Origin of the sequence: Methylobacterium sp. R2-1 (genome assembly GCF_014191355.1) — a bacterium.
Classification (GTDB): Bacteria; Pseudomonadota; Alphaproteobacteria; order Rhizobiales; family Beijerinckiaceae; genus Methylobacterium.
Window position 1 is genome coordinate 112,724 of the sequence record NZ_JACHWM010000001.1, and the last position, 109,148, is coordinate 221,871.

The window sequence follows — 109,148 nt, forward strand, 5'->3', positions numbered from 1 at the left end:
GGACATCGATCCGTGAGAGGTCCTTTGCCGCCCGGATGCGCGAGAGAGGATCGTTTCGCCTTGAACGACTCGTTTCGAGACCGATCGCACCGGGGGATAGCCGATGATCCCCTGCTGCCGAGCATGAAACTCGATCAGATCGGGCAGGCGCTCGCCTCCTGCTACGATAACCTCGTGGCGGAAGGCATTCCTGATCATCTCGCCGCTCTGGTTCGGCGCGTCGATCATGCGGAACGTTCTCAGGCCGAGAAAGCCGAACGCCCTGACGCCCGCATCGCCCTCGTGGTCGAGGATGAGCGCGACACCCGCGAGTTGGCGGAGAGCGTGCTGGAAGAAACCGAGATGCACGTGATCGGCTGTGACAGTGCCGAACATGCTCTGGGCGTCCTGCAGGAGCGGGGCGGCGAGGTCGCCCTGGTCTTCGCCGATATCCGCCTTGCGGGGGCCATGGACGGGCTTCAACTCGCCCGCGCCATTGCAACCCTCTGGCCCCGAACCCGTCTGGTCGTGACGTCCGGCGTCGAGCCTGAGCCCGGCGTGGCTCTACCGGAAGGAGCCGTCTTCATTCCGAAGCCCTGGCGCGCCTTCGACGTGCTGGTCGAGGCCGAGCGGGCCGCGCGCGATCCTTCGCCGCCGGTGAGCTGATCCGCGCGAAAGAGTTGAGATCGGGCTGGCGGAAGCGCCGTATCGAACGATCCTCAGGCCGCGACCCGTTCGCTGCGACGGCGCCTGGGTCGGAATTGAAGGGTGGGAGCCGAGCAGGCTCATGACCGCAGCGCCGATGCCGACGCGGACAAGCTTCTTTTCAATCTGCTCCCAATACAGCGTGTTTTCGAGAGCGCTGATGTGCTCCCTCTTCTTCGACGAATCATTATCCCGGGCATGTCACTGATCGAGAGACTGCCACTGGACGGATGACCGTCGGCGATGATCCCGGCGGCGAGTGCTTGTAGGATTGAAGCCTCCTCGACCTTCTTCTTCAGGCGGCGGCTATCGAGCCTGCTTGAGACGTGCTTATCGGCCGTAATCTTCGTGATGCTTGACGCCTTCTTTGTCGGGGCCGCGTGTCGGCACGCGTCCGATCACCCCCAAGTGGCCGATTTGGCGGCCGATTTGGGAGTAACCACGGCGGTACGGCCAAGCTGATGTGAGCCGCCGCACGGCCGAGGCGTGGAAAATCCGTAAACAGCAGGGAACCGAGCAAGCACAGTCACGCTTGTAATGGCAAAGATTACTGCACAGGTAGGTACCTGCGATGAAGACCCTGGCATCTGTTCTCGCCGGCGTTGTCGGCGTCTGTGTTCTCGCGACCAACGTCGCCAGCGCCGCGCCCTACGACCCGTTCGGCTCCGACAGTGACGACTATTATCAGGAGCAGTCGTCGCAGGGCGGCTGGCCGGTCTACGATCCCTACACCGCGCAGCGCGGCTCCAGCGCCCAAGGTTACGGGCAGAGCTACGGTGAGGCCGAGGCGGCTCAGGCGCAGGTCGCCCGCATCCCCCGCGAGATCGTCCCCTACAGCACTCGCTACGCGCCGGGCACGATCGTTGTCTCGACGGCCGAGCGGCGGCTCTACTACGTGCTGCCCGGTGGACAGGCGGTTCGCTACGGTGTCGGCGTGGGACGTCCGGGCTTCACTTGGAGCGGCGTGAACAAGATCACCGCCAAGCGTGAGTGGCCGGGCTGGACGCCTCCGGCCGCGATGCTGGCCCGCCGCCCCGATCTGCCGCGCTACATGGCCGGCGGCATCGAGAACCCGCTCGGCGCCCGCGCGATGTATATCGGCCGGTCCGAGTACCGGATTCACGGCTCCAACGAGCCGGACACGATCGGTCAGGCCGTGTCCTCAGGGTGCATCCGCATGACCAACGAGGACGTCACCGACCTCTATTCCCGTGTGAAGGTCGGCGCCACGGTCGTCGTCAACTGACAGTCGAGCAATTCGAGTCTTGAGAAGAGCCGCGGCGGAGAGATCCGCCGCGGCTCTTCTCGTCCCCCATCGGCTTTCCGCAACAGATCGTTTCGAAGCCGAGTGCCGCTGCTCAGGGAGCTTACGGCGCGACGCGGCCGACCGCCGTTTGCGGCCCATTGAGAAACGAAACCGGCATATCGCAGAAGCAGCGGGCTCCGAGTGGGCGCGGGCCCGGGAGTGGGCAGGAGAACGGTTGCAAGCCGCTGATGCCCGACTGCACGGCATCGCAATTGAGGCCCATGGCGCGGCGGGGCGGCGGACCGCCCCCGTCCCGATAAGGGCGGACGCGCGGCGGTGGCGCGTCGTAGCCGTCGTCGTAATATTGTGCCTGTGCAGGCGTGAGGCTTCCGACCGCGACGGCGGCGAGGGCCGCGAGGCCGAGGGTGCGAACGGAACGCATCGTGTCCAAAATCTCCGCTGGGCCGCCCACTCGGAGCTGGCGAGGCGTCGAGCCTTGCGGTGTCCGGACGGCGGAAAAGAGGCAAGAAGCCTGAGCGGAACTGAACGATACGCGAACGGCCCGCTCTGCTGGAGCGGGCCGTCGGAGTCTGGACGGCTCGGGCCGAAGCCCGAAGGATCCGTTAGGAGTTCGCCTTCTGAGCGTCGTTGGCGTTCTCGCGGGCGGTCTCGACGCCCTGCTCGTAGGCCTGCCGGGCCTCCGCAGCACCTTGCTGCATGACGCTCTTGGCGTTCTCGGCGCTCTGCTGAAACGCGCTCTGGGCGAGACCGCCGAACTCCTTGGCCTGCGCCTGGATCGCCGCGAACTGCGCGCGCACGAATTCGGCCTGGTGCTGCATCGCCTCTTGGACGTCGCGGGCGCGCACGAGCTTCTGTGCGAGGTCAAACGCGGCGTTGACGTTCTGCTCAGCGTACTCGAAGCCGCGAGCCGAGATGTTGGTGGCGTTGCTACGGGCGAGGTCCGTCGACCCCTGCACCGTGTCCGCAGTGCGGCGGGCGGCACCGATGAAGGAGTCGAACGCCTTGCGAGCCTGCTCGACGCTCTTCTCGGCGAAATCGCGCATCTCGGTCGGGATTTCGTAGTTGGGAGTGCTGCTCATGTCTGTCTCCTCTGTCACACATTGAGCGCTCGTTGTGCGGCGCACAATGTGCAATGCACAATAGCGCGGGGGCGACACTTTTGCCACCCCTGCCGGGCCGATTAAGGTTACCCGTTGATAAACGTGTGTCGGCGGCTTTCAGTGTCCACGTCCGACGGCAGTTAAGTTACAGAGGAATTATGTGTTCATGCCCCGACCGACCGTCGACAGGGCTGTGAAGGGGCTCATGACCAGGGTTCGGATGTCGGACCGCGCAGCGCAGCGTTCTTCTCTCGTGGGCGATTCGGCCCTCCGGGCCGCGTTGGCGCGGTGGCGCGGTGATGCTTCCACGGCCCATCTCGTCCGCGAGGGCGGACCGCTGCTCGTTCTCGACGGTGCCGCGGAGCGGATCCTCCATGCCGACGGCGCGGCGCAGTCGTTGCGGGCCGGTGTCGCCGACGCGGACGGCATCATCCTGCCCACTCTGCGGTTGTCCGCACAGATCGGACGTGCCGGTACCCTCGATGGGCGGCCGCGTATGGTCCGCCTGCGCTTCGATCCCCGCGGTGTGGCGCCTCCGGTGGTCGCCCTCGCCGCGAGAGCGGAGATCGAGCCGGAATTTCCTGTTCTCCTCCTGGCACCGATCGGGTCCTTGCCGACCTTGCGGCCATTCGAGGCTGCGCCGGCCAAAGATGATCCGGTGCCGTCGCGACCGATCCCCGCCGTCGCGGAATCGGCGGCCGCGACGGCTGGGTCCACGCCTGCGCCGGAAGCGGAAACGGCGGATCTGCCGGTCCGCCTGATCTGGCGCAGCGATGCCGAGGGCGTGCTGACGCAGGTTTCGCGCACCCATCCCGATCTTGCCGAAGCGCTGACCAATCGTTCCTGGACGATGCTCGCCGCCGACGGCGTAATCGAGGGAGCGGCGTTGACGGAGGCGCTCTCCGCCCGCCGGACCTTCCGCGCTCTGCCGCTCGTCGTGCACGGACGGTCTTACGAGCACGCCCTCGAGATTTCCGGTGCACCGGCGGGCCGCACGACGGACGATTTCTCCGGGTTCGGCGGTTTCGCCATCCTCGGCGAGCGGCGCCCACGCGCGATCGAAGACGCGATCGGGGAAGGGGAGCCCGCACTCGACGACACGCAGAATGCGGAGCCCGCCCCTGAGCCCGAGCCGGGCGCCAGCCTGTCGGTGAACGAGCACGCCGCCTTCCGCGAAGTCGCGCGCGTCCTCGGATTGCGATTTGCCCCCGACGAGGCTGCGGAGGATCAGGCGCCGGTGCCCGCGCATGCGGAATCTCCGACGGGAAGCTCCGTCATGCCGTTCCCGACGCCGCCGGCCCGGCTCGCGGAGAACGAGACGCGGGCGCAGGCCGCCCTCACGGAGTTGCTCGAAAGCTTGCCTCTGGGGGTGCTGGTCTATCGCGGGAGCGAAATGCTGTTCGCCAGCCGCACCTTCCTCGACCTCACCGGCTACACGGATTTGTCGGCCCTGCGCGATGCGGGTCTCGCACACCTCTTCCGCGGCCTTCCGCCGAGGGAGCGGGAGATCATCGGGCCTGTTCCCTTCGCTCGGCCCGAGGGGGGGACCGTGGCGCTCCTGGTCGATCGGGCCGGCCTCGTTTGGGAGGGGGCGCCGGCCGAGATCTGCCTCGCGCGGGCAATGCCGGCCTCCGGAGCGGCGCAGCCTCCTGCCGTTCCGCCCAATGCCGCGCGGCTGCGGGCGGAGAAGGTGCTGGACAGCCTTGAGGAGGGTGTCGTCACCCTCGACGCCGAGGGCCGCGTCGTCGGTCTGAATCCGAGCGCGGCCGAACTCGTCCACGCGCATCCCAAGGAGGTCGTGGGCGGGCGCTTCGCCGACCTGTTCGCCCCCGAGAGCCTGCCGGCCCTCGAGACGGCGGTGACCAATTCCCGCCGCTCGGGCGCGAGCGAGATCCACGGCGTCACGCCGCGCACCGGAGCGGCGGCTCTGCGCCTGCGCATCGCCCGGTTGCTGGGCGAGGACGCACCGGGCTACTGCGCCAGCCTGCGCGAGATCCGCGACGAGGACGTCGCGCTTCCGGTCCCAGCCGTCAGCAAGCCCGCGCCGCGCGGCGAGCCAGAGGCGGAGGCCGCCTGGAAGGCCAACGCGCTCGCACGGGTCAGCCGGGAGATCCGCCCCTCGCTCAACGCCATCCTCAGCCTCACCGACATGATGCTCTCCGACCGCTTCGACCGAGCGGATGCCGAGCGTCTGGAGGCCTATCTGCGCGAGGTGCGTCTCTCCGGCGGACGGATCGCGGCGCTGATCGACGATCTGCGCGACCTCGCCGAGATTCAGGCCGGCCGCGGCAAGCTTTCCTTCGCCGATCTCGCCCTCAACGATCTCGTTTCCTCCTGCATCGCGACGCAGCAGGCGAAGGCGGCGCGGGACCGCATCGTCCTGCGCACCAGCCTCGCTCCCGATCTGCCGGCCATGAGGGCGGATGAGCGCTCGATCCGGCAGGCGACGCTGACCGTGCTTGCAAATGCCATCCGCGTGACCGAGGCCGGCGGCCAGGTGATCATCTCGACCACGCTCGCCGAGCGGGGAGAGATTGCCTTGCGCGTGCGCGACACCGGCACGGGCATGACGGAAGATGAGCTGACGAGTGCCCTCGAACCATTTCAGGCCGATCTCGGTTCCGATGTAGAGGGTGAGGAGAAGGGGTTCGGATTGACGCTGACCAAGGCGCTCGTGGAGGCCAATCGCGGTCGCTTCCGCATCACCAGCCGCAAGGACGAGGGTACCCTCGTCGAGATGCTGTTTCCGGCCGCCTGACGGTCCGGCCCCCGGTCGATCCGCTCGGACGGGCTCGACCCGCCGCGCCGAATTCTTGTGGAGCGACAAGCCTTTCTCGGCTTCACCGGGACAGACGGGGGTCTCTATGAAGCCACCAATAAGTTATCGCGCAACTAAATCGCGCAAAATTGCAGAACTCGACTTTTTGGTGCTTGCCGGGTCTATTCGACTGCGCTTAAGAGTTTCTAGGAAGCCCCGGCTGCGCGGATATTCGCGATACGATCGGGCACCGGCAGGGAAGAAACCAAATGAGCGAGAAGGTCATTGACGTTCAGGATGCCTGGCGGGACCGGGCTCTGATCGACGACGCCAAATACAAGGAGATGTATGCGGCTTCCGTCTCCGATCCTGACGCGTTCTGGGCCGAGCACGGCAAGCGGATTGATTGGTCGACGCCGTTCAGCAAAGTCAAGAATACGAGCTTCGCGCCGGGCAACGTCTCGATCAAGTGGTTCGAGGACGGAAAGACCAACGTCGCATTCAACTGCATCGACCGTCATCTCGAGACCCGCGGCGACCAGACCGCGATCATCTGGGAGGGTGACGATCCCAACGAGTCGAAGCACATCACCTACCGGCAGTTGCATGCGGAAGTGTGCCGGATGGCCAACGTCCTGCGCAACCGCGGCGTCGGCAAGGGCGACCGCGTCACGCTCTACCTGCCGATGATCCCTGAGGCCGCCTATGCGATGCTGGCCTGTGCGCGGCTCGGGGCCATTCACGCCATCGTCTTCGGCGGCTTCTCGCCGGACTCGCTCGCGAGCCGGATCAAGGGCTGCGGCTCGAAGCTCGTCATCACCGCCGATGAGGGCCTGCGCGGCGGGCGCAAGGTGCCGCTCAAGGCCAATGTCGACGAGGCGATCAAGCGCCTCGACAAGGATCTCGTGGACCACGTCATCGTGGTGAAGCGCACCGGCGGCAACGTGGCGATGGAGCCGGGCCGCGACGTCTACTACCACGAAGCCGCCGAGCAAGTGACGGACGAGTGCCCGGCTGAGGCCGTGGAGGCGGAGCACCCGCTCTTCATCCTCTACACCTCGGGCTCGACCGGCCAGCCGAAGGGCGTCGTGCACACCACCGGCGGCTATCTCGTCTATGCCTCGATGACCCACCAGTACGTGTTCGACTACCACGACGGCGACCTCTACTGGTGCACGGCTGACGTGGGTTGGGTCACCGGTCACAGCTACATCGTCTACGGACCGCTGGCGAACGGCGCGACCACGCTGATGTTCGAGGGCATCCCGACCTACCCGTCGAACTCCCGCTTCTGGGAAGTCATCGACAAGCACAAGGTCAACATCTTCTACACCGCACCGACCGCGATCCGCTCGCTGATGGGCGGCGGCGAGGGGCCGGTGAAGAAGACCTCGCGTGCTTCGCTGCGGGTGCTGGGCTCGGTCGGCGAGCCGATCAACCCGGAAGCCTGGGACTGGTATTACCGCGTCGTCGGTGACTCCCGTTGCTCCATCGTCGATACGTGGTGGCAGACCGAGACCGGCGGTATCCTCATCACTCCGCTGCCCGGCGCGACCAAGCTCAAGCCCGGCTCGGCGACGCGGCCGTTCTTCGGAGTGCAACCGGTCATGGTCGATGCCGAGGGACGTGAGCTCGACGGCGCCTGCGAGGGCAACCTTTGCATCAAGGAGAGCTGGCCCGGCCAGATGCGCACCGTCTACGGCGATCACGAGCGCTTCGAGCAGACCTACTTCTCGACTTACAAGGACCTTTACTTCACCGGTGACGGTGCCCGCCGCGACGCCGACGGTTATTACTGGATCACCGGTCGCGTCGACGACGTCATCAACGTCTCCGGCCACCGCATGGGCACGGCCGAAGTCGAGTCCTCGCTCGTCGCGCATCCGAAAGTCTCGGAGGCCGCGGTTGTCGGCTATCCGCACAACGTGAAGGGCCAGGGCATCTACGCCTATGTCACCCTCAACGAGGGCGAGGAGGGCACGGACGAGCTGCGCAAGGAACTCGTAACCTGGGTCCGTAAGGATATCGGCCCGATTGCTTCGCCCGACCTGATCCAGTTCGCCCCCGGCCTGCCCAAGACCCGCTCCGGCAAGATCATGCGTCGCATCCTGCGCAAGATCGCCGAGGACGATTTCGGCTCGCTCGGTGACACCTCGACGTTGGCTGAGCCGGCCGTGGTCGATGATCTGATCGAGAACCGGCAGAACCGATCGGCCTGAGCGCGGATCACGACAAATCCGGCCGCCTCGCGCGGCCGGAGCCTTTTCGGGCATGGCCCATCTGCCTGGACCCGCCGTGCCGGACGCCCGCCTCGGGTGCTCCGGTCCCTGCCTGCGACGGGGTGAACGTCCATGCCTTCGTCGTCATGATCACAGAATAAATAGCCGATCCCCGGCCCGTCGCGGCGCCGGATCAGGATCGTGCGGGAGGAGATTCATGAGCACCATACAGACGGGGGGGCCGTCCGTGACGTCGGATGCCCGCACGCTTCACGGGGGGGGAGCCCTCGACATGCCCGAGCCCGATCACCGGCTCGACCGCATCGCCGAGCACCCCACCTTCAAGACTCTGGTTCACGAGCGCACGCGCTTCGGCTGGATTCTTACCGGCCTGATGCTCGTGGTCTATTTCGGCTTCATCGGCCTCATCGCCTTCGACAAGGCGCTGCTCGCCACCAAGGTCGGCGGCACGGCCTCGCTCAGCTTCTACATGGGCATGTTCGTCATCGTCTTCGCCTTCGTGCTGACGGGCATCTACGTCGCCCGCGCCAACACCCGCTACGACCGGCTCTCGGCCGACCTCATCCGGAGCCTCGCCAAATGATCCGCCTCGTCTCCCTTCTCGGCGCAGGCCTCGGGCTCGGCCCCGTTTCGGCGCTCGCCGCCGGCCCGGACATCGGTGCCGTTCAGCAGCAGGCCACGAACTGGCCGGCGATCTTCATGTTCCTGTTCTTCGTGCTGTTCACCCTCGGGATCACCTACCGGGCGGCGAAGGGCTCGAAGTCGGCGGCCGACTTCTACGCGGCCGGCGGCGGCATCTCCGCGCGCACGAACGCCCTGGCGATTGCCGGCGACTACATGTCGGCGGCGTCCTTCCTCGGCATTTCGGGGCTCGTCTATTCCTCGGGCTTCGACGGCCTGATCTACTCGACGGGGTTCCTCGTCGGCTGGCCGATCGTGCTGTTCCTGATCGCCGAGCGGCTGCGCAACCTCGGCAAGTTCACCTTCGCCGACGTCGCGAGCTTCCGCCTCGACCAGACCTCGATCCGCATCATCTCGGCCACCGGCACCCTCGTCGTGGTGGCGTTCTACCTGATCGCGCAGATGGTCGGCGCGGGGAAGCTGATCCAGCTCCTGTTCGGTCTGCCCTACCTCTACGCGGTGGTCATCGTCGGTGCGCTGATGATCATCTACGTCGCCTTCGGCGGCATGAAGGCGACGACCTGGGTGCAGGTCATCAAGGCCTGCCTGCTTCTGGGCGGCGCGACCTTCATGGCCGGCGCGGTGCTCTACAAGTACGGCTTCAGCCCGGAGAAGCTGTTCGCGACCGCCGTGCAGACACATCCGAAGGGCGACGCCATCATGGCACCCGGCGGTCTCGTCTCGAACCCGATCGACTCGCTCTCGCTCGGCGTCGGCCTGATGTTCGGCACCGCGGGTCTGCCGCACATCCTGATGCGCTTCTTCACGGTGTCGGACGCTCAGGCCGCGCGTAAGTCGGTGTTCTATGCCACCGGCCTGATCGGCTATTTCTACATCCTCACCTTCATCATCGGCTTCGGAGGTATCGCTCTGCTGATGTCCGACCCTAGCTACTTCAAGCTCGGCACGGACGGCACGACCTACGACAAGATCAAGGACATGATCGGCGGCACCAACATGGTGGCCGTGAACCTCGCCAACGCCGTGGGTGGGCCGTACTTCCTCGGCTTCATCTCGGCGGTGGCCTTCGCGACGATCCTCGCGGTGGTGGCAGGCCTGACGCTCGCCGGCGCGTCGGCGATCAGCCACGACCTCTACGCTCAGGTCTTCGCCCGCGGGCGGACCACGGAGCAGGCGGAGGTGAACCTCTCCAAGGCCTCCGCCGTCGGTATCGGCATCGTGGCGATCTACCTCGGCTACGTCTTCGAGAACCAGAACGTCGCCTTCATGGTCGGACTCGCCTTTTCGGTGGCGGCGAGCTGCAACTTCCCCGTTCTGGCCATGTCGATCCTCTGGCGCGGCACCACGACCTGGGGTGCCCTCATCGGCGGTCTCGTCGGGCTCGTGGCGGCGGTGGTGATGGTGGTGCTGTCCGACGCGGTCTGGGTGAAGACCTTCGGTCATCCGGTGGCCCTGTTCCCCTACGCGAACCCAGCCCTGTTCTCGATGCCGCTGGCGTTCCTGACGATCTGGGCCGTCTCGAAGATCGACAGGACCCGTCGGGGCGACCGCGAGCGGGCCGCTTTCGATGCCCAGTTCGTCCGCTCTGAGACCGGCATCGGAGCCTCGGGCGCCCACGCGCACTGAGCCCCCGCACAGACCAGCCCCGGAGGGCGCAGCCGTCGAGGCTGCGCCCTTTTTGCGTTCTCTCAGTCCACGCTCGCTACAGCGGCGCAAATTCTGTCAACTACGCATCTTTCACCGCGATTTACCTATTGGGCGGTTTCAAGGCATGCGGTAACACGAGCATGCGCATGCGCCGGGCGCATGGAAATGGGTTGAAGCCGGCGAATCGGACGCCCGCGCACGTGTGATCTGGAGGAACGACGAAGATGGCTGGGGCAACCGCAGTAGCGCGGTCCGGGGACGCAGTCAGGCCGATGACTGCCGGTGAGAAGAAGGTCATCATGGCCTCCTCACTCGGGACCGTTTTCGAGTGGTACGATTTCTATCTCTACGGCTCGCTCGCCGCGATCATCGGCGCGCAGTTCTTCTCCGCCTATCCCGAGGCGACCCGCAACATCTTCGCGCTGTTGGCCTTCGCCGCGGGCTTCCTCGTGCGCCCCTTCGGTGCCCTAGTGTTCGGCCGGCTCGGCGACATGGTCGGTCGCAAGTACACCTTCCTCGTCACCATCCTGATCATGGGCATTTCGACCTTTGCGGTCGGCCTGCTGCCGTCCTACTCGACGCTCGCGGCCTACAACGTGGGCTGGATCGCGCCCGTGACGCTGCTGGCCCTGCGCATGCTCCAGGGCCTCGCGCTCGGCGGCGAGTACGGCGGCGCGGCGGTCTACGTGGCCGAGCACGCCCCGGCCGGACGGCGCGGCTTCTACACCGCCTTCATCCAGACGACGGCGACGCTCGGCCTGCTGCTCTCGCTGATCATCATCCTGTCGACGCAGGGTTACGTGAACAGCGCCTATCCGGCCACCACGGTGACCAATGCGGACGGCACCACGACCACGCTGACCGCCTTCCAAGTCTGGGGCTGGCGCATTCCGTTCCTCGTCTCGGTGGTGCTGCTCGCCATCTCGGTCTGGATCCGCCTGCAGATGCAGGAGAGCCCGGCCTTCAAGAAGATGAAGGAAGAGGGCACCCACTCCAAGGCACCGCTTTCCGAGGCCTTCGGCCAGTGGAAGAACGCCAAATGGGCGCTGCTGGCCCTGCTCGGCCTCACCGCCGGCCAGGCCGTGGTCTGGTACACCGGCCAGTTCTACGCGCTGTTCTTCCTGCAGAGCATCCTGAAGGTCGATCAGTTCACGGCCAACATCATGATCGCTTGGTCGCTGATCCTGGCAACCGGAGGCTTCCTGTTCTTCGGCAGCCTCTCGGACCGGATCGGCCGCAAGCCGATCATCCTCGGCGGCTGCCTCATCGCGGCGCTCACCTACTTCCCGCTGTTCAACCTTCTGACCGCCCAGGCCAACCCGGCCCTGCACGCGGCTCAGGCGAGCGTGCCGGTGGTGGTGAAGACGAACAAGGACGACTGCTCGTTCCAGTTCAATCCGGTCGGCACCGCCAAGTTCACCAAGGAGTGCGACGTCGCCAAGGCGCTGCTCGCCCGCTCCGCCGTGAACTACACCACCGAGAACCAGCCGGCCGGCACGCCAACCGTGGTCAGCATCAACGGCAAGGATTTCCCCGTCGCCGATCCAAGCTTCTCGAAGGCGGTGCCCGCGGCGCTGACCGAGGCGGGCTATCCGTCGGCGACGTCCAACCCCACGGTGATCAAGGCCTCGAACCCGGTCGACATCTTCACGGGTCAGAAGCTCGCGGTCGTCGGTATCCTGACGATCCTCGTCCTCTACGTGACGATGGTCTACGGCCCGATCGCCGCCGCGCTGGTGGAGCTGTTCCCGACCCGAATCCGCTACACCTCGATGTCGCTTCCCTACCACATCGGCAATGGCTGGTTCGGCGGCCTTCTGCCCGCCACCGCCTTCGCCATGGTGGCTCAGACCGGCGACATCTATTTCGGCCTCTGGTACCCGATCGTGATCGCGCTCTTCACCTTCGTGATTGGCCTGATCTTCATTCCCGAGACCAAGGACCGGGATATCCTGGCCTGAGGTTTTCGGGTCTGACTGGCCCATACGGAAAAGGCCCCGCCTCGCGGCGGGGCCTTTTTCATTCCGGAAACCGTCTTGCCCCGTCGATGGACGTGCCGAGCGTGCCGCTTCAGTGCCGGAAGTGGCGCACGCCGGTGAACACCATGGCGAGCCCCGCCTCGTCGGCGGCCCGGATCACCTCGTCGTCGCGCATCGAACCGCCAGGTTGGATCACGGCGGTGGCTCCGGCTTCCGCCGCGGCGAGCAAGCCGTCGGCGAAGGGGAAGAAGGCGTCGGACGCCACCGCCGAACCCTTGGCGAGGGTCTCGGGCAGCCCGAGGCGCTGCGCCGCTTCCGCGGCTTTCCGCGCGGCGGTGATCGAGGAATCGACCCGCGACATCTGCCCGGCACCGATGCCGACGGTGGCACTGCCCTTGGCGTAGACGATGGCGTTCGACTTCACATGCTTGGCCACCCGATAGGCGAAGCGCATGTCGGCGAGTTCGGCCTCGCTCGGAGCACGCTTGGTCACCACCTTCAGGTCCATCTCGTCCACGCTCAGGGCATCCCGGCCCTGGACTAGGAAGCCGCCCGCGACGGTGCGGACGGTCTCGCCCTTCGCCCGCGGATCGGCGAGGCCGCCAGCGAGCAGGAGCCGGAGGTTCTTCTTGGCGCCGATGATCGCCCTGGCCTCCTCGGAGGCGTCGGGGGCGATGATGACCTCGGTGAAGATCTCCACGATCTTGCGCGCCGCATCCGCATCGAGGGGGCGATTGAGGGCGACGATGCCGCCGAAGGCCGAGGTCGGGTCGCAGGCGAGCGCCCGCTCGTAGGCGTCCAGCAGGGTTGCGCCTTCCGCCACGCCGCAGGGATTGGCATGCTTGATGATCGCGACCGCCGCCGTGCGGGCGGGGTCGAACTCGGCGACACATTCGTAGGCCGCGTCGGTGTCGTTGAGGTTGTTGTAGGACAGTTCCTTGCCTTGGACCTGCCGGGCGGTGGCGATACCGGGACGCAAGGTGCCGGGCAGGCGGTAGAAGGCGGCTGACTGATGCGGGTTCTCGCCGTAGCGAAGGCCCTGCGCGAGGGTTCCGCCCAAGGCCTTGAAGGTCGGGGCCTCATCGCTTCCCTCGACCTTGGCGAGCCAATTGGCGATGGCCGCGTCGTAGGAGGCGGTCCGGGAAAATGCCTTCTGCGCGAGCCGGCGGCGGGTCGCGGCGGTGAGCCGGCCGTCCTGGGCAGCGAGCTCGGCGAGGATGGCCGCGTAGTCCGACACATCGACCACCACGGCGACGTCGCTGTGGTTCTTGGCTGCCGCGCGGATCATGGCAGGGCCGCCGACATCGATATTCTCGACGCAGTCGTCGTAGGCCTTGCCGGCCTTTAGCGTCTCCTCGAATGGATAGAGGTTGACCACGAGCAGGTCGATCGCGCCGATGCCATGCGCTGCGAGCGCCGCCTGATGCTCGGGATTGTCGCGCACCGCGAGCAATCCGCCGTGGACCGCCGGATGGAGCGTCTTCACCCGGCCGTCCATCATCTCGGGAAAGCGTGTCAGCTCAGACACTTCCCGGACAGCCAGCCCCGCCTCCGACAGTGTGCGGTGGGTGCCGCCCGTCGAGACCAGTTCGACGCCGCGCCGGCTCAGCGCCGCGGCGAAGTCCGTGAGTCCGGTCTTATCCGAGACGGAGAGGAGGGCGCGGGTGACCCGGATCTGGTCGCGCGGCATGGGTATGGCCTGTGTCGTCGAGTGAGGAATTCGCGCGCGCGGTAGCACGGAACCGACAGGGGCGGCCAGTTGGACACGGTGATGTCCGAGTGCGGAAGCGGTTGTCTCAACCGCAGCATGACTCGGCTGTCAGACCTGTTCGATCCGCCAGCGCACCAGAATGTCTTCGTCGACCGACAGGTGCAGGACGATCTGCGCGGTCCGCCGCGCGCCGACGACGCCCGCGAAGTAGACGCTCTCCTCGATTGCCGCTGTCGCGCCCTCCGCGGAGAAGCGCCAGCGCTCACCGGCCGGCAGGACCAGAGTAACGCTGCCGTCCTCCTGGGGTTGGGCGGCGACGGCGGTGTGGAGATGAAAGCGCACCGCGACCGGTTGGGGACGCGCGCGCGGCTTGCCTTCACGACGGAAGGCGTCCTCACCTTCAAGCCGCACCGGGCCGCTGGAGAGGCGCCAACGGCGCTCGTGCAGGATGCCGAATTCGACGACGTAGCCGTCATGGCGGGCGGCGAGGACGGCCGCCCCGTTCTCCGTGCGCCGCTCAACTGCGACGGGGCCGGGACCGCGCAGCACCACGGGCCCGCGGCGCGCCAGAAGCCAGCGCGCGGCGAGCCGGCCGATCCACCAATCTTCCGGTTCGTCGAGGAAGCGGCAGGAGGAGGTGTCGGCGACCGTCGCCGTCGAATGCGCGGCGGTGCTGCGCGCTGCCCGGCGCAACTCGCCGCCGCTCGCGGGAGCGCCGCAATTGACGATGATGCGCTGCGCGCCGCTCGTCAGCTCGAAGGAGAGACACCCGGCGGAGGCGTCGCGCGACTGGTCCATCGGCGGCGGCGCGCCGACGTCGCAGACCATGACGACACGACCCGTTTCCATCCGGGCATAGCCGGAATGGGAGGCGTACATCAGCGGCTCGGTGCCCGACCCGTCATAGACCAGGAGCGTGGCGAGATGGTCGGCCGCCGTGACCCCCATGCCGTTGAAGTGGCTGAGCGAGGCGTCGCCGTGGCGCAGCAGGCGCAGGGCCGGCAGCATCCGATCGACCGCACGTAGGAGGGCTTCGGGGGGATCGACGCTGCGGCTGAGGAAGCTCTGGCGAAGGGGCAGCAGATCGAGCAGCAATTCCATCGCGAAGCGCGGATCGCGCGAGCGGTGGCCGCCGTCGGGCAGGATTTGCGTATCGAGTTCGCGCACGAGGATGCGGGTCGCCCGGCGCAGGATCGGCTCGATGCCCTCGCAGCAGAGTCCGGCATAGGTCAACGCCACCGCCGCGAGCAGGCGCGACTGCGGCGGCGCCGAGCGGCGCAGCGAGCGTTCCAGCTCCCGCGCACCCTTTCCGACGGCCTTGAGGAAGGCTTGGTAGAAGGCGTGGTCGGCGCCCTCCAGCACCAGCGGCGACTGGCACAGGAACGAGATCAGCCGTCGCGACGCCACCGGCACCGGGCTGGCGCGGGCGGCCTCGCCCCGCCCGTTCATGAAGTCCGAGACGAAGGCCCGGGCGTTGGCGCGGGCGAGTGCCGTGTCGGCGGCGCGCAGGTGGCGCAGCCAGCCGAAGCCGTAGAGCGCATCCGCCCATTCGGGGGAGGGGGGATCGTAATCGAAGGGGGAGCGCCCGCTCACCACCAGCGAGCGGCCGGCGAAGACGAACAGGCCGGAATAGATGTCGTCGGCGAGCGAGGCGTCGCTGGTGCGCAGATCGTGCGGGGCGATGACGAGACCGGTCACCCGGGCGCGGGTGAGGATCTCGGGCCGCGCCGTGAGCCGCGCCGTCCGCTCGCGAACCGCGCGGACGATTTCACGACCGAGCAGGCGATAGAGCTGCCAGCGTTCGGGGCCCCTGCCCAAGCCGTATCCTCCGAGCCTTCGAGACGGGCCGCATGGATTGCCGCCATGACCCCGACCGGGCGCCCGGCAGCCGGCTTCGGCCAAGCTTATGCGCGTCCTCTTAACCGGCCTTTAACGCTGTGTCGTCCTCTCGCAGCCCGAAATCCCCGGAATGCACCGACCGAAAAGGGGCCGGTCCGACCGTCAGGCGGGGCCGGTCTCGACGGGACGGGCGGGGTCAGCGCCCCATTCTGACCACGAGCCGTCGTAGAGCGCCCGCGGCTCCTTGCCCAACGTCTCGAGGGCCAGCGCGACGATGGCCGCGGTGACGCCCGAGCCGCAGGTGGTGATGACGGGGCGATCGAGGTCGACCCCGGCTTCCGCGATCGCCGCGCGCAGCGAGGCCTCGTCCCGCAGCCGGCCATTCGCCTGGAGCGCGGCGTAGTGCAGATTCCTGGCGCCAGGCATATGGCCTGGGCGTACGCCGGGGCGCGGCTCCGCCTCCTCACCGCGGAAGCGGGGACCGGAGCGGGCATCGACCACCTGAGCCGAGCCATTGGCCAGCGCGCGGGAGACGTCACCCGCGTCCGCTACGGCGCCGTTGTCGAGCCGCGCGGTGAAGTGTCGCCGATCGCGCGGACGGCCTTCGCCATCCTCGGTCGGATAGCCCGCCGCGACCCAGGCGGGCATGCCGCCTTCCAGGATTTTGACGTCGTGCATGCCGAAGGTCTGGAGCATCCAGCGTACCCGCGGCGCCGAGAACAGACCCATCCCGTCATAGACGACGACCTGCGCCCCATCGCCGACGCCGAGCGCACGCATCTTCGAGGAGAACACCTCGGGCCGCGGCAGCATGTGGGGAAGTGGCGACCCGGTGTCGCTCATCGCGTCGAGGTCGAAGCGGATCGCACCGGGGATGTGGGCGGCGCGATACTCAGCCTCCGCGTCGCGCCCCTGCGCCGGCAGGTACCAGGAGGCGTCCAGTACGACGATGTCCGGCGCGCTGAGGCGCTGGTGCAGCCAGTCCACCGTGACGAAGGGCGATGCGGTCATGAATGTCCTCGCCTGTGCGCGTACTCGCGGGGAAGACACCACATCCGGCATTGGCGGGAATTCGGCAAGGCCGGGAAGCGGAAACCTCCGCGTCACCGGGTCCCGCTCGTCCGAGGCCTTTCACAGGCCTGCGGCCAGCCCGATCTTCGGGTAAGCCCCATGCGGAGAGGCGAGGATACGAAGCGACGTGCGAGAGACCTATCACATCGAGGTGCTCGGCCCCGAGGAGGCCGATGCACCGGGGGGCGTTCAGCAGCGGATCTCTGTGAGGACGTCGAGCCGGGAGGGGGCCGAGGAACGGGCGCGGCGGCTGTTCGCGCGAGCCCGTGTTCCGCAGCGCTCCGGAACGGCAGCGGAGGCGGTGCGGGTGATCGATGGAGCGGGTGTGGAAGTGTTCCGGATGAGCCGGTTCGACGAAGGGTGAATGTGTGATGCATAAACCCCCGACGCGGTGTGCGCGCCGGGGCTCGTGCTGCCGACGACGATCCGGCGGCACCGCCGGATCGTTTCATCTCGTGCCGTGACGGATTCGTCAGGCGAAGGTGCCGTCGCCGAAAGTCGAGCGTCCTTCGACGGCGCCGTATTCCAGGTAGTGCTGCAGAGGATTGATGCCGGCTGCCGCAACGTCCCCGTACGCCGCCAGGTATTGTTTGGTGTCGAACTGAGCCGAGGGATCGCGCCCCTCTTTCCAGCCGTAGGTCAGGTAATGCTCGAGCGGGTTGATGCCGGCCGCCGCGACATCCTTATAGGCCGCCAGGTAGCCCTTCGTGTCGAAGAAGGCGTTCGGGTCGCGGCCTTCCTTCCAGCCGAAATCGCGGAAGTGCTGCTCGGCGTCGTTGCCGTTGTTGAAAACATCCTTGTATTGGCTCAGGTAGAACAGGTCATCCACCAGGGCATTGCCGTCGCCCTGAACAATGGAGCGGTCGGCAAATTGGAAGATTTCCGTGTTCTTTACAGTGTCTGTCGAATCCAAGCCGGTGATCACGGACCGGGTGCCGGCCGACGTGACACCGGCATCGGCGAAGTTGAAGGCGAAAACCGCAGTGTCGGTGCCGAGCGCGCCGTCGAGCGTGTTGGTGCCCGAACCGCCTGACATCCTATCGTCGCCGTAGTCGCCGAAGACCACGTCGTTGCCCGCGTCGCCGAACAGCGCGTCGTTTCCAAGATCGCCGTCGACGAGGTCGTCGCCGTCTCCACCACGGACGGTATCGTTGTCGTCGCCGCCGGCGACGAAGTCGTTGCCCTCATCGCCGACGACGAGATCGATGCCCGCCTCGCCAACGAGGAAGTCGTTTCCGAGGCCTCCGTAGAGCGCGTCGTCACCAGGATTGCCGGCCGCGTAATCATCGCCATCCTGGCCGTAGATCGTGTCGTTGCCGGCCTCACCGATGATCTGATCGAAGCCATTCGCGCCGAAGATCGTGTCGTTCCCGGGGCCGCCCGCGATGTAATCGAGATCGTTGCCACCCGTAATGGTGTCGTTTCCATCCTGCCCGTCGATCCGATTGAAACCACCCGGATCCGTTATGACGTCGTTCCCGAGAAGGCCGAGAATGATGTCGGCGTCCGGTGTCCCGGCAAGAACATTGTCTACGTTCGTTCCCGTAATCGTCGCCATTGCACATCTCCTGCCCAAACGGCTTTCAAACCGCCAATCGGGCATCCGATGCAGGATTGATGATGTTCCCGCCCCCGCGAATTTTTTGATCTCACAAACTCGTTATTATATTTTGTTGGTCGTCTGAAAATAACGGCTAAGTTTTCAATATTGATATTTGATGTGATCTACGATCTTCTTGGATCGTGGGAAGGCATCCCGCGGTCTTCATGGTTCGGCGCCGGCATAATGGGCGGATCTGACGGCCCACCCATCGCGGTGGCTGAAGCCCGATTTGGGGCAACCCTTGACCACGTTCCGGAGAGCGCGCGAGTGGCCCACACCTCTGCATTGAATGCGATCGGATGCAGGCATCGCGCATTGACTTCGCAGGTGCAACGTCGCATATCGCACCTGCAGCGTCAGCGGCCACACGGGGTCGCTTGAGGGGGCTGCGTGACGGTTCGCGCCTTATCAAGGTCGCGCCCCGGCCCCTCTCTTCAACGTGCATGCACCCCAGGCCGCCCCATCACGCGGGCAGCCTCCCGGACTGACGGACCTCATTCCTTTTCCGAGCGCATTGTGCCGGATCGCAGGTTCCGCTGCCTTGAAAGTACCGACTTGACCCAATTCACTGATTTCGGCCTCGCTCAGCCCGTGCTCCGCGCGCTGGAAGAGGCCGGCTACGTCACGCCGACCCCGATCCAGGCGCAGGCGGTTCCGCCGGCGATGGAGGGCCGCGACCTCTGCGGCATCGCCCAGACCGGCACCGGCAAGACTGCCGCCTTCGCCCTGCCGATCCTGCACCGCCTGTCGCTCGATAACCGCCGCGCGCCGCGTCGCGGTTGCCGCGTGCTCGTGCTCTCGCCGACCCGCGAGCTGGCGAGCCAGATCGCCGAGAGCTTCTCCGATTACGGCCGGCACCTGCCCTACACCAACACCGTCGTGTTCGGCGGCGTGACCATCAGCCGCCAGGAGCGGGCGATCGCGCCGGGCGTCGATATCCTCGTCGCCACCCCGGGCCGGCTCATCGACCTCGTCGATCGCCGCGCGCTGACGCTGGAGGGCGTCGAGATCCTCGTCCTCGACGAGGCCGACCAGATGCTCGACCTCGGCTTCATCCACGCGCTCAAGCGGATCGTGAAGATGCTGCCGGCGCGTCGCCAGAGCCTGTTCTTCTCGGCCACCATGCCGAAGAACATCGCCGGCCTCGCCGACCAGTACCTCAGCAACCCGGTGCAGGTCGCGGTCACCCCGGTGGCGACCACCGCCGAGCGCGTCGATCAGCAGGTCATCTTCTGCCACACCGGCGCCAAGCAGGCCCTGCTCAACCACGTCCTGCGCGATCCGAAGATCGAGCGCGTGCTCGTCTTCACCCGGACCAAGCACGGTGCCGACCGGGTCGTGCGCGGTCTCGACAAGGCCGGCGTCGTCAGTGCGGCGATCCACGGCAACAAGAGCCAGCCGCAGCGCGAGCGGGCGCTCGCCGCCTTCCGCGACGGCTCCTGCCGCGTGCTCGTGGCCACCGACATCGCCGCGCGCGGCATCGATGTCGACGGCGTCACCCATGTCGTGAACTACGACCTGCCGAACGTGCCGGAGAGCTACGTCCACCGCATCGGCCGCACGGCTCGCGCCGGGGCGGAAGGTCAGGCGATCTCGTTCTGCAACGACGAGGAGCGCGCCTACCTGCGCGACATCGAGCGGACAACGCGCCAGAAGGTGCCGGTTGCCGGCTTCCCCGAGGGCTTCGTGCCGCCGAGCCGCCAGGAGGCGCAGGACAATGCTGCCGAGGAGGCACGCCGTCCGCCGCGCCAGCCGCAGGGTCGCCCCGGCCATCGCCAGGGACGCCCGGGCGGCAGTCGCGGCCAGGGTGGTGAGGGACGCGGCGAGCCGCGCGCTCACGAGGCCCGCGGCGGACGCCCCGGCGGCCAGCCGGGCCACCGCCAGGACCAGCGCGCCGCTGCCCCGCGTGCTGATGGTCAGCGGTCGGACCAGCGCCGCCCCGAGCGGGCCGGCGAGGCGCGTCCGCAGGGAGCTCGCCCCCAGGGCGCTCGTCCCCAGGGCGGCCGTCCGAACGATGGTCGCCGCGATGGACGCCCCGCGCGCTCCGGCGGCGAGGGCGGCCGGGCCATCGGTTGGCTCGACCGCGCGCCGCGCTCCTGATCGCCAAGCGATCACAAGCGATCTGATCTGAAGCGATCCTTTCGGCGCGGGATGCGTTCTATCCCGCGCCGTGCTCGTTCGAAGTGCGGTCCGGCAGGAGACAGGCGGGATGCGCTACGAACTCTATCGCGACGCGGGCGGACAGTGGCGCTGGCGCCTGCGTGTCCAGAACGGCAACGTCATCGCCGATTCCGGCGAGGGCTACATGCGCCGCGAGGATTGCGAGCGCGGCATCGCGCTGGTGAAGAACAGCGGCGAGGCCTCCATCGTCGACATGACGACGAAGATCGCCTGACTCGGCTCGCCCGACCGGTCGGCGTTACTTTCCCGCGCAACCGTTTGGAGCCTTCGTGCGTTCTCGCTCCCGCGGCGCGCCGCCTTCGGCGTGCGCGTTTGCGATTGCCGCAGAGGGAATGCCCACTTGCTCAAGAAACTCCTCATCGCCGCGCTGATGGTCCTGGGCCTCGCCGCGGTCGCTCCGCAGGGTGCCTCGGCTGCCCCGGTTGGTCCGTCGGCCGCACTTATGACCGAAACCGCGCCCGCAACTGTCGAGAAGGCACAGTACTACTATCGCCGCGGCTGGGGTCCGCGCCCCTACTACGGTCGCCGCTTCTACGGCCCGCGCCCGTTCTACCGTCGCCCGTACTACCGCCGTCCGTATTACGGTCCGCGGCGCTTCTACGGCCCGCGCCGTTTCTACTACTAAGGTCATCGGACCGATCGGGCGAACCCATCGGCTAACCGGAGCGACCGTTTGACAAAGAAGCCCGGAGCGTCGCCGCTTCGGGCTTCTTCGCGTTCACGCATACGCCTGCGGGATACAGTCCGGTGCTTTCCGAAAAGCCTTGAGCGGATGTAGGATGGTATTCGAGCGAGTGGGCCCGCGTGAGACGGGCCGCTCCGGAGGACGCCCCATGATCGATCTCGTGACGCGGCAGCGGCGCGCGATTGCGCCCCCACGCACCGTTTCCTGGCAGGATATTCCCCTGGAGCTGTTCGTCTGCGCCGCGGCGATCTTCCTCGCCGCCGGGCTGGAGCTTCTCGGCCTGATGCCCTGACGGACACTCTCCCCGCCTCTGGCGCGGGACCTTTGGCCGTGCTTGGCTGTCGCTCAACGCATCGTCGAATCGGCGGCACAGGGGGGATCGATGACACAGACGGTCGATGTGGGAGAGACCCATCCTATCGGCGATCTGACCGTGCGCACCATCGCCATGCCCGCCGATACCAACGCCAACGGCGACATCTTCGGCGGCTGGGTGCTGTCGCAGATGGACCAGGCCGGCGGCATTGCCGGGGTCGAGCGGGCGCAGGGGCGGGTCGTGACGGTGGCCGTCGATGCGATGACCTTCATCCGGCCGGTGCGGGTCGGGGACGTGTTGTGCGTCTACACCCGGATCGGCCACGTCGGGCGCACCTCGATGAAGATCCATCTCGAAGCCTGGGCCCGGCGCTTCCAAACGCAGTTCCGCGAGAAGGTGACCGAGGCGACCTTCACCTTCGTCGCCATCGACGAGGCGGGCCGGCCGCGCCCGATCCCGTATGATCGGTGAGGGCTGCGGGCTGAGTCGCCGCGCATTGGCGCTTCCCGGCGCGACGGTCTAGAACCGAACACGACCTCCTCAATTTGCCGAGTCCGCATGCCCGCCACGCCCCGCGCCGCGATCATCCCGGTGACCCCGTTCCAGCAGAACTGCACCCTGATCTGGGACGAGGCCACCAAGGTCGGCGCCGTGGTCGATCCCGGCGGCGACCTGGACCGGATCGAGGCGGCCATCCGCTCGCAGGGCGTCAAGGTCGAGAAGATCCTGCTCACTCACGGCCATATCGATCATGCCGGCGGCGCCGCCGAGTTGAAGGAGCGGCTCGGCGTCCCCGTCGAGGGGCCGCACGAGGCGGACAAGTTCCTGCTCGATTCCCTGCCCGAGACGGGTGCGAATTACGGCCTCGACGGTGCCCGTGTTGTCACGCCGGACCGCTGGCTCAGCGAGGGTGACAGCGTCGCAGTCGGCGGCCTCACCTTCGACATCTGGCACGCCCCGGGCCACTCTCCCGGCAGCGTCGTGTTCATGAGCCGCGACGCCCGCTTCGCCCTGGTCGGCGACGTAGTATTCCAAGGCTCGGTCGGCCGCACCGATCTCCCCGGCGGCAGCCACGAGCAACTGATCCAGATGATCAAGGAGAAGGTCTTGCCGCTCGGCGACGACGTCGCCTTCATTCCTGGCCACGGACCGACCGGGACGCTTGGGCAGGAGCGGTTGACCAACCCATTCCTGCAGGGGTGACCGCCCTCGCGCACACCTGTCTCACGCCTGCCTCGGGTGATCCGATCCGGATCTGGCCGATTGGTCGGCGAGCCTAACGGGAGTTTAACGGAACCGCGTCAAAATCGGGTTGCGGTGGCGCTTTCCCGACGCGAAAAGCGATGCAAAATCAGGGGGGAACGCCTATATGGGAACAAGACGGAGATAGCAGGCATGCCCGGCCCGTCCGGGCTCGAAAAAGGGCTCACGAGCCGCCTGCCCGAGGAATTTCATGGCTGACTCCCCGAACACTGAACACGCCGACAGCTACGGCGCGGAATCGATCCGCGTGCTGAAGGGCCTGGATGCCGTGCGCAAGCGGCCCGGCATGTATATCGGCGATACTGACGACGGCTCCGGCCTTCACCACATGATCTACGAGGTGGTGGACAACGCCATCGACGAGGCGCTGGCCGGCCACGCCGACCTCGTCACCGTGACGTTGAACCCCGACGGGTCCTGCACGGTCTCCGACAACGGCCGCGGCATCCCCACCGACATCCACAAGGAGGAAGGGGTTTCTGCCGCCGAGGTCATCATGACCCAGCTCCATGCCGGCGGTAAGTTCGACCAGAACTCCTACAAGGTCTCGGGCGGCCTGCACGGCGTCGGCGTCTCGGTCGTCAACGCGCTCTCGACCAGCCTGAAGCTGCGGATCTGGCGCGGCGGCAAGGAACACCGCATGGAGTTCCGCCACGGCGACGCGGTGGCGCCGCTTGAGGTCGTGGGGCCCGCCGGCGACCGGCGCGGCACTGAGGTGACGTTCCTGCCCTCGACTGAAACCTTCACGATGACGGAGTTCGATTACGCAACGCTGGAAAAGCGCCTGCGCGAACTCGCCTTCCTCAACTCGGGCGTGCGCATCGTGCTCACCGACGCGCGCCACGCCGAGCACAAGCGGGAAGAGCTCTGCTACGAGGGCGGCATCGAGGCGTTCGTGCGCTATCTCGACCGCTCGCGCAAACCGGTCGAGGGCATGACCAAGCCCGTGACCGTGCTCGGTGAGCGCGACGGCATCCGCGTCGAGGTGGCGTTCTGGTGGAACGACTCCTTCAACGAAACCGTGCTGCCCTTCACCAACAACATCCCGCAGCGCGACGGCGGCACTCACATGGCGGGCTTCCGCGCCGCCCTGACGCGCCAGGTGACCGGCTACGCCGAATCCTCCGGCGTCGCCAAGAGAGAGAAGGTCTCGCTCACCGGCGACGATTGCCGCGAGGGGCTGACCGCCGTCATCTCCGTGCAGGTGCCGGATCCGAAATTCTCCTCTCAGACCAAGGACAAGCTCGTCTCGTCCGAGGTCCGGCCGGCGGTCGAGAACATCCTCAACGAGGGGCTCTCGACGTGGCTCGAAGAGAATCCGGCCCAGGCCCGGTCCGTGATGGGCAAGGTCGTGCTCGCGGCAGCCGCCCGCGAGGCCGCGCGCAAGGCGCGCGAGACCATCACCCGCAAGGGGGCGCTCGACATCGCCTCTCTGCCCGGCAAGCTCGCGGATTGCCAGGAGCGCGACCCGACCAAGTGCGAGATCCTGCTGGTGGAGGGCGACTCGGCCGGCGGTTCGGCCAAGCAGGGCCGTGACCGCACCTTCCAGGCGGTCCTTCCCTTGCGCGGAAAGATCCTCAACGTCGAGCGGGTGCGCGCCGACCGGATGCTGTCGTCGGCCGAGATCGGCACGTTGATCACCGCGCTCGGCGCCGGGATCGGCCGCTCATCGACCGATCGCGAGGGTTTCAATCCGGACAAGCTGCGCTACCACCGCATCATCATCATGACTGATGCGGACGTGGACGGCTCGCACATCCGCACCCTCCTGCTGACGTTCTTCTTCCGGCAGATGCCGGAGATCATCGAGCGCGGACACCTCTACATCGCCCAGCCGCCGCTCTACAAAGCCGAGCGCGGTCGGCGCTCCCTCTACCTGAAGGACGAGCGGGCGCTGGAGGATTACTTGATCGACCAGGGCGTCGAGGGTGCCGTGCTGCGGCTTGCCTCGGGCACCGAGTTCGGCGGTGCGCAGCTCAAGACGCTGGTGGAGGAGGCTCGCTCCTTCCGGGGCATCCTGAACGGACTTCACACCCGCTACGACCGCCCTGTGGTCGAACAGGCGGTTTTGGCCGGCGCATTCGCCAAGGATGTTGCAGAGAACCTGGGTGAGGCTGAGGTTCTGGCCGATCGCACCGCCAAGCGTCTCGATCGCATCGCTGACGAGATCGAGCGGGGCTGGACCGGTGCGGCCGCCGAGGGCGGTTACGTCTTCAGCCGGACGCTTCGCAGCGTGACGCAGGTCGCTACCCTCGACGCGACTCTGCTCGCCTCGCAGGAGGCACGTCGTCTCGCCGAGCGGGCGGAGACCTTGCGTGAGATCTACGAGGAGCCGGTGACGCTCTCCCGCAAGGGAGACGAAACCGAATTCTACGGGCCCGTCGGCCTGTTCGAGGCGGTGATGGCGTTCGGCCGCAAGGGTCTCCAACTCCAGCGCTATAAGGGTCTGGGCGAGATGACCGCACAGCAACTCTGGGAAACGACCCTCGACCGCGACGTGCGCTCGCTCTTGCAGGTGAAGGTCAAGGATACGACCGACGCCGACGACCTGTTCGTCAAGCTGATGGGCGACGTGGTCGAGCCGCGCCGCGAGTTCATCCAGGAGAACGCGCTGAGCGTGGCCAATCTCGACGTCTGATCGTCACGACGGTGCGGGTCAGGCCCGCGCCGCCATTCCGTCGGGCAATCCGTCAAAAGAGTCGATCAAGAAGGCACGGGCCCGGCTGACACGGCTCTTGACCGTGCCGACCTGGCAGCCGAGCCGTTCGGCCGCCTCCTCGTAGGTGAAGCCCTCGGCGCCCACGAGCAAGAGCGCCTGCCGCTGCGGCAGCGGCAGCGTGCCGATCAGATTCATCACCATCCGCAGGCCCGCCGCGTGCTCCTGATCGGGATGGGCTGTGAGCGTGCTGGCGTGAACGCCATCGGCGTCCTCCACTTCGCGCCGTCCCTTGCGCACCTCCGTGTAGAACTGGTTGCGCAGGATGGTGAAGAGCCATGCCGTGAAGTTCGTGCCCGGCGTGAACCGTTCGCGATTCGCCCAGGCCTTGACCATGGTCTCCTGAACGAGGTCGTCGGCTCGGGTCGGGTTCGCGGTGAGTGAGATCGCGAAGGTGCGCAGCATCGGAAGCGCCTTCACGAGATCGTCGCGGAAGAGGGTCTCGACCTTCCCGCCATGAACCGTGAGCGCGGCCTCGAAATGTTGCAGAAGCTCGGCAAGTCGGCCGGGGAGGGGCGCTTGGCTGGCGAGATCGAAGTAGTCGCGCAGAGCGAGGGTCAGGTGCCCGGTGACAGTCTTTGCCGGTTCATCCCGGTCTGACCCGGGATCTTTCGGCAACATGTGGCAAGGCGGTTCGTCAGGCATCCGAAGTGGTACCTCGGCAAAGGCAGGAGCGATGTGAGTAGCCATCACTCGGTAGCAATTTAAAAATGAACTAATCCTAAACGGTGCCGAGAAGCGCCTATCCGAGCGCAGCTGCCGACCAGTCTGCCTGCAAAGCTAATCGATTTGTTTCCAAAGTTTTCTCAAAGACTGGCTTCGCTGCGAATCGAGGTGGCTGACAATTGAGGCATGCCTCAATCTACTTTTGGCTTGGCCGTGAAGGCTTCCATGCACCGGCTCGTGCGTGTGGCGCGTCGGGAGATCGGAGGCCACCGCACGAATCCGGCCGTGATCAGTTGGTCGGGTCACGACGACCGGGGGCATCCTCTTGGCAGCTGCGGCCTCCGGCATAGCTTCGGAGGCGGCGCGTTCTGTTCGAGACGCCGTCGAAGGAGGCCCTGCATGCTGGAAGAGTTCAAGAAGTTTGCGTTGCGTGGCAACGTGGTCGATCTCGCCGTCGGCGTGATCATCGGCGCGGCGTTCGGTGCGATCGTCAATTCGCTGGTTCAAGACGTGATCATGCCGATCATCGGCGCAATCACCGGCGGCCTCGATTTCTCGAACTACTACATCCCGCTGTCGTCGAAGGTACAGACAGGCATGCCCTACGCCGAGGCGAAGAAAGTCGGCGCAGTGATCGGCTACGGCCAGTTCCTGACGCTGGCGGTGAACTTCACCATCATCGCCTTCGTGCTGTTCATCGTGATTCGGGCTATCAATACCTTGAAGTCTAAGGAAGAAGCCAAGCCGAAGCCCGAGGCAGATGTGCCGGCCGAGGTGAAGCTGCTGGCCGAAATCCGGGATCTGCTGGCGGTACGAAAGGCCTGAGCGGTCCTACTTCCTGCCCTCGTTCTCGTCAGGGGCGACGCCGAAGGCATCGAGGATCCGATCAAGCGCCTGTTCGACGGCTTCCGTACCTTCCTCGTGCGTCTTCAGCCGCGTCTCGAGCCGGCGGATCTGTGGCTCGAACTTTTCCGGTACGGATGGTTCGTCGCCGAGGAAACGCGGCTCGGGAGCCGCCTCGGTGAGGACGCCGCGCAGTTCGTGACCGAGATGGTCGCGAACAGATTCCGGCAGCGGTGGGCTGTCAGAAAGCTTTTCGGGCGAGGTGTCGGGGCCGCTCATCATCAGTCCTGATCTGCTGAAGCGTTGTCTCGCACGGATAACTGATCGAAGACATAGACCGTTGCGTCCGGCTCCATCGTGAGCTGTCGGCACAAGTCAGCCGAAGAGCCGGGCGGCACTGCCCGTTCCGGGCGCCGAGTTCAGTCCGAGCGTTGTCGCGAACGACAAAGCGCAGAGCCCAAGGACGAGGCACAAAAACGGCCCCGGCACTGGGTGCCGGGGCCGGATGGCGCCGCCCTGGAAGGGCGGCCCGTAAGGTGGGTGCTTAGTCGAGCACTTCGATGATCCGATGGCGGCCATCGACCAGCACCGGGCGATCGTTGACGACGGTGTAGCGGGTACCGCGGGTCACGTTGTACTCGTTCGGCACGTCGTAATAGGTCACGCCGGAGGACGGCAGGGTGGAGCCGACGACGACGCGGCCGTCATAATCGTAGGAGCGGACGTTGCGCTCGCGAACGTACGAGCGGAACCGCGGACGGTCCTCGACGCCGAGAATGCCACCAATCGTTCCAGTGGCCGCGCCGACCGCACCTCCGACGATGCCGCCGATCGGGCCGGCCGCATCCGCGCCTTCCTGGGCACCGCGCTCTGCACCGCGCAGGGTGCCCTGAGCCTGGGCCGCCATGGGCAGAGCAAGGGCGATGGCCGAGGCGGCGAGAAGGGTCTTGATCTTCATTCGAGCAACTCCGTCGTTATGACGTCCGCCGCGATCCAGGCGCAGCGAAGCATGGCCCTGTAACGTCCGAGCCTCGAATTCGGATGCATGGAAAATCGAGAAAGGCCGAGATTGCTCGAAGTTGCCTGATTCGAAGGCAGAGCTTTCCCTGATCTGCCGCGTGTGGGCGCGGATGCTTCCGTGATGCCGGCCGCGACGCCCGCCGGGTATCAGCCGGGGGCGCACTCGGACAGGAATCGCTCCATCCGCTCCAGGGCTTTGGCGATGTTCTCGGCGGAGTTGGCGTAGGACAGACGGAGATAGCCCTCGCCGTGCACGCCGAAATCGGGACCGCCGATCACCGCCACGCCCGCCTCGTCGAGGAGCGCGGTCGCGAGGGGCTTGGCCTTCCAGCCGGTCCGGGCAATGTTCGGAAAGGCGTAGAACGCTCCCTTGGGTGTGACGCAGGAGACGTTGGGCAGGCGGTTCAGGCCATCCACGACGAGTTGCCGCCGCCGATCGAACTCGGCGACCATCGTGGCGATGCAGTCCTGCGGCCCGTCGAGGGCGGCGATGCCGCCCCATTGCGTGGCGGCGTTGACGCAGGAGAACGAGTTCACGGCGAGCTTTCGGGCGGCGTCGTAGAGAGGCTTCGGCCAGACCGACCAGCCGAGCCGCCAGCCCGTCATCGCGTAGGTCTTCGAGGCACCATCGAGATAGATCAGGCGATCGCGGATCTCGGGATAGGCGAGTAGGGAGACATGCGCCTGCCCGTCATAGGTCATGGTGCCGTAGATCTCGTCGGAGAGCACGGCGATGCCGGGATGGGCGGTGAGGCCTCTCACCATGGTGTCGACCTCTGCCTTCGGCGTGACGCCGCCGGTAGGGTTCGCCGGCGAGTTGACGATCAGCAGCCGCGTACGCTCCGTGATGAGCGAGAGCGTCTCTTCCGCTGAGAAGGCAAAGCCGTTGGCTTCGCGGATCGGCACCGGGACCGGGGTCGCACCGGTGAACTCGATCATCGAGCGGTAGATCGGAAAGCCGGGGTCGGGGTAGAGGATTTCGGTGCCGGGCTCGCCGAACATCAGGATCGCCATGAACATGGTGACCTTGCCGCCCGGCACGATCATGACCGAATCGGGCGGGACCTCGACGCCGTGGCGGCGATGGACGTCCCGCGCCACCGCCTCGCGGAGCGGTGGGAGGCCGACGGCCGGCGTGTAGCCGTGATGGCCGTCGCGCAACGCCTTGATGCCCGCCTCGACGATATGGGCCGGCGTCGGGAAGTCCGGCTGGCCGATGCCGAGATTGATGATGTCACGGCCCTGCGCCGCGAGCGCGCCCGCGCGAGCGAGCACCGCGAAGGCGTTCTCCTCGCCGATCCGGCCGAAGGAAGGTACGACACGCAGCATGGCCTCGACCTTCCGTCAGGCGCCGGTCGGCGCCGGGTGTCAGCCGTTCGTGCGCGCGGCGAGACGGCTGGCAGCGAAAGAGATCGCGCCGCCGACGACGAACAGGATCGCGAACGTCTTGACCGCCGCGTAGAACAGGGCCGGCTCGATCCCCGTATCCGTGAAGAGCACGGCGCAGACGGCCGTGATCGGGATGAGCAGCACGATGGAAAGCGGCACCAGCGGGTTCATTCGACGTTACTCGCGTTCGTTGAGGGACCGCGGCGCGGCCCGAACAATAATGCGATGCGGTCTTAGCATCGCCGTTCCGCCGGAGGAAACTCCCGCGCTTCAGAATCTCTGAGCGATACGACGGCGTGGGCGGCAGGGGGCCGATCAGGCGGGAATGCGGACCGTCGCCCGCAGCCCGCCCAGGGGGCTTTCGTGCAGCGCGACATCGCCGCCATGGGCGCGTGCGATGTCGCGGGCGATGGCGAGGCCGAGCCCGGAGCCGCCGGCATCCTGGCGGGAATCGTCGAGCCGCACGAACGGCTTGAACACCTCCTCGCGGCTCTCCGGCGGGATGCCGGGCCCGTCGTCGTCGATCGCGACGAGGAAGGCGCGATACTCGCGCTTGCCCGAGATCGCCACGGTGTCGGCGTAGCGCGCGGCGTTGGCGGCGAGGTTGAACAGGCAGCGGCGCATCGCATCCGGCCGCACGGTGACGAGCGGGCTGCCCTCGATCTCGACCGCCTCGACATGGGCGCCGAGCCGCTCGACGTCGCTGCGTAGATCCTCCAGCAGGATCCGCATATCGGTCTCGGCGGCGGTCTCGGCCGAGTCGCCGCGGGCAAAGGCGAGATAGCCCTCCAGCATCCGGCTCATCTCGTCCACATCCCGCTGGAGATCCTCCACCTCCGGGGTCTGCTCGACCAGGGCGAGCGAGAGCTTGAAGCGGGTGATGATGGTGCGCAGGTCGTGGCTCACGCCGTTGAGCATCGCCGTGCGCTGCTCCATGGCGCGTTCGATGCGCCGTTTCATCTCGATGAAGGCGTGGCCCGCCTGCCGGACCTCCCGGGCGCCGCGGGGCTTGAACTCGATCTCGCGGCCCTTGCCGAACCCTTCCGCCACCGCCGAGAGACGCAGGATCGGCTTAATCTGGTTGCGCAGGAACAGGATCGCCACGCCGAGTAGCACCAGCGACGAGCCGGTCATCCACAGCAGGAAGATGTGCGAGTTCGAGGCATAGGCTTGGTTGCGCCGGGCCGTGACGCGCATCACCCCCTCAGGGATCGCCACGCGGATTTCGATGAGGTTCGAGCGGCCGACCGTGTCGATCCAGAACGGGCGTCGGATCTGGCGGCGGATCTCTTCCGACAGCACCTCGTCGAGGATCGAGAAGAACGGCCGCGGCCCCGGACTCGGCAGCTTGGCGCCCTTCAGGATGTCGATGTCGAGGTTCAGCCGCTCGCCGGCGATGCGCGAGATCGTCTCCGCATTCTTGTCCTGCGGATAGGACTCGTAGATGTCCATCAGCGCGGCGACGTCGGCGGTCACCGCCGCCGAGAGCCGACGGGTCACGAGCTGCCAGTGTCGCTCCATGAAGGTGTAGGCGATCACCGACTGGAGCAGCACCATCGGCGCGATGATGATGATCAGCGAGCGGGCGTAGAGGCCCTTCGGCAGGGCGTCGCCGATGCCCCGGCTAATGCGCCGCCACCCCTTCCGGATCCGGCCGAAGACGGCCGCGAGCGCGCCGGCCCGGCGGGGTTCGCTCGAAGAGAGGCCGGCGGGGGCCGCCATGGGGTCCTCAATCGATGGCGAGGCGGTAGCCGACGCCGCGAACGGTGTGCAGGAAGCTCGGATTGGCCGGATCCGGCTCGATCTTACGGCGCAGGCGGTTGATCTGCACGTCGATGGTGCGCTCGGCCGCCAGGCCGCCGTTGCCCGCGAGCGTCTCGCGCTCGACATTGCCGCCCCGCGCCTGTGCCAGGATGGTTAGGATCTCGCGCTCGCGCTCGGTGATCTTCACCGGCTCGTTCTCGCGTCGCAACTCGCCCCGGTCGGCGCGGAAGCTGAAGGGCCCGAAGCTGACGGCATCCTCGCCGGAGAAGCGGGCGTCCGGCACGGCGGCATGGCGGCGGATGATGTTGTTGAGCCGCAGGATCAGCTCACGCGGCTCGAAGGGTTTGGGCAGGTAGTCGTCGGCGCCGATCTCAAGGCCCGTCACCCGGTCGTTGGGATTGGAGCGGGCGGTCAGCATCAGGATCGGCACCCGCGAGGTCTCGCGCACCGAGCGGGCATAGTCGAAGCCGCTCTCGCCGGGCATCATCACGTCGAGAACGAGCGCGTCGAACACGAAGCACTGGCCGCGCAGGCGCGCCTCGGCGGCGTTCGCGGCGGCCGTGACGCGGAACCCCTGCTCGGAGAGGAAGCGGGACAGGAGTTCGCGCACCCGCCGGTCGTCGTCGACGAGCAGGATGTGGGGCGCGTGGTCCGGAAGCTCGGGCCGCGCCCTTAGGGCGGTCTCGGCCGACATCAGACGCGCACCGTCGTGCGGCGCGCCATCAGCCGGCGGATCGCGGCGCGCTCCGCCGGTTCGATCATCGCGAGCAGGAAATCCTGGGCGGACGCCGCACGGGCGCCGCGCCCGCCGTCAGCCTCGTCCTCCTCGGCCGGCGCATCGAGCGCCCGCACGATCCGGCGAACCTGGACGCGGGTGAGGTCGGCCGTCAGCGCCCGGCCGGACGGGGTGCAGAACAGGAGCCGCTGACGCCGGTCGCTCGTGCCGGTCTGCTGCTCGACATAGCCCTGATCGATCAAATCCTTGAGTACCCGGTTGAGGCTCTGCTTGGTGATGCGCAGGATATCGAGGAGTTCGGCGATGGTGAGGCCGGGATAGCGATCGACGAAGTGCAGCACCCGGTGATGCGCCCGGCCGAAGCCGTACTGCGCCAGAATCCGGTCGGGATCGCCGACGAAATCGCGATAGGCGAAGAACAGAAGTTCGATCAGGTCGTCGCTCTCGCCGCCCGTCGCCGGACAGCTCGGGAGTGAAGCCTCACCCGGAGCCTGTACCGCTGCGTCGGCGTCTGGCGTCATCACACGGTCCACGTCGTGAAAACCTCGGTCGGCAGTAGATCGCGGGGCTCCGGACGGCCCGGGAAGATAAGTCAGTGTTGTTGACATATCTCAGCCCCATTGCTACCCGTCAACCCTGCCGGTCCAGTCGCTCGCTGCATCGTTCTGCGTCCGCGCGCCGGCTCCTGCCCCACCCTGCGACCCCGTGCTTCGCCGAGGCCGCGCAGAGGAACTTCGAGAAATGTCCGTGATTCCCTTCGATGAGCGCGAAGGTACGATCTGGTTCGACGGTGCCATGGTGCCGTGGCGCGAGGCGAAGATCCACGTGCTCAGCCACGGCCTCCACTACGGATCGTCGGTGTTCGAGGGCGAGCGGGCCTATGGCGGCCGAATCTTCAAGAGCCGCGAGCATTCCGAGCGTTTGCGCCGCTCGGCTCAGCTTCTCGATTTCGAGATCCCGTACTCCGTCGACGAGATCGAGGCGGCCAAGGCCCAGGTGCTGGCGACCAGCGGCCTTCAGGACGCCTACCTGCGCCCCGTCGCGTGGCGCGGCTCGGAGATGATGGGCGTGGCGGCGCAGAAGAACACCATCCACCTCGCCATCGCCGCTTGGGAGTGGCCGAGCTACTTCGATCCGGCGACCAAGATGAAGGGCATCCGCCTCGACATCGCCGATTACCGCCGTCCCGATCCGCGCACCGCGCCCTCCACCTCGAAGGCGGCGGGCCTGTATATGATCTGCACGATCTCGAAGCACCGCGCCGAGAACAAGGGCTATGCCGACGCGCTCATGCTCGACTGGGAGGACAACGTCGCCGAGTGCACCGGCGCCAACGTCTTCTTCATCACTGATGGCGTGATCCACACCCCCCAGGCCGACCGCTTCCTCAACGGCATCACCCGCCAGACCGTGATCGAGCTGGCCAAGCGCCGCGGGATCGAGGTCATCGAGCGGCGCATCCGCCCCGAGGAGCTGACGGGTTTCTCCGAGTGCTTCATCACCGGCTCGGCCGCCGAGGTGACGCCGGTCTCGGAGATCGGCCCCTACCGCTTCACGCCGGCGGCCCTGACCAAGGCGCTGATGGACGACTACCTCGCCGAAGTGCAGCCGCGGGCGGCCGCCGCTTAAGGGTTGCGCCACGAAGTTCCGGGCCCCTCACCAAGCCCGGAACTTCGCAACGGTCTTCGCGTTCATGAGAACAATACATGAACGAAGTGAGAGCGTCGATGACCCGTAAAACGACCAAGGATCAAGCTGCGGCCGAGAACCCGAAATCCGATCCGACCGACGACTCGAACCGGATCAAGGATCCGGACGAGTGGACGACCGGCTCCGAGCCGATGACGGGGGCGCAGGCCTCCTACCTCAAGACCCTGTCCGAACAGGCTAAGTCTCCGGAGGCCTTCGAGGCCGATCTCGACAAGGCGGAAGCCTCGAAGCGCATTGACTCTCTGCGTAAGGAGACCGGTAAGGACTGATCGATCAGCGATCCACACGAACATCGGGCGACGCCGACGCAATCCAGCGTCGTCCGAGTGACTGCAGTACATTCTCCTGCGGTCGGTGGCCAGATCGGCTCAAAGGCTTCGCGGGACGCCTCACAACTTTTGTCGTCTCCCTCGAAACCAATGATACTCCGGCAGGGAGGGATCAGCGCTGTTAGGGCGGGTTTTATGAGACGCCTTTAAGCTCGCCGCAAGTTTCGATCGGTAGCGTGCCGCAACAGCAATTGGTTCGGAACGATCTGTCGTGCCTCCGCTCTCCTCCGACCCGCAAATCGTCCGCTGCATTGCGTCGTTGCGTGATGCCTGCCAACGATTTTCGCGGCATGATGGTGGTGCGACGGCGATCGAGTATGGATTGGTCTGCACCTTCGTTGGGCTCGCAATCCTTGCCGGGCTGCAGGTCTTCGGAAGTACGCTGATGCAAGCCTATCCGAAGATCGTGAGCTTCCCCACGATCGAGTAGCGCTTCAAATTTGTGTTCTTTACTTCTACCGCGAAGCCTTATGAACGCACGGTTTCGTTCTGACGGCTTGAAGGCAAGCGAGCCTTGAGTGGTCGTCAGTTCTTGCCGCCGGGCTTGCGTTTCGACGGAATGGATCCTCCGGTATCGGGACCGGCAGTCCGTGAAGACGAGGGGGCGGTTCCTGCTTTCGACGGATCGACCTCCGGCTTCGTCTGGCTCCAGAACGCGTCGAACGCATCCTTCATCGCCTTGACGTTCTGCTCCTGAACCTCTGCGCCGGTCTGGAGCATCTGCTGGATCACCTCCATTGAGGCCTTCGTCGCGTCCGCCGCTGGCGCAGCCTCCGCCTTTCGGCCCGTCGAGCGCGGCTCGGGAGCTCGTGCCGGGGGCGGCGCCGCGGGCGTCATCTGCGCTGCGGCCGCGCTGAGGCCGTTGAGCCAATCCGTCCATAACGTGCCGACGGGATATGGGGAGGGCGGCGTCTCCGCGGCCGGAGCCGGGGCGGGTGCGTTGAGAAGCAGATGGACGATGCCGGCGACGATCATGCCGGCCATGATCGGCAGCATCTGCCGGAGGGCCTGGGATCCGACGCCGCTTGCCGCCGAGGCCTGCTGAATTACCGCCTGCGCGATCATGGGTGAGCCGAACAGCCCCGCCAGCATGTCGGCGCCTCCCTGCGGCGCCTTCCCCGGCTGGGCGAGCCCGAACAGGCGTCCGAAGCCCATCGGATCGGCTCCGGCGTTTCGCTGCATGCCCATGGACAGAGCCGGCAGCAAGGCCTCCATCGCGCGGCGGGTCTGCTCCGGTGTGAGGCCGAATTGCTGCCCGAAGGCCTGCACGCTCGCGTCGCCCTGGCTCTGAAGGATGTCGAACATCGTGTACATGGCCGGGCGCCTCGAAGCAGCAACGGTCCGGATGCCGAACGCTTTCGGGTCTTGCGACGATCGCGCCGTGACAACGAGCGCATGTCGCGGGCCCATCCTCGTTCCGGCCGCGCGCCGGCGATTACCGTCGACACTCACGCCCGGAGGCTCGCCGGAACGGCCTCAGCCGCAAGTGTGTCGCAACCGGACGGGGCTGACCAGCACTAAGCCCGATTTCGCGCCGATTTCCTTAGGGATAGCGGCGGTTCGGTGCCGGGATTGTCAAAGGGACATTCCGCTGGAGGGCGCTGCCTGCACCGCTTCATCGGCCGAGGGGGGATCGATGGTCGAGCCTGCCACTTTCCTCACACCGCGCTCGAGTCGGCTCACGGTTCGGAAGGCGAAGGCGAGACCCGCCACGCCGAAGGCGATCGATCCGATGCCGGTGCCGGCGATCACGCCCTCAGGTCCGTACCACGCCGCTCCCATGAGGGCGGGCGGGACCGTGCCGAGTGTCGCCCGTCCCCAGTTCAACAGGGTCGAGATGAAGGGGAAACCGAGATTGTTGAACGAGGCATTGGCGAGGAACAGGAGCCCGTTGAAGAACCAGACCGGCCCGCTCACCAGGCAGAAGAAGCCGAACAGTTCGGCTGCGACACCCTTGAGTTCGAAAGCGCTGGCCAAAGGTTCTCGCGCCAGGGCCAGGAGAAGCCAGACGACGACGACGTAAAGCGCTGTCACTCCCGCGCCGACCCGGAGCACGCCGCGCATCCGGTCGAAGCGGCCCGCGCCCCAGTTCTGGCCTAGGATCGGGCCGATCGAGCCCGACATCGCGAACAGCCCACAGAAGGCGACCGGGGCAAGACGCTCGATCACCACGTTTCCGGCGATCGCCGGAGGCCCGAAGCCGGACAAGGCATGCGCCACGAAGGCGCTGGCGATCGAGGGGGCGAGGTTGGTGAGCACCGCCGGCCCGGCGATGCGGGCCACCAGCGGCAGATCGCCGAGGATGGCGGCGAGGTGCGGCGCTTCGAGCAGCCGGTAGCGCCGGACCCCGGCCCAGCCGACGGCCACGAAGGTCACCCGGGCCACGCAGACGGCGAGCGCGGCGCCGTCCACGCCGAGACCGAAGCCGAAGATCAGAAGCGGATCGACGAACACGGTGATGACGGCACCGCCGAGCGTGACGTACATCGCCTCGCGCGCCGCCCCGACTGCGCGCAGGAGGCCGGTGAACAGCATGCCCGGCCCGAGCAGCAGGTTCGACGGCAGGCTGATCCAGAGATAGCGCTTGGCGACGTCGAGGGTGTGCCCCTCGGCGCCGATGGCCGAGAGCAGCGGGTCGAGCACGGCGAGCAGGAAGGCGGCAAGGAGCCCCGACGCGATCATGCAGTGGACGGTGACCGAGGTCGCGATCCGCCGTCCCCCGGAGGAATCGTTCGCGCCGATCGCCCGCGAGACGAGCGCGCCGGCGGCGATCATCAGGCCGATATTGATGGCAATGGCGAAGAACTGGACGATCGAAGCGAAGCCGACCGCGGCGGTGAGTGCCGGGTCTCCGAGCTTCGAGACGTAGAACAACGACAAGAGATCAACGGCGAAGATCGCCATCAGGCCGACGGAACCGGTCGCACTCATCACTACGACGTGGCGTAGGATCGAACCCGAGACGAAGCGCGCCGTGCCCTCGTCCCGACTCCGCTCCGGCACCTCACCTTCGCCCACGTCAGGCATTCGGCTCGGCATCCTCGGGTTCGAGCGCGCGAGCAGCGGATTCGTGCGGCTGCGGTTCGATCAGGCCGCGGGTCTCGGCGCTGAGCGCCCGCGACGGGCTCTTCGGCGCGGTGAGCGGTTCAGGCCGCAATTCCGGAGTTCCGCGCAGCCAGCCGGACCCGTCCGGCATGGCCCCTGCCTGCTGCAGCACGAGGCGGGCGACGTCACGCTTGCGTACGTCCTCGACGCGGCGCGCAGCGGCCTCGGCGGAAAGCCCGAGACTTTCGAGGGCGGCGCGACCGAAGCCGAGGGCGGATTCGACGGTCTCGCGAAGCTGGAAATCGACGTCGCGGTTCATCAACTCGATGGCGTGCGTGCGGTCGTAGGCCCGCACGTAGGTGCGCACGTTCGGGAACTCCTCGTGGACGATGTCGACGATCTTCAGCGCTGCCGGCGCATCGTCGATGCAGACGCAGATCAGCTCCGCTTTCGCGAGGCCGGAGGCGCGCAGCACGTCGAGCCGGGTGCCATCGCCGTAATAGATGCGGAAGCCGAAACTCGTCGCGTTGCGGATCTGCTCGACGTCCTTGTCGATGACGGTGATGTTGATGCCCTCCGCCAGCAGCACCTGCGCCAGGATCTGCCCGAAGCGGCCGAAGCCCACCACGAGCACGCGGGTGTCGCCGGATTCCTGCGCCTCGCCGACGTCGGAGGGCGGCTCGGCCTCCTTGGGGCGGCGGGCGATCAGCGCGTCGAGCCCCTTGGCGGCGATCGGCCCGACCAGCATGGTGAGAGCGGCGAGCGCGACGCAGAAGCGGGTCACGTCCGAGGCGAGGATGCGCAGGTCGCCCGCCGCCGGCAGGATCACGAAGGCGAATTCGCCGGCCGGCGCCAGAACCGCCGCGCCGCGCAGGGCGTCGAGCCAGGGCGAACCGAACAGGCGGAACAGCCCGGCGACGAGGGCGATCTTCACGGCGATCGCCGCCATGGTCGCGGCGAGCAGCGCCAGCCAGTGATTCGTGAGCAGGCCGCCGTCGATCGACATGCCGACGCTCATGAAGAACAGGCCGAGCAGCATGCCGCGGAACGGCTCGATATCGGCCTCGAGCTGATGGCGAAAGTTCGACTCGGCGAGCATCACGCCCGCGAGGAAGGCGCCCATCGCCATGGAGAGGCCGGCCTTCTCCATCACCAGCGCCGTGCCGAGCACGACAAGGAGGGCGGCTGCCGTCATGACCTCACGTCCGCCCGCGGCCGCGAGCAGGCGGAAGAACGGGTTGAGGCCGTAGCGCCCGACGAGCACCACGCCCGCCACCGCGACCGCCGCGCGGCCGGTGGAGCGCAGGCCCTCGTCGAGCCAGCCGTCCTTCGGCGTGGCGCCGGCCGAGGCCAGCAGCGGCAGCAGCGCCAGGATTGCTACCACCGAGATGTCCTGGAACAGGAGCACCGCGAAGGAGCGCCCGCCATAGGGTGAGCCGAGATCGCCGCGCTCCTCCAGCAGTTGGAGCGCGACGGCCGTGGCGGAGAGCGCGATGGCGATGCCGACGACGCTCGCCGCCGCCGGCGTCAGGCCGTAGGCGAGGGCCGCCCCCGCGATGACGAGCGAGCAGAGAGCGAGCTGAGCGGCACCGAGCCCGAAGATGTCGCGCCGCATCGAGACGAGTCGCGTAATCTCGAGTTCGAGTCCGACGATGAAGAGCAGGAGAACCACGCCAATCTCGGCGACGCTCGCCGCGGTCTCGGGCTCCGCAATCAGCGAGAAGCCGGCCGGGCCGATCACCACGCCCGCCACGAGATAGCCGAGCACCGCACTCTGGCCGAGCAGACGCACGAGCGGAACGCCGATCACCGCTGCCGACAGAAACGTCAGCACCGGCGGCAGGAAGCTGGCATGGTCCGTGGCGCTCGCCATGAAAGCCCGTTGCCTCGCTGGTTCCGGAAGGGAGAAGGGCTTCCCCTTAGCCCGCTCGCCCCGCTATCGCGAGGGCGATTCGGGTGTCGTTCGTCACATGTCCGGCCCCTTCATTAGATCGCCGCGCCGCAGCTTCGTCGGAAGGCAGCATTGCCACACGCGTGAGGATGCAGGCCCCCTGGGCGACCGGCGGGGGTCACGGATCGCTGCATGTGTGCTATGTAAAAGTGACGGACAGGCTCAAACCTGTCGCGGCTTTCGGGCTGGCCGCTGTTGACAGACCCGGCCACCCCTCTCCACATCCGCCGGATCATGAGCGCTGACACCATCAACCTCACCGCTGACCCGAACCGGGTCCCGCAGCCGGCCGTGACGGGCGACAAGCCGCCACTGGAGATTCTGCTGTGCGCGCCCCGCGGCTTCTGCGCCGGCGTGGTGCGCGCGATCGACGTGGTCGAGCGGGCGCTGGCGATCTACGGAGCGCCGGTCTACGTTCGCCACGAGATCGTCCACAACAAGTATGTGGTCGAGACTCTGAAGCGGAAAGGCGCCGTGTTCGTGCGCGAGCTGGACGAGGTGCCCGATAGCGGCGCACCCGTCATCTTCTCCGCCCACGGCGTCGCCAAGACGGTGCCGCAGAACGCCGACGCACGCGGCCTCACCACCATCGACGCCACCTGTCCGCTGGTGACCAAGGTCCACCGCGAGGCCGAGATCCATCACAAGCGCGGGCGTCACGTCCTGCTCGTCGGCCATTCCGGTCATCCGGAAGTCGTCGGCACCATGGGCCAGCTGCCCAAAGGCTCGATCACGCTCGTCGAGGACATCGACCAGATCGATGCCCTGAACCCGCCGGCCGACCAGGCGCTCGCCTGGGTGACGCAGACGACCCTGTCGATCGACGACACCAAGCATATCGTCGAGGCGTTGAAGGCCAAGTTTGCCGGCATCCATGGCCCTCACAAGGACGACATCTGCTACGCCACCACCAACCGCCAGGAGGCGGTCAAGGAGGTCGCTCCGCGGGTCGATGCGCTGATCGTGGTGGGATCTTCCAACTCCTCGAACTCGCAGCGGCTGCGCGAGGTCGCCGAGCGGGCCGGCTGCCCGATCACCCGCCTCGTCCTACGCGCCGAGGAGATCGACTGGGACGCCTTCAAGGATATCCGTCGCCTTGGCCTCACCGCCGGCGCGTCTGCACCTGAGGTCCTGGTGGAAGAGATCATCGACGCCTTCGCCGCGCGCTTCGACGTGACGGTGGATCAGGTCTCGGTCACGGTCGAAGACATGTCCTTCCCGCTGCCGCGCGAGCTGCGCAGCGAGGCCGCCGAGTAGGGCGAAGCCCGCGTCGGCGCCTGAACAAGCCGACCGAACGACCTCCAGGGGCGCCCATGGCGCCCCTTTCTCTTGCGCGAACCCGGCAGCGGCACCCGTGGCGGTCTACACCGACGTATCCGACGAGGCGCTACGCGCCTTTCTCAAAGAGTACGAACTCGGCGAATTGCTCTCCTACAAGGGCATCGCGGAAGGCGTCGAGAATTCGAACTTCTTCCTGCACACGAGCACGGGCAACTACATCCTCACCCTCTACGAGAAGCGGGTGAGTGAGGCGGATCTGCCGTTCTTCATCAACCTGATGGGTCATCTGGCGCGGGCCGGCCTGGCCTGCCCGCAGCCGGTGCGCAACCGCGCCGGAACCGCGCTCGGGCGCCTCTGCGGCCGGCCGGCGGCGATCGTCACTTTCCTCGAAGGCGTTTCCTTAAGCCGTCCGAACACGGAGCATTGCCGGGCGCTTGGTGCCGCGCTGGCCGGGCTTCACGCTGCCGGGCGCGACTTCCCGATGGTGCGCGAGAACAATTTGTCGGTGGGGGCGTGGCGGCCGCTGTTCGTGCAGGCGGAGGCGCAGGCGGACACGGTTGCGCCGGGACTCGCGGCCCGCACGCGCGCCGACCTCGATGTCCTTGAAGCGTCCTGGCCGCAGGGCCTGCCGGGCGGGGTCATCCACGCCGACCTGTTCACCGACAACGTCTTCTTCATCGGCGACGCCGTGTCGGGGCTGATCGACTTCTACTTCGCCTGCACCGACGCCTTCGCCTACGATCTGGCGATCAGCCTCAACGCGTGGTGCTTCGATGCGGACGGCACCTTCCACCGCGACAAGGCGGGAGCGATGATCGCGGGCTACGATTCCGTGCGAAAGCTGGAGCCTGCCGAGATCGCGGCGCTGCCGGTTCTGGCGCGGGGCGCGGCCATGCGCTTCATGCTGACCCGCCTCGTGGACTGGCTGAACGTGCCGGCCGGTGCCCTGGTGCAGCCCAAGGACCCGCTGGAATACGACCGGCGCCTCGCCTTCCATCGCGCCGCAACGGATGCGCGGAATTACGGTTGGGACGACTGAGGGGTTCGAACCCTCCCCCGTGGGGGAGGGGAGGAGCAGATCGATCAGAGCACCTTCAACAGCGCTTCGGCGCCCGACACCTCGGCCTTGGAGGGCGTATCCTCGACATTGAGGATGCGAACGACGCCGTCATCGACCAGCATGGCATAGCGCTGGGAGCGCGGGCCGAGACCGAAGCCGGAGCCGTCCATTTCGAGGCCGATCGCCTTGGCGAACTCGGCATTGCCGTCGGCCAGGAACTCGATGCCCTCGGCGCCGCTCTGCTGCTGCCACGCGTTGAGGACGAAGATGTCGTTGACCGCGGTCACGGCAATCGCATCGACGCCGCGGGCCAGGATCTCCTCGCGCTTGGCGACGAAGCCCGGCAGGTGGTTCCGATGGCAGGCCGGCGTGAAGGCACCCGGCACGCCGACCAGCACGACGCGGCGCCCCTTGAACACGTCGTCGGTCGTCTTGGCCTGCGGACCGTCCGGCCCGTTCACCCGGAAGGTGGCCTGGGGCAGGTGATCGCCAACCTGAATGGTCATCCGTGCTCTCCTCGCAAAAGCCCCGAACCGTTAGACGCGCTTCGCGCGACTGTCGAGGCACCGGCATCCTGCGTGCGCGTTTGCCTTATGGATCAATGGCGGCCGCCGCATTAGCATAGACCGATGCAGATACCCGACCCCGCGCTCAAAGACCCCGCCTATCTCGACGGCCAGTTCCTCGTGGCCATGCCGGGGATCGGCGACGAGCGCTTCGCGCGCTCGGTGATCTATCTCTGCGCCCACTCGGCGGACGGGGCGATGGGCATCATCGTCAACAAGCCGGTCGCGGACCTGAGCATGCCGGATCTCCTGATCCAGCTCGACATCGCCAGCGAGGCTGACGCGATCCGCCTGCGTGAGCGGGTCGGCCATATGCCGGTGCTGATGGGCGGTCCGGTCGATGCCAAGCGCGGCTTCGTGCTGCACACGGCCGACTTTCACATCGATCAATCGACCCTGCAGATCGACGAAGGCGTGTGTCTCACGGCGACGGTAGAGATCCTGCGCGCCATTGCCGACGGGCGCGGCCCGTCGAACGCGGTGCTGGCGCTCGGCTACGCAGGCTGGCAGGCGGGCCAGCTCGAGAACGAGATCCTGGCCAATGGCTGGCTGAACTGCCCGGCCGATCCCGGGCTGATCTTCGATCCGGGCCTCGGCACGAAGTACGATCAGGTTCTCAAGGCGATCGGGATCGATCCCGCCATGCTCTCGGCGGAGGCGGGTCGGGCCTGACCGGTAGCCCCGCCCGCCACTGATCCGACTCTGGCGATCTCACACTCGCCGGTGCACGAGCTCGTGGATGAACCCGAGCTTCGCCACGACCGGTGGAGCGAGCACGAAGGGGTAGAGGTCGCCTTCACCCATGGCCCGGCTGACGCTGTTCATGGCAAAGACGAAGGGAAGCCACGCATCGATGATCTGTTCGATGCTGTGGGCCCCGTAGGGATCGAAATCGACGCGCGCCGCCAGCTCGCCCTCGATATCGGCCTTGGGTTTCACCTGCATGCCGAAGGCGCTCGCCATCTCCAGCGTGTCGACGATGTGGAGGTAATGCGCCCAGGTCTCGGCGAAGTCTTCCCACGGATGGGTCGTCGCGTAGGCCGAGACAAACGTCTCCTGCCAGTCCGGCGGTGGGCCTTGGTCATAGTGGCGCTTGAGCGCCGCGCCGTAATCCTGCGAATCGTCGCCGAACACTGCCCGGCACGGCTCCAGCTTGCCGGCGTCGCGCACGAGAATGTCCCAGTAATGGTGGCCGACTTCGTGGCGGAAATGTCCGAGAAGCGTCCGATAGGGTTCACCCATCGACGTGCGGCGCTTCTCGCGCTCGGCCGGGTCGGCCTCCACCAGAGCAATGGTGATGATGCCGTTGTCATGGCCGGTCATCACCTTGTGCCCGCTCGCATCCGGCGGATCGGCCAGGAAGTTGAAGATCAGGCCGTGCTCAGGATCCTCGGCACGGGTTTTCAGAGGCAGGTTCCAACGCAGCAGCGTGTAGAACAGCCGGTGCTTGGCGTGCTCCATCTCCCGCCAACGATCGAGGTTCACCGGGTCGCTCACATCCGGCACGGTGCCATTGTGGCGGCAGGCGAGGCAGAAGGCGTCGGTCGTGCCCGGCGGCACCATCCAGTTACAGGTGTCGTGCGCGGCGTTGGTGCAGAGGAAACTCGGGCGATCGGGCGCGGCGAGCGGGATCCAGGCGTTGTTGTCGCCTGCAGGCTCCAGGGCCGAGATCCGGCCGAGCTGCGGCAGGTAGGCCAGCCGATGGCCGCAGCGCCCGCAGGAGCGGTTCTCGAAATAGAGGACGTTGTCGCAGGACTGGCAGCGAAAGAGTTTCATCGGCTCACGGGACGTTGACGCCCTGTCCCGGATCCGCGGCTGAGCCGGATCGGGGAGAGAACGCGCCGGGCACAGGGCTCGGAAGCGGCGGGGATCGCGGCCAACCAAGCCGCGAACCCGCTCACCGTTCCGTGAGCGAAGATATTTTTCTTCGCCTGCGTCTCACATGGGTGATGGCGGGTTCAGGCCGCTGCCAGCGCCTCGGAGATGGCGGCCAGTGCGGCTTCGGCACCGGCACCGTCCGGTCCGCCGGCCTGAGCCATGTCGCGTCGTCCACCGCCGCCTTTGCCGCCGAGATGTCCGGCGCCCGCGCGCACGAGGCCGACGGCATCGTAGCGGTCGGTGAGATCTTCTGTGACACCGACGACGAGCCCGGCCTTGCCGTCGGCGGACACGCCGACGATCGCGACGATGCCGGAGCCGAGGCGGCTCTTGCCCTCGTCGGCCAGGCCCTTGAGGTCGCGCATCTCGACGCCCTCGACCACGCGGGCCATCAGCTTCACACCGTTGACCTCGCGGGCCTCTTCGCCGCCGCCCGAAGCGCCGCCCATGGCGATTTTTTTCCGCGCGTCGGTCAGTTCCTTCTCCAACCGCCGGCGCTCCTCGATCAGGGCGGAGAGCCGGTCCGGCACGTCGCCCACCGGTGCCTTGAGCAGGCCTGCGAGCTGACTGAGCGTACGGCTCTCCGCGGCGCGATGGCGGCGGGCGGCGCTGCCGGTCATCGCCTCGATCCGACGCACGCCCGCGCCGACGGCGCTCTCGCCGAGCACGGTGATCTGGCCGATCTCGCCGAGCTGGGACACGTGGGTGCCCCCGCATAGCTCGATCGAGAAGTTCGGCAGGCGGCCTTCGACCTCGCGGCCCTCGTCATCCACCGGCCGGCCCATGGAGACGACCCGGACCTCGTCGCCGTACTTCTCGCCGAACAGAGCGCGGGCACCCGACTCGATCGCTTCGTCCACCGCCATCAGCTTGGTGACCACCGGCGCGTTCTGAAGCAGCACCGCGTTGGCGATCTCCTCGACGCGGCTCAGCTCTGCCTCGTCGATGGGCTTCGGGTGGCTGATGTCGAAGCGCAGACGCTCGGGCGCGACGAGCGAGCCCTTCTGCGCCACGTGGTCGCCGAGCACCTGACGCAGCGCCTCGTGCAGCAGGTGGGTGGCCGAGTGGTTGGCGCGGATCGCGGCGCGGCGGGCGTGATCGACCTTCATCTCCACCGGCGCGCCGACGGAGAGCGTGCCCTCCTCGACCGTGACGTGATGCACGAACAAGTCGCCGAGCTTCTTTTCCGTACCGGTCACGCGCGCCTTGAGGCCCGGACCGGCGATCGCGCCGGTGTCGCCGACCTGACCGCCGGATTCGCCGTAGAAGGGCGTCTGGTTGACGATCACGAGGCCGCTCTCGCCGGCCTTCAGCGTCTCGACTTCACTGCCCTCGCGCAGGAGGGCACCGACGACGGCCTCAGCGGCCTCCGTCTCATATCCCAAAAATTCGGTGGCGCCGGTGCGCTCCTTGATGCCGAACCAGACGGTCTCGGTCGCGGCCTCGCCCGAGCCCTGCCACGCGGCCCGTGCCGCCTGCTTCTGACGCTGCATCGCCGCGTCGAAGGCCTGGGTATCGACGCCGATGCCGCGGGCCTTCAGCGCGTCCTGGGTCAGGTCGAGCGGGAAGCCGTAGGTGTCGTAGAGAGTAAAGGCGGTCTCGCCCGAAAGGTTCTGGCCGGCGCCGAGATCACGGCTCTCAGCGTCAAGGATCGCGAGGCCGCGCTCCAGGGTCTTGCGGAAGCGTCCCTCTTCCAGCCGAAGGGTCTCGGAGATCAGTGCCTCGTTGCGGGCCAGCTCCGGGAAGGCCTGCCCCATCTCGCGCACCAGCGTCGGCACCAGGCGGTACATCACCGGATCGCGGGCGCCGAGCAGTTCGAGATGGCGCATGGCACGGCGCATGATCCGGCGCAGCACGTAGCCGCGGCCCTCATTCGAGGGCAGCACGCCGTCGGTGATCAGGAACGAGGTCGAGCGCAGGTGGTCGGCGATGACGCGGTAGGAGGCGCGTGTCTCCGGCTCGGGCGCGCGGGACAGGGCATGGGCGACCGCATCGATCAGCGCGCGGAACAGGTCGGTGTCGTAATTCGAGTGGACGCCCTGGAGGATCGCGGCCATCCGCTCGAGGCCCATGCCGGTGTCGATCGAGGGCCGGGGCAGGGGATTGCGCATACCCGGCTCGACCTGCTCGTACTGCATGAAGACGAGGTTCCAGAATTCGAGGAAGCGGTCGCCATCCTCGTCCGGCGATCCGGGCGGGCCGCCGGCGAGCGCCGGACCCTGGTCGATGAAGATCTCCGAGCACGGGCCGCACGGGCCGGTATCGCCCATCTGCCAGAAGTTGTCGGAGGTGCCGATCCGGATGATCTTTTCGTCGGAGAAGCCGGCGATCTTCCGCCAGAGGGCCGCTGCCTCGTCGTCGTCGGCATAGACGGTCACCAGCAGGCGCTCAGGCGTCAGTCCGAATTCCTGGGTGATCAGTTTCCAGGCCAGTTCGATCGCGTCGGCCTTGAAGTAGTCGCCGAACGAGAAATTGCCGAGCATCTCGAAAAAGGTGTGATGCCGTGCGGTGTAGCCGACATTGTCGAGATCGTTGTGCTTGCCGCCGGCGCGGACGCATTTCTGCGAGGAGGTCGCCTTCACGTAGGGGCGCTTCTCGACACCGGTGAAGACGTTCTTGAACTGCACCATGCCGGCGTTCGTGAACATCAGCGTCGGGTCGTTCTTCGGCACCAGCGAGGACGAGGGCACCACCGCGTGCCCGGCATCCCGGAAGTAGTCCAGGAAGGTCGATCGAATCTCGTTGACGCCGCTCATCGGATAGGCTCGGAAATCAAGTCGCGTCGGGAGCCGGCTGGCGGGCAGCGCGGCAGCATTGTTGCGCCCTCATACGGTCCGAAGCTGTGCAAGTCACGTCGGCTCGTTCTGCGCGGAGCCGGTCGGCGCCGCGAAACTCCGTCCGGTCCTCAACTCGGCGAGGTAGCTGCGCAGCAGCGCCACCCGCCGCGGCCGGAAACTGGTGCCGGCCGGCCGCGCGGCGCGGATACGGTCCAGGCGAAACATCCGGAACGCCTCACGCAGGCAGCACCACGCCAGCAGCGTCATCTTGCTGTCGAGATAGACTACGGAGAGCGGCAGGATCGTCCGCTCGGTGACCGTTCCGTCCTTGTCGGTGTAGCGGAGAAGCAGCGCCTCTTCGCGCCAGCAGGCCGATCGGATCGTCTCCATGTCGGGGAATGCGGGAAAGCGCGCCTCGAAGCGGCGGACCTGCGAGACGGCGTGGAACAGGTGCTGCTCGGCCCGGTCGGGCAGGGTCGCCGCGACTTTCGCCAGCACCGAGGCGGCGGCCTTCTCCAGCGCCGGATCGCCCATGTGGCGGACCTCGGCCAGGCCGAGAACGAGCGCCTCGATCTCGATCCGGTCGAAGGTCTGCGGCGGCAGGGCGACATCTTCGATCAGCCGGTAGCCGTAGCCCCGTTCGCCCTCGATGCGGGCGCCGGCCGCGCGCAGGCTGTCGATGTCGCGATAGAGCGAGCGCAGCGACACGCCGGTCTCCTCCGCGAGGCGTGCCGCGGTGACCGGTGAGGGCAGGACGCGCATCGCGTGCAGCAGCCGGAAAAGGCGATCGGTCCGCGCCATCGCTCAACTGACGGAAACTGACAGGTGACCCTGGCTACAACGTCTCCCGTCACCCCGCCAGCACGAGACCACCGATGATCACCCTGTTCCACTCGCCGCGCAGCCGCTCGACCCGCATCGTCGCGCTCCTCAAGGAACTCGACGCCCTGGAGACGGTCGGCATCGCGGTCGTCACCATTCCACGCATGGACGGTTCGGGCGGCCGCGACCCGCGCAACCCCCATCCCGACGGCAAGGTGCCGCTGCTCGACCACGACGGCACCCTGGTTTGGGAATCGAGCGCGATCATTCAGTATCTCGCCGACCTGTTCCCGCAGGCGGGTCTCGGCATCCCCGTCGGGGACCCGCAGCGCGGCCCCTATCTGAGTTGGTTGGCTTGGTATGCCGGCATCGTCGAGCCGGTGCTGACGCTCAAGGCCATCGGCGTCGATCACCCGGCCGTCGCCCGGACCTTCCGCACCGAGGCGGAGATCCAGGCGCGGCTCGCCGGAGCCCTGAAGGACAAGCCATATCTGCTCAGCGACCGCTTCACCGCCACCGATCTCCTGCTTCACTCGCCCTATGCGTGGTTCGGCAAGCCCGGCGTGCCCGCGATCGACGCTTGGGTGGACCGCTGCACGGACCGGCCCGGCGCACGCTTCGCCGCCGAGTTCGACGCGCAACACGCGGCGGACTGATCCTCCGCGTTTCGGCCCAAGAAAAAGCCCGCTGCGATCGCTCGCGGCGGGCCTTTTCGTTTCCGGTGGTTCAGGCGGCGGGCTTACGCCTCGCCCTCGTCCAGATCCTCGGCCGTCGGCTTGGCATTCTCGAGGATGCGGTCGGCGACCAGCCCCGAATTCTGACGGATCGAGGCTTCGATCTTGTTCGCGATATCCGGATTGTCGCGCAGAAAACCCTTGGAGTTCTCGCGGCCCTGGCCGAGGCGCTGACTGTCGTAGGAGAACCACGCGCCCGACTTCTCGACGATGCCGGCCTTCACGCCGAGGTCGATCAGCTCGCCGACCTTCGACACGCCCTCGCCGAACATGATGTCGAATTCGACCTGCTTGAAAGGCGGCGCGACCTTGTTCTTGACGACCTTGACGCGGACCGAGTTGCCGATGGCCTCGTCGCGGTCCTTCAGCGTCGAGACGCGGCGGATGTCGAGGCGCACCGAGGCGTAGAACTTCAGTGCGTTGCCGCCGGTGGTGGTCTCAGGGCTGCCGTACATCACGCCGATCTTCATGCGGATCTGGTTGATGAAGATCACCATGCAGTTCGAGCGCGAGATCGAGCCGGTCAGCTTGCGCAGCGCCTGGCTCATCAGGCGAGCTTGGAGGCCCGGCTGGCTCTCGCCCATCTCGCCCTCGATCTCGGCCCGCGGCGTCAGCGCGGCCACCGAATCGACCACGAGCACGTCGATGGCGCCGGAGCGCACCAGCGTGTCGGTGATTTCGAGCGCCTGCTCACCGGTATCAGGCTGGGAGATCAGCAGGTCGTCGAGATTGACGCCGAGCTTGCGCGCGTAGACCGGGTCGAGGGCGTGCTCTGCGTCCACGAAGGCGCAGACGCCACCCTTCTTCTGGGCCTCGGCGATCGTGTGGAGCGCCAGCGTCGTCTTGCCGGACGATTCGGGGCCGTAGATCTCGACGACGCGCCCCCGCGGCAAGCCGCCGACACCGAGCGCGATATCGAGGCCGAGCGAGCCCGTCGAGATGGTTTCGACCTCCTGCACCTTGTCGTTCTTACCGAGGCGCATGATCGAGCCTTTGCCGAACGCGCGCTCGATCTGCGTCAGCGCAGCCTCGATCGCCTTCGACTTGTCCTTGTCCGCTGCTGCCATTGTCGAGGATTCCACCATCTTCAGCGCAGGCTGGGCCATCGCTCGGCATCCTTATGCATGGGAGGGGCACGGCGCTCAATCCGCCGAAGCTGTCCATTTCGTACTTGTTTTGTTCTCGTCTTGCAAGTCCCAACGCGAAGGTTTTAGACCGTCACCGCGGCGTCGTGCCGCGCCCGTGAAACAAGCGGGTGTGCTGTTCCCGACACGTGTGACGAACACATGAATCCAATGAACTGGGTTGAGGCGAGTAGAATTTGCTTGCTCAGAACCTGAGGGCACGTCATTTGCAAGGATGCCGAGTATTTTATAATAGAATAATTCAGTAGATTATATTTTAATTCGAAAACAAATTCAGTTATGCACGGTAAAAAATTCACCTTTGCTGGACGATCCGATTTTATGTAAACAGCTAATCAGCGGTATATCCGGAGTAATAAAAAATATAAATATGTGTTTCGGCAAGAATTTACAAATTGAAATCCAGACTGTTTTGATTGTCTGCGATCAAAATCGCCGGAAGAGCAAACTTCGAGTTCAACGTCATGAAGGACATTTGGATCAGAATGTGAGAGGTATGGCGCCGATCTAGTCTCGGTAGGACGCATGATGAGGTGGCCCTCATGCCGAAAGACCTCAACGAACTTCGTGAGATCGAGCAGCTCCTGCGCCAAGCCGAGGAGCGATTGGGACCAGCCGCCACATTCAGACAGCGAACGCTTCTGCAGATGAGCTTGTTCGAGTTGCGGCGCGGATTACCGGCCGAGGGGGGGGAGGAGATGTCGCCTGTGGCCGGGGCGAGTCGCGACCAGCCAGACAAGGAAATGTCCTGAAGCCACGCCCTCGATCGAAGGCAGGGACCGAGAAAGCCGACCACGGCAACGCCAGACGCGAACAAGCTTGTTCGACGTCACGCCGACCTTCGGCGTTCGCGAGAGAAAACTCCGACGACACTCGCCGGTGCCTCACGTCCTGAATTAGTCCTGCTGCGCCCTCGGTCGGAGTCAGCTCGCCATCGTGCGCTTCACCGTCTCGACGAGTTGCTTCAGGCTGAAGGGTTTCGGCAGAAAGTTGAAGGCCTCGCCCTCGGGTAGGTTCTTGCGGAACGCATCCTCGGCGTAGCCCGAGACGAAGATCACCTTGAGGTCGGGGTAGTGCTTGCGCAGTTCGCGCAGCAAAGTCGGCCCGTCCATCTCCGGCATGACGACATCGGACACCACCACGTCGATGCCCTCGGCATGCTCCTCGATCAGGCGCATGGCCTCAATCCCGGAGGCGGCCTCGAGTACCGTGTAGCCGCGGGCCGACAGGGCGCGGGAATTGACCGCGCGAACCGGATCCTCGTCCTCGACGAGCAGGACGGTCCCCTGGCCGGTATGATCGGTCGCCGGCTTCGGCGGCGACTCCGCTGCCCGCGCGACGGCAGAAGCGGAGTCCGTTTCCGGCCCCGATCGCTTCGCGTCGGTCGTCTCACCGGAATCCGATTTCGGCTCACCACCATCGGCGCCGACGGGCTTCACCGGCTTTATCGTGTCCAGCCCCGACTCCGATCGGGGCGGAGGCAGCGGTTCGGGCACGGGCTCGATACCGGGCTCATGGCGCGGCAGGTAGATGCGGAAGGTGGTGCCTTCGCCCACCGTCGACTGCACGTCGATCGCTCCGCCCGACTGGTTGACGATGCCGAACACCGTCGAGAGCCCGAGTCCAGTGCCCTTGCCGATCTCCTTGGTTGTGAAGAACGGCTCGAAGATCTTCTGGCGCACCTCGGGCGGAATGCCCTCGCCGGTATCGGTCACCTCGATCATCACGTGATCGCCCGCCGGGATTCCGACCGGCCGCTCACCGTCGACCGGGCAGTTGGCGGTGCGGATCCTCAGGCTGCCTCCGCCCGGCATCGCATCGCGGGCATTGACCGCGAGGTTCACGATCACCTGCTCGAACTGGTTCACGTCGGCCTTGATCGGCCAGATCTCGCGGCCGTGACGGAAATCGAGCTGTACGCGTTCGCCGAGCAGGCGCTTGAGCAGGAGCGTCAGGTCCGAGAGCGCCTCGCCGACATCCATCACTTCCGGCCGCAGGGTCTGGCGACGGGAGAAAGCCAGCAGTTGGCGCACCAGGCTCGCGGCCCGGTTCGCATTCTGCTTGATCTGCATGATGTCCTGGAAAGCGTGGTCGGTCGGCCGGTGGCTGGCGAGCAGCAGGTCCGAGTAGCCGATGATCGCCTGCAGGACGTTGTTGAAGTCGTGGGCGATGCCGCCGGCGAGCTGGCCCACCGTGTCCATCTTCTGGGTCTGGGCGATCTGCTGCTCGAGCTGGCGCTGGGCGGTCGTGTCGAGGGCGTAGAGGATCACCCGCTCTCGGTCGCCGTCGCTGCCGGCCTTGCCCTCGGCATCCGCGGCCTGCGTCCCATCGGCATCGGCCGGGCTCATCCAGACGCGGGCCGAGCGCTCGCCTGGACCGGACAGACCGACCTCGATCGGCTCAAGGCCGCCGAAGCCGTTGGCGGCCCGGGCCAGAGCACCCTCGATGGCGCCGCGGTCGCGCTCCAGCACGGCGTCGCGCATCATCGGGTCGGGCGCATCGCGGCCGGCTTCCGCCGCCGGCTGGCGCGGCATGCCGGCAAACAGGCGCACGAACGAGGCGTTGGCGCGGATCACGCGGCCATCGCGGTCGAGAGTGGCGATGGCAATCGGGCTGTTGTTGAGGAAACGGGCGAGGCGAACCTCCGCCGCGCGCTGCGGCTCGTCGGCGTCCGAGCCGGCGGAGCGGTTGAGCACGAAGGTGCGCGAGGGGCCGGGTGCACCGTCCTGCCCGTAGGCGACGCGGTGGTAGAGCCGGGTCGGCAGCGGCTGACCGTTGCGGCGGCGCAGGTCGATGTCGTAGCGGTCGGTGCGCACCTCACCGGGCAGACCGGGCGCGGTGGTGAGCATATCGGCGCCGGGCGCGATTTCCAGGAGCTTCAGCCCGCCGGATCCGACGGTGGCAAGGTCGTAGCCGAGCCAGGAGGCGAGCGTCGCGTTCATGTAGACGATCGAGCCGGCGGCATCGATCGACAGGAAGCCGGCCGGCGCGTGGTCGAGGTAGTCGATCGCGTGCTGGAGTTCCTGGAAGACGTTTTCCTGGCGTTCGCGCTCGTGGGTGATGTCGCTCACCGTCCAGAGCGCGGCGGAGCCGCGGTGACGCGGGATCGGCCGCACCGCGATGCGGTACCACGCGAAGTCGCGGTCCGGGGCGCCGCCCGGCGGCGGCGACATCCGGATTTCCTCGGCATAGGCGCGATCATCGCGCGACGCCTGGGCCAAGCGATAGACGGCTTCGGAAACTTCGGGCGCGCCGACGAAGATGCGCTCGATCGAGCGCAAATTCGAAAAGCTGTCGCCGCCGGCCAGCCGCATATAGGCCTCGTTGGCGTAGATCATCCGCCCGTTATCCTCGACGACGAGCTTGCCCTCGGGGGCGGCGTCGACGATGGCGCGGGTGATGTCGTCGCGTGCGGCCGGGCCGGCGAGTTGCAGCGCACCGATGGCGAGCGCGAACAGGAAGAACACGCCCGCCATCGCGAGCAGCGCTAGCAAGGCGAGGATGAGCGGTTGCGCCTGCTCGTTGGCGACGAAGGACAGTCCCACCGCCGCGCCGACGAGCAGCCCCGCCAGCATCAGTAGCAGGCCGACCCGGCCGGGCCGTTCCGAACGATCGATCGAACCGGACGCCGGCACCGCTGGTCCGCTGACCTCAGCCATCAGGCCCTACCCATCCCTCACACATGGCCGCCGCACTTAGCCGCTTCGAGCCCTGTGGGTCGTCAAATGCCGCGCCCTTTGCCGGAGCATTGCCGGACAATGGTGCATAAACCGTGGCGCCTGAACGACTTCGCCGTCCCATGCGGAACCGGATCGAGCCTCAGGCGGCCCGGCGGCGCAGGCGAAGCACGAAACCGATGACCTCCGCAACTGCGCGATAGTGCTCGGCGGGAATCTCCTGATCAACCTCGACCGTGGCGTGCAGGGCGCGGGCGAGCGGCGGGTTCTCCAACACCGGCACGTCGTGCTCGGCGGCCACGGCACGGATGCGCAGCGCCAGCGAATCGACGCCCTTGGCGACGCAGATCGGAGCGGCCATGCCGGTCTCGTAGCGCAAGGCCACGGCGAAGTGGGTCGGGTTCGTGACGATCACGGTCGCGGTGGGCACGGCGGCCATCATCCGCTTCTTCACCCGTGCCTGACGCAGCTGACGGATCCGGGCCTTCACCTCGGGGCTGCCCTCGCTCTCCTTATGCTCCTGCTTCATCTCCTCCTTGGTCATGCGCAGGCGCGTGTGCCAGCGGTGCCGCTGGTACAGCGCATCGCCGAGCGCGATGGCGGCGTAGACCGCGAGCATGCCGCCCATCATCTTGAGGGCAAGTGTGAGGGTACTCTGGAGTGCCGCGCCCGGATCGAGCTGGGCGAAGGACTCGGCCCGGTCGTGCTCGTTCCACAGGATCGTCCCGGCAATCGTGCCGACCACGACGATCTTGGCGAGCCCTTTGCCGAAATTGACCCAGGCATCCATGCCGAGCAGGCGCTTGGCGCCGGCCATCGGCGAGATGCGCGCGAATTTCGGCATCAGGCTCTCAGCGGTGAAGATCGGCCGGTGCTGGATCAGTCCGGCGGCGATGGCCGCAAGCATCGCAATGCCCAGCGGGACCGCGAGCGCCTTGGCGCAGACCAAAGCCGCACCGAAGGCGACGCCGAGATAGGTGCCCCCGTCCGAGGACAAGGCGCCGGCATGTTCGAGGAAGCCGCGCATGTCGCGGGTCAGGCCTTCAGCGGCCGGACGGGCCGACAGCATCAGGACGAGGGTGAAGGCCGCCAGGATGAAGAAGGTGTTGATCTCGGGGGAGTTAGGCACGTCGCCGCGCTCGATCGCTTGCTCGATGCGCCGCGGCGTCGGGTCTTCGGTCTTGTCCTCGTCGTCGGTCTCGTCGGACACCGGTTCAGGCTCCTCCGTTCCGGATCAGCGTAACGACGATCAGCGCCCGAGGAACGCGCCGAGATAGCGGCCGAGATCGTCGAGGAACAGCCCCATGATGAGGCTCAGCGCTCCGACGAACAACATCATGCCGATCAGCACCGAGGCGGGCACCGCCAGGAAGAACACCTGCAGCTGCGGCATCAGCCGGGAGAGCACGCCGAGCCCGAGATTGAACAGGATGCCGAAGACGATGAAGGGGCCGGAAATCCGCACTGCCAATGCGAAGCCGCGGCTGAACGCATCGAGCGCCAGTTTGGCGGCATCTGCCATGGCCGGTACGTTGCTCGGCGGCAGCAGGAGGTAGCTGCGCCCGATCGCTTCGAGGGCGACGTGGTGCAGGTCGGTCGCCATGATGAGGGTGACGCCGAGCAGCGCCAGGAGGTTTCCGAGCGCCGCCTGTTGTCCGCCCATCGTCGGATCGACGGTCATGGCGTAGGACAGGCCGAGCTGCTGCGAAATCACCGTGCCGGCGGTCTGGAGCGCGGCAACGATCATGCGCACGCATAGGCCCAGCATCAGCCCAATCAGGATCTCGCCAAACAGGAGCCCGATCAGGGCAGGGGCTGCCAACGCGGCGTTGCCCGTCGGCAGCATTGGCCGCACCGTGGGGAACAGCACCAGCGTCACGAGCAGGGCGAGGGCGAGCCGGATGCGGCCTGCGATGAGCTGCTCGCCGAGACCCGGCATCAGCATGATCAACGTGCCGACGCGGGCGAAGGTGATGAGGAAGGCCGCCGCGAGGCCGGGCAGCAGCAGGTCGAGCGGCGTGGTCATGCCGGCTCATCCTACACGCTCGGTCGGGCCCGCGCTGCTGCTCCATTACCCGCCCGCGGCGATCCGGGCGGCGATCCGGGCCATGTAGGCGGCCATGGCGTCGCCGATGAAGGGCAGCATCAGGAGCATCACCCCGAAAACCGCGACGATCTTCGGCACGTAGATGAGAGTCTGCTCCTGGATCTGCGTCAGCGCCTGGAACAGCGATACGATCAGGCCGACGACGAGAGCAACGATCATCAGCGGCCCCGCCACCTTCAGGAAGACGAAGATGCCATCGCGGGCGATGTCGAGGATGGCGAGGCCGGTCATGGTCTTGGAACTTCTCGCCTGATCATGGAGCGTTCGATGGAGCATCCCTCACCCGTGCTCGGGAAAGAGGGAATCAAAACGGAATCAGATCGGCATCCGCATGATCTCTTCGTAGGCCGAGATCACGCGATCGCGCACGGCGACCAGGGTCTGGAGGGCGGTCTCGCTCTCGGCGACGGCGGTGACGACGTCCACCACGTTGGCCTTGCCCGCCGCTGCGGAGAGGGCGGCACGGTCGGCCTGCGCGCCGGATTGAGCCACGCTGTCGAGGCTCTGCTGCAGGAAGCCGGTGAAGCCGCCCGGGGCAGTAAGCCCTTGAGCCATACCCTGAGCGGGCTTCGCGGCGCCTGGGCGGGCGAGGCTCTGAGCCGCGCCGTAGGCGCCGGCGGCGAAGGCGGAGGTCGTCATCGGGGCTACGCCTTCAGGATCTCGAGGGTGCGGGAGATCATCCGCCGCGTGGCGGTCACCATGTTGAGGTTGGCCTCATACGAGCGCTGGGCCTCGCGCATGTCCATGTTCTCGATCAGCCCGTTGACGTTGGGCAGGCGCACCTCGCCGCGGGCATCCGCGGCCGGGTTGCCGGGATCGTGCTTGGTGCGGAACGGCGTAGGATCGCGCCGCACCCGGCCGGCTTCGATGACGCTGGCGTTCAACTCGCGGTCGAAGCGGTTCGTGAAGGTCGGAATCTTGCGGCGATAGGGATCGCCGCCGGCGGTTTGAGCCGTCGAATCGGCGTTGGCGATGTTCTCGGCGATGATGCGCATCCGGCCGGACTGCGCCTTGAGGCCGGAAGCGGCGATGCCGAGGCTCTTCAGGAAATCCATGACAGTCTCCGCTTACGGGCTTCAGCGCTTGCCGACGGCGATCTTCAGGGCGTCGAGGCTCTTCTGGTAGAGCGAGGCGACGAGCTGATAGTCGGCTTGGTTGTCGCCGGCCTTCATCATCTCCTCCTCCAGGTTGACCCCGTTGCCGGAGGGACGGACCTCGAAACCCTTGAAGCGGCGCGGATCGGCATTCGGCCCGGCGCTCGCCGACATCCCGATATGCGCGGAGTCGGTGCGGGCGACGCCATCGCCTCCGATGGAGGCTCCGAGCGGCGCGGCGAGACCGGCGGAGGCTGCCGAGGGCTCGCCCAGGTCGCGCGGGCGAAAGCCCGCCATGTCGGCGTTGGCGACGTTCTCGGCGAGCAAGGCTTGGCGCGCCTGATGCCAGTGCATCCGGGTGCGCAGCATGCCGAGCAGGGGCAGGTCGGTGAGCGACATGTTGCCTCGGAGCCGGCGCGGCGGATGGCGAAATTCGAGAGGGGCCGCAGACCCGGACCCGGCAGAAACTGCCGCTCCTATGGTTAAGGAGCCGTTAACCGGGCAAATCCTGCCGAGTGCTCTCAGCGCCGCACCACGCTGCCAAAGGTCGAGAAAGTTTGGTGCGGGGCGCACCGAGTTGTTAACGAAGTGTCAGCCTTTGTTGCCGGGCGGCGAGGCGGCGGCGATAATCGAGCCTTGTATTGCGTGGGGCCGAGATCGCGTCGCCTGCCGGCTCCAGTCACCGCTGGCCGTAGGGGATGACGTCGGAGCCCCGACTACGAAAGACGCGGGTCTTGCAAGCGTTCTTCAGTTCCGAGGGCTCCTACGCCCTGCAGTTCCTGGTGATCTTCCTCGTCATCCTGGTGCTGTTCCTGATCGCGGCGCTGCTGTTCATGCGGCTGTCGGGGCGCGGTCTCACGCTCTCGGCGGGAACCGGCCAACGCGGACGCCAACCGCGACTCGGCATCGTCGACATCTACGAACTCGATCGGCAACGGCAGCTCATCTTGCTGCGGCGGGACAACGTGGAGCACCTGCTCCTGGTCGGTGGCCCCAACGACGTCGTGGTCGAGCGCCATATTCAGCGCGGGGCGGGGAGCCGCTACGCACCGGAGGGTCATGCGCGATCAGGCGAGATCGGCGCGCCCGAACCCGGCGGGCTGGAGCCACCGCGGAGCGATCCGTTTCTCGACTCGCCGATGCCCCCGACCTTTGCGATGCCGGAGGTGGTGCCGCCTGCCGTTCCCGGGGCTCCGCCCGCTTCCGATCGGGCGCCGCCCCTCGATCCCGGCCTGTTCGAGCCCGAGATTTCGCCCGCCGACGTCCCGCCCCGACCGGTCACGCCGGTCAGCCGCCTGATGCGGCGCACCGCGCCACCAGTGGTCAGCCCGCGCTCGGAAGCTGCGTCCGAGCGCAGTCCCCGACCTGAAGCCGTCGCGTCTGCACGGGCGCAGGCCCCCATGCCCGAGCCGGCGCCGGTCATGGCCAGTCGTGAACCGAGGTCGGTCGATCCGGCTGTTCTTTCCGACATGGCACGACAGCTCCAGGTCGCGCTGAAGCGTCCCTCGTCCGCTGTCACGCCGCCGCCCGGGGGCACCCACGAAATGCCCCTTCCGCCGTCGGCCCCGAAGCCGGCCGAACCGGGGCCTTCCCAGCCCGATCCCGTGGCGGCAGCCATGGCGGCAATGGCCGCGCCGGTTGAGTCGGCGCAACCCGTTCCTGCTTTGCCGCCGCCTGTCTCAGACGAGACGGAGCCAGCGCCGGCTTCGATCGTGACTTCGCCCCACTCCGAGCCGGATTTGGAGCCGAGGCCTGAGCCGAAGTCAGCGGCACCCGCCAAGCCCGTCGCGCCGCCTCAATTCGTTGCGCCGCCCAAACCCGAGCCGGCCAAGTCTGAACCTCCCAGGCCCGAATCTCCCAGGTCTGAACCGTCCAAGGCCGTACCAGCGAGGTTCGAACCGCCGAAACCTGAGCCGTCGAAACCCGACTCGTCCGAGCCGGGTGCCCAGGGGCAGAACCCGTTCTCCGTGGAGGAGATCGAAGCGGAGTTCGCCCGCCTTCTCGGGCGCCCGCTCGACACCAAGAACTGAGTGAAAGCCGACCCAAAGATCCGCATTCAGCCCCCAAAGATCCGCATCGATAAAACCTAAGAGAAAGGGCTGCCGTGACCTCGGCGGCCCTTCCACGGTTTTGACATTGAGGCTGGGGCGGCCAGGCAACGACGATAGGCTGCGCCGGTCGAGCACTGGAGGCCTATGCCGCCGCGATTACCGGCAACTCGTCGAGCCTGGTGGTGTAGCGCGGCGAGCGCATCTCGAACTTCGTCGACCAATCGCGCTTCTGCGAAAGCCCGGCCGCGGCCGGCACCACCGCCCCGCGGCCGAACCGGCTGTTGCAGGCATCGAGCGCCGCTATCAGAGCCGCCCCGCGCTCGGGGTCGAGCTGGCCGAAGCCCGGAAGGGCCCTCTGCGAGCTTGCCAGTGGCACGAGGTCGGTCGTGACTACGCCGGTCTTGGAATAGCGGTAGCCGTCGCGCCAGACCTTGCGCACGGCGTGCGTCGCCGCCTTCACCAGCACCAGCGTGTCGTTCGAGGCCTCGGGAAGGGTCACCACCAGGGTTGGCGAAGCTAAGGGTGACCTGGGGGCCCTGGCGACGCCAGACCTTGAAGCTCCGATCGCCGTCGATATCGGCCACTACGACATCGCCGTTGCGCGGCGTCAGCTAGCGGTCGACCACCGCGAGGTCACCGTCGAAGAGGCGGGCGAGCACCTTGCTGTCGCCCGCGACCCGTACGAGGAAGGTGGTGGGCCGGTTGGCGATCAGCAGTCGCTGCAGGTCGATCCCCTCCTCGACGAAGTCGTCGGCCGGGCTGGGAAAGCCCGCGCCGTTCGCATATCGCAGCTTGGCCGCAAAACGTGGTCACAGCCCTATCCTATGGGTCAATCCCAACTTCAGCCCGCATCGGCAACGATCCTCGGTCTGCGGGATCGTTGCCGATCATGTTGGAATGCAACTTAGCATTCACCCCGCGACTTGGATGGAAGGCAGATTGTAAGGGTAGGAAAACCATCACATAAGCATCCGCCGGACCGATCCAAACCTTCGCCGCAACCCTGATGCTCGGACTAGAGATACATGACGCCTGACCAGGAAAATCTTTGCCGGCAGGCGCTCAATGGGATGAAGACCATTAGCCTCGTGGGTCCACTCCCACATGATTCCGATGGTCTCACAAGCGTCCTCCGGCAGCATGGACTGCTTACGGCTTCTATCAATCCGATCCAGGGGACGGCGACCGGGTTCACCGCCGCCGGCCTTGGGGCGATAGACGCCCTCGCGAAGACCTTCCGTCCGAACCTTAGCCAGATTAGCCGTCGTGCGAGCAACTCCACGATAGCCAAGCTCATCGGCAGCGAGATGATGAAGGCTTGGATCGGTCTCGAAGCTTCATCCCTCACGCAACCGGATTTTGATGGGCTGCAAGCGGCGATCGACACTTGGTTCGGCACGCTCACGCATGTGCGCGAGCACCTCGTGGTCTGCACCCTATTTCCATACGCCATCCCAGGCTTTACCGTTGGGCCAGTGACCTTCCGGCATCTCTCGGAGCTGCCGGCCGACGGCTTTGGGGTTTCGCACGAGGAATTTTGGCCGAAGGAGCCGCCCGTCTGGCGGCAATGGTTCCGAGATGTCTGGGCCGCCATCCGAAGGAAGCCGGTCCCGCGCCCGGAAGTGGGTGGGTTTCGGTTTTCTGAGCTTGTTCGGTTCGCGAGCGAACGCGCAGCTCCATGGGTCGCCTTCGTCAAGGTGACCAGAAGGCCGCCCGAGGAATCAACGCGAGCCGCCGACCTTTCTACGGACATCGCCCTGGCGGCGATCCAGTTGATTTCACCGGGCAACGATATGCGGGGCATCTCTCGCGCCTCCGCGCGAGCCGCTCCGGTATGGAGGGCTGACGTCTCGCGGGTGGAGGGCGGTGGCTTCAGCATGGGAACGCGCAGTCAGGTGCCTGCTGTCGCGCGCCCGCCCGAGCTGATCGAGGCTCACATCGATCAGGTCGAGCCAGCCCTCCGCTCGATGGGACAGCGTCTCGGGGCGTTCCTCGACGCATCAAGTCCAGTTCCGGATCTCGACGAGGCTTGGTGTAACGCGGCCTACTGGTATCATGAAGCGTTGGCCGAGACACTCGATACAGTTGCGGTTGCGAAGCTGGAGACGGCGATAGAGGTGCTCTTCCGCGCCGAGAACATGAGCGGGAGCAAGCGGCGGGTTAATGAAAGCTTCGACGTGTTCTTCGGCCTGAAGCGCACCGATCCGCTGACGCCAAGCACCACGATGACCGTGGAGCAATTCTCTGAAGCGATAACAACGGCGCGCTCGCGGGTGCTTCACGGCACTTGGCCGACCCTCCAATTCGATCTTCCAGCCAACAAGAGTAGTCAGACGGTCAGCTACGGTGATGTCGAGCTCGTCGCTCGAACACTGCTCGTGAATTTCTCGATCTATTTGGACGACTACATCGCGGCAGGCAGTCCCGCCGACACCACCGACGCATTCTTCGAATGGATTAAAGCGAGGCGCTCCACCCAATCTGCTAGCGCAACCGCAGCGCCGACGGGACTTTGACGAGGATACCAGTCGGGGCGAAGCGCCCCGTTCGGCCGACCACACAGTTGGGGGGCTACGCCGCTACGATCGGGGTCTCATCAAACCGCGCCCTATTAGTGATCGATCTGGCCGAGCTCGCCCCTCGCTTTTTGCGAGGTCTGCGGCGACACCCCGGTTCGGCCATCGGTTGCTCTTAAGGGCGCTCCGAATGTCATCACCGTCCCTGGAAATTTAGAACCTCCAGCGGCGCAAACTTCAGGTTCATAAGTCGTCCATTCCCTATGCGGAACTTTGGTGCCAAAGTCAGGTAACTTTGGGTCAAGTTGTTGCGACCACCCTCGGGCGCAATGCGGATCTTTGATCCGGCTATCACTGAGTCGACCAAGGTCATCCGATCATCGGCCGCACCGATCCGTCTCTTAGGGCGCGACCGGATCCTCGCGGCTGGTGCGGGAACGGCCTGCGGCGCGGGGTATGTGAGGCAGGCGAGGCATGGAAGCGCTCGTTGTCGGAGCGGGGGTGGTTGGGCTCGCGATCGCGCGGGCTCTCGCCCTGCGCGGCGCTTCGGTCATCCTCGCGGAGGAGGCCGAGGCGATCGGCACCGGGGTGTCCGCCCGCAGCTCGGAGGTGATCCACGGCGGGATGTACTATCCGCCAGGCTCGCTTCGCGCCCGCCATTGCGTCGAGGGACGCCGCCGCCTCGTGGGCTTCTGCGAAAGCCACGGTGTGCCCTACCGGCTGTGCGGCAAGCTCATCGTGGCCACGCGCGAGGAGGAGCGCCCGACGCTCGAAACGATTTTTTCGCGCGGTGCCGAGAATGGGGTCGAGGACCTCAACCTTCTCGGACGCACGGAGGCCGTCGCCCTGGAGCCGGCCCTGTCCTGTGTCGCCGCGCTCCACTCGCCCGCGACCGGGATCGTCGACAGCCACGCTCTGATGCTCGCCCTCCTCGGCGATGTTGAGGATGCCGGCGGCGTGCTGGCCTTGCGCACCCCGATCGAATCCGCCGCGCGACGGGCGGGGCGCTGGCACGTCCGCTTCGGCGGCGCGGCGCCCGATGAACTGCAGGTCGATGGTCTCGTCAACGCCGCCGGCCTCGGCGCGCAGGCTCTTGCCCGCCGGATCGAGGGTTTGGCGCTCGGCAGCGTGCCCCGACAGGTGCTGGCCAAGGGCAGCTATTTTGGGTGCGGCGGCCGATCGGCTTTCTCGCGGCTGATCTACCCGGCGCCGGTCGAGGGCGGATTGGGCATCCACCTGACGTTGGATCTCGCCGGCCGGATGCGGTTCGGACCCGATGTCGAGTGGGTGGAGACGCCTAATTACGCCGTCGATCCGGCACGGGCCAAAAACTTCGAAGCGGCGATCCGGCGCTACTGGCCTGGCCTGCCGGACGGGCGCCTGGTGCCGGACTACGCCGGAATCCGCCCGAAACTCAGCGGTCCCGGCGAGCCGGCGGCGGATTTCCGCATCGACGGGCCGGCCGAACATGGGCTGCCGGGCTTCGTCCAGCTCTTCGGGATCGAGAGTCCGGGCCTCACCGCCTCGCTCTCGCTGGCCGAGGCGGTGGCCGATCAATTGATGGCGTGAGGCTACGCGGCTTGCATCAGATCGGCCATCGTCCCGTCCGCCACCGCGTCGGTGTGAACCTCGAACGTGATCAGCCGCGCCGTGCCGAAGCTCGTCGAGAGCGCGCAATCCGTCGCGTCGCGACCGCGTGCCATGACGATCCGGCCGATGCGTGGCGTGTTGTGGCGGGCATCGAAGGTGTACCAGCGCCCGCCGAGATAGACCTCGAACCACGCGGAAAAATCCATCGGATCAGGCACAGGCGGCACACCGATATCGCCGAGATAGCCCGTGCAGTAGCGCGCCGGGATGTTCATGCAGCGGCAGAATGCGATGGCGAGATGCGCGAAGTCGCGGCAGACGCCGACCTGCTGATGGTAACCGTCGAAGGCCGAGCGGGTGGCATCCGCCCGCTGATAGTCGAAGCGGATGCGCGCGTGCACATAGTCGACGATGGCCTGGACCCGCGCCCAGCCCTCCGGCGTATGGGCGAAGAGCTGCCACGCCAGCTCGGAGAGTTTGTCGGTGTCGCAGTAGCGGCTCGCCATCAGGTAGAGCATCACCTCGTCCGGCAAAGCTTCCACCGGCACCTGGGCGGCCTCCGGTACGACGGCGTCGGGAAGACCGGTATCGGCCACAAGGAAATCCGCCGAGATCGTGAGGCGGCCGGCCGGCGCGACGATGCGGGTACAGACATTGCCGAACGCATCGAGCGTCTGCCGCTGCGGAATCGGCGGGTCGAACCTGATGGTCTCCGGGCTGCGAAGGTCGCCCTGTCGGGACGGGTGAACACTCAGCAGCAGCGACACGGGCGTCGCAGCATCAGTTTCGAAAGTGATGTCGTACCCGGTCTTGATCAGCATGGAACGGCCTGCGACTTCGTTCTATGATTCCGGGAAGTAGAAATTGCGCGGAATAAGCCAGTAAGTTTCGAGTTTACGGGGCGTTCCGTTCGTGCGCTGCACAAATGTTTCGCAGCGCGCCGTCTTACGCGGCATCCCCTGGCCGGGACGTTGACGCGCATTGCTGCTGCAGCGCACTCGGCGGTATGGAGGCGTCCATGTGGACCGCATTCTGGAACCGCCTTGCCCATCCGGGCCACTTCCTGCGCTGGACGGGTATGGCTTTGCCCTGGCTCGCCGCGACCTCGGCCGCGCTCGTCGCCGCCGGGCTGTATCTGACCTTCTTCGTGGTGCCGCCCGACTACCAGCAGGGCGATACCGTGCGGATCATGTACGTGCACGTTCCCGCCGCGATTCTCGGCATGGGTTTCTACGGCGCGATGACGCTGTCCGCGATCGGCACGCTGGTCTGGCGTCATCCCCTCGCCGACGTGTCCCAGCGCGCCGCAGCACCGATCGGCGCGGCCTTCACCCTGATCTGCCTCGTCACCGGCTCGCTCTGGGGCAAGCCGATGTGGGGGACCTACTGGGTCTGGGACGCGCGTCTCACCTCGATGCTGGTGCTCTTCCTGATCTATTGCGGCATCATCGCCCTGTGGCGGACCATCGAGGATCCGAGCCGAGCGGCCCGCGCGGTCTCGATCCTGACGCTGGTCGGCGCGGTGAACCTGCCGATCATCAAATTCTCGGTGAACTGGTGGTCGACGCTCCACCAGCCGGCCTCGATCCTGCGCATGGGCGGCTCCTCGATCGATTCTTCGATGCTCTACCCGCTGCTCGAGATGGTGCTGGCGATGACACTGCTCGGCGTCACCTTGCATCTGCAGGCAATGCGGACTGAGATCTACCGCCGCCGGGTGCGCACGCTGCTGATCCGGCAGGCCGAGCGGCTCGACGCCGGCGCCGAGGGCGCCGTCCCGGTCACCCGCGTGGCTGCGACCCTTCCCGTCGGACAGGCGATCTGAGACCCAGCATGGACATCGGACCCTACGCCCCCTTCATCGCCGGTTCCTACGGCTTCGCCGCCCTGGTGCTCGGTGCTCTGGTGCTCAACGGTTGGTGGGATGGGCGGGCACAGCGCCGCGCGCTCGCCGAGCTCCAGGACGACCGGAGAGGACGGCCGTGAGCGCGCAGGCTCCTGGGGCGACCCCGCCCGGTACCGGCGAGCGTCCCCGCCGCTCGCTCCTCGTGCTGCTGCCGGTCCTCGTCTTCGCCGTGCTGGCAGTCACCTTCTTCGTGCGGCTGCGCTCGGGCGCCGATCCTGCGGCGCTGCCCTCGGCGCTGATCGGCAAGCCCGTGCCGACCTTCGCGCTCGCGCCGGTGAACGGCCTTCAAGCCGACGGCAAGCCGGTGCCCGGGCTGTCGAGCGCGGACCTGAAGGGGCAGGTGACCGTTCTCAACGTCTTCGCCTCGTGGTGCGCCCCGTGCCAGGTCGAGCATCCGATGCTGATGCGGCTCGCGCAGGAACCCGGCATCCGCCTCGTCGGCATCGACTACAAGGATCCGGGTGACGCCGGGCGGCGCTGGCTGGAGCGCAATGGCCTACCATTCGCAGCGGTCGGCGCCGACACGGCCGGCCGGGCGGGCATCGATCTCGGTGTCTACGGCGTGCCCGAGACCTTCATCATCGGGCCCGACGGGGTGATCCGCGACAAGCTCGTCGGCATCCTGACGCCGGAGAATTATACCAGCGTCCTGAGTCGCATCCGCGCCGCTGGCCGGTCCGCGCCCGTGACCAACTGACCGACGCGCGCGGCCCGCGCTTGGAAACCCGAGACCGGAAGCGTATGCAGCGCCTGCCGGCTTGAAACCGTTCCAAGGTAGAGCAGCCGTGCACTCGGCTGAAACCGCGATCAAAGAGCGCCATGCGGATCGGGCTTTTCGTCCCCTGCTACGTCGATGCCTTCGAGCCGGAGGTCGGCATAGCGACGCTGGAGTTGCTGGAGCGCTTCGGTCTTACCGTCGAATACCCCTACGATCAGACCTGCTGCGGCCAGCCGATGACCAATACCGGCTGCCATCAGGAGGCGGCCGCGACCGAAGCGCTGTTCGTCAAGAATTTCTCCGGGTTCGATTACGTCGTCGCGCCGTCCGGCTCCTGCGTGCATCAGGTGCGCGAGCACCTCACCGCGATCCCGCAGACCGACGAGGTCAAGGCGGTGCGCTCTAAAACCTTCGAGCTCGTCGAGTTCCTGCACGACGTGCTCAATATCGAGGATCTCCCCTGGGCGGAGTTCCCGCACAAGGTTGCCTATCACTCCAATTGCAACGCGCTTCGCGGCATCGGCCATGCACGTCCGACCGAGCTGAACCGGCCGTTCTTCTCGAAGCCCCTCAACCTCCTGAAGAAGGTGAAGGGCCTGGAGGTCGTCGATCTGACCCGGCCCGACGAGTGCTGCGGTTTTGGAGGCACCTTTTCGGTGTTCGAGCCCGCGGTCTCCGCCAAGATGGGCTACGACAAGGTGACTGATCAGGCCCGCGCCGGCGCCGACTACGTGGTCTCGGCCGATTCGTCCTGCCTGATGCACCAGAAAGGCTGCGCCGAGCGCCTCGGCGTGCCGCTGAAATACATCCACATCGCCCAGGTGCTGAACGGAGCGGCCGCATGAGCGCCGACGACCTCACCCCGCACCAGACCGAGGACGTGCTCCACCGCGAGGTGCGCGCGCCCTCCGACGAGAGCGAGCGCGGCCCCGGCGGCGAGCGCCTCCAGCACGCCGAAGCCGCCTCGAAGCCGATCCGAGCCGACGCCCCACGCGAGCCGCAGCCCCGCGGCGCCAAGGTGCGCGGCAACAGGCCGATCGATCAGGCGGAGGCGGCGGAGCGCTTCCTGGCCGCCCCGCTCCACCAGAAAGCCCACGACGAGCGCCTGTGGGACGTGCGCCGCAAGCGCGATGTCGCCGCCCACGGCATCCCGGAATGGGAGGAGCTTCGCGAACTCGCCTCGCAGATCAAGACGCACACGCTGACCCATCTCGACCACTACCTCGAACAGTTCGAGGCGGCGGCGCGGGCCAACGGCGTCCATGTCCACTGGGCCGAGGACGGGGCGGCCCACAACCGCATCGTCCTCGACATCCTGAGGCAGCACGGCGCCAAGTCGCTGGTTAAGTCGAAGTCGATGCTCACCGAGGAGTGCGGCTTCCGCCACTTCATGGCGGCCCACGACATCGACGTGATCGAGACCGATCTCGGCGAGCGCATCCAGCAACTCGACGACGAGGAACCGAGCCATGTGGTGATGCCGGCGGTCCACAAGACCCGCCTCGATGTCGCCGAGGTGTTCGCCCGGACGCTAGGGACCGATCCCGACAACGACGATGCCCACTACCTTGCCGAGAGCCAGCGCGAGACGACGCGCCCGCTGATCCTCAAGGCCGATGCGGGGCTGACCGGCTGCAACTTCGCCATCGCCGAGACCGGCACGGTCGTCACCTGCACCAACGAGGGCAATGCCGATCTCTCCGGCAACGTGCCGCCTTTGCAGATCCACTCCATCGGTATCGAGAAGCTGATCCCGCGCGTCGAGCATCTCGGCGTGTTCATCCGGCTCCTCTCGCGCTCGGCACTCGGCTCGCCGATCACCCAGTACACCTCGCATTTCCGCGGGCCGCGCCCCGGCACCGAGATGCACATGGTGCTGGTCGACAACGGCCGCTCCGAGCGGCTGGCGATGGAGGAGTTCTGGACCTCGCTCAAATGCATCCGCTGCGGCGCCTGCATGAACACCTGCCCGGTCTACCGACGCTCGGGCGGCCTCTCCTACGGCGCGACCTATTCCGGTCCGATCGGGCTCATCATTGACCCCACCTTCAACAAGCGGAAATACTCGACCCTGCCGTTCTCCTCGACCATGAACGGCTCCTGCACCAACGTCTGCCCGGTCAAGATCAACATCCACGAGCAGATCTTCGCGTGGCGCAAAGTGCTGGCCGAGGAGCACCAGATCCCGCTGCTGAAGCAGGGCATGATGAAGGCGGCCGGCGCCGTTCTCAGCCGCCCGGCCGCCTACCGCGCCGCGATCCAGACCGCCGACTCGGCCCTGCGCGTGCTGCCGCGCTTCGCCGTCTACAATCCGGCCAACACCTGGGGAAAGAAGCGCGAGATGCCCCATGCCCCGCGGCAGAGTTTCCACGCGTGGTACCGGCAGAACCGCATGAAGAAGGGGAGCGACGCGTGAACGCCCGCGACGCAATCCTCGGCCGGCTGCGCACTAACCGCCCGGTCGGCGACTTCCCGCTGCCCGAGGTGCCGACCTTCGCACCGCTCGTGGGCGAGGACCTCCTCGCCGAGTTCGCCGAGCGCCTCGGCAAGATGGGGGGGCGCGTCGAGCATGCGGGCGGCGCCGAGCCATTCGCGACCGTGCGCTCACGCCTCGACGGGGCAAAGGTGATCGCCTCCGCCGTGCCGGAATTCATTGGAAATCGCGATCTCGGCACCGTTCGCCAGCCGGGCGATCTGGCCGACGTGGACGTAGCGATCGTGCGTGCTCGCTTCGGCGTGGCTGAAACCGGCTCGGTGCTGTTCACACAGGACGACCTGATCGTAAACTCGGTGGCCTACCTCGCTCAGCACCTGATCGTGCTGCTCGACCCTGCCGACATCGTCGTGAACATCCAGGCGGCCTACAAGAGACCGGACTTCGCGCATGCGGCCTACGCCGTGTTTCACACGGGACCTTCGGCCACCGCCGACATCGAGGGCGTGCTGATCCACGGGGCGCAGGGCGTGCGCTCGCTGACGGTTCTTCTGTTGCCGCGCAAAAAACAGCCAGCCTGAGAACGCGGCCCAAGGACCCTCCGCGCGTTCGCGGCCAAATGCCTCGATCAGCGAGGCCGCAATCCTTACGAAGATCCGGAGCACCCCGTGCGGTTCGCGCTCGGCTGCAGCCTCGCCTAGGAGGTCGAGAGCCCCGCGATCTTCATCTTCAATGTCGCGTCGCCCATCTGCAGAGCCTCGACATCGTCAGTGAAGCCCTGTCCCTGGTACCCGATCCGGGGCGCCGGATCTCCTCCACCCCGATCTCAAGAACCGTTCCGTCGGCGTCACCACGCAGCCGGGCCCGTTTTCGCTCGAGTAAGGCGCCGAGATCGCGTTGAGCGTGATACGGGCCCCGTCTCGATGGACACTCTCGATGGACGCGTGCGGATCGGCGTCGGACGGGATGCTGCCGAGATCGCCTTCTCAACGCCCTTCGGCGCGATGGAGCCGACTGACATGGAGATCCGCATCGACTGGGCCGACGGTGACCCGGAGCCTGCACAGTGGATAGCCGACGTGATCTCGACCGAGGCACCGGCCCCGCGTGCCGGCGCTGTATGACCGCGAGCCTCCGTTGATCGCGCCGAGACAAAAACCTGAATCTTTTTTCCCATTGGACGGATTAACCGGCAGGATCGTCCGTCTGTCTTGATGTTCGGGTTATCCGGACGAATCTCCAACTCAGCCCGCCCGGCTCAGTCCGCGGCGGGTTTTTCTTGTCCTCGGCGACCACCACGGCACGCCGACTAGCTTCGCGCGACCCAGCTTGAATTTGCGGTATCCGGATACCGTAACGCCAAGCACCTTCGTTTCATTGCGGTTTTCTGCGCCGGATGCCGATCTCCTGCCTTGACGCTGCCGCGAATCCTCCGTAGTGACCCTCTCGCACGCCGCTGCGTCCTCACCCGACGCGGCGGCGCCTTGTTTCTAACGTCACCGGCACGGGAATCGGCCATGAAGACCACTTCGCTGAAGCCCGCCGACGTCGACAAGAAGTGGGTTGTGATCGACGCCGAGGGCCTCGTCGTGGGCCGTCTCGCTTCGATCGTGGCGATGCGCCTGCGCGGTAAGCACAAGGCGGCCTACACGCCCCACGTCGATTGCGGCGACAACGTCATCGTCATCAACGCGGACAAGGTAAAGTTCACCGGCCGCAAGTACGACCAGAAGGTCTACTACCACCACACGGGCTATCCGGGCGGCATCAAGGAGCGCTCGGCCAAGTTCATCCTCGAGGGCCGGTTCCCCGAGCGGGTGGTCGAGAAGGCTGTCGAGCGCATGCTGCCCCGCGGCCCGCTCTTCCGCCAGATCCTCGGCAACCTGCGCGTCTACAAGGGCGCCGAGCATCCCCACGAGGCCCAGCAGCCGCAGGCGCTCGACGTCGGCTCCCTCAACCGTAAGAACGTGAGCGCTTGATCATGGCGACCCTTCAGTCCCTCGCCGATCTCAATCGGGCGAACACCCAGACGAGCAACCCCGAGAACGAGGCGCCCGTCCACGTCCAGAAGCTGGACGCCCAGGGCCGTGCCTACGCCACCGGCAAGCGCAAGGACGCGGTCGCCCGCGTCTGGATCAAGCCCGGCAATGGCACCGTGGTCGTCAATGGCCGCGCGGTCGAGACTTACTTCGCCCGTCCGGTGCTGCGCATGATCCTGCGCCAGCCGCTGGAGATCGTCGGCCGCGTCGACCAGTACGACATCACCGTCACGGTGAAGGGCGGCGGTCTCTCCGGTCAGGCCGGCGCCGTGCGCCACGGCCTGTCCAAGGCTCTCACCTACTATGAGCCGGAACTGCGCTCGCCGCTCAAGCGCGAGGGCTTCCTGACCCGCGACCCGCGCGTCGTCGAGCGCAAGAAGTACGGCCGCAAGAAGGCTCGCCGCAGCTTCCAGTTCTCGAAGCGCTAAGGCGCGTCGTCTTCGACGCTATCAGGGCGGGGCCGCGAGGCTCCGCCCTTTTTCGTTTTTTGCCTTTTCGTTCCCGCATCGAGGCGAGATCCGTCGCATGAAGAAGGGAGGGAGCCCTCACCGTCCGGCTGACGTGACCCCGCTGCTGGACCGGCGTACTCTGGTGACGGAGGCGCTGATGCGGCTCGCACCGCGCCTGCCGGAGTTCGAGGCGGAGACGGTTGTGGACCGGGCGCTGCGCAGCCCCGGCCTGCGGGGCGCGGTGCCGGAGAATGCGGCCTGGCTCGCGCTCACGGCCTTCGTCCGGCACGCTTTCACCGAGTACGACGACCTGCTCGACGAGGGTTATGACCGCGACAGCGCCCGCCACTTCGTGCTCGACGATATGAACGCGATGCTGGCCGAGTGGGGTTGCCACCGACGCGTCTCCGAGGAGGCGCAAGCCGGTGAGGACGACTTCCCCGAAGCGTGAGGGCAAAGCAGGCGGCCGACGCTTGCCGGCCCCCCGGTGCTGGGGCAGGGAGGGCCGTCGTCAAATCGGAGAAGGCCATCCATGAAGCTCAGCGCGCGCAATGTCCTCAAGGGCAAGGTCGTCTCGGTCGAGAAGGGCTCGACCACGGCGCATGTAAAGATCGAGATCGCCAGCGGTCAGGTCGTCACCTCCGCCATCACCAACGAGTCGGTCGATGCGCTCGGACTCAAGGTCGGCGGCGAAGCCTATGCCGTGATCAAGAGCTCCGACGTCATCATCGCCGTCGACTGACGGTCAGGCTCACCCTTCAATCGTCAGTGCGATGGCATGCCGGGCGGTCACGCCCGGCGCTAACAGGCGCTGCGAATCACGATCCGGCAGCTCGCCTTCGAAGCCTGCCCAATCGGCATGGCCGGTCCAGGCTTCCAGCGACAGGAATGGCGCCGTCGGCTTCGTCCAGACCGCGAGATGGGGGAAATCCTCCATCCGCATGACGATGGCCCGGCCGTTCGGCGCGACGAACCGCATCGCCCGGCTTCGCGCGTTCAGGAAGACCAGAGCCTCGGTGAAGAGCTCCGGATCGAGGTCGAGACGCGCCCCGTCGAGGAACAGCGCGCGCTCGCTGCGCACCAGCAGACCGCCTGCGCCAACCTCCGGCACGAATGGCCGCTCCGCCTCCTCGAACAGAACCGCGTAGCCGCCATCGGCGCGGCGCTCGCCGCCCGCGAAGGGCCAAGGAAAGGCGGGATGGAAGCCGAGAGCGTAGGGCAGGGGAGCCTCGCCGGGATTCTCGACGCGGATCTCGAAGGCGAGTTTTTTGGGACTGATGCGAGCCTCGATCACCAGCCGGAACGGGAAGGGATAGTGCGCCCACGTTGCCTCGTCGTCGCTCAGGCTTAAGGAGACCGCATCTCCGCTCCGGCTGGCCACCGAAAAGGGCAGGTCGCGGGCGAAGCCGTGCTGGGCCATCGGGTAGCGCCGGCCCTCCACCTGCACGTGGCCCCCGGCGGAGGCGCCGACCACGGGGAAGAGCCAGGGCGCGCTCCGGTTCCAGTGTTTCGGATCGCCGTTCCAGAGGTACTCGCGGCCCCCCACCTGCCAGGAGACCGGCTCGGCGCCGCGGAGCGCGATCTGCGCCGCGCTGCCGTCGCCGGCCCGGATCTCGACCGTCTCGCTCATGCCGCCGTCCCCTACGCCCATGCCTCGCTTGAAAGCGATAGCCGGGCCGAAGCGGGACCGCTACCGGGCCTGCACCGCGAAGCCGCCAAGCGGGGGCGGGTTGGCCAGATCCGCGATTACCTGTGAGGGTGGCCCCGAGGCGACGATCCGCCCATCCTCGACGACGTGGACCGAGTCGGCCCGGCGCAGCGAGGTGAGACGGTGGGCGATCATGATGATCGTGCGCGTACCGCCGAGGGCGCCGAGCGCTTCCATCACCGCCGCCTCGGTCTCGCCGTCGAGTGCGCTCGTCGCCTCGTCGAACACGATCACGTCGGGGTCGTGGTAGAGCGCGCGGGCGATGCCGATGCGCTGGCGCTGGCCGCCGCTGAGCCTGGCCCCACGCTCGCCCACGCCGGTGTCGTAGCCGTGGCTCAGGGCGGAAATGAAGTCGTGCGCACCGGCGAGGCGCGCGGCGCGCTCCACGGCCGATCGGTCGAGCCTCTCCGGCTGGATGCCGAGGGCGATGTTCTGCGCGATGCTGCCGTCGATCAGGAACACGTCCTGCGGAACGTAGCCGATCCGGTTCTGCCACGCCGGCAGGCTGTCGGGATCGAGCGGTCTGCCGTCGATCAGGATGCGGCCCCGAGTCGGCGTGAGGATGCCGAGGATCAGGCCCACCAGGGTCGACTTCCCCGATCCGGTGCGGCCGACGAGACCGATCGTGGTGTGGGCGGGAATCGTCAGGTCGATGCCGCGTAGGGTCGGGCGGCCAGGCTCGTAGTCGAACGCGACCTCTTCCAGTCGGATCGCCTGCGCGAAGGGCAGGCGCTCGGCGGTGCGGGGGTGCTGCTCGCGCTCGCCCGCCAGCGCATCGACGATCAGGCGCACGCCGGGCAGGTGGAAGCGCAACTGCGAGACCGAAGTGAAGATGTTCTGGAAGGCCGGTAGCATGCGGTAGCCGGCGAAGGCGAACAGGCCGAGCAACGGTAGCATCCCGGCGGTATCGATGCCCTGCGTGAGCGCGAACAGCACCACCGCGATCACGCCGCCGAAGGCGAGCGACTCGATAACGAAGCGCGGCAATTGCCCGGTGACCAGACTGGAGGCGAGCGCATGGGCATAGGAGCGCGCCGGCGCATCGAACCCGGCCGTGAACGTCTCGGCGCGTCCGTAGAGCTTGAGTTCGGTCAGCGCCCCGAAGGTCTCCTGCACCACCCGGTAGCGCCCCTCGTTGCCCGCCACCGCTCGTGCGCCGAGTCGGGAGAGGCGGGCCCGCATCACGAGGTAGATCGCGACGTAGAGCCCGCCGAAACCGCCGCCGAGAATCAGCGCGAGCCGTGGCTGATAGGCGATGAGGAAGATCACCACCGCGAGCGCCGAGGCGCCGCGCGAGGCGATCACCATGGCCGGGGTGAGCACGCCCACGACGAGGCGGTCGGTCTCGCTCAGCACGTTCTTGGCGAGTTCGGCACTGTTGGCGTGGGTGAAGAACAGCCGCTCGCGATCGACGTAGCGGGCGAGCAGGCGCCGCGCGAAATCGTATCCAACGAGGTGAGCGAACAGGAGCTGTGCGTAGGCGAAAGCAGCATTCACGGCGCTGGTGAGCAGGATCGCGGCGAGTGCAGCGAACCCCGTGGCGAGCAGGAAGGCGCGGTCATCGCCAAGGCCGAGGGCGTCGCGCAGGCTGCCGAGATAGGGGATTCGTGCGGCCGCGCCGGGATCGCCGACCAGCGTGAGGAACGGCAGCACCGAGGCGACGCCGACCACTTCGAGAAGAGCGGCGAGCCCCAGACCCAGTCCGAGAAGCGTGAGCCGCCGCCGGTCGCGCTGCCGCATCACCCGCAGGAGATCGAGGAGGGTCCTCAAACGGTCACCGGGGCGAGAGAGGGGCTGACGTCCGAGAGCGAGCAGAACCCGCGGCGAAGCTCGAACACGTATCGTGCGCTCCGTGCCGGATAGGTTCGGAGCAGCGCTTAAGTGATTGATGACAAACGAACCCTCGAGCCGGTCCGTTTCGGGTCCGGTCTCTAGCACGGCGGGCGCGGGGGACGTCAAGCGGATGCGGTGGCCGCGCAGCGATCGGCGGCAGAACCCGGATGCGCGGAGTCGCGTTGATCGAACCGGCGTCATACCGGGCCGGCGAGACCGCTGAAAACGGGGCGAGACAAGGAGCGGGCGTACTCCGCGGCAGCAGATTCGAGCCGCGGAACCGTAACCTTGGCGGTACGTTCTGCAAGCATGGAACACTATAGATCCATCTTCACGACCGCCGCCGTTATGGTTTTCGGCCTCGTCGCGACCTCTCCGCTCATTCGAGAGCAGAGTTCGGGTCCGTCGCGCACGCAGAGTGCCGCTGTTGACACCATGCCGAGCGGCAGCGGTGACGGATGGACCGACCCGCCTCGGCAGAAAATGGTGTTGGCCGCCGTGACGGACGCGGCGAAGTCGAGCCGGGACGATCTGGAGGGCATTCCGGTTCCGAAGCCCGCGAGCTTCACCCTTCTCTCCTCTGAGACGGCGGCGCTCCTGGCGGCCAATGACTTCGCCAAGGCAGAATCCGCGCAGAGAGTTCAGGCCATGCGGCGCCATCGCGCCGCGAAGGTTGCCACGCGGACGCGTCCGGCACCGGTTGCCGAGAGCCCTGCCGCCGATACGCCCGCTCCGGAGGTTGCGGCGACGCAACCGCAGAAGGCCGCGCGCATCGATCCGATCGGCGACATCCTGAGAGGGTTGGGAATCGGACGAGATAGCTGACGGGCTGGAGCAGGATGTGACGGCTGCCTCACGCAGGCCAATCTGCCGCACGGCACGCGCCACAGTTTCCGGTCGTTGGTTCTAGGACATCCCTGGATCTGCGCTGTGGAGCAACCGTCATGATCCTTGCTGCCGCCATCATGCTGGTCGGCGCCCTCGGCGCGATCGCCATAACCGTCGCGGCGCGTCCGAGTGCGGATCGGTTCTTGAAGTGGTGACCGAGTGAACTGCTATTCACTCCGATCGATCGCTTGAAACTCGTCAGGCTCATCCCGCGTTATGGCTGCGAAGAGATGACGCGGAGGCCCGGCTGTGGCGGCGATTGTGATGGTGGCAGGTGTGGCCGGCGCCGCAGGAACGCTGATCTGCCTGATGCCGAGGCTCGACTCGTTCTTCGAGTGGTGAGGGCTTAAGAGGCGCAATCTTCGTCCTTTCGGCGCTGGCCTCGTATCAAGTTAGGCGGCGTCGAATCGAAGATTTCACAACTCTTTAAAGTGAAGTGCAATCAAGGCGCATAGCCGTGACGCGTGGCGCCGAAAATCCGCTAGGCCACTTCACAGAACCAAGCTCGAAGGTCGTATTTCGCCTGTCTGACCTTGAAGAAACGGCGCGCGCGTCGATGAAGGTCACGGGTCATCGCGTGGTCAGAAGCGGAGCATGGGCAGCCGATCTTCGGAAATCATCGTTTTGAAGATTGCTGCCCTGTCCTTGAGAGCACGGTGAGCAGCGACAGCCGTCTTCTGCCGCTTCCATATCGGCTCGGCCATCACCTCATGAAGAACCCTGCTCTCAGCCTCTGGCTCTCGTCGGGCAAATGTTGGGTGAGCCATGCGACGGACGCCGCTCGTCTGCAGCAGCGTGTGGCGCTGAAGGGGTGCTGAGGCCTGCTCCGAGCGGTGCTTGCAAGCCGAAGTGGAAGCGCATGACAGTGAAGTGAAAGGCGCTGTGATGCAGCCGGAGCGACCGGAGCAGCTAAAGGATCCGGTCTCCGAGACGTCAAGAAATCGAAAAGCGGCAGCCTGCACCACAGCTACTAGAGGGCAAGACTGGTTGGACCCGGTTATTCTGAGGCTCAACGGCTCTTCAGAAGGATGGTGCCCAGGGGCGGAATCGAACCACCGACACTGCGATTTTCAGTCGCATGCTCTACCAACTGAGCTACCTGGGCAACCGCCGCGTCGCGCTGCGTCGTCGGCTGGCGGGGGTATAGTGAAGGGTTTCGAGCCTGTCCAGCCTCTCGTAGGCCAAGGCGAAGCTTTTTTGCCGAACACCGGCCTCCGCTTCAGCGGGAGCGATCCTCCTCGTCGGATTGCGGCGGCCGGGGCAGATCCTCGTCTTCCGGACCGGGTATGACGTAGCGCTCGCCGAGCCAGCGGCCGAGGTCGATATCGGCGCAGCGCGGTGAGCAGAACGGCTTGGTCTTGGGATTTGTCGGCTTGCCGCAGATCGGGCATGGCGCCAGACCTTTGCTCACAGCCTGCCTCACGACGCAGCTCCCCAAGCGCCACGGACGGGGAAGCCCTCACCCTCGAGCAAGCTCATCGTCTCGTAGAGCGGCAGTCCGACCACCGCGCTGTGCGAGCCGACGAGCTTTACGACGAAGGCTGCGGCCAGGCCCTGGATGGCATAGCCGCCGGCTTTCCCGCGCCACTCACCGGAGGAGAGATATCCCTCGATCTCGCGGTTCGACAGACGCTTGAAGCGCACGCGGGTCTCGACCATGCGCTCGCGGCGGCGGTTCTTCGGAGAAAGGATGCAGACGGCGGTGTAGACGCGGTGCGCTCGCCCCGAAAGCAGCCGGAGGCAATCGGCCGCCTCATCGAGCAGTTCGGCCTTGGGCAGTACACGGCGGCCAACGGCTACCACTGTATCGGCGGAGACGAGATAAGCGTCCCGCAAATCATCCCGGCGCCGCGCCGCGGAGCCGGCCGCTTCCAGCTTTTCGCGGGCAAGACGGCGGGCCAGATCGCGGGGTGATTCTGACTTGCGCGGCGTCTCATCGAGATCGGCCGGCAGGAGCGCGTCCGGCTCGATGCCGACCTGCTGAAGCAGCGCCAGCCGACGCGGTGAAGCTGAGGCCAGCACCAGAGGTGGCCTGCTCCGGCCCCCGGGGACTTGTGGCTTCAAGGCGTCGGTGGTGAGAAGCTCGTTCATCGGCGTGGTCTTACGCACAAGGCCGCCGACACCGCAACGCGATGTCGAGCTTCGGACCCGCTCCGAGGCTTGCCAAGGGCAATGTGGCCGTCTAAGACCCGGCACATTCCGTCAGGCTTCGATGCGTCGAGCCGGATGCGACGCCGCAATAGCTCAGCTGGTAGAGCACCTCATTCGTAATGAGGGGGTCGGGGGTTCGAATCCCTCTTGCGGCACCACTACTTAGCTTTACTCTGCTTACCAAAAGCCTTCTCCGGTAAGCACATAGTAAGCACCATGACCGAATCACCCACCGTCGGCGAACTCTTCAAGGCCAAGGCCGTCACCGACGAGCAGGTGAACGCACTGGTCGACGCCGCGCTCGCCTACCAGCGTGACGCCCGCGCCAAACGGGTGACCGGTTCAGGGTCAACGTCGCGCTCGCCCTGATAGCCGATCCGCGTACGTTTGAGGTCCTCCGGGATCCGGCAAGTTCGCTGCGAGCCAAACGATTCGCCGCACGCACCGCGATCTTGCTGGCGCGGGCGCAGAAGGCGTGACCGACCGCGACGCCGAGACTTGGCGCTGCACCTTCGAGCCCGGTCCCGAATTCCCTCTCTCGGTCCGCGGCGAGATCACTGGTCGATTTCTCCACGACGACATGAGGCCGACCCGCCATGATGGAGCTGGTCGAGTTTTTGCTTGGGCTGGTTCTACGCAATGACGAGGCCGAAAAGGGCAGACAGCAAGCACCTCGTGATGACGTAGAGCGCCGCCGAGCATTTTTCAGGACGGCGGAGGCCGATAGGGGCGCGAGCTTCCTGCCCAAGTAATAAATGCGGCTTGGCGGGGGCGGCGGGAGGTGCCATAACCCGCTCCACCGTTCTAGTTTTGAAATCCGTGTAACATGCGCACATATATGACAGATATTTGACAAGTGGATCATTTTAATCGGTTGGACTTTTTGTCGAAATACCCCTCCCGCAATAGATCAACCATGGTGAAGAGCTATGCTCTCTCTTGCGCGCAAAGGATCCAGATCTCTTGAGCAAACTCTAATATGGCGCTCGCGAAATAAGAGATACGCCTGCCTGACACATGATATCGATCTAGCCTCCGGGGCCGGCCTCGAATTCGGTCCAGGCAACAATCCTGTTGAGTTGCCGACCGGTCTAGGTATTACATATATTGACTATGATCTTAAGGCCAATGCTGATCTTAGCAATCGTGTTCCAATAGATTATGCGTGGTCTGGCTCCGGATCACTAAGGAATGTGCTCGGCCGCAGCGAGTATGATTTCGCCATCGCAGCTCAAGTTGCCCAATATGTTCCCAACGTGCTCGGCTGGTTCCGCGGCATACATACCGTGCTACGTCCGGGCGGCGTACTTAATCTCTCTCTGCCTGACCGGCGGCTAATGTTCGATGCAGGTCGCAACGAAAGTACCATTGCCGAGATGGTCGAGGCAGATGTGCATGAGTACGATCGTCCGAGCGTGCGCCAGATCTTTGCACACACATATGAAACCCTAGCCGTTGAGCCTGCTCAAGTCTGGGCAGGAAAATCCCCTTTGGAGGCGTCACGCTACTGCGGTGAAGCCGCCTTAGCACTGGCCTATAAACAATCTGTCGAAGATCACGCGACCGGCTATTATCGAAACTGTCATTGTTGGGTATTCACCCCGACGTCCTTCCTTGATGTGTTCGAGGCAGCAACGCGGCTTGGCCTTTTCAAGTTTGTTTTAAATCAGCTTACTATGCCAGATGTGGGCGGATGTGAGTTCTATATCTCGCTAAGGCGCGATGTAGAGGAGGAGCCGCAGTCCCTGCTCAACCTGCAGCTTGCCGCGATCCACTACCTTAGAGAAGATCTTTCGCGCGTGAGTCGCGAGGCTCAGGTCCTCTACGGCGCTTGACAGTTTAATCGCTGTCTCGCCCGAAAAATCCCGCCGCGGCTGAGCCGGGCGGGGCCGGGGTTCGTGGGCTGAGCGGCCAGCCGAGTACGGAAGCGGATGCTCGCGGCAGTCAGTTGATAAGAGACATGGCCTAGCATGAACGGCGCGGGATGAGTACGGGCTCAGGCACCGAAGCGCTAGCGGTTGCCGCAACGCAGATCCTCACGTAAAAGTTGCCGTAGCATCCCGACGGATCGGCGACGACTTGCCCTGCCGTTCTCTCATATAGGGCCTGAAGCCATGGACACTCCAAACGCCACGCCGAGGCGGGTAACCGAGCAAGACCGTGTCGTCGGCGAGCGCATCCAAGTGCTGCGCAAAGCCAAAGGCCTCTCGCAGGCCGCGCTCGGCAACGCCGTCGGCGTGACGTTCCAGCAGATCCAGAAGTACGAGAACGGCTCGAACCGCGTCGGTGCCAGCCGCTTAAGCGAAATCACTCGCGTACTCGAAGTGCCTGTTTCGTCCTTCTTTGACAGCGACGATGGCGACGCTGGGCAGGAGCAAGTGGAGGCGTTCGGCTTCCTACGCACTCGCGGCGCTGTCGATCTGATTCGAGCCTTTGCCGAAATCGAGGACGATCAGTTGCGCCGTGAGGTTCTTGCGCTCGTGCGCGGCGTGGCGCGCCTCAGGCAGGAGCAGGATACCTGACACAGCGCCGCCCGCGGCCACGGCCTGGACGAGGCGACCGTGCGAGAGATCTACGAGACCGTGAAGGAGCAGGCTGCGGAGGCCGGCGTCGGTGATGACGACCGCATGGCTGAGGTGCGGAAGCGTATGCTCGCGGCGGCTCAATAGATGCCTTCTATGTCGATGCCATGCATATCAATAATAGAGGCTAGAATGGACTGGCTACAATTCTTTTCCAGCATCATCGCCTCATTGGCATGGCCGTCAGTTGTAGCGCTATTGCTCATTCTATTGCGCTCGCAGCTTGCATCACTTGCTCAGCGCCTTGAGGAACTGACTTTGCCCGGAGGAGCCAAAGCATCGTTCAAAGAACTAATCCAAGAAGCAAAGACATCTGCGGAATTCATTGCAAGCAAAAAACCAAGCGATAACTCGCAGGTATCCGAGACGAAAAGGCTTCCCACTCCGAAAGACAAAATATTCGATACGTTTCAGGACGCTGAGGCCAAAATGGCCGCCATAATTTCAGAACTACCAATACACGAGCGAAAAACGCCCGCAGATTTCATATTTTATACGCTCAAATCCCATGGAGACGGAGCAAATCTGTACAAACTTTACGAAAATCTCCGTCAGATTATATTTTCATCAACCCAGGCCCCAGAAGATACCGTATCGAATAAAGACGTAGAAGATTTTGCGTTTGCCTGCGACGTTGTTTTGCGAAAATTCGAAACAGAGTTTGCCGCCTGGAAGGCGTTCCGAAGCGACAACGAAAAAAGCCCCAGGGCCGAAGCCCCGGGGCATTAACGCTTCAACGATCTTGTTGAACCGCTCCACAGGCCGAGGCCCCGGGGCGGTCTGTGGACGAGTGGGGATAATGGGGATCAGGGGGGCGAGCGCCCCGTGATCGCTTTGAGCATGGTCTGGCGAGTCTCCTTCATCTCGTCGCGCACCGAAGACACCAGGTCGTCGATCCGTCGCTCGAGCCGGGTGATGACGTCGCCGGTCACGTAGGTTCGCGCGACTTCGACCTTGAAGTTGTGCAGGGCTTCGGTCTGGGCCGCGATCTGGATCTTCACCGCCGCCATGTCGATCGTCAGCGGGGACACCGCGTCCCTCGTGCCGGTGCGCAGCTTGCCGATGACCCAATCCGCGCCTTTGCCGAGGGCGAACAGGAAGGCCGCGAGCGCCACGACCTGCGCCCAAGTGATCGGGCCGGGCGAGAGGAACGAGGTGTCCATCGGATCAGGCTTTCAGCAGGCGAGCGGCACCGGCGCGGGCCAGCGTCGTGAGCGGCGAGGAGACGAAGAAGGCCGTCAGGATCGTGGCCTCGATCGCCACGTACTCGGGCGGAAGCGGCTCGACGTTCCAGCCGAGGTCGAACGTCTTCGTCAGGCAGGCTGCCCCGAAGTGGATCGCGGGCGGGATGCCGATGCCGTAGATCAGCCCCTTGAAGGCCGGTGCGATCGCCGCCTTCGCTTGGTTGGCCGCCATCTCGGCCTGGACGACCTGGACCGCAACGTCGCGCTGGGTGTTCTGGCCGTTCTCCATCCCCTTGAGGATCGGCTGCAGGACCGAGTTGCCGAACACCTTGATCAGGCCAGAGCCCACGGTGCCGAGGAGGCTTCCGATCGGGTTGGTGAAGAAGCCGAGGAGGCTCATCGGGGCGGCTCCCGCGCCGGCAGAGCCGCGAGCTTCGTCGCGTAGGCGCGAGCGGCGAGTCGGGCGACGGCGAGGAAGGTCGCCACCTTGGCGCCCGGCAGCCACTCCGGCAGCAGCGGCGTGAGGTCGATGCCCGGCATAGCGTCGAGCACGTCCGGCAGCGCCATGATGCCGGCGAGCAGGTAGACGCGCCAGCCTGAGGCCGCGCGCCAGCAGCGGCGCAGGCCGAGGCGCGCCCGCGCAAGGAAGGGACGGCGTGCCATGGTCAGGCCTTCCGGAACGAGGTGTGGATCAGGTCGTAGAGACCGGCGAGGCCGGAGCGGACCGCGCCGCCTGTCGCCTGGACCCCGGAACGAAGACGCCCGCCGGTGGGGGCAGGCTCGTTAGGAGGGGAGCTTAGGAGGGGAGCTTGCGAGCTGGGGACTGTCGGGATCACCGAGTGCCCCGCCGCGCGCAGAGCATCGACCATGGAGCCGCACTGACCCGCGATCAGGTCGTCCTTGTCGGTGCCGTTGATGATGCGCCGGGCTCCGACAGGCTCGTATCGGCCACCCCCGAAATAGTCGGAGAGCTTCTTGCCCGTGAACCAGCCCTCGACCATGCCGTAGAAGAGGATCGCCGCCGCCACGTCGAGGCGCATCGCGAGCTTCGGCGTCTTCACCAGATCCTCGTCGGCGCGCAGGTAGCCGAGTTGCCGCAGTCGCGTGGTCGCCTTGGCGTAGTTCGTCTCCCAGGTGAGCTGCACGAAGCCGCGGCCCCAGAAGCCGGTCGGCCCGTAGCTCTTTCCTTTGCCCCGGCCGTATTCCTCGATCGGCTGCATGGTGCGCGCCGTCTCGTGGAAGGTGGTCGCCAGCGCGTAGCCGAGCGACGTGGTGCCGAGCAGGGACGGCGCGGCGTCGAAGATCGCGTCCATGCCGGCGACCTGCGAGGCCGTCAGGCGCCCGCCGAACAGGGATGCGCGCACGGCCGCATAGAAGGCGGCGCGGTTGAGGCTCGCGGCCATCATGGTCTCCGGATTGTGGGGGTGGACTAGTTCTTGACCGGGCTTTGATCCGGCGCCGTCAGACGGGCGCGGAAGCCTGTCGGATCAGAGGCTTAGCGGGTGGACTAGATTTGACCGGGTTTTGACCGGATAGGCCGGTACGTTCCGAACGCCCGGTCCCAGGCCGTGGTGACGACGCCGAAGTTCACCTCGTCGCCGCGGTGGTGCATCGCGTGGCGGATCTTCAGCCCATAGAGCGGGTGCCCCGGCGCGACCCTCCAGTGGTGCACGGCGTGATGGGCCGCGATGTAGGCCAGATACCCGAGGGCGAGGCCCGCGAGCACGCCGGCCGGCAGCAACAGGAACAGCACGCCGAACACGAGGAGCGAGTGCCAGGACGTGACGCCCGTGCGGCCCGAAGGCTTGGCGTGGTGCTCGTCGTGGCCCGCCTTGAACAGCGGCAGGCGGTGGAACAGCACGCGGTGGATCACGTACTCGGCCAGCGTCCAGGCGACGAGGCCGAACAAGATGCCCGGCAGCGTGGCGCCGCCGAACAGGATCAGCGCCAGCGCGAGCGCCGGCATCGACACGAAGTCGGCATAGTAGGCGAGGCGGGACATCGGCGCTCCTGGCGCTGTGCGGGTCAGAGGGGCTGAAGAGCGACGCGGCAGGTGCCGCAGCCGATCGCCCGGGCGGCGCCGCGGGCGAGGTCGATGGAACGGCCGGCGATGAACGGGCCGCGATCGTTGATGCGCACGACCACGGAGCGGCCGGTCGCGGCGTTGGTCACCCGCACGCGAGTGCCGAAGCGCAGGGTGCGGTGCGCGGCGGTGAGGGCGTTCTGGTCGAACCGCTCCCCGTTGGCCGTGAGCCGCCCGTGGAAGCCGGGCCCGTACCACGATGCGATTTCGGCGCGGGCCGGCGTCACGCTGAGCACGAGGCAAGCGAGAGCGGCCCGCACCGCGAGGCGTTGCAGGAGCATGGTCGGTCCGATTGTTCGATGGTCGACCGCCGCGGGCTGCGGCGTTCAGCTATTCGCCCGACGCTCTCCCAACCAACCCAAGATAGGTGAGTGTGGCTTTTCGGGCATCGACTCCGGCAACCTCAGCGTGCCCTGTTGGCATGAAGAGGCGACCTCGGGCTGGAGACGAAGATGGCGACAAAAGATGTGCCGTTTACCGTAACGAACGGGACCACCCAGGCAATCGTCGCGCAAGGTACGTTTTCAGTCGACGACGCGACCAATGAAGTCGTTGTAATTTCTGGTACCGTCGGGGGCCAAACGATTTCCGCGCTATCGAATTTCAACGGCGCGAATAACGTACTCCAGAAAGAATTCATGCGGACGCAGGTTGGCGCTCCGACATACACTTACCGCGTTGGCAGTGTGAGCTTCGAGGCGGGAGGAGTTAGCTACAACCTGAATGGACCTGGTGCCTTTTTCCCAGGACGTCCGTTTGAACCGACTCGACTTATCTCAAGCGACGGCAACGATATCGTCGTTGGTTTGAACGCTGGCTCTTACGTTGACCCTCTTTGCTTCACGACCGGCACAAAAATCAGCACCGCCCGAGGCGAGATGGTCGTTGAGGATCTCCGCGTCGGCGACCTCGCCGTCACGGCCGCCGGTGCGCTGCGGCCCATCGTCTGGATCGGGCATCGCGAAATCACCGCCAAGAGCGGCTCGCTCGCCTTCAACCAGCAGCCGGTTCGCGTCCGGGCTGGTGCTTCCGGTCGCGGACTGCCGTCGCGCGATCTCTTCCTCTCGCCCGGACACCCGGTGCTGGTCGGCGCGGATGCCGACAACGCGGGCGGCGTGCTCGTGCCCGTGATGTGCCTGATCAACGGCACCACCGTCACCCGTGAGCCGGTCGCCAGCGTCACCTACTGGCACGTCGAACTCGACAGCCACGACATTTTGCTCGCTGAAGGCCTGCCGGCAGAGAGCTACATCGACGGCGGCGACCGGGCCTTCTTCTCGGAAGCGTCCGATCATGCCCTGCACAACCCGGACTTCGTGGCTCCGGGCTGGAACGGGCGTTGCCGGCCGGTCGCCGTGGACGGTCCGGTCGTCGAGGCCGAGCGGCTTCGGCTCGACGCCGTGTTCTCCGGGTCCTTGAGCGAGCAGTGCGAGTGGGAGCCGGCGAGACTTTGGTGCGAGCCTGTCAGCATCGCGTGACGATCCCGCCAACGACCTGAAACTGCTGCGTGGGCGGGCCGTTGCATGACACGCCCGCGACGCCTGAGGCAAAGTAAGCGCCTGTCGAGACGTTGCCGTTCGCGGTCAATGTGCCGTTCATCGACAGATTGCCGTTCGCATCGATACGAGCGACTGCACTGGATTGGTCCGGGCCGGTGTGGAACATCCAAGCCTTGAGAGCACTACTTTGGCTCATGCACATGAACGTGCCGTTGTAGCAAACTGCCTGTCCAGACTTGAAGTAAGCGGCGAACGGCATGGCATCTGCCGTGAAGTCCAAGCCAACCTTGTGATTGCCGGTCGCTTGCACGATAGCCCGTGCGCTGTCGTTCATTAGAAAATCAGCGTCTTGGACCTGAGAACCGTTGTCGTTATCTTGAAAGAACAGCCCATAGTGGGCCATCGAGCTTGTTCCAGCCCAAGCGCCGGGAGTGGAGTTGTTGCCGATGGGTCGATCAGCGGTGCAGGTGGAACCATCGGTGCAGTCGACGCGATAGCGCTGGCCGCCGTAATCGATGCGGTTGATCTTGTGGTCGAACTTTGTGCGCCCGCCGGTACCAGAGACGAATGTGAAAGTGTTGCCAGAAGTCGTCACCGTCCCCGAATAGGGGTAAGTGATTGGGTTTCCGAAATAATGGAATGCTAGGTTCGGATACGGATTGATACCGCCGTAGAAAAACCATGCAGACGTACAGTTGAAAGACTGACCCGCCGGCGGCTGTCCGCCAACGATACATTCGCCGTTGAAATTGCTATGGTCCATTTCGATCCCGTAGGTTTGGACCTGCTTGGACCCGCTACCGATCACGGTATCAATGTTCAGACCCCAATAGGTCGGAGGCCTTTCTCCGTTCGGGCCTGGATGCTGATGCCCCGAAATCAGCATGCCCGTAGCGTTGGGGGATAGCTCGTCGGATGGATGGGCCTCGGAAACGGAGCCGCCTACCACGTCCATGTTGATGAACGAGCCGCTGACCTGCTGCTGCACCCCTCCATCGGCGCGGCCGTTGACGAGTTGATACGCGCCGCCACGCGTGAACGGAGTGCCGGCGCCCGGGTCAGGCGGGTAGGTGTGATTACTTGATGTGGTGCCACGAGTTGCAAAGATTGGGATAGCGCCAGAGCTTCCGGCCTGCCACGTACCGAAGCAGTCCGGGATCCAGGTAGATGTGTAGTCGCCGGTCCATTTGCCGGCCGTACTATCGATGCAGCCCGCAGGAAGGGTCGTCTTCACCGATCCGCTGAACACCGGGCTCGCCAGCGGCGCCCGATCCGCCATGAGGCGCGCCAGCGTACCCGAGGCGGCCGACGTGGTCGGCGTGACGTTGATGCCTGAGCCCTCGCCCTTCCAGCGGATCGTTTTGGCGGTGCCGTCAACGCAGCCGACCGAGACCATCGTCTTGCCGGTCCGCTCCCGCACCGCGAGGTCCGGGCACGCGCCGCCGTTCTGGAGGCCGAGTTCGGGCAGCGTGAAGGTTTGGGCCGAGGCTGGCGAGACGGCCGGACCGAGAGTGGCGATTGCCAGCGCCAAGGCGAGTCGCATGGAGCGGATCATGTGAAAAGCCTTCACTTCGGCTGGAGCGCGGCGGAGAGGAGCAGGTCGGACACCTGCACGAGGCTCAAGTTCAGCGTCTCCTTCACGAAGGTGAGGAGCGCGCAATCCGGGGAGACGAACGCGGTCGTGCGATATGCCCGGTTGATGGGATTGCCCGGGTCGGACGACACCGCATCCTGGATGATCGCAGTCGCGCCCGGGCGAAGTGCCTCAAGAGCCGCGAAGAATTGGTTTGCCGTGACCTGTCCGTCGCCGGAGCCGTTCCCGACCACATCAAGGGTCACTGCTGTGCCTTGCCGTCCGACCCGCACCGTCGCAGAGGGCGACCGCACATCGATCGGGAATGTTGGGCGAACCGGATAGCTCGGCATAGTGGCGACCTCAGGCGAACTCGACCGGCTCGGAGAAAACCTGCTCCGTCTCCGGGCCGATGGTGACGAAGACCCGCACGTCGTAGAGGCCGGGCGGGACGCAGAGTAGCGAGCCTACCGGAAAGACCGCCTCGACGATGCCGGGATTGGAGACGACCAGCGATCCGGCCGCGAGGGAGGCCGTCATCACCGGCTCCGGCGCGTGGCCGCTCCAGCATCCGCGATGCGGCGCGCGCGGCGTCACGGTGAGCAGCACCTCGGAGCAGGCCGAGAAATCAATCAGACCTTCATCCGAGAGATCGAGACGACCGCGTTCGTCGGCCGCTCGGAAGACATGGCGGAAGCGCCACTGCCCCAGCCGGGAGACGGCGCCGAGCGTGTTCATGAAGGACGGCATCGGCGTCAGAGCTTCAGGAAGAAGGTGCCGAGCCGGGTCGGCGGGAGGTTCGAGAACGGCAGGCCTCCGCCGGGGTTCGGCTGCGAGACACCAAACGTCTTCGCCGGCGGGACACCGGTGTTGGCGTTCGCGAGACCCTGCTGCAGGTTCGACACGGTCACGGAGCCCGTGGAGGAGGACAGGGAAGCCGCGGCGAGCGTCTCGTGCGTGATGTAGCTGTGCGCCGGATAATCGACGGTCACGGAGCCGCCGGGCAACGTCGCCGGCAGGTTCCTGTTGGACAGTCCGGTGAGCGCATCGCCGCCGATCTGGCCGGGCACCTGCGCGTCGCCCAGCGCTGAGAACCGTGCACCCGACACCGTACCCGTGGAACCCGCCGACGCCGGCAGCGAGAGCGTGATCGTGGTCCCGTTGATGTCCGCGATCGTTGTGCCGGCCGAGATGCCGGTAGCGGTCACCGTCATACCGATGGTGAGGCGGGCGGAGCTGAAAACGGTCGCCGTGGTCGACCCGGCCGACAGCGTCATGTCGGTGATGGTCTGGAGACGACCGGCCGGGCTCGACCCCATGTCGTCGAGACCAGCCTGCATGAGCCCCTGCATCGTCGGAATGACGATTTGCTTGCCGGCCGAGAAGTCGCTCGACGCCGAGGTGCCGCGCCCACCGACGACGGAGGCGACCGTGTCGGGGAAGGTGTTCCAGAGATAAGCGAAGGCGGCCGAGGCGGTCGCGGAGGCGAGTTCCGTCGCGCCCGATCCCGCGCCGCCGAGCGTGCGGCCGTTCATCCGCACCCAGCCGGGCATGATCCCGGCGTCCATGCGCCACTTCACATCGCCGGTCGCGGCGATCGCGGTCAGATCGACGGTGCCGCTCCCGCCGCCACCATCCGCTGTCGGGGGCACGTAGCCGAGGCCGTCGTCGAACCAGAGAAGGTTGCCGTAAGGGCCGGTCACCTGTTCGGCGTAGAGGACGGTCGGCAGGTAGATGCGCGGGAATCGGCCGGTCCCGTCTGCCTTCACCGGCTGGGCGAGCGGCTTCGTCAACGCGGCATCCGAATAGACCGCGAGCGGCGTGGTCGTGCCGGCTTTGAAGAAGGCGACGCTCGGCACGAGCAGGGGGCGGCCCGACGCATCGAGGATCTGCTGTCGCGACTTCGACCAGGACTCGGCGGCCGATGCAGCGGAGATCAGGCCGAGCGCGAGAGCGAGCGCGGCGGCGAGAGGTTTGAGCATGGGGAGAGCCTGAAACGACGAAGCCCCGCACGGGGGCGGGGCTTGGTCAGGGCCAGCGCGTAGGGCGCGGCACAGTGATCAAATCGCGGGTTTTGCCCGACGGGTCAAGGGGTCGTGGCCGGGGGCATCACCCGTCGGCCGCGTTGCGCTTCGCGTGCTGGATCATGCGCTCCACATCGGGGTTTGCATTGACATACACGATCTGAGTGCCCGGATGAGATTTCGCATAAACGCGAAAGATTTCGTCAGCGAATGCTTGTCCAATCTCGTCAACGTTCCTGAAGTCAAGAAAGACTTCGGAGAACTTCTCGAAGCGTGCAAGGACGCGCTTGGCTTGTGAGCGCGACACGAAGCTACCTTCTCCGAGCTTGGCAAGAGTCATTGGAACATGCGTCCTTGAGAAGCCGGCGTCATCGTCCATATGCTCTAGGAACACGTCATTCGCCTTCCGCGTCGTGTTAGCCGCGATGCTCATTCGCACGACGGTACCCTCCTGCCAATTTTTACTCTCATCGGACTCGATCAGCCACTCAGCATTTTCTTCACGCTTCCGCTGATAAAATAAATCCTGCGACAACAGGACAAAATTATCGAACATCCGGGACGTGAAGAATATTCCTTCGCCGCTGTGCCGCTCGGGAAATGAAGTAAGTTTTCCTTTTGACAGCTCCAAAATCGCGTGGCGGCGGCTTGATAGGTTGAAGTGCTTGGCAATTTTATCGAAGATGCCAACACCATAGTCGTGAATGGTAAACGTAATGCTAACAGGTGTCCTCACAAGGTGATAAAGGCAACGGTCCGACTCTGAGTGATCAATGACGTTGTTAAACATCTCAGTAAAACCGTAGTAGCAAATGTACCTTACGTTTTCAGGTATGCCAGCGAGCAGAGGCTCGATTACTTCGGTCCATACGGTGTCGTCTTGGGTTTCTGGGGTAATATCCACCACGCCCATTCTTTCGGCGATCTTCGCCAATTCATAACGCGTACCCTTGGCGCGGCCCTGCTTCACGAGCTGCCCCTCGGCCACAAGGCGAGCAACGTGCTTGTGCGCCCCCATCCGCGTCATACCGAAGGTGCGCGCCGTATGAGTCACGAGATCAGTCGGATGGTCCGCGACGCTGCGCAGAATCATTGACCTCACGAAATTGATGGGCTTGACCATGGTTTTTTATAAACCATCGGTCCGTTTTTTGTAAACCTGCTGCGATGCCGCGGTCAGCTTCGGTCTGGATCTTTGCCGTGCTACCGTCCCACCATGCCCCGTTGGCTCCTCATCGCCCTCGCGTTCGTCTTCTATGCCGCGATCATGGCGGCGGTTGTTGCGGGCGCCCGTACGCTCGTTCCCGGCTTCAGCGGATGGATGGGCCAAACCTTCGGCGAAGGGGTAGCGACGATCCTCGTTTTTGGCGTGATCGGTGCTGCCGGCCTCTACGGTTTCTGGCCGAGGAGACCCGACGGCACGATGCGGCGGCTGCGGTCGCCCTGGGACTGAAGTAGCGCCTGCGTCAGTAGCTCTAGGGCATCGCCCGCATTCTGCGCGCTGGCCGAGCCCTGCGCCCTGACGTTGAGTGCCGCGATCAGCGCGTCGAGCGCTTCGCCGGGGATCATCGTCACCGCCTCGGCGATCTGGCGGTTGCGCGCAATGTCCGCCTCGCGGCCCATGGCGTTGGCCGTGGCCTTCAACCCCTTCACGCCCTGCGCCGCCGCCATGCCCGGCACACCGCCAGCCGCGCCCGCGACGATGGTGCCGACCTCGCCCGAGCCGGGATCGAGCGCGCGGGGAGCGAGATCGTCGGCGGCGCGCTTGCGCAACTCGGTCATGGAGTTGTTGACGATGCGCTGATGGGAGGCATCGAAGGCCCGCTCGCGCTCGACGGCGCCGACGAGACTGGTGGTCGGCTCCTCGCCGAACACGGTGTTCATCCGCGCCCGGTTCCAGTCGCCCTCGCCCTTCACGGCATCGGCCAGCGCCACACGGTCGTTGGCCTTGGTGCCGACCAGCCGATCGACCTCGGCGCGGAGACCGTCGCGCTGTGCCTGCGCTACCTCCGGCGTCATGGTCGCGGTCTCTTCCGCCAACTGGCCGGGACGCACCGCCTCGCGGCCACCGTTGAGCAGGGTCTGGCCGCGCCCGAACGCCTCGCGCTGCCGGAAGAAATGCTCGGCTGAGCGGTTGGCGACGCCGTAGCCCGGCACCTGCGTCTCAAGGGTGCCGTTCAGCGAGCGGCGGGCGGTGGTCAGCGCGCGGAGTTCGCTGTTGCGAGCCGAGCCGCCGGCCTGCGCCTGGACGGTCGCGATCATCGCGTCGAGCGCCTCCTTGGCGTTGTGAAGCGCCTCGGGGCGAGGGTCTGGGACGCGGGTCGGGATGCCGGCGGCGTCCACGGGGCCGTCCATCATCAGCAACTCGCGGGTACGGGCGAGTCCGGTAGCGGCACCGCCCTTCTCCCGCGCCGCGAGGCTGTCGATCATGCCGAGCACGTTGCGGGTATCGACCTCGATGGGCTCGGCGAAGGCGCGGGCGTAGAGCGGCGGCACAACGCGCTCGTACTCGGCCTCAAGGGTGCGCTCGAAGCCGGCCGGGTTCGTGGCCGGGCCGACGTCCGCGTCGATATCTCGGCCAAGCCGGGCGTTGGCGCCGCGAGCGCGCTCGATCAGCGGGCGTGTCACGGCCTCGCGGGTGTCGGGCAAGACGGCGAGGCCCTGCGCCCGGCCCTCGAACGAGGGCGAGGCGTCGAGCAGCATCGCATCGGGGCCGAGTTCGGTCAGGCGAGCGCGCACCGGGTCGGGACCGCCGGAGTTGCGGAGATCGTCGGCGAGCTTGCCGGCGGCCTGCGCGTTGAGCCCCGGCACCGGGGCGGCGCGACCGGCGACGGCCTCGCCGATGGCGCGGACGCCGCGGCCGACGAGATTGCCGACGGCGGGCGAGGCGCCGCCGACGACGGCACCAAGAATGGCCGCGTCGCGAGTCGCAGGAAGGCTTCCGTCGGTACGTACGGCGGCGTCCGCGCCGCCGATCGCGCCGCCCGAAGCGAGTGAGGCCGCCGTCCGCACCGGCAGCGACGCCGCGCCTGCGCCGAACACGGCCGGCGCCGCCGCGATGGCCGGGGCCATGCCGACGACCCCGCCCAGCACCTCGCCGCCGATGGTGGCGGTCGGGCTCTCGTTCGCGGTCGCCTCGCCGAATCCCTCGACAGTCTTCAGCTCGTCGGAGAACTTCGTGTCGTTCTTGAGCGAGCGGATGCCGGCGACTGCGCGGTTTACGCCGCCGAGCAGGTAGGGGCCGACGACGGGCACGCCGTTGATGATACCGCGCCCGACGGCCGCCGCCTCACTGCCGGGCTGCCCGGCGGCGGGGGCGTCGGTGACGGGTGCGGGCTTCGGGTTCGCGGCGAGAAGTGCCTCGAACGGATCGGATGGCGCGGAGATTGCCGCCTGAGGCTTCGGGTTCGCTGACAGCAGGGCGTCGAAGGGGTCGCTCATCGTCCAAGCCTTTCCGGCGCGATGCCGGCCTTGGCCAGCATGTCCTCGACCTGCGGGCGCAGGTCGGGGCGTTCCTTCACGATCCCCTGCGCCTTGGAGAGGTAGGTTTCCCATGTGTAGCCGTCCGGCGGGCGGCCACCCTCGACACGCTTCGGCGGGCTCTTCGGGCCAGCATCGGGCTTCGCTCCCGCCTCGGACTCAGCCTTCCTCGGCGGCTCGTAGGGCTTCACCGGAGAGAAGCGGGGAAGCACGTCGTCGGGATTGATGCCACCGCGGGTGACGATATCGCGGTAGCGGGACGTTTCCTGTCCAAGTGCCCCCTCGTAAGCCTGCATGCGACCGAACGCTTCCGTCATGATCGCCGTGCGGGTTTCCGGTGTAAGGGCCTGCCCGCCGTTGAGGCTGTTGATGGAGCCGACGAGCCAGTCCGGTAGCGAGCCGGTGTTCTTCACCATCACCATTTCGCCCTCGCGGACCACGGAGCCGGGGTCCATGATCTTGCCGAGGCCGTAGACGAGATTGAGGTCGGCCGCCTTGCTGTTGCGGGGGGCGGCTTCGACCATCGCTTGATATATCGGGAGGGCCTGCTCGTAGTTCTTGAACGAAGCGAGCCCCTGGATCTCGCGCCGGATACCCTGCGCCTCCTCGCGCCCCTTGCGCTCGTTCTCGACCGTCTTGTCCTTGTCGGGCGCAGTGAACACGGGCTGGCGCGTTACCGGGTCGATTACGGTCGTGCCGGCCGGGACGTTCATGAGCTTCGACTGTCCGCTCAGCGCGTTCTTGAAGTCGATGAAGGTGCCGCCGAAGCCCTGAGACTGCGCAAGGGCGTAGTCGCGCTGGTCGCCGGTGAGCTTGCTCTGCTCGATCTCGCTGGAGAGGAGCGTGCGCACCGTGCTCAGTTGCTGTTCCGAGAGGCCGGGAATCAGCGAGGCACGGATCAGCGCCTGCACACGTTGAGGCGAACCGGGAGCGGCGCGCAGAACTGGCCCCGCGACGCCGGTCGGCAACCGTGCCTGCGCAAGAGCGCCTGCGGTCTGAAGGCTAGGCGGAAGGGCGGAGGCCGCCGGCGCCGACGAGGATGGGGCCGCAGCCTGCGGCTGCCCCTCCGGGATCTGGAAGCCGGCATTCACCGTGCCCTGCGCCGGGAGATCCGCCGCGTCGGGCTCGGCGGAGGCGACCTGCGTCGCGGCCGGCGCGGTGGTCGGGGTGCCGCCCAGGCGAGTAAGATACTGGCGCGTCGTGCCGAGGCGGGCCGCAAACTCGCCATCGGGCCGGTTGTAACCGGCGAAACGCCAAGCGTTCGCCATCAACTGATTGGCTTCCTCCGGGCTCTTTGCGTTCTGGAGGGCCAGCGTCAGTTCGGGGCTTTCCGTGAGGGCGAAGGTCGCCTGCGCCGCAACCGGATCCTTGGCCCCGGCGGTCAGGCGCCGCATGTTGGCGAAGCGGTCGCCGCGCCAGGACAGGATGCCGCCGGAGGTTCCGGGCTGCCCGCTCTCGCTCGGATCCGACCACGACCCCATGATGTTGCCGGGCTTGTAGCCGCTCTCCCGGCTCGCATAGGCGGCCATCGCCGCGAGTCCGTTCGGGTTCGTGAGGCCGCCGGCCTTCAGGGCATCTACGAAGCGGGTCTGAATGTTGCCGTCACCGCCCGGCAGCGTCACTGGACCGTTGCCGCCCCCAGCAAACGACGGCAGCGAACCCTCCGCGCGTGCCGGGCTCGATAGCTCGCCCTGTCGGTAGGACCGGCCTAGGTTGCTGCCGAAATCGCCGGAGGTAGCCGGCGCGGCCTCGCCCCCGCCACCACCGAACAAGCCCCCAAGCGTCTCGCCGAGACGCTTGCCTGCGCCACGCGTCTCCCCAAGCTTCACCAGTTCGAGACCGGTTTTCAGGTCGCCACCCTTGAGCGCAACGTCTGCCGCGCCAGCAAAGTCGCCTGTCCGGATCTTCTCGCCCAGGTCGGCAGCGAGCCCATCCTTCTTCGCGGCGTCGTAGCTCTTCGAGAACGAGTCCCCGAGCCCGGAGATCATCTGGAAGACGGTCGCACCGTTCATCGCGTCACCCGAAGATCGAGAAGGCAGAGGACATGTTGCTGCCGATGTTGCTCAGCGCGGCCGGGTTGCCCGACATGGCGCCAATGCCCTTTGCGAGCAGGTTCGCGCCGCCCATCAGAGCGCCGAACCGGTTCTCGGCCGCCTGCTGCCCGGCCATGAGGCCCTCCTGCCCGACGGTGGAGAGCCCCTTGGCCGTGTCGGTCGAGACGCCGGCCTTGGCCACGCCGGTCTGGAAGCCGACGTTGCCGAGGCCGGTTTCCGCGCCCGCCTGCCCCGAGACGGCGGTCGCCCGCTTCGTGTCGAGGTTCGCGAGGTTGGCGAGCCAGTTGTTGAAGTCCTGGCTGGCGAGCCCGGAGGCGAACTTCATCGCGTCGGTATCGGCGTTGCCCGAGGCGAGCGTGCCGTTGACGGCCCTGGCGCGGGCGAGCGCCTGGAGCCCCTGGTCCATGTTGAAGGTGTAGCCGGTGCCGGTCGTGTAGGCGGAGCGCGCTGCGCTCGAAGCGTCGGCGCCGTTCACGCCGAGCGCATCCTGATAGAGCTTGGCGCCGCCCCGGTACTCGTCGGCGAGGTTGCCGAAGAGGCCCGAGGCCTTGCCGTACTGATCCTTGGCGAAGCCGAGCCCCTGGTCGAGCGCGTCCTTCGCCTCGTTCTCGCCCTGCTGGAGCTGCTGGGCGCCCCAGATCGCGGCCTCACGGCCGGCCTTGCCGGAGAAGATGCTGGCCACGGATCAGGCCTCCAGTTTGGCGATGCGGTCTTCGAGCGCCGCCACGTAGGCGAGCAGTTCGGAGAGGAACCGGAACCACTCGCGCGGCAACGGCAGCGAGGCGGCGTTCGGAAGGGTAGGCTTGGTGAGGGTGGGCTTGGTGCTCATTCGGTGCGGGCCTCGACTGCCATCGCGCCCCCAAGCAGGGCGCAGTAAACCGGATCGGACACGTCCACGCGCCAGATCCGGCCCTGTGGCCCCGTCATGCCGGTGCGCAGGAGGTTGATGCGGGTGCGGCTCTCGCCCTGGCGCCCAAGTGGTCGGGAGAGCGGATTGCTCCAGGTCCGCCCGCCGTCGTCGGACCATGAGATCAGGACACGGGGATCCGAGATCGTCGGATCGGCGGAGAGGCCACCGACACCGAGGGCGAAGTCGAAATCCGCCCGCGGGATCGCGAGGCGGGCCGGGAAGCCCTGCGCCGGCAGGCTTTCGACGCGGAAGCGCAGCGGATCGCCGTCCTCGCCGAAAGCGCTCTCCGTCACCTCGAGCAGGCCGGTGCCGACCGTGTCGCCGACGAGCCAGCGCCCGAAGGCCTTCACGCTCTGCGAGGCCCGCCAGCGCGCCGACTGATGGCTGGCGCGCTCGTGCCACTGCTGCGTGGTCAGGTCATAGACCCAGGTGCGCCCCGGCATCGAGACCGCCCAGAAGGCATGCCCGGCGACGAGATGCACCGAGGCCTCGATCGCCTTCGGGTCGACCTTTGCCGCCGCCGCGAGATCGCGCTCGACGTCGTGGTTCGAGATCCGCGCCGGGCTGTAACCGCTGAGCTGATAGACAACTGAATCGTCGCCCACCCAGATCAGTTCGTTCGACCAGCCTTCCTCGTGACCGGCGACCGCCCACGGGCCGATCAGTCCGCGCGGAATACCGGTCACCCGAGCGAGCGGGAAGCCGTTGGCCTGCGATTGCCCGCCATAGACGCCGATTCCCGACGGACCGAACAGGAACAGCTCGTCGCGGAAGGCGATGCCGCGCAGAAGCCCGCCGGGCCGCGCCTGCTCCGTCGTTTTGTCGTTGGTGTTGAAGGTCAGACCGTTGATGCCGGTCGCGTAGCAGTCGCCGTTGCCGGCGGTGAAGAACAGGATGCCGAACAGTTCGCAGACCGAGTTCGGCGCCGGCAGGCCGGAGGGTGTCTGCAACGGCTGCGGCGCGCCGTCGGGCAGAAACCGATAGGCGCCGAGTTCCGTCACCGCGACCGCGTCTGGGTTCGGCTGGCGGTTGTTGCGGGCGATGGTGATCCGCTCCGAGCCCGGCAGCGGGCCCAGTGCGGCGACCGTGCGATCCTCGGAGATCCGCACTAAAGTGTTCTGGTAGGCCGCGAGCACCACAGGGCCGACCTGGCGCGCGCCGCGCGGGCCCGAGACACCGACATCGACGAATCGAGACAGCCCGGGTGCCCGCCGCACCGAGACCGGGGCGCGGGCGCCGTCCCCAAGCTTCTCGGCGAACGCGTTGATGAGGCGGCCGGCGCCCTCCGCATCCGAGAGGCCCGGGCGGCTCGACAGAGGCCATGCGATGGCGGGCAAGGGTCTACTCCGCTACCGATCGTGCGGCGGTGATGATCGCGGCGAGTTGCGCGTCCGTGAGGCTGAGCGTCGTCTTCACGAACTGCGCGAGTGCGCCGGCCTGCGTCACGAACGTGGTGTGATTGAAGGCGATGTTGATTGCGTCGCCACGGTCGGAGGGAACGGCATCGGTGACCGTCGCGACACGGCCCGCGCCGGAGTTCTCCAAGGCGCGGAAGAACTGCCCGCGGGTCGGCGCGTAGAGCTTGAGCGGCGTGATCGCCGCGTCCTCGATGCCTGTCGCGCCAGATGCGCGGCGGAACACGACGGCATCAACGGCGACGGACTGCGCGGTCGATGCGGCCGTGTTGTAGATGCCGATGCGGGCAAATGAGACACCAGCCGGTGCTCGAACCTGAAATGGCCGCTCCGTCCAATCAAGCGGAATAGGCAGGTTCACAAATATTGGGGTAGTCGAGGAAAACGTGTCGTTCTTGTCGTACCAGAAGATACTTATGTTCAGGCCGGAAGCGCTCGCATTCGCAATCGCCGCAGCGAAAACACTGCCTCCGTAGACCGATTGGGGCTCCACCGGCATGCGAGACCCAACGGACGCGACGCTGGAGTTGGCGTCCGCCGTCGTCTTGGTCAGGAGGAGCGAGGTCGTTCCGGCATAGGCCGTCGTCGTGGTGGCCGAGATCGTGCTGCCGGCGGTCGTCGGCGCCAGAACACCCCAGCCGATCACCGCGCCGCCCGCTACATCCTCCATGTCCCCATTGGGGCAGAGGTTCGCGGCCATGTTGCCGATTTCGAGCCGAGACGGTCGCACCTTCCCGTTTGCATCGCCCAGCACACGCGCGGCGATAGCCGCAGGTACAGTCTGCTGCGTCCCGCCTGTCGGCGTGACGGTCATCGCGCCCGCGTCGCAGGCGATCTGATCCGTGGCCGCGATCTCGCGGAAGCCGCCGAGAACACTGGCGAGCGCCTTCCGGAGGGCCATTCAACGTCTCCGGTGAGCTTGCGAGCGACGAGGATCAGGCGAGGCCGACGAACGGGCCGGGCTGGACGTCGAGGGAGGTCGCGGTGATCGCCTTGCCGGCGTACTGCAGCGTCTGCCCGGCCGCGCTGGGCGGGGTCGCCGTGAACGCGCCGGCCGTGGTGCCGAGGTAGTAATCGGTGCCCGGCGTGAGGCCCGTGAGGCCCGTGTTCAGACCGTTCCGGTACACCGTCGCAGAGGCGCCGGAAGCCACCGCCGCAATCACGAACCCGTCGAGTTTCTTGCCGCCCGAGGCAGTCGCGCCGTCGGCGTTGCGGGCGTTCGTGGCGCCAGCATTCGCCCAGAGGTTCACCGCAGCTCCCGCCGCTAGGGCCTCACTCGCGGGGACGGTGACGACGTCGGCGCCGATACCGGCCGGAAACAGCGAAATGTCGAGCAGGCCGGAGACGTTGGTCGAGACGATCTTCTCGCCGTTGCCGGCGCCGCCGAGCACGGTCGCGACCACCTCCTGAAATCCACCTGCAAGCTTCTGCAGGAAGCGGGGGGCTGCCATGGTCTACTCCTCGGTTCTCATGACGATGCGGATCATCCCGCGATCTTGATGGGCGGAAGGATTCCGACGATGAGCCGGGTCGGAGCGTCGGAGAGGCCGACCTGCTGAAGGAAGCCGCTCGTCGGTTCTTGCTGGGTCAGCAGCCCGTCCGGGCCGAGTAGCACCGGGCCGGGGCTCCACGACCAGGACGGTTCGGTCACGGGACCGGCGGCGACGTAGGTGCAGAGCGCGCCTGCCGCGGCTGCACCGGTCGAGATGCCGACCAAGGCGCCGAAGTGTGAGGGATCGGAGGCCGAGGCGAGCGCGACACCGCCAGCGACGGCCCGGATGCCGCGATGCCCGCTGATGGGCTCAACCGCCGGCGCAGTCAGATCTTCGACCGGACCGCCGCTGGCGCCGCTGAGATCGAACGTCTCGTATGCGCCGCCGCCGGAGCCAACGAGGAGCACCTTGTCGGGGAAGACGACGAGCGGCTCACCCTCGGCAAGGGAATCCATGCCGGTGGTCGGCGGCCGGTAGCCGGGGCCGAACGCTCGCGCCAACTTCGGGCTGCGGATCTTCTCCTCGAGCGTGCGCGCCATGGATCAGCCCCGCCGGCCGCCGTCGACCGTGACGTCGAGATCGATGTCCTCGGGCGGCGTGATGGGCCGACCGCGGCTGTTGATCGGCGCCGAGCCACCGCGACGGCCCCAGAACTGTTCCAGGCGCATCGGCGGACGGGCGTCGTAGACCCGATACGCGAGCTTCAGGTCGGTGCGGGCTTGCTCGGCATCCGCCTTGATCTCTGCGGCCTTCTGGCCGGAGATCCCGTAGGGCGTCATCGCCTGCTCGCCGACGATGCGGGCGAGCGGCAGGTAAGCCGCGTCGTCGATCTCGTCGCCGTTGAGCTTGGCGACCCCGTCGTCGAGCAGCTTCGCGCAGACGGGGTCGATCAGGTCGTCGACCTCGGCGCGGTCCTCATCGCTCGGCGACTGGCCAGCGGCGAGCACGCCGAGGTTCTTGAGAACCCGCGCGATCAGATCCTCGCGGGTCTTCATCTTAGCGGCCCTTCGCGGCGGTGGCGGGCTTCGGCTTCGTGGCCTCGTCGAGGTCGGCCTTCACCTGCGCGAGTTCCGCCTTCAGGGCGTCGATGGCCTTGGTCGCCTCGTCGCGTTCGGCGACGGCGAAGCCGCCATCCTCCTGCGCCTTGGCGAGAGCCGCCTGCAGGTCGGACATCGCGGCAGAAGCGCCTTCCAGCGTCTTCTCGGCGGAGTCGATCTCGGCGACGAGGGTGGCGTTCTCCGCCATACCGGCCTCGATCACGCCCTTCAGGCGGTCGATCTCGGTGAGCGCGGCCAGCAGCTCGTCGACTGCGGACGGCTCAGACGCCGGCACCTCGGCCGTATGCGCGAAGGTCAGACCAGTCGCGCGCATGGTCAGGGCGCCCGCCGTCGCGAGCCCAGGATCGGTGATGACGGACGGGGAGAGGTGCCAGCCCTCCGGCAGGCCAGCACCGGGAGCGAGGTCGAAGATCTTGGCGGACCCATCGGGCTTGTAGCCCCAGGTCGCGACGGTCTCGGTGGTTTCCATGAACGCCTCGTCGGAGGTGACGGGGCGCGCATGGCCCCAGAACGACGAAGGGCGCCACGAGGGCGCCCTTTCGTCTTCAGTCGGTGGTGGGATGGCTTAGCCGCTGACGCGGGTGCCGAGGCGGGGGTCGATGGCGGCCACGCCGTACAGCACGTCGAGACGCCAGCTGGACACGCGGTTCGGGCCGTCGAAGTAGGGCACCAGCATCACGTGGATGCCCTTGTAGTCCTGCGCGCCGATCTGGTCGGTCGGCACACCGGCCGGCTTCTCGAAGGGCACGCACACCAGCGCCAGAGCGTTCCGATGGAACATCAGGTTCTGCTGGAAGGTGGACGAGGCGGCACCGTTCCAGGTGACGACCGCGCCGGCAGCCGGAGCGGCCGAAACGGTCTGGTAGGCGCCCGTGGTGATGATCGCCGGGGCGATCTGCACCGCCGCGTTGCCGGTACCGTCAGCGGTGGCCGCGGCGGTAGCGACGAACTGCTGGAGGTAGGGCAGGACCTGCTTCGTCACCGGGTTGACGGCCTGGACGCCCGCGATGCTGAACACTTCACCCGCGCGGATCGTACCGCCCGCGCCCAGACCGGCCATGTTGAGGGTCTGGCCCCAGGAGTTCGCCTGCGCTCCGGAGTAGGTCACCGCCTGCCCGGCGCCGTTGACGGTGCCGTTGGTGCGGGTGCCCGTGGTCAGCGTCGGGGCGTTCTGGGTCATGAACGGCTCGACACCGGCGAGGCCGCCGAGCTTCGCCTTGCGGTAAGCGTCGGTGTTGGCGCCGTCGATGTAGAGCTGCGCCTGGTTGCCGAGCAGGGCGACGTGGTCGGCCGGCGACAGGGCGGCGGAGCGCTCGTCGGACGGCACGGCCATCTCGTTGAGGCGCTGCACGCCCGCGAGGAACTTGCCGTAGTTCGCGATGGTGTTGCCCGGGGTGCCGACCCAGTTCCAGAAGTTCTGCAGCGCGCAGGCGTGCAGGTCCTGGTCGATCTGGTTGGCGATCGGCACCATGGCCGGCTTGATCACGCGCTCGGCGAGGTCGCCGATGTTGAGCGCGAGGTCGGTCGAGGAGAACTGGAAGTCGACGCCAGCCACCTTGTTGACCTGGATCGCGGTCTTACCCTCGATCACGTCCTGGTTGGACGCGACGAGGCCGGTGCGGACGCGGAACTGCGCCGGCTTCCGGATGGAGACCGTGTCACCGACCTTGTAGCCGTTGACGTTCTTCGAGAACTCGTCCTCGTAGCCGCGGAAGACGCGGGAGCCCATGCCGAGCTCGTTGTCGAGGATCTTCACCGCCGCCTTGGCGATGATATTAGTGGTTGCGAGGGTGTTGGTCACGGAGAGTTATCCTTCGATTGGTGGTGGTCAGCCGTATTTCTTGGCCAGCCACGCATCGAGATCGCTGTCGGGGGACGACGGCTTGGAGGCCCCGGACACCTGCTTGGCAGGCGGCGGAGCGGCAGTTGCAGTCTTGGGTTTCGCCAGGGTCAGGCGCTGTTCGAGGGCGCCGACGGCCTTGGCCGCTGCGCGCTCGCTCATCCCGTTGAGCTTCGTGAGCACATCGGGGTTCTTGGCGAGATAGTAGGCGAGCAGGCCGCCCTTCTCGCTCTCGATCACCAGCTCGGTGACGTGGGGCTTCACCTCGCGGTCCTTGGCCTCCGCGAGCGCCTTGTCGAAGTCAGGGATCTTGCCCCGGGTCTCGTCGAGACGCTCTTGGAAGGCCTCGACAGCGGCCTCACGCTCGGCGGCCTGATCGGCAGCCTGACGGCGGGACGTGTCGGCCGCGCGGTCATCAAAGCGCTGTTCGGCGACGGCGAGCTTAACGTCGTAGCGACGCTGCGCGCGGTCGAATTCCGCCCAGTCCTTGAAGTCCTCCTCCTTAGGAGCCGGGCCGATCTCCTTCTCGATGGCCGCAGCCCGATCCTCGCCGGCAGCCGGAGCCGCGCTGCGGAGGGAGTCGTTCTCGGCCCGCAAGCGGGCGATCTGGTCCTGCATCCGCTGGATGCCGGAACGCTTCTTGGGCTTGTCCTCGCCGCCCTCGCCCTCGCCCTCGACCTTCGCAGGCTCCGGCTTCGGCTCGGTGGCGGATTCGCCCCCTTCTTTCCCTGGCGTTGCGGCGCCCGTCTCGATCTCGGCCGGCTGGCCTTCGATCGTCGCGGCCGACGCGTCCGAGGCTTCGCTACCTGCCGCTGGCGTCTCCGCCGGCGCGCCCAGCACGATCAGATCCTCGTCCATGTGTCGTGGTCCATGAAAAAACCCGCCGCGCTGAGAGCGGGCGGGTTCGGTGCATCCTCGCGGCCTGGCAGCGGGTCCGCCGGCCTGCGGGATCGGGGAGGGCGCAATTCGCCCCACGGCGGGGCGCGCCGATCAGGATGGTTGGATTGCCGCCGACGGGGCCGTGCCCGCACGTCTCGCGACGTCTAGTTCTTGGGGCTGTTTTGCCCGTCGGGTCAAGAGGATTCGGGCGCTACTGCGTCGGATCGGCGGCCCAGAGGATCGTCATGCGGGCGGACCCGTCATCTCGGCGGAGGGCTGTCCCAGCGCGCCAGGGTCAAAAGAAAAGGCGCCCGGAGGCGCCTCGATGAAGTCGGTGGGCAGCGCCGCAGGCGGCGCTTCGGGTTCGGCGGGCAGATCCGGCGGCGGAGGTTCGACCGCCGACATCTCCTCCATGATCATCGAGACCACCTCCGAGAGCTGCGCGACGGCCGCGGCGATGGCGTCGAGGCGCGGGTCGGTCGCGGGGGCAACCCCCTCCATGCCCGGCACCTGCGGGCGATTGGCCTCCATCACACGGGCCTCGGCCTCGATCTGAGCCTTCTCGATCTCGGCCTGGATCTTCAGCACGTCGGCCTGGAGCTTCTCGCGCTCCACGGCGAGCTTTTCCATGTCGAGCTGCTGGCGACCGGCCTCGATCTGCTGCTGGCGCTCCTGCTGCGCCATGGCAGCTTGCTCCTGCGGTGAGGGCGGCATGGGCGGCGGCATGGGCTCGCCGCTCTCCTGTGCCTCCTGTGCCTGGATCTGGGGCGGCAGCATGGTCCGGATGCGCTTGGCGATCTTGTCCGCCATCGGCCAATCCTGCGCCTTGGCCAGGAGGTCGAGCACGAGGGGGGCGAGCTGCGGCGCGGCCTGCACCAGTTGGATCATGCCGTCGAGTGCGGCCTCGCGCCGGGTCGTGTAGCTCGGCCCCATCTCCATCGCGACATCGTAAGCGCCGACCGTGACATCGTTCTGGATCTTGTCGAGCGGCTGGCCATCGTCGGCGAGGCCGCCCACCTGGTTGATCTGGACGAGGTCAACCTTGCCGTCCTCACCCACGATCCGGAGCGTGCGCGCCGTGTCGTAGACGTGGGGGATCATGTCGACGACGATCGCGCCGGTATGCCGGATGCTGCGCGAGAAGTTCACGATGTAAACGAAGGAGCCGACGTCGCCCTCGCGCTGGCGGGCCATGATCGCCTTGCCCGAGGTCTCGTTCGAGCGGGCGCCGAGGCTGGCATCGTAGACGCCTGTGACCGCCTTCAGGTCCTCGGCCGCCTCGCGCGACAGTTCGGCGAGGCCGGAGGAGGCGACGGGCGGCGTGGAGCGCTCCGGCCGCGCCGTTGGGGATGCTGGATCGGAATTGTAGACCAGGAACGGGTGATTGGTGCTGTTGGCCGTGTCCCAGAGGTGCTCGTAGCCCTTGAACATCTTCTCAGTGCCGACGAACGGCGACTTGGGCTGGAGCGCGACCACCTCGGTATGGGTCGAGCGGGTGTAATTGTAGGCTCGCTGCGAATCCTTCGCGAACCGGATCACGCCGCGGCGGGCCCGGCGCTTGCCGATGGTCATCTCGACGCCGACGACCGGCACAACGGGGATGAAGCGACCAGGGATCTCGGTCGGGCCGTCGAGAACGGCGTTCGCGCTGATGACGTAGCGCTCGACGCGGTGGCCGGGGCGCTTCTCGATCCGCACCCGCGCGCCCGTGGCCTTGGCCTGCGCGATCAGGTCGAGCTTCTCGGCGTGGTCTTCGTCGGCCTCGTCGGTGAGGTCGATGATCTCGCCGTCAGGCATCAGGGCCAGCGTCTTCTCGACGGGCGTCTTGGTGTAATATTCGGCGATGCGCACCATGTCGGCGCCCGCCCACTCGGCCATGCCGGAGCGCGTCAGGTCTGTGTCGCCGATCTCCGCCGCTGGGTGGTCCGGATAGGTCTCTTCGTAGACGTCCCGGCTCATATCGACCGGCACGAAGCAGAACTTCGCATCCTCGCGGGTCGGCAGTACCGCATCCGGGTCCCAGCGGACACCGACGCCATCGGGCACGCCGACGATGCGGATCTCCTGCTCAAAGGTGGAGTCGGAGCCGTACTCGGTGATGATCTTCCAGTGCCCGATGCCGGCGCCGACCTGCTGATCCGCGGCCGAGAAGTAGGCTGACGGCGCGTCCGAGCGGTTCTCGACGTACCGCACCATGCCGGCGATGGTCTCGGCCGTGTCGGGATCGCCGCGGCTATCGACCGGCACGACCTTGATGGCCGGCCGCATCTGCCGAATGTCACCCGTGATCTGGGCGATGGTGGTCGGCAGGCGATTGAACTCGAGGCAGGGCCGGCCCTCGGCCTCGCGCATCTGGCGCTCGCGCTCCGGCCACTGCGCGCCGGGGGTCTCGAGGAAGTCGAGATCCGCGTAGGCCTCTTCTCGGTTCGCGCGATCGTACTCGTCGGCGCGGCGCCAGCGCTTCTTCGCGACGTCGAGCACCTTGTCGAGGGGATCGCCCTTCGCATCGGCCTCGGGCTTCGACGGCTTGCGCAGCCGGCCGAGCAGGGAATCGGTGAAGCGGCCCATGGGATCAGCAATCCATCCAGCCGGTGCGGCGCTGGCACGCGTCGAAGTTCGCGCCGACCTTGTCTTGGCGGCACACGAAGGCATCATTCGGCAGGTCGTAGGAGACGACCCAGGAGCGGCCGTAACGCTCGTGGAGATGCACGACCTCGCCACCGGTCAGCGTCACATGGATGGCCCGGGCGTCGGCGGGAGCCTCGTGCGCCGACGCAATGGATTCGGCCTTCACGGTCGCGAGCTTCTGCTCGATCTCGTGAGCGAGCTGCGGACCAATACCGCCCCCGTCACAACCTGCGATGACGCCAGCGAACCAGAGCTTGAAATCGTCGAGCTTCATCACGCACCCATCCAGCCGCCGCGGCCACCACGGGCGCCACGGCTTCCGATCTTCAGAGGCGCTGGCTCCGTCTCAGCGAAGCGGCGCATCATGTAGCCGTAGCGCGATGCCGAGAGGCGATCGTCGCGCTCCTTCACGATCTTCCCGTCCTTGCGGTGGTAGAGGCGGAACTCGCCGAGCCAGCCCGAAAGGTGCCGGAAGACCTTCCAACGGCCGGTCTGCATCCGCGCCAGCATGTCGAGGACGCCCGCCTCGACACCGTTGCCGCCGTCCTCGTGCGTGGCCTTCTCGTGCAGCATGGCGAGGCCCTGCGTGCGGTACTGGCTGGCCAGATCCTCGCCCGAGCCTTTATCGTGCTGGAGGCCATCGTGCGGCCACGCGACCGGCAACCAGTCGCCCCATGGCTTCACGGCCGCGGCGTGAATGACCGGTGTCGACTCGCTCTGCGCGTACTCGGCGGTCAGGTACCAGATATCCGCGTCGCGATCCCAGGCCGAGCGGATCGCGGCAAAGGGGTGATCCCAGCCGAAGTCGACGCCGACGATCTGCGGCCAGTGCGCCGGGATCGCGAACGCGTCGCAGAGGATGTCCTCTTCCTGGATCGGAAAGATGCGGCCCGAGCCGAGCGATGGCAGCCCCTTGGTGCGGGCCTCGCGCTCGTGAGCCGGGTACGCGTCGATGATCGCCTGCCGCTGCTCGGGCGTGTAGTGCTCCGCATCGTGGATCGTCATGCGGGTGATGTGCTTACTCACCGAGCCCACACTCCTGCACGAAGCTGTCCACCGTGGTCGACATGCCCTTCAGCGGCGTGAAGGTCAGGAAGACGAACCCGTGCGTCGCGTTCGTTCGGGTCAGCGCTTCCATGTAGAGGGCGTGGTCCGGCTCCTCATCGAGCCACACGAAGTCGAGCGTCTCGCCCTGCCACTTCGTGCGGCCCTGGTCGTAGCTCTTGAAGCCTAGCATCGAGAGCCCGCCGGAGACGTGCTCGACCATGATACCGTCGAGGGCGTTCGGCACGCCCTGGCGCCGGGTCCAGTCCTTCAACCGGGCCTTCGGGACCCAGCCCGTGCCCCATGCCTGCTCGTTCTTCGGTTCGCCGACGAGGTAGCGTTGCACGCCGTCTCGCGTGACTTCGTTCGTCTCTGAGCCGGCCCAGCCGCGAACAGGACGATCAAAGCGACGGCCACGCCACCAATCGGGATAGAGGCCGGTGAGGTGGATCGCAGTTTCGGCGGCCCCGGCCAGCGTCTTTCCGAGCTGGTTGCCCGCCATGAAAAGGCGCTCGCGGTGCTCAGACGACGCGTTGTGGAATTCGCGTTGCTTCGCGTAGGGCCCGTAGGCGGCCAGCTTGTTTTCAGCCGCCCGCCGAGCCCTCTCCTTCTCCAGCCTCGCCAGCAGGGCCGATCTCTGCTCGGACGACGTCAATGAGGCGAGCAAGCTCATCGTCGCTCATCTCCTCGACGGCGCTGCGTTCGATCTTCAGTTCCTTCGGCAGCAGCGACGCGACCACCTTCACGTAGGCGACCGGGTCCTCTTCGCGGGCGGCCTGGATCGCGAGGACGCCGTGCGTGTCGAAGTCGCTCGATAGGGCCGTGAGGAAGGCCTCGCCGAGCTTGTTGCGGGAGCCCTTCGGACGCCCAGCCGGGTTGCCGGACTGGCCCGGCTTGAAGGGTGGGGCACCCTGTTTTTGCCCTGTATTATCAGGGGTCACGACTCAGCCCTTCCGCCGCTCGCAGACGATCTTGTGCCGCTCGCCCGGCGCGAGGCCGAGATGCGTGGCCAGGACCTCGCCGACCTTCAGGCAGTCGAACTGCCCGGACGGCTGCACCAGCATGTCGGTCGCGTTCTCGCGCGAGCAGGCGGGCGCCTCGATGCCAGCCGGGCAGGCAAGGGCGACCGCGAGGAAGCCGTCGGCAGCGATCGACGGATGCGGGGCCGCGAGCAGCACGGCCAGCGGGACCACGCCGAAGAGGAGCCACGCGCGGTCGAACCGCGGCGGGCGGGGATCGGCGGTGCGGGTCATCGCTCGTCCTTCGGGTGGATGAAGCCGATGGGGCCGATGCGGTCTCGGCGCATCAGCGGCGTGCCGGAGGCGTCGAGCAGCCCGCTCTCGCGCCATTCGCCGGCAGGCTCGAAGACCGTCACGTCGCGGACGACGGCCATGTCATCGAACTGGTCGAGCACGATGTCCGCGCGCGGCCGGCGCGGCGCGGGGATGGCGCGGTACTCACGCATCAGTGCACCGTGCGCGAAAGCGGGAACACGAACGCGGGCGCTGGCCGGGCCGGGCGGCGGCCGACCGCCGCGACGGCGACGCCGGCCAGGACGAGGAGAGCGACGAGGCGGGGCATCAGGAGGCCCTCGCCGCAGTCGGTCGGCCGGGGCCGGTGTCCCCGCGCAGGGGCGCCTTGCCGTAGAGGCCGCGGGCCTTGCCCGTCAGGTCGCGGCGCAGGGCGCGCACCCGGCGAACCTCGTGCCCCCCACGACACATCCACCACGGGAGCGGCGGCGAGATGATCGGCGAGGCCGGCAATCTCGCGGTCGAGGACCACGATCTCGCGCAGGATGCCCGGCACGCGGGCGAGTTGGGCGGCGTCGAGCATCACAGGCGGATCCTCTTCAGCACCGTCTCGGCGACCTCCGCCAGTGTGGCGTCGGCTTCGTCGCGGGGCGTGGTGTCGAGCAGGGCGACGGGCTCCGGCAGCGGGCGGAGGATGCCCTTGCGGCGGAGGTGCGCGCCGTAGGCCGAGGCCGCGGGGTCGATGCGGCCGAGGCGGACCGCCTCGTCGTAGGAGGAGGCGGGGCGGGCGGTCATAGGAAGCCTTTGCCGGCGTGGTTCTTGAAGGCCTTCGCCCGGCGGTCGTAGGCCTTGAGGGTCTTCACCTCGCGGTGCCGGGTCACATCCATGACCTTCAGCAGGTCGGCGCCCGCCTCGAGCGCGGAGGTGACGAAGCCGGCGCGGAGGGAGTGGCCCGAGAACAGCGAGGCATCGAGCTTGGCGGCCTCGGCGTAGCGCTTCACAATGTTGGCGACGGTCCGGTCGGTCAGGTCGAAGACCCGGCCTTCCTTGATGCCGGCAGCGGCGAGCCACTCCTCGACCGCTTCGACCGGCTTCAGCTTCCCGCCGCGGGGGATCGCGACGACGTGGCCCTCGCCTTCCTGATCCGTCTTCGACTTGCGGATGTGGACGAACAGGCCGTCCGGTGTGCGCTCCAGGTCGCCGACGAGGAGGCCCACGATCTCGGACCGACGGAGCGCTGCGGCGAAGCCGAGCAGCAGCACCGCGCGATCCCGCTTGCCGGTCAGCGTGTCGGGCACCTTCTTCAGCATTGCGCCGATCGCGCGGGCGGTGGCTGGCGCCTTGCGTTCGACGGCCACGCCGAGCCGGCGCTTGATGCCCCGGAGCACCGCCTTCACGGCTTCCGCGTTGGTCGGCGGCTCGTGCCCGGCGATCCGGTGCGTGTAGCCGATGGCGGCGGCCCGCCGGACGATCGTGGAGGCCTTCAGCCCGCGGTCGGCGAGGCTGGCGAGGTAGGCCGCGACCGTGGCCGGCGAGGCCGGCGCGGCGGGTTGCCCGAGCCCGGCGGCCCAGGCGGTGAAGTCGGACCAGTCCGAGGCGTAGGCCCGTCGCGTCGCATCGCTTTTTTCAGCGAGCGCGTACTGCGCGGCCGAGGCCAGATGATCTTGGAAGACAACGACTTCCGCCGGTGCGACCGGCACCGGCAGAGTGTTCATGATTGTTCCGGGAACGACTGTTATCGGAAAACCGGAGGCCTACTCTAAAGCCCGGTTTCGAGTGGTTGAGAGTGGCGGATCAGCCCGCCTCCCGAGCCCGCGGCATCCGCAGTTCGACGCTGAACGACCGCCCGCCATAGGTGCGCCGGCCGGTGCCGAAGGACAACATCTCGGGGACGCCGATCTCGCGCCGCAGCTTGCGGACCAGGGTGCGGACCCGCTTGCAGTGCGAATCCTTCGCCTCGAGGTAATCGGCCTGATCGCGGAAGCGCCGACGGCAGAAGGCCTCGGCCTCCTGCTCGATCGCCGTGAGGGTGGCGTGCGCGCTCATCGGGGGCCGATCATGGCAGAGAAGCTCTCGTCCGTCCCGCGCAGGCAACGCCGTGGCTGTGGGTCGGTTCGAGAGAGGGAAAGGGGTGCCGGCCTCCGCGCCGGCGGGCGAGCTCGTAGGGTGAGCCTTTCCGTCCAGTTTTCCGCCTTGGATCTTGGGCGCCCCATCAGGGGAAGAGTTGAAAGCGAGGCTCGGTCATGTCGGCCTTGGCGCCTTCGAGCGCCCGAGAAGGGCGGTCCGGGTCCGGTATCTACCGGCAGCGAGAGTGATTGTTGGGCGGCTCGGCGGCACGGCCATCATAGGTGGGCCGGCTCCCCGGTTCTGGGGCCGCTATTTCACGAGAGGTGCGGACGGTGGCGGGGTCAGAGCTTCATGGCTGCCTCCCCGATTTCCGGTCCAGATACAGCAACGCCCGCGGCCATTCCTGGCTGCGGGCGCGGGTCGCTCCACGTAGTGATCTCTGACGTTTCATCCGTCGGGTGTCAAGCAGCGGCGGCAGCGCGGAGGATGACCTCGCGGTCGAGGTAGGCACCGTGCTTGACCGAGATGCGGCCGATGACGGGGTCAACCTTGGCGATCTTGTTCTTCACGTAGAAGCGGGCGACCGCGTCAGCCTGGGCGGAGGTGATGCCAGCCGCGGCGACCAGGGTCTCGGCGAAGTTCGCGTAGGCGTTGAGGATGCGGATCGCGGTGTTGCGGTTGCCTTCGGCGGCGTAGGACTTGGCCATCTGGGTCTCTCCATCACCGGGCGACACCGCCCTTGCGACAGGTTCGTTATAGGGCCATTGGCCCTAACATGTCAATCAGAAAAGGGCCATTGGCCCTACATTTCTGTTGCCGGTGCCGCCCCGTTCCGCAACGTTGCTTCAACCTCTTCCGGCCGGATCTTCGCACCGATCAGGAACCGCAGAAACCGCGCTACGGTTGGGGGCACCTCGCGAGCAGTCGGTCCCGGCTCAGCGCACCACCGCCGAACGGTGCGGCCATCCACGCCGAGCAGCCGAGCGCCCCCAGCCTGGGTGAGGCCGAGGGCTTCCAGAGCCTCGCGCATCTGGGCGGCACTCATCGCGTCCGCGGTGCTGCGGACGCTCTCAGGGTCGGACATGGGATTTGCTCCAGGTGGGCGGCTCAAGCCGCCCGGGTTGCGGGGATGATCTTGGCGACGCGGGCCGCCTCGTCGTGCTCCGGCCAACGCGGGGCGCGGTTCAGGAGGGCGCAGAGATCGTGCCCGCTCAGCCGGGCGATCGCGGCGCGGACCGTCTCGACGAAGGCAGCGCTCTCGGTGCGGCGGCAATGCACGTAGCCGATGCCGCTGTGGACGGCCTCGGCGTGGGGATGGGGCTTCGGGATCACGTAGCCCTCGACGGAGCCGGCCGAGCCCTCGGTGCCGCCGCTGTAGCCGGTGACGATCTCGCCCGACGGCAGCAGCCAGGACGTCTTCGAGTAAGACATGTCGATCATGCCGTCGAAGCCGCGCGAGGAGTAGGCGGACGTGACCGCCTCGACCTGCGCGAGGGTCGGGCCATC

At 66.7% G+C, this 109,148-nt stretch carries 111 protein-coding genes, 2 tRNA genes and 5 pseudogenes (1 of these 118 cut by a window edge); 45 read left to right on the forward strand and 73 right to left on the reverse strand.

Translation table 11 applies throughout. The features are described 5' to 3' along the window. The first annotated feature begins 123 nt into the window (after window positions 1–123). Both FHU13_RS00530 and FHU13_RS00535 read left to right on the forward strand, forming a co-directional pair. A complete protein-coding gene (locus FHU13_RS00530) occupies window positions 124–645 on the forward strand; it encodes a response regulator (RefSeq protein ID WP_183433916.1) in 522 nt (173 codons plus the stop codon). 610 nt (window positions 646–1,255) lie between these two features. Continuing rightward, the gene (locus tag FHU13_RS00535; RefSeq protein WP_183433917.1) at window positions 1,256–1,930 is read left to right on the forward strand and encodes a L,D-transpeptidase; all 675 of its coding nucleotides are present in this window, start codon (window positions 1,256–1,258) and stop codon (window positions 1,928–1,930) included. Window positions 1,931–2,051: 121 nt separating this feature from the next. Here FHU13_RS00535 and FHU13_RS00540 read toward each other — a convergent pair whose 3' ends face one another. Together FHU13_RS00540 and FHU13_RS00545 are read right to left on the reverse strand one after the other, a co-directional pair. Then, window positions 2,052–2,372, reverse strand: coding sequence for a hypothetical protein (locus tag FHU13_RS00540; protein WP_183433918.1), 321 nt, complete (start codon window positions 2,370–2,372; stop codon window positions 2,052–2,054). Window positions 2,373–2,553: 181 nt separating this feature from the next. After that, on the reverse strand, window positions 2,554–3,030 hold the full coding sequence (locus FHU13_RS00545; protein WP_183433919.1) for a phasin: 477 nt from the start codon (window positions 3,028–3,030) through the stop codon (window positions 2,554–2,556). A 241-nt stretch (window positions 3,031–3,271) separates the two neighbouring features. Between FHU13_RS00545 and FHU13_RS00550 the strand changes: the two genes are divergently transcribed. From FHU13_RS00550 to FHU13_RS00570, 5 genes are all read left to right on the forward strand, one after another. Further along, the gene (locus tag FHU13_RS00550; protein ID WP_183434286.1) at window positions 3,272–5,809 is read left to right on the forward strand and encodes a PAS domain-containing sensor histidine kinase; all 2,538 of its coding nucleotides are present in this window, start codon (window positions 3,272–3,274) and stop codon (window positions 5,807–5,809) included. A 269-nt stretch (window positions 5,810–6,078) separates the two neighbouring features. Next, complete coding sequence (acs, locus tag FHU13_RS00555; protein WP_183433920.1) at window positions 6,079–8,028, forward strand: acetate--CoA ligase; 1,950 nt, start codon at window positions 6,079–6,081, stop codon at window positions 8,026–8,028. Between the two features lie 217 nt (window positions 8,029–8,245). Continuing rightward, window positions 8,246–8,632, forward strand: a complete 387-nt coding sequence (locus tag FHU13_RS00560; protein WP_183433921.1) for a DUF485 domain-containing protein — start codon at window positions 8,246–8,248, stop codon at window positions 8,630–8,632. Continuing rightward, on the forward strand, window positions 8,629–10,317 hold the full coding sequence (locus FHU13_RS00565) for a cation acetate symporter (RefSeq protein WP_183433922.1): 1,689 nt from the start codon (window positions 8,629–8,631) through the stop codon (window positions 10,315–10,317). Before FHU13_RS00560 ends, FHU13_RS00565 begins: the two co-directional genes overlap by 4 nt. 245 nt (window positions 10,318–10,562) lie before the next feature. Continuing rightward, window positions 10,563–12,299: an MFS transporter gene (locus FHU13_RS00570; protein ID WP_183433923.1), complete on the forward strand. Its 1,737-nt coding sequence runs from the start codon at window positions 10,563–10,565 to the stop codon at window positions 12,297–12,299. A gap of 109 nt (window positions 12,300–12,408) precedes the next feature. Here FHU13_RS00570 and purH read toward each other — a convergent pair whose 3' ends face one another. The 3 genes from purH to sseA form a co-directional block, all read right to left on the reverse strand. After that, window positions 12,409–14,007, reverse strand: a complete 1,599-nt coding sequence (purH, locus tag FHU13_RS00575) for a bifunctional phosphoribosylaminoimidazolecarboxamide formyltransferase/IMP cyclohydrolase (RefSeq protein ID WP_183433924.1) — start codon at window positions 14,005–14,007, stop codon at window positions 12,409–12,411. A gap of 129 nt (window positions 14,008–14,136) precedes the next feature. After that, window positions 14,137–15,846, reverse strand: a complete 1,710-nt coding sequence (locus tag FHU13_RS00580; protein WP_183433925.1) for a heparinase II/III family protein — start codon at window positions 15,844–15,846, stop codon at window positions 14,137–14,139. 183 nt (window positions 15,847–16,029) lie between these two features. Next, window positions 16,030–16,878, reverse strand: a complete 849-nt coding sequence (gene sseA / locus FHU13_RS00585) for a 3-mercaptopyruvate sulfurtransferase (RefSeq protein ID WP_183433926.1) — start codon at window positions 16,876–16,878, stop codon at window positions 16,030–16,032. Between the two features lie 187 nt (window positions 16,879–17,065). Between sseA and FHU13_RS00590 the strand changes: the two genes are divergently transcribed. Next, window positions 17,066–17,302: a hypothetical protein gene (locus tag FHU13_RS00590; protein WP_096485507.1), complete on the forward strand. Its 237-nt coding sequence runs from the start codon at window positions 17,066–17,068 to the stop codon at window positions 17,300–17,302. 108 nt (window positions 17,303–17,410) lie between these two features. Here the strand turns inward: FHU13_RS00590 and FHU13_RS00595 are convergent, their stop codons facing one another. Further along, window positions 17,411–18,496, reverse strand: a complete 1,086-nt coding sequence (locus tag FHU13_RS00595) for a calcium-binding protein (RefSeq protein WP_183433927.1) — start codon at window positions 18,494–18,496, stop codon at window positions 17,411–17,413. Between the two features lie 600 nt (window positions 18,497–19,096). On the opposite strand from FHU13_RS00595, the gene FHU13_RS00600 reads away from it, so the two are divergent. The 7 genes from FHU13_RS00600 to gyrB all read left to right on the forward strand — a co-directional run bounded on the left by FHU13_RS00600 (window position 19,097) and on the right by gyrB (window position 25,624). After that, window positions 19,097–20,641: a DEAD/DEAH box helicase gene (locus FHU13_RS00600; protein WP_183433928.1), complete on the forward strand. Its 1,545-nt coding sequence runs from the start codon at window positions 19,097–19,099 to the stop codon at window positions 20,639–20,641. Between the two features lie 109 nt (window positions 20,642–20,750). Then, window positions 20,751–20,936 carry a DUF1508 domain-containing protein gene (locus tag FHU13_RS00605; RefSeq protein WP_183433929.1) on the forward strand — a complete coding sequence of 62 codons (186 nt, stop codon included), beginning with the start codon at window positions 20,751–20,753 and terminating at the stop codon, window positions 20,934–20,936. Window positions 20,937–21,062: 126 nt separating this feature from the next. Further along, window positions 21,063–21,347, forward strand: coding sequence for a hypothetical protein (locus tag FHU13_RS00610; RefSeq protein WP_183433930.1), 285 nt, complete (start codon window positions 21,063–21,065; stop codon window positions 21,345–21,347). A gap of 208 nt (window positions 21,348–21,555) precedes the next feature. Continuing rightward, entirely contained in the window at window positions 21,556–21,699 is a 144-nt protein-coding gene (locus FHU13_RS00615; protein ID WP_183433931.1) for a hypothetical protein, read from the forward strand. A 90-nt stretch (window positions 21,700–21,789) separates the two neighbouring features. Further along, the gene (locus FHU13_RS00620) at window positions 21,790–22,194 is read left to right on the forward strand and encodes an acyl-CoA thioesterase (RefSeq protein WP_183433932.1); all 405 of its coding nucleotides are present in this window, start codon (window positions 21,790–21,792) and stop codon (window positions 22,192–22,194) included. Window positions 22,195–22,281: 87 nt separating this feature from the next. Beyond that, window positions 22,282–22,926, forward strand: a complete 645-nt coding sequence (locus tag FHU13_RS00625; protein ID WP_183433933.1) for an MBL fold metallo-hydrolase — start codon at window positions 22,282–22,284, stop codon at window positions 22,924–22,926. 250 nt (window positions 22,927–23,176) lie between these two features. Then, window positions 23,177–25,624, forward strand: a complete 2,448-nt coding sequence (gene gyrB, locus FHU13_RS00630) for a DNA topoisomerase (ATP-hydrolyzing) subunit B (RefSeq protein ID WP_183433934.1) — start codon at window positions 23,177–23,179, stop codon at window positions 25,622–25,624. Between the two features lie 18 nt (window positions 25,625–25,642). On the opposite strand, the gene FHU13_RS00635 is transcribed toward gyrB, so the two are convergent. Beyond that, window positions 25,643–26,347 (reverse strand): sigma-70 family RNA polymerase sigma factor, encoded by a 705-nt coding sequence (locus FHU13_RS00635; protein ID WP_183433935.1) that lies wholly within the window; start codon window positions 26,345–26,347, stop codon window positions 25,643–25,645. Window positions 26,348–26,767: 420 nt separating this feature from the next. Between FHU13_RS00635 and mscL the strand changes: the two genes are divergently transcribed. Further along, on the forward strand, window positions 26,768–27,193 hold the full coding sequence (mscL, locus tag FHU13_RS00640) for a large conductance mechanosensitive channel protein MscL (RefSeq protein ID WP_183433936.1): 426 nt from the start codon (window positions 26,768–26,770) through the stop codon (window positions 27,191–27,193). Between the two features lie 6 nt (window positions 27,194–27,199). On the opposite strand, the gene FHU13_RS00645 is transcribed toward mscL, so the two are convergent. From FHU13_RS00645 to FHU13_RS00675, 7 genes are all read right to left on the reverse strand, one after another. Then, window positions 27,200–27,490 (reverse strand): hypothetical protein, encoded by a 291-nt coding sequence (locus FHU13_RS00645; RefSeq protein WP_183433937.1) that lies wholly within the window; start codon window positions 27,488–27,490, stop codon window positions 27,200–27,202. A 265-nt stretch (window positions 27,491–27,755) separates the two neighbouring features. Further along, window positions 27,756–28,169 carry a DUF1236 domain-containing protein gene (locus FHU13_RS00650; protein ID WP_012454488.1) on the reverse strand — a complete coding sequence of 138 codons (414 nt, stop codon included), beginning with the start codon at window positions 28,167–28,169 and terminating at the stop codon, window positions 27,756–27,758. Between the two features lie 209 nt (window positions 28,170–28,378). Continuing rightward, the gene (locus tag FHU13_RS00655) at window positions 28,379–29,560 is read right to left on the reverse strand and encodes a pyridoxal phosphate-dependent aminotransferase (RefSeq protein WP_183433938.1); all 1,182 of its coding nucleotides are present in this window, start codon (window positions 29,558–29,560) and stop codon (window positions 28,379–28,381) included. A gap of 39 nt (window positions 29,561–29,599) precedes the next feature. After that, a complete protein-coding gene (locus FHU13_RS00660; RefSeq protein WP_183433939.1) occupies window positions 29,600–29,791 on the reverse strand; it encodes a hypothetical protein in 192 nt (63 codons plus the stop codon). A 144-nt stretch (window positions 29,792–29,935) separates the two neighbouring features. After that, entirely contained in the window at window positions 29,936–31,342 is a 1,407-nt protein-coding gene (locus tag FHU13_RS00665) for an ATP-binding protein (protein ID WP_183433940.1), read from the reverse strand. Window positions 31,343–31,349: 7 nt separating this feature from the next. After that, window positions 31,350–32,078 carry a response regulator gene (locus FHU13_RS00670; protein ID WP_183433941.1) on the reverse strand — a complete coding sequence of 243 codons (729 nt, stop codon included), beginning with the start codon at window positions 32,076–32,078 and terminating at the stop codon, window positions 31,350–31,352. Further along, on the reverse strand, window positions 32,078–32,641 hold the full coding sequence (locus FHU13_RS00675; protein ID WP_210287382.1) for a MarR family transcriptional regulator: 564 nt from the start codon (window positions 32,639–32,641) through the stop codon (window positions 32,078–32,080). Before FHU13_RS00675 ends, FHU13_RS00670 begins: the two co-directional genes overlap by 1 nt. 220 nt (window positions 32,642–32,861) lie before the next feature. Here FHU13_RS00675 and FHU13_RS00680 point away from each other — a divergent pair, with 220 nt between their 5' ends. The 3 genes from FHU13_RS00680 (at window position 32,862) to FHU13_RS00690 (ending at window position 34,589) form a co-directional block, all read left to right on the forward strand. Next, on the forward strand, window positions 32,862–33,749 hold the full coding sequence (locus FHU13_RS00680) for a branched-chain amino acid aminotransferase (protein ID WP_183433943.1): 888 nt from the start codon (window positions 32,862–32,864) through the stop codon (window positions 33,747–33,749). Between the two features lie 98 nt (window positions 33,750–33,847). Beyond that, a complete protein-coding gene (locus FHU13_RS00685) occupies window positions 33,848–34,099 on the forward strand; it encodes a DUF3072 domain-containing protein (RefSeq protein WP_246714429.1) in 252 nt (83 codons plus the stop codon). A gap of 271 nt (window positions 34,100–34,370) precedes the next feature. Further along, the gene (locus FHU13_RS00690) at window positions 34,371–34,589 is read left to right on the forward strand and encodes a Flp family type IVb pilin (protein ID WP_312889538.1); all 219 of its coding nucleotides are present in this window, start codon (window positions 34,371–34,373) and stop codon (window positions 34,587–34,589) included. 95 nt (window positions 34,590–34,684) lie between these two features. On the opposite strand, the gene FHU13_RS00695 is transcribed toward FHU13_RS00690, so the two are convergent. The 3 genes from FHU13_RS00695 to FHU13_RS00705 form a co-directional block, all read right to left on the reverse strand. Further along, a complete protein-coding gene (locus FHU13_RS00695) occupies window positions 34,685–35,473 on the reverse strand; it encodes a DUF937 domain-containing protein (RefSeq protein ID WP_183433945.1) in 789 nt (262 codons plus the stop codon). Between the two features lie 261 nt (window positions 35,474–35,734). Then, window positions 35,735–37,186, reverse strand: a complete 1,452-nt coding sequence (locus FHU13_RS00700; RefSeq protein WP_183433946.1) for an MATE family efflux transporter — start codon at window positions 37,184–37,186, stop codon at window positions 35,735–35,737. Next, window positions 37,179–39,077 carry a monovalent cation:proton antiporter-2 (CPA2) family protein gene (locus FHU13_RS00705; protein WP_183433947.1) on the reverse strand — a complete coding sequence of 633 codons (1,899 nt, stop codon included), beginning with the start codon at window positions 39,075–39,077 and terminating at the stop codon, window positions 37,179–37,181. The genes FHU13_RS00700 and FHU13_RS00705 overlap by 8 nt, the downstream gene beginning before the upstream one ends. A 312-nt stretch (window positions 39,078–39,389) precedes the next feature. On the opposite strand from FHU13_RS00705, the gene ispH reads away from it, so the two are divergent. Both ispH and thrB read left to right on the forward strand, forming a co-directional pair. Next, on the forward strand, window positions 39,390–40,412 hold the full coding sequence (gene ispH / locus FHU13_RS00710) for a 4-hydroxy-3-methylbut-2-enyl diphosphate reductase (RefSeq protein WP_183433948.1): 1,023 nt from the start codon (window positions 39,390–39,392) through the stop codon (window positions 40,410–40,412). A gap of 97 nt (window positions 40,413–40,509) precedes the next feature. Next, window positions 40,510–41,475: a homoserine kinase gene (thrB, locus tag FHU13_RS00715; protein ID WP_183433949.1), complete on the forward strand. Its 966-nt coding sequence runs from the start codon at window positions 40,510–40,512 to the stop codon at window positions 41,473–41,475. Window positions 41,476–41,519: 44 nt separating this feature from the next. Here the strand turns inward: thrB and FHU13_RS00720 are convergent, their stop codons facing one another. After that, complete coding sequence (locus FHU13_RS00720; RefSeq protein ID WP_183433950.1) at window positions 41,520–42,002, reverse strand: peroxiredoxin; 483 nt, start codon at window positions 42,000–42,002, stop codon at window positions 41,520–41,522. A 123-nt stretch (window positions 42,003–42,125) separates the two neighbouring features. On the opposite strand from FHU13_RS00720, the gene FHU13_RS00725 reads away from it, so the two are divergent. Next, the gene (locus FHU13_RS00725) at window positions 42,126–42,734 is read left to right on the forward strand and encodes a YqgE/AlgH family protein (RefSeq protein WP_183433951.1); all 609 of its coding nucleotides are present in this window, start codon (window positions 42,126–42,128) and stop codon (window positions 42,732–42,734) included. Window positions 42,735–42,773: 39 nt separating this feature from the next. Here FHU13_RS00725 and FHU13_RS00730 read toward each other — a convergent pair whose 3' ends face one another. The 3 genes from FHU13_RS00730 to FHU13_RS00740 form a co-directional block, all read right to left on the reverse strand. Continuing rightward, complete coding sequence (locus FHU13_RS00730; protein WP_183433952.1) at window positions 42,774–43,838, reverse strand: putative zinc-binding metallopeptidase; 1,065 nt, start codon at window positions 43,836–43,838, stop codon at window positions 42,774–42,776. A 182-nt stretch (window positions 43,839–44,020) separates the two neighbouring features. Then, on the reverse strand, window positions 44,021–46,696 hold the full coding sequence (alaS, locus tag FHU13_RS00735) for an alanine--tRNA ligase (RefSeq protein ID WP_183433953.1): 2,676 nt from the start codon (window positions 46,694–46,696) through the stop codon (window positions 44,021–44,023). A 93-nt stretch (window positions 46,697–46,789) separates the two neighbouring features. Continuing rightward, window positions 46,790–47,518, reverse strand: coding sequence for a helix-turn-helix transcriptional regulator (locus tag FHU13_RS00740; RefSeq protein WP_183433954.1), 729 nt, complete (start codon window positions 47,516–47,518; stop codon window positions 46,790–46,792). A gap of 74 nt (window positions 47,519–47,592) precedes the next feature. On the opposite strand from FHU13_RS00740, the gene FHU13_RS00745 reads away from it, so the two are divergent. Then, a complete protein-coding gene (locus FHU13_RS00745) occupies window positions 47,593–48,195 on the forward strand; it encodes a glutathione S-transferase family protein (protein ID WP_183433955.1) in 603 nt (200 codons plus the stop codon). Window positions 48,196–48,278: 83 nt separating this feature from the next. On the opposite strand, the gene recA is transcribed toward FHU13_RS00745, so the two are convergent. Further along, window positions 48,279–49,379, reverse strand: a complete 1,101-nt coding sequence (gene recA / locus FHU13_RS00750; protein ID WP_183433956.1) for a recombinase RecA — start codon at window positions 49,377–49,379, stop codon at window positions 48,279–48,281. A gap of 581 nt (window positions 49,380–49,960) precedes the next feature. Between recA and FHU13_RS00755 the strand changes: the two genes are divergently transcribed. After that, window positions 49,961–50,170: a hypothetical protein gene (locus FHU13_RS00755; RefSeq protein WP_183433957.1), complete on the forward strand. Its 210-nt coding sequence runs from the start codon at window positions 49,961–49,963 to the stop codon at window positions 50,168–50,170. Window positions 50,171–50,341: 171 nt separating this feature from the next. Here FHU13_RS00755 and FHU13_RS00760 read toward each other — a convergent pair whose 3' ends face one another. From FHU13_RS00760 to flgB, 7 genes are all read right to left on the reverse strand, one after another. Continuing rightward, entirely contained in the window at window positions 50,342–53,077 is a 2,736-nt protein-coding gene (locus tag FHU13_RS00760) for a response regulator (RefSeq protein ID WP_183433958.1), read from the reverse strand. A 160-nt stretch (window positions 53,078–53,237) separates the two neighbouring features. Next, on the reverse strand, window positions 53,238–54,305 hold the full coding sequence (flhB, locus tag FHU13_RS00765; protein ID WP_183433959.1) for a flagellar biosynthesis protein FlhB: 1,068 nt from the start codon (window positions 54,303–54,305) through the stop codon (window positions 53,238–53,240). 39 nt (window positions 54,306–54,344) lie between these two features. Continuing rightward, window positions 54,345–55,121, reverse strand: coding sequence for a flagellar biosynthetic protein FliR (gene fliR, locus FHU13_RS00770; protein WP_183433960.1), 777 nt, complete (start codon window positions 55,119–55,121; stop codon window positions 54,345–54,347). Between the two features lie 45 nt (window positions 55,122–55,166). Next, window positions 55,167–55,433: a flagellar biosynthesis protein FliQ gene (gene fliQ / locus FHU13_RS00775; protein WP_012454514.1), complete on the reverse strand. Its 267-nt coding sequence runs from the start codon at window positions 55,431–55,433 to the stop codon at window positions 55,167–55,169. An 84-nt stretch (window positions 55,434–55,517) separates the two neighbouring features. Continuing rightward, complete coding sequence (gene fliE / locus FHU13_RS00780; protein ID WP_133088621.1) at window positions 55,518–55,841, reverse strand: flagellar hook-basal body complex protein FliE; 324 nt, start codon at window positions 55,839–55,841, stop codon at window positions 55,518–55,520. Between the two features lie 5 nt (window positions 55,842–55,846). Beyond that, complete coding sequence (gene flgC / locus FHU13_RS00785; protein ID WP_183433961.1) at window positions 55,847–56,257, reverse strand: flagellar basal body rod protein FlgC; 411 nt, start codon at window positions 56,255–56,257, stop codon at window positions 55,847–55,849. A 21-nt stretch (window positions 56,258–56,278) separates the two neighbouring features. Then, window positions 56,279–56,695, reverse strand: a complete 417-nt coding sequence (gene flgB / locus FHU13_RS00790) for a flagellar basal body rod protein FlgB (protein WP_183433962.1) — start codon at window positions 56,693–56,695, stop codon at window positions 56,279–56,281. A 335-nt stretch (window positions 56,696–57,030) separates the two neighbouring features. On the opposite strand from flgB, the gene FHU13_RS00795 reads away from it, so the two are divergent. Further along, a complete protein-coding gene (locus tag FHU13_RS00795) occupies window positions 57,031–58,326 on the forward strand; it encodes a hypothetical protein (protein WP_183433963.1) in 1,296 nt (431 codons plus the stop codon). A gap of 163 nt (window positions 58,327–58,489) precedes the next feature. On the opposite strand, the pseudogene FHU13_RS00800 reads toward FHU13_RS00795, so the two are convergent. Beyond that, window positions 58,490–58,855, reverse strand: a pseudogene (locus FHU13_RS00800) (DUF4113 domain-containing protein); the annotation flags it as partial. Then, a pseudogene (locus tag FHU13_RS27440) lies at window positions 58,851–59,138 on the reverse strand (LexA family protein); the annotation flags it as partial. The pseudogenes FHU13_RS00800 and FHU13_RS27440, both read right to left, overlap by 5 nt. A 234-nt stretch (window positions 59,139–59,372) precedes the next feature. Between FHU13_RS27440 and FHU13_RS00810 the strand changes: the two are divergent. Both FHU13_RS00810 and FHU13_RS00815 read left to right on the forward strand, forming a co-directional pair. Then, the gene (locus tag FHU13_RS00810) at window positions 59,373–60,863 is read left to right on the forward strand and encodes a hypothetical protein (protein WP_183433965.1); all 1,491 of its coding nucleotides are present in this window, start codon (window positions 59,373–59,375) and stop codon (window positions 60,861–60,863) included. Window positions 60,864–61,337: 474 nt separating this feature from the next. Next, a complete protein-coding gene (locus tag FHU13_RS00815) occupies window positions 61,338–62,432 on the forward strand; it encodes an NAD(P)/FAD-dependent oxidoreductase (protein ID WP_183433966.1) in 1,095 nt (364 codons plus the stop codon). 2 nt (window positions 62,433–62,434) lie between these two features. Here FHU13_RS00815 and FHU13_RS00820 read toward each other — a convergent pair whose 3' ends face one another. After that, complete coding sequence (locus tag FHU13_RS00820) at window positions 62,435–63,274, reverse strand: transglutaminase family protein (RefSeq protein WP_183433967.1); 840 nt, start codon at window positions 63,272–63,274, stop codon at window positions 62,435–62,437. 197 nt (window positions 63,275–63,471) lie between these two features. On the opposite strand from FHU13_RS00820, the gene FHU13_RS00825 reads away from it, so the two are divergent. From FHU13_RS00825 to FHU13_RS00875, 11 genes and pseudogenes are all read left to right on the forward strand, one after another. Then, a complete protein-coding gene (locus FHU13_RS00825) occupies window positions 63,472–64,278 on the forward strand; it encodes a heme ABC transporter permease (protein ID WP_183433968.1) in 807 nt (268 codons plus the stop codon). Window positions 64,279–64,286: 8 nt separating this feature from the next. Continuing rightward, window positions 64,287–64,439, forward strand: a complete 153-nt coding sequence (gene ccmD / locus FHU13_RS00830; protein WP_183433969.1) for a heme exporter protein CcmD — start codon at window positions 64,287–64,289, stop codon at window positions 64,437–64,439. After that, on the forward strand, window positions 64,436–65,056 hold the full coding sequence (locus tag FHU13_RS00835; protein WP_183433970.1) for a DsbE family thiol:disulfide interchange protein: 621 nt from the start codon (window positions 64,436–64,438) through the stop codon (window positions 65,054–65,056). Before ccmD ends, FHU13_RS00835 begins: the two co-directional genes overlap by 4 nt. A 122-nt stretch (window positions 65,057–65,178) precedes the next feature. Then, window positions 65,179–65,922, forward strand: a complete 744-nt coding sequence (locus FHU13_RS00840; protein ID WP_183433971.1) for a (Fe-S)-binding protein — start codon at window positions 65,179–65,181, stop codon at window positions 65,920–65,922. Beyond that, window positions 65,919–67,493, forward strand: coding sequence for a lactate utilization protein B (locus tag FHU13_RS00845; protein ID WP_183433972.1), 1,575 nt, complete (start codon window positions 65,919–65,921; stop codon window positions 67,491–67,493). Before FHU13_RS00840 ends, FHU13_RS00845 begins: the two co-directional genes overlap by 4 nt. Next, entirely contained in the window at window positions 67,490–68,092 is a 603-nt protein-coding gene (locus FHU13_RS00850) for a lactate utilization protein C (protein WP_183433973.1), read from the forward strand. The genes FHU13_RS00845 and FHU13_RS00850 overlap by 4 nt, the downstream gene beginning before the upstream one ends. Window positions 68,093–68,443: 351 nt before the next feature. Then, window positions 68,444–68,635: pseudogene (locus tag FHU13_RS27445) on the forward strand (transglutaminase family protein); the annotation flags it as partial. A gap of 393 nt (window positions 68,636–69,028) precedes the next feature. After that, the gene (rplM, locus tag FHU13_RS00860) at window positions 69,029–69,490 is read left to right on the forward strand and encodes a 50S ribosomal protein L13 (protein WP_017485891.1); all 462 of its coding nucleotides are present in this window, start codon (window positions 69,029–69,031) and stop codon (window positions 69,488–69,490) included. Between the two features lie 2 nt (window positions 69,491–69,492). Beyond that, window positions 69,493–69,978, forward strand: coding sequence for a 30S ribosomal protein S9 (gene rpsI, locus FHU13_RS00865; RefSeq protein ID WP_012454529.1), 486 nt, complete (start codon window positions 69,493–69,495; stop codon window positions 69,976–69,978). Between the two features lie 97 nt (window positions 69,979–70,075). Then, window positions 70,076–70,450, forward strand: a complete 375-nt coding sequence (locus FHU13_RS00870) for a DUF2293 domain-containing protein (protein WP_183433974.1) — start codon at window positions 70,076–70,078, stop codon at window positions 70,448–70,450. Window positions 70,451–70,531: 81 nt separating this feature from the next. After that, window positions 70,532–70,741 (forward strand): molybdopterin-binding protein, encoded by a 210-nt coding sequence (locus FHU13_RS00875; RefSeq protein WP_183433975.1) that lies wholly within the window; start codon window positions 70,532–70,534, stop codon window positions 70,739–70,741. Between the two features lie 9 nt (window positions 70,742–70,750). Here the strand turns inward: FHU13_RS00875 and FHU13_RS00880 are convergent, their stop codons facing one another. Further along, window positions 70,751–71,629, reverse strand: a complete 879-nt coding sequence (locus tag FHU13_RS00880) for an aldose 1-epimerase family protein (protein WP_183433976.1) — start codon at window positions 71,627–71,629, stop codon at window positions 70,751–70,753. 60 nt (window positions 71,630–71,689) lie between these two features. Continuing rightward, entirely contained in the window at window positions 71,690–73,477 is a 1,788-nt protein-coding gene (locus tag FHU13_RS00885; RefSeq protein ID WP_183433977.1) for an ABC transporter ATP-binding protein, read from the reverse strand. A gap of 351 nt (window positions 73,478–73,828) precedes the next feature. Between FHU13_RS00885 and FHU13_RS00890 the strand changes: the two genes are divergently transcribed. Beyond that, a complete protein-coding gene (locus FHU13_RS00890; protein ID WP_246714431.1) occupies window positions 73,829–74,365 on the forward strand; it encodes a hypothetical protein in 537 nt (178 codons plus the stop codon). A 1,092-nt stretch (window positions 74,366–75,457) separates the two neighbouring features. Here FHU13_RS00890 and FHU13_RS00895 read toward each other — a convergent pair. The 3 genes from FHU13_RS00895 to FHU13_RS00905 all read right to left on the reverse strand — a co-directional run bounded on the left by FHU13_RS00895 (window position 75,458) and on the right by FHU13_RS00905 (window position 76,519). Continuing rightward, window positions 75,458–75,533 (reverse strand) — tRNA-Phe (locus FHU13_RS00895). 114 nt (window positions 75,534–75,647) lie between these two features. Next, entirely contained in the window at window positions 75,648–75,866 is a 219-nt protein-coding gene (locus FHU13_RS00900; protein ID WP_210287383.1) for a DNA gyrase inhibitor YacG, read from the reverse strand. Further along, window positions 75,848–76,519, reverse strand: a complete 672-nt coding sequence (locus FHU13_RS00905; RefSeq protein WP_183433978.1) for a Maf-like protein — start codon at window positions 76,517–76,519, stop codon at window positions 75,848–75,850. Before FHU13_RS00905 ends, FHU13_RS00900 begins: the two co-directional genes overlap by 19 nt. A gap of 142 nt (window positions 76,520–76,661) precedes the next feature. On the opposite strand from FHU13_RS00905, the gene FHU13_RS00910 reads away from it, so the two are divergent. The 5 genes and pseudogenes from FHU13_RS00910 to FHU13_RS00930 all read left to right on the forward strand — a co-directional run bounded on the left by FHU13_RS00910 (window position 76,662) and on the right by FHU13_RS00930 (window position 79,890). Next, a tRNA-Thr gene (locus tag FHU13_RS00910) sits at window positions 76,662–76,737 on the forward strand. Between the two features lie 58 nt (window positions 76,738–76,795). Further along, window positions 76,796–77,058, forward strand: a pseudogene (locus FHU13_RS28490) (hypothetical protein). A gap of 450 nt (window positions 77,059–77,508) precedes the next feature. Further along, entirely contained in the window at window positions 77,509–78,414 is a 906-nt protein-coding gene (locus tag FHU13_RS00920; RefSeq protein WP_183433979.1) for a methyltransferase domain-containing protein, read from the forward strand. 279 nt (window positions 78,415–78,693) lie between these two features. Next, complete coding sequence (locus tag FHU13_RS00925) at window positions 78,694–79,101, forward strand: helix-turn-helix domain-containing protein (protein ID WP_183433980.1); 408 nt, start codon at window positions 78,694–78,696, stop codon at window positions 79,099–79,101. Window positions 79,102–79,293: 192 nt separating this feature from the next. Beyond that, entirely contained in the window at window positions 79,294–79,890 is a 597-nt protein-coding gene (locus FHU13_RS00930; RefSeq protein ID WP_183433981.1) for a hypothetical protein, read from the forward strand. Between the two features lie 77 nt (window positions 79,891–79,967). Here the strand turns inward: FHU13_RS00930 and FHU13_RS00935 are convergent, their stop codons facing one another. The 6 genes from FHU13_RS00935 to FHU13_RS00960 form a co-directional block, all read right to left on the reverse strand. Next, window positions 79,968–80,324: a hypothetical protein gene (locus FHU13_RS00935; RefSeq protein WP_183433982.1), complete on the reverse strand. Its 357-nt coding sequence runs from the start codon at window positions 80,322–80,324 to the stop codon at window positions 79,968–79,970. Between the two features lie 4 nt (window positions 80,325–80,328). Next, window positions 80,329–80,745: a hypothetical protein gene (locus FHU13_RS00940; RefSeq protein ID WP_183433983.1), complete on the reverse strand. Its 417-nt coding sequence runs from the start codon at window positions 80,743–80,745 to the stop codon at window positions 80,329–80,331. Further along, on the reverse strand, window positions 80,742–81,008 hold the full coding sequence (locus tag FHU13_RS00945; RefSeq protein WP_183433984.1) for a hypothetical protein: 267 nt from the start codon (window positions 81,006–81,008) through the stop codon (window positions 80,742–80,744). The genes FHU13_RS00940 and FHU13_RS00945 overlap by 4 nt, the downstream gene beginning before the upstream one ends. Before the next feature lie 2 nt (window positions 81,009–81,010). Continuing rightward, a complete protein-coding gene (locus tag FHU13_RS00950; RefSeq protein ID WP_183433985.1) occupies window positions 81,011–81,748 on the reverse strand; it encodes a hypothetical protein in 738 nt (245 codons plus the stop codon). A gap of 104 nt (window positions 81,749–81,852) precedes the next feature. Further along, window positions 81,853–82,347: a sterol desaturase family protein gene (locus FHU13_RS00955; RefSeq protein ID WP_183433986.1), complete on the reverse strand. Its 495-nt coding sequence runs from the start codon at window positions 82,345–82,347 to the stop codon at window positions 81,853–81,855. Between the two features lie 23 nt (window positions 82,348–82,370). Then, window positions 82,371–82,709, reverse strand: a complete 339-nt coding sequence (locus FHU13_RS00960) for a septal ring lytic transglycosylase RlpA family protein (RefSeq protein ID WP_183433987.1) — start codon at window positions 82,707–82,709, stop codon at window positions 82,371–82,373. 171 nt (window positions 82,710–82,880) lie between these two features. Between FHU13_RS00960 and FHU13_RS00965 the strand changes: the two genes are divergently transcribed. Continuing rightward, window positions 82,881–83,906, forward strand: a complete 1,026-nt coding sequence (locus FHU13_RS00965) for a Hint domain-containing protein (protein WP_210287384.1) — start codon at window positions 82,881–82,883, stop codon at window positions 83,904–83,906. On the opposite strand, the gene FHU13_RS00970 is transcribed toward FHU13_RS00965, so the two are convergent. The 30 genes and pseudogenes from FHU13_RS00970 to FHU13_RS01115 all read right to left on the reverse strand — a co-directional run. Continuing rightward, on the reverse strand, window positions 83,893–85,482 hold the full coding sequence (locus FHU13_RS00970; RefSeq protein ID WP_183433988.1) for a hypothetical protein: 1,590 nt from the start codon (window positions 85,480–85,482) through the stop codon (window positions 83,893–83,895). The genes FHU13_RS00965 and FHU13_RS00970 overlap by 14 nt on opposite strands. A gap of 11 nt (window positions 85,483–85,493) precedes the next feature. Continuing rightward, entirely contained in the window at window positions 85,494–85,766 is a 273-nt protein-coding gene (locus FHU13_RS00975) for a hypothetical protein (RefSeq protein WP_183433989.1), read from the reverse strand. A gap of 97 nt (window positions 85,767–85,863) precedes the next feature. Further along, complete coding sequence (locus tag FHU13_RS00980) at window positions 85,864–86,238, reverse strand: hypothetical protein (protein ID WP_183433990.1); 375 nt, start codon at window positions 86,236–86,238, stop codon at window positions 85,864–85,866. A gap of 17 nt (window positions 86,239–86,255) precedes the next feature. Beyond that, complete coding sequence (locus FHU13_RS00985) at window positions 86,256–87,482, reverse strand: hypothetical protein (RefSeq protein ID WP_183433991.1); 1,227 nt, start codon at window positions 87,480–87,482, stop codon at window positions 86,256–86,258. Between the two features lie 127 nt (window positions 87,483–87,609). Then, a complete protein-coding gene (locus FHU13_RS00990) occupies window positions 87,610–88,647 on the reverse strand; it encodes an STAS-like domain-containing protein (RefSeq protein ID WP_183433992.1) in 1,038 nt (345 codons plus the stop codon). A 266-nt stretch (window positions 88,648–88,913) separates the two neighbouring features. Further along, window positions 88,914–90,965 carry a hypothetical protein gene (locus tag FHU13_RS00995; RefSeq protein WP_183433993.1) on the reverse strand — a complete coding sequence of 684 codons (2,052 nt, stop codon included), beginning with the start codon at window positions 90,963–90,965 and terminating at the stop codon, window positions 88,914–88,916. Next, window positions 90,962–93,016 carry a hypothetical protein gene (locus tag FHU13_RS01000; protein WP_183433994.1) on the reverse strand — a complete coding sequence of 685 codons (2,055 nt, stop codon included), beginning with the start codon at window positions 93,014–93,016 and terminating at the stop codon, window positions 90,962–90,964. The genes FHU13_RS00995 and FHU13_RS01000 overlap by 4 nt, the downstream gene beginning before the upstream one ends. Before the next feature lie 4 nt (window positions 93,017–93,020). Further along, window positions 93,021–93,740 (reverse strand): hypothetical protein, encoded by a 720-nt coding sequence (locus FHU13_RS01005; RefSeq protein ID WP_183433995.1) that lies wholly within the window; start codon window positions 93,738–93,740, stop codon window positions 93,021–93,023. A 3-nt stretch (window positions 93,741–93,743) separates the two neighbouring features. Then, complete coding sequence (locus FHU13_RS01010; protein WP_183433996.1) at window positions 93,744–93,887, reverse strand: hypothetical protein; 144 nt, start codon at window positions 93,885–93,887, stop codon at window positions 93,744–93,746. Next, a complete protein-coding gene (locus FHU13_RS01015; RefSeq protein WP_183433997.1) occupies window positions 93,884–95,305 on the reverse strand; it encodes a hypothetical protein in 1,422 nt (473 codons plus the stop codon). The genes FHU13_RS01010 and FHU13_RS01015 overlap by 4 nt, the downstream gene beginning before the upstream one ends. 4 nt (window positions 95,306–95,309) lie before the next feature. Then, window positions 95,310–96,197, reverse strand: a complete 888-nt coding sequence (locus FHU13_RS01020; protein ID WP_183433998.1) for a hypothetical protein — start codon at window positions 96,195–96,197, stop codon at window positions 95,310–95,312. Between the two features lie 121 nt (window positions 96,198–96,318). Beyond that, entirely contained in the window at window positions 96,319–96,834 is a 516-nt protein-coding gene (locus FHU13_RS01025; protein ID WP_183433999.1) for a hypothetical protein, read from the reverse strand. Between the two features lie 32 nt (window positions 96,835–96,866). Next, complete coding sequence (locus FHU13_RS01030) at window positions 96,867–97,415, reverse strand: hypothetical protein (protein WP_183434000.1); 549 nt, start codon at window positions 97,413–97,415, stop codon at window positions 96,867–96,869. Between the two features lie 3 nt (window positions 97,416–97,418). Continuing rightward, a complete protein-coding gene (locus tag FHU13_RS01035; RefSeq protein WP_183434001.1) occupies window positions 97,419–97,871 on the reverse strand; it encodes a hypothetical protein in 453 nt (150 codons plus the stop codon). A 1-nt stretch (window position 97,872) separates the two neighbouring features. Beyond that, the gene (locus FHU13_RS01040) at window positions 97,873–98,403 is read right to left on the reverse strand and encodes a hypothetical protein (RefSeq protein ID WP_183434002.1); all 531 of its coding nucleotides are present in this window, start codon (window positions 98,401–98,403) and stop codon (window positions 97,873–97,875) included. A 96-nt stretch (window positions 98,404–98,499) separates the two neighbouring features. After that, window positions 98,500–99,735, reverse strand: coding sequence for a P22 phage major capsid protein family protein (locus FHU13_RS01045; RefSeq protein WP_183434003.1), 1,236 nt, complete (start codon window positions 99,733–99,735; stop codon window positions 98,500–98,502). A gap of 27 nt (window positions 99,736–99,762) precedes the next feature. Continuing rightward, window positions 99,763–100,632 (reverse strand): hypothetical protein, encoded by an 870-nt coding sequence (locus FHU13_RS01050; RefSeq protein WP_183434004.1) that lies wholly within the window; start codon window positions 100,630–100,632, stop codon window positions 99,763–99,765. 264 nt (window positions 100,633–100,896) lie between these two features. Next, window positions 100,897–103,221, reverse strand: a complete 2,325-nt coding sequence (locus FHU13_RS01055) for a portal protein (RefSeq protein WP_183434005.1) — start codon at window positions 103,219–103,221, stop codon at window positions 100,897–100,899. 4 nt (window positions 103,222–103,225) lie between these two features. Then, window positions 103,226–103,555 (reverse strand): hypothetical protein, encoded by a 330-nt coding sequence (locus tag FHU13_RS01060; protein WP_183434006.1) that lies wholly within the window; start codon window positions 103,553–103,555, stop codon window positions 103,226–103,228. Continuing rightward, window positions 103,555–104,998 (reverse strand): annotated as a pseudogene (locus FHU13_RS01065) (terminase large subunit domain-containing protein). Before FHU13_RS01065 ends, FHU13_RS01060 begins: the two are co-directional and overlap by 1 nt. After that, the gene (locus FHU13_RS01070) at window positions 104,910–105,266 is read right to left on the reverse strand and encodes a DUF5681 domain-containing protein (protein WP_183434007.1); all 357 of its coding nucleotides are present in this window, start codon (window positions 105,264–105,266) and stop codon (window positions 104,910–104,912) included. Before FHU13_RS01070 ends, FHU13_RS01065 begins: the two are co-directional and overlap by 89 nt. Before the next feature lie 3 nt (window positions 105,267–105,269). Beyond that, window positions 105,270–105,578, reverse strand: coding sequence for a hypothetical protein (locus tag FHU13_RS01075; RefSeq protein WP_183434008.1), 309 nt, complete (start codon window positions 105,576–105,578; stop codon window positions 105,270–105,272). Then, a complete protein-coding gene (locus FHU13_RS01080; protein WP_183434009.1) occupies window positions 105,575–105,790 on the reverse strand; it encodes a hypothetical protein in 216 nt (71 codons plus the stop codon). Before FHU13_RS01080 ends, FHU13_RS01075 begins: the two co-directional genes overlap by 4 nt. Next, window positions 105,790–106,158 carry a hypothetical protein gene (locus tag FHU13_RS01085; RefSeq protein ID WP_183434010.1) on the reverse strand — a complete coding sequence of 123 codons (369 nt, stop codon included), beginning with the start codon at window positions 106,156–106,158 and terminating at the stop codon, window positions 105,790–105,792. Before FHU13_RS01085 ends, FHU13_RS01080 begins: the two co-directional genes overlap by 1 nt. After that, window positions 106,158–106,370: a hypothetical protein gene (locus FHU13_RS01090; protein WP_183434011.1), complete on the reverse strand. Its 213-nt coding sequence runs from the start codon at window positions 106,368–106,370 to the stop codon at window positions 106,158–106,160. Before FHU13_RS01090 ends, FHU13_RS01085 begins: the two co-directional genes overlap by 1 nt. Continuing rightward, window positions 106,367–107,290, reverse strand: a complete 924-nt coding sequence (locus FHU13_RS01095; RefSeq protein ID WP_183434012.1) for a site-specific integrase — start codon at window positions 107,288–107,290, stop codon at window positions 106,367–106,369. The genes FHU13_RS01090 and FHU13_RS01095 overlap by 4 nt, the downstream gene beginning before the upstream one ends. A gap of 79 nt (window positions 107,291–107,369) precedes the next feature. Next, on the reverse strand, window positions 107,370–107,621 hold the full coding sequence (locus tag FHU13_RS01100) for a hypothetical protein (RefSeq protein ID WP_183434013.1): 252 nt from the start codon (window positions 107,619–107,621) through the stop codon (window positions 107,370–107,372). 482 nt (window positions 107,622–108,103) lie between these two features. Beyond that, a complete protein-coding gene (locus FHU13_RS01105) occupies window positions 108,104–108,349 on the reverse strand; it encodes a hypothetical protein (protein ID WP_183434014.1) in 246 nt (81 codons plus the stop codon). Between the two features lie 95 nt (window positions 108,350–108,444). Next, window positions 108,445–108,726, reverse strand: a complete 282-nt coding sequence (locus FHU13_RS01110) for a helix-turn-helix domain-containing protein (protein WP_183434015.1) — start codon at window positions 108,724–108,726, stop codon at window positions 108,445–108,447. A gap of 23 nt (window positions 108,727–108,749) precedes the next feature. Then, on the reverse strand, window positions 108,750–109,148 hold the 3' portion of the coding sequence (locus FHU13_RS01115) for an LPD29 domain-containing protein (protein ID WP_183434016.1). The gene runs 183 nt beyond the window's last position; 399 of the gene's 582 nt are visible here — the last part of the coding sequence; the start codon falls outside the window, past its right edge; it ends in the stop codon at window positions 108,750–108,752.

What these genes read in the sequence shown, in the direction of transcription:
- FHU13_RS00875 (WP_183433975.1), top strand. Translation starts at nt 70,532, where the DNA reads ATGAAGCTCAGCGCGCGCAATGTCCTCAAGGGCAAGGTCGTCTCGGTC.
- FHU13_RS00840 (WP_183433971.1), top strand. Translation starts at nt 65,179, where the DNA reads ATGCGGATCGGGCTTTTCGTCCCCTGCTACGTCGATGCCTTCGAGCCG.
- FHU13_RS00725 (WP_183433951.1), top strand. Translation starts at nt 42,126, where the DNA reads ATGCAGATACCCGACCCCGCGCTCAAAGACCCCGCCTATCTCGACGGC.
- FHU13_RS00955 (WP_183433986.1), bottom strand. Translation starts at nt 82,347, where the DNA reads ATGTCCCGCCTCGCCTACTATGCCGACTTCGTGTCGATGCCGGCGCTC.
- rpsI (WP_012454529.1), top strand. Translation starts at nt 69,493, where the DNA reads ATGGCGACCCTTCAGTCCCTCGCCGATCTCAATCGGGCGAACACCCAG.
- recA (WP_183433956.1), bottom strand. Translation starts at nt 49,379, where the DNA reads ATGGCCCAGCCTGCGCTGAAGATGGTGGAATCCTCGACAATGGCAGCA.
- FHU13_RS01080 (WP_183434009.1), bottom strand. Translation starts at nt 105,790, where the DNA reads ATGCGTGAGTACCGCGCCATCCCCGCGCCGCGCCGGCCGCGCGCGGAC.
- FHU13_RS00605 (WP_183433929.1), top strand. Translation starts at nt 20,751, where the DNA reads ATGCGCTACGAACTCTATCGCGACGCGGGCGGACAGTGGCGCTGGCGC.
- FHU13_RS00670 (WP_183433941.1), bottom strand. Translation starts at nt 32,078, where the DNA reads ATGTCGGCCGAGACCGCCCTAAGGGCGCGGCCCGAGCTTCCGGACCAC.
- fliQ (WP_012454514.1), bottom strand. Translation starts at nt 55,433, where the DNA reads ATGACCGGCCTCGCCATCCTCGACATCGCCCGCGATGGCATCTTCGTC.
- FHU13_RS00960 (WP_183433987.1), bottom strand. Translation starts at nt 82,709, where the DNA reads ATGCTCCTGCAACGCCTCGCGGTGCGGGCCGCTCTCGCTTGCCTCGTG.
- gyrB (WP_183433934.1), top strand. Translation starts at nt 23,177, where the DNA reads ATGGCTGACTCCCCGAACACTGAACACGCCGACAGCTACGGCGCGGAA.
- FHU13_RS00930 (WP_183433981.1), top strand. Translation starts at nt 79,294, where the DNA reads ATGGACTGGCTACAATTCTTTTCCAGCATCATCGCCTCATTGGCATGG.
- FHU13_RS00945 (WP_183433984.1), bottom strand. Translation starts at nt 81,008, where the DNA reads ATGGCACGCCGTCCCTTCCTTGCGCGGGCGCGCCTCGGCCTGCGCCGC.
- FHU13_RS00660 (WP_183433939.1), bottom strand. Translation starts at nt 29,791, where the DNA reads ATGAACCCGCTGGTGCCGCTTTCCATCGTGCTGCTCATCCCGATCACG.
- FHU13_RS00705 (WP_183433947.1), bottom strand. Translation starts at nt 39,077, where the DNA reads ATGGCGAGCGCCACGGACCATGCCAGCTTCCTGCCGCCGGTGCTGACG.
- FHU13_RS01055 (WP_183434005.1), bottom strand. Translation starts at nt 103,221, where the DNA reads ATGGGCCGCTTCACCGATTCCCTGCTCGGCCGGCTGCGCAAGCCGTCG.
- FHU13_RS00820 (WP_183433967.1), bottom strand. Translation starts at nt 63,274, where the DNA reads ATGCTGATCAAGACCGGGTACGACATCACTTTCGAAACTGATGCTGCG.
- FHU13_RS00665 (WP_183433940.1), bottom strand. Translation starts at nt 31,342, where the DNA reads ATGGCGGCCCCCGCCGGCCTCTCTTCGAGCGAACCCCGCCGGGCCGGC.
- FHU13_RS00995 (WP_183433993.1), bottom strand. Translation starts at nt 90,965, where the DNA reads ATGAGCGACCCCTTCGACGCCCTGCTGTCAGCGAACCCGAAGCCTCAG.
- fliE (WP_133088621.1), bottom strand. Translation starts at nt 55,841, where the DNA reads ATGACGACCTCCGCCTTCGCCGCCGGCGCCTACGGCGCGGCTCAGAGC.
- FHU13_RS00550 (WP_183434286.1), top strand. Translation starts at nt 3,272, where the DNA reads ATGTCGGACCGCGCAGCGCAGCGTTCTTCTCTCGTGGGCGATTCGGCC.
- FHU13_RS01040 (WP_183434002.1), bottom strand. Translation starts at nt 98,403, where the DNA reads ATGGAAACCACCGAGACCGTCGCGACCTGGGGCTACAAGCCCGATGGG.
- FHU13_RS00985 (WP_183433991.1), bottom strand. Translation starts at nt 87,482, where the DNA reads ATGCTCAAACCTCTCGCCGCCGCGCTCGCTCTCGCGCTCGGCCTGATC.
- FHU13_RS00920 (WP_183433979.1), top strand. Translation starts at nt 77,509, where the DNA reads ATGCTCTCTCTTGCGCGCAAAGGATCCAGATCTCTTGAGCAAACTCTA.
- FHU13_RS00565 (WP_183433922.1), top strand. Translation starts at nt 8,629, where the DNA reads ATGATCCGCCTCGTCTCCCTTCTCGGCGCAGGCCTCGGGCTCGGCCCC.
- FHU13_RS00695 (WP_183433945.1), bottom strand. Translation starts at nt 35,473, where the DNA reads ATGTACACGATGTTCGACATCCTTCAGAGCCAGGGCGACGCGAGCGTG.
- FHU13_RS00815 (WP_183433966.1), top strand. Translation starts at nt 61,338, where the DNA reads ATGGAAGCGCTCGTTGTCGGAGCGGGGGTGGTTGGGCTCGCGATCGCG.
- FHU13_RS01105 (WP_183434014.1), bottom strand. Translation starts at nt 108,349, where the DNA reads ATGGCCAAGTCCTACGCCGCCGAAGGCAACCGCAACACCGCGATCCGC.
- acs (WP_183433920.1), top strand. Translation starts at nt 6,079, where the DNA reads ATGAGCGAGAAGGTCATTGACGTTCAGGATGCCTGGCGGGACCGGGCT.
- FHU13_RS01030 (WP_183434000.1), bottom strand. Translation starts at nt 97,415, where the DNA reads ATGGCGCGCACGCTCGAGGAGAAGATCCGCAGCCCGAAGTTGGCGCGA.
- FHU13_RS00560 (WP_183433921.1), top strand. Translation starts at nt 8,246, where the DNA reads ATGAGCACCATACAGACGGGGGGGCCGTCCGTGACGTCGGATGCCCGC.
- FHU13_RS01035 (WP_183434001.1), bottom strand. Translation starts at nt 97,871, where the DNA reads ATGAAGACCCGCGAGGATCTGATCGCGCGGGTTCTCAAGAACCTCGGC.
- FHU13_RS00990 (WP_183433992.1), bottom strand. Translation starts at nt 88,647, where the DNA reads ATGGTCAAGCCCATCAATTTCGTGAGGTCAATGATTCTGCGCAGCGTC.
- FHU13_RS01060 (WP_183434006.1), bottom strand. Translation starts at nt 103,555, where the DNA reads ATGAAGCTCGACGATTTCAAGCTCTGGTTCGCTGGCGTCATCGCAGGT.
- FHU13_RS00940 (WP_183433983.1), bottom strand. Translation starts at nt 80,745, where the DNA reads ATGAGCCTCCTCGGCTTCTTCACCAACCCGATCGGAAGCCTCCTCGGC.
- purH (WP_183433924.1), bottom strand. Translation starts at nt 14,007, where the DNA reads ATGCCGCGCGACCAGATCCGGGTCACCCGCGCCCTCCTCTCCGTCTCG.
- ispH (WP_183433948.1), top strand. Translation starts at nt 39,390, where the DNA reads ATGAGCGCTGACACCATCAACCTCACCGCTGACCCGAACCGGGTCCCG.
- FHU13_RS01085 (WP_183434010.1), bottom strand. Translation starts at nt 106,158, where the DNA reads ATGCTCGACGCCGCCCAACTCGCCCGCGTGCCGGGCATCCTGCGCGAG.
- FHU13_RS00680 (WP_183433943.1), top strand. Translation starts at nt 32,862, where the DNA reads ATGTCCGTGATTCCCTTCGATGAGCGCGAAGGTACGATCTGGTTCGAC.
- FHU13_RS00720 (WP_183433950.1), bottom strand. Translation starts at nt 42,002, where the DNA reads ATGACCATTCAGGTTGGCGATCACCTGCCCCAGGCCACCTTCCGGGTG.
- FHU13_RS00925 (WP_183433980.1), top strand. Translation starts at nt 78,694, where the DNA reads ATGGACACTCCAAACGCCACGCCGAGGCGGGTAACCGAGCAAGACCGT.
- FHU13_RS00965 (WP_210287384.1), top strand. Translation starts at nt 82,881, where the DNA reads ATGGCGACAAAAGATGTGCCGTTTACCGTAACGAACGGGACCACCCAG.
- FHU13_RS01100 (WP_183434013.1), bottom strand. Translation starts at nt 107,621, where the DNA reads ATGAGCGCGCACGCCACCCTCACGGCGATCGAGCAGGAGGCCGAGGCC.
- FHU13_RS00740 (WP_183433954.1), bottom strand. Translation starts at nt 47,518, where the DNA reads ATGGCGCGGACCGATCGCCTTTTCCGGCTGCTGCACGCGATGCGCGTC.
- rplM (WP_017485891.1), top strand. Translation starts at nt 69,029, where the DNA reads ATGAAGACCACTTCGCTGAAGCCCGCCGACGTCGACAAGAAGTGGGTT.
- FHU13_RS00745 (WP_183433955.1), top strand. Translation starts at nt 47,593, where the DNA reads ATGATCACCCTGTTCCACTCGCCGCGCAGCCGCTCGACCCGCATCGTC.
- FHU13_RS00615 (WP_183433931.1), top strand. Translation starts at nt 21,556, where the DNA reads ATGATCGATCTCGTGACGCGGCAGCGGCGCGCGATTGCGCCCCCACGC.
- FHU13_RS00810 (WP_183433965.1), top strand. Translation starts at nt 59,373, where the DNA reads ATGACGCCTGACCAGGAAAATCTTTGCCGGCAGGCGCTCAATGGGATG.
- FHU13_RS00675 (WP_210287382.1), bottom strand. Translation starts at nt 32,641, where the DNA reads ATGACGCCAGACGCCGACGCAGCGGTACAGGCTCCGGGTGAGGCTTCA.
- ccmD (WP_183433969.1), top strand. Translation starts at nt 64,287, where the DNA reads ATGGACATCGGACCCTACGCCCCCTTCATCGCCGGTTCCTACGGCTTC.
- FHU13_RS00655 (WP_183433938.1), bottom strand. Translation starts at nt 29,560, where the DNA reads ATGCTGCGTGTCGTACCTTCCTTCGGCCGGATCGGCGAGGAGAACGCC.
- FHU13_RS00880 (WP_183433976.1), bottom strand. Translation starts at nt 71,629, where the DNA reads ATGAGCGAGACGGTCGAGATCCGGGCCGGCGACGGCAGCGCGGCGCAG.
- FHU13_RS01010 (WP_183433996.1), bottom strand. Translation starts at nt 93,887, where the DNA reads ATGAGCACCAAGCCCACCCTCACCAAGCCTACCCTTCCGAACGCCGCC.
- FHU13_RS00625 (WP_183433933.1), top strand. Translation starts at nt 22,282, where the DNA reads ATGCCCGCCACGCCCCGCGCCGCGATCATCCCGGTGACCCCGTTCCAG.
- FHU13_RS00535 (WP_183433917.1), top strand. Translation starts at nt 1,256, where the DNA reads ATGAAGACCCTGGCATCTGTTCTCGCCGGCGTTGTCGGCGTCTGTGTT.
- FHU13_RS01090 (WP_183434011.1), bottom strand. Translation starts at nt 106,370, where the DNA reads ATGACCGCCCGCCCCGCCTCCTCCTACGACGAGGCGGTCCGCCTCGGC.
- FHU13_RS00905 (WP_183433978.1), bottom strand. Translation starts at nt 76,519, where the DNA reads ATGAACGAGCTTCTCACCACCGACGCCTTGAAGCCACAAGTCCCCGGG.
- FHU13_RS00635 (WP_183433935.1), bottom strand. Translation starts at nt 26,347, where the DNA reads ATGCCTGACGAACCGCCTTGCCACATGTTGCCGAAAGATCCCGGGTCA.
- FHU13_RS00755 (WP_183433957.1), top strand. Translation starts at nt 49,961, where the DNA reads ATGCCGAAAGACCTCAACGAACTTCGTGAGATCGAGCAGCTCCTGCGC.
- FHU13_RS00545 (WP_183433919.1), bottom strand. Translation starts at nt 3,030, where the DNA reads ATGAGCAGCACTCCCAACTACGAAATCCCGACCGAGATGCGCGATTTC.
- FHU13_RS00650 (WP_012454488.1), bottom strand. Translation starts at nt 28,169, where the DNA reads ATGAAGATCAAGACCCTTCTCGCCGCCTCGGCCATCGCCCTTGCTCTG.
- FHU13_RS01050 (WP_183434004.1), bottom strand. Translation starts at nt 100,632, where the DNA reads ATGGACGAGGATCTGATCGTGCTGGGCGCGCCGGCGGAGACGCCAGCG.
- FHU13_RS00540 (WP_183433918.1), bottom strand. Translation starts at nt 2,372, where the DNA reads ATGCGTTCCGTTCGCACCCTCGGCCTCGCGGCCCTCGCCGCCGTCGCG.
- FHU13_RS00645 (WP_183433937.1), bottom strand. Translation starts at nt 27,490, where the DNA reads ATGAGCGGCCCCGACACCTCGCCCGAAAAGCTTTCTGACAGCCCACCG.
- FHU13_RS00530 (WP_183433916.1), top strand. Translation starts at nt 124, where the DNA reads ATGAAACTCGATCAGATCGGGCAGGCGCTCGCCTCCTGCTACGATAAC.
- FHU13_RS01025 (WP_183433999.1), bottom strand. Translation starts at nt 96,834, where the DNA reads ATGGCAGCCCCCCGCTTCCTGCAGAAGCTTGCAGGTGGATTTCAGGAG.
- flgB (WP_183433962.1), bottom strand. Translation starts at nt 56,695, where the DNA reads ATGTCGCTCACCGACCTGCCCCTGCTCGGCATGCTGCGCACCCGGATG.
- FHU13_RS00970 (WP_183433988.1), bottom strand. Translation starts at nt 85,482, where the DNA reads ATGATCCGCTCCATGCGACTCGCCTTGGCGCTGGCAATCGCCACTCTC.
- FHU13_RS00760 (WP_183433958.1), bottom strand. Translation starts at nt 53,077, where the DNA reads ATGGCTGAGGTCAGCGGACCAGCGGTGCCGGCGTCCGGTTCGATCGAT.
- FHU13_RS01020 (WP_183433998.1), bottom strand. Translation starts at nt 96,197, where the DNA reads ATGACCGTCACGCCGACAGGCGGGACGCAGCAGACTGTACCTGCGGCT.
- alaS (WP_183433953.1), bottom strand. Translation starts at nt 46,696, where the DNA reads ATGAGCGGCGTCAACGAGATTCGATCGACCTTCCTGGACTACTTCCGG.
- fliR (WP_183433960.1), bottom strand. Translation starts at nt 55,121, where the DNA reads ATGACCACGCCGCTCGACCTGCTGCTGCCCGGCCTCGCGGCGGCCTTC.
- FHU13_RS00870 (WP_183433974.1), top strand. Translation starts at nt 70,076, where the DNA reads ATGAAGAAGGGAGGGAGCCCTCACCGTCCGGCTGACGTGACCCCGCTG.
- FHU13_RS00845 (WP_183433972.1), top strand. Translation starts at nt 65,919, where the DNA reads ATGAGCGCCGACGACCTCACCCCGCACCAGACCGAGGACGTGCTCCAC.
- sseA (WP_183433926.1), bottom strand. Translation starts at nt 16,878, where the DNA reads ATGACCGCATCGCCCTTCGTCACGGTGGACTGGCTGCACCAGCGCCTC.
- FHU13_RS00700 (WP_183433946.1), bottom strand. Translation starts at nt 37,186, where the DNA reads ATGCCTGACGTGGGCGAAGGTGAGGTGCCGGAGCGGAGTCGGGACGAG.
- FHU13_RS00980 (WP_183433990.1), bottom strand. Translation starts at nt 86,238, where the DNA reads ATGAACACGCTCGGCGCCGTCTCCCGGCTGGGGCAGTGGCGCTTCCGC.
- FHU13_RS00570 (WP_183433923.1), top strand. Translation starts at nt 10,563, where the DNA reads ATGGCTGGGGCAACCGCAGTAGCGCGGTCCGGGGACGCAGTCAGGCCG.
- FHU13_RS00825 (WP_183433968.1), top strand. Translation starts at nt 63,472, where the DNA reads ATGTGGACCGCATTCTGGAACCGCCTTGCCCATCCGGGCCACTTCCTG.
- FHU13_RS00685 (WP_246714429.1), top strand. Translation starts at nt 33,848, where the DNA reads ATGACCCGTAAAACGACCAAGGATCAAGCTGCGGCCGAGAACCCGAAA.
- FHU13_RS00620 (WP_183433932.1), top strand. Translation starts at nt 21,790, where the DNA reads ATGACACAGACGGTCGATGTGGGAGAGACCCATCCTATCGGCGATCTG.
- FHU13_RS01110 (WP_183434015.1), bottom strand. Translation starts at nt 108,726, where the DNA reads ATGTCCGACCCTGAGAGCGTCCGCAGCACCGCGGACGCGATGAGTGCC.
- FHU13_RS00950 (WP_183433985.1), bottom strand. Translation starts at nt 81,748, where the DNA reads ATGGCCGCGAGCCTCAACCGCGCCGCCTTCTATGCGGCCGTGCGCGCA.
- FHU13_RS01000 (WP_183433994.1), bottom strand. Translation starts at nt 93,016, where the DNA reads ATGAACGGTGCGACCGTCTTCCAGATGATCTCCGGGCTCGGGGACTCG.
- FHU13_RS00935 (WP_183433982.1), bottom strand. Translation starts at nt 80,324, where the DNA reads ATGGACACCTCGTTCCTCTCGCCCGGCCCGATCACTTGGGCGCAGGTC.
- FHU13_RS00595 (WP_183433927.1), bottom strand. Translation starts at nt 18,496, where the DNA reads ATGGCGACGATTACGGGAACGAACGTAGACAATGTTCTTGCCGGGACA.
- flgC (WP_183433961.1), bottom strand. Translation starts at nt 56,257, where the DNA reads ATGGATTTCCTGAAGAGCCTCGGCATCGCCGCTTCCGGCCTCAAGGCG.
- FHU13_RS00730 (WP_183433952.1), bottom strand. Translation starts at nt 43,838, where the DNA reads ATGAAACTCTTTCGCTGCCAGTCCTGCGACAACGTCCTCTATTTCGAG.
- FHU13_RS01075 (WP_183434008.1), bottom strand. Translation starts at nt 105,578, where the DNA reads ATGACCCGCACCGCCGATCCCCGCCCGCCGCGGTTCGACCGCGCGTGG.
- mscL (WP_183433936.1), top strand. Translation starts at nt 26,768, where the DNA reads ATGCTGGAAGAGTTCAAGAAGTTTGCGTTGCGTGGCAACGTGGTCGAT.
- FHU13_RS01095 (WP_183434012.1), bottom strand. Translation starts at nt 107,290, where the DNA reads ATGAACACTCTGCCGGTGCCGGTCGCACCGGCGGAAGTCGTTGTCTTC.